Source organism: Bacillus sp. AFS018417, assembly GCF_002560985.1.
GTDB classification, from domain to species: Bacteria; Bacillota; Bacilli; order Bacillales; family Bacillaceae_G; genus Bacillus_A; species Bacillus_A rhizoplanae.
Map to the genome: position 1 here is coordinate 115,344 of NZ_NTTM01000002.1, position 109,316 is coordinate 224,659.

The 109,316-nt window shown below is 37.5% G+C and carries 107 protein-coding genes, 2 pseudogenes and 4 other annotated features (1 of these 113 only partly in view); of the genes and pseudogenes, 34 read left to right on the forward strand and 75 right to left on the reverse strand.

The features are described from left to right. From pheT to CN326_RS00850, 3 genes are all read right to left on the reverse strand, one after another. Nucleotides 1-1,338 carry the 5' portion of a phenylalanine--tRNA ligase subunit beta gene (gene pheT / locus CN326_RS00840; RefSeq protein ID WP_098305274.1) on the reverse strand. Its footprint begins 1,083 nt before the window's first position, so the window shows 1,338 of its 2,421 coding nt (coding positions 1-1,338); its start codon is at nt 1,336-1,338; its stop codon lies off the left edge, out of view. Between the two features lie 18 nt (nt 1,339-1,356). Beyond that, nucleotides 1,357-2,391, reverse strand: coding sequence for a phenylalanine--tRNA ligase subunit alpha (gene pheS, locus CN326_RS00845; protein WP_098305276.1), 1,035 nt, complete (start codon nt 2,389-2,391; stop codon nt 1,357-1,359). A 44-nt stretch (nt 2,392-2,435) separates the two neighbouring features. Continuing rightward, nucleotides 2,436-2,663 (reverse strand) — a binding site (T-box leader). Between the two features lie 32 nt (nt 2,664-2,695). Beyond that, complete coding sequence (locus tag CN326_RS00850) at nt 2,696-3,493, reverse strand: TrmH family RNA methyltransferase (protein ID WP_141524943.1); 798 nt, start codon at nt 3,491-3,493, stop codon at nt 2,696-2,698. 82 nt (nt 3,494-3,575) lie between these two features. Between CN326_RS00850 and sspI the strand changes: the two genes are divergently transcribed. Then, the gene (gene sspI, locus CN326_RS00855; RefSeq protein WP_098305280.1) at nt 3,576-3,785 is read left to right on the forward strand and encodes a small acid-soluble spore protein SspI; all 210 of its coding nucleotides are present in this window, start codon (nt 3,576-3,578) and stop codon (nt 3,783-3,785) included. Nucleotides 3,786-3,971: 186 nt separating this feature from the next. On the opposite strand, the gene CN326_RS00860 is transcribed toward sspI, so the two are convergent. Further along, nucleotides 3,972-4,214 carry a hypothetical protein gene (locus tag CN326_RS00860; protein WP_098305282.1) on the reverse strand — a complete coding sequence of 81 codons (243 nt, stop codon included), beginning with the start codon at nt 4,212-4,214 and terminating at the stop codon, nt 3,972-3,974. Nucleotides 4,215-4,692: 478 nt separating this feature from the next. Between CN326_RS00860 and CN326_RS00865 the strand changes: the two genes are divergently transcribed. Beyond that, nucleotides 4,693-5,040, forward strand: coding sequence for an ammonia permease (locus CN326_RS00865; protein WP_098305284.1), 348 nt, complete (start codon nt 4,693-4,695; stop codon nt 5,038-5,040). A 166-nt stretch (nt 5,041-5,206) separates the two neighbouring features. Next, nucleotides 5,207-5,788: an HD domain-containing protein gene (locus tag CN326_RS00870; protein WP_098305285.1), complete on the forward strand. Its 582-nt coding sequence runs from the start codon at nt 5,207-5,209 to the stop codon at nt 5,786-5,788. A 237-nt stretch (nt 5,789-6,025) separates the two neighbouring features. Here the strand turns inward: CN326_RS00870 and CN326_RS00875 are convergent, their stop codons facing one another. The 3 genes and pseudogenes from CN326_RS00875 to CN326_RS00880 form a co-directional block, all read right to left on the reverse strand. After that, nucleotides 6,026-7,666, reverse strand: a complete 1,641-nt coding sequence (locus tag CN326_RS00875) for a DHA2 family efflux MFS transporter permease subunit (RefSeq protein ID WP_375337708.1) — start codon at nt 7,664-7,666, stop codon at nt 6,026-6,028. Further along, nucleotides 7,664-7,858: pseudogene (locus CN326_RS25490) on the reverse strand (MFS transporter); the annotation flags it as partial. The gene CN326_RS00875 and the pseudogene CN326_RS25490, both read right to left, overlap by 3 nt. A 13-nt stretch (nt 7,859-7,871) precedes the next feature. Beyond that, a complete protein-coding gene (locus CN326_RS00880; RefSeq protein ID WP_098305289.1) occupies nt 7,872-8,525 on the reverse strand; it encodes an HlyD family secretion protein in 654 nt (217 codons plus the stop codon). 253 nt (nt 8,526-8,778) lie between these two features. On the opposite strand from CN326_RS00880, the gene CN326_RS00885 reads away from it, so the two are divergent. Beyond that, nucleotides 8,779-9,399, forward strand: a complete 621-nt coding sequence (locus tag CN326_RS00885) for a TetR/AcrR family transcriptional regulator (protein WP_098305291.1) — start codon at nt 8,779-8,781, stop codon at nt 9,397-9,399. A gap of 38 nt (nt 9,400-9,437) precedes the next feature. Here the strand turns inward: CN326_RS00885 and CN326_RS00890 are convergent, their stop codons facing one another. The 18 genes from CN326_RS00890 to CN326_RS00980 form a co-directional block, all read right to left on the reverse strand. Next, nucleotides 9,438-10,523 carry a M42 family metallopeptidase gene (locus CN326_RS00890; protein WP_098305293.1) on the reverse strand — a complete coding sequence of 362 codons (1,086 nt, stop codon included), beginning with the start codon at nt 10,521-10,523 and terminating at the stop codon, nt 9,438-9,440. Nucleotides 10,524-10,594: 71 nt separating this feature from the next. Further along, nucleotides 10,595-11,086, reverse strand: coding sequence for a dUTP diphosphatase (locus CN326_RS00895; RefSeq protein WP_098305295.1), 492 nt, complete (start codon nt 11,084-11,086; stop codon nt 10,595-10,597). 448 nt (nt 11,087-11,534) lie between these two features. After that, nucleotides 11,535-11,894 carry a 50S ribosomal protein L20 gene (gene rplT / locus CN326_RS00900; protein ID WP_098305297.1) on the reverse strand — a complete coding sequence of 120 codons (360 nt, stop codon included), beginning with the start codon at nt 11,892-11,894 and terminating at the stop codon, nt 11,535-11,537. A gap of 40 nt (nt 11,895-11,934) precedes the next feature. Further along, nucleotides 11,935-12,132: a 50S ribosomal protein L35 gene (gene rpmI, locus CN326_RS00905; RefSeq protein ID WP_020060080.1), complete on the reverse strand. Its 198-nt coding sequence runs from the start codon at nt 12,130-12,132 to the stop codon at nt 11,935-11,937. A gap of 21 nt (nt 12,133-12,153) precedes the next feature. After that, nucleotides 12,154-12,657 (reverse strand): translation initiation factor IF-3, encoded by a 504-nt coding sequence (infC, locus tag CN326_RS00910; RefSeq protein ID WP_020060081.1) that lies wholly within the window; start codon nt 12,655-12,657, stop codon nt 12,154-12,156. 62 nt (nt 12,658-12,719) lie between these two features. After that, nucleotides 12,720-12,840, reverse strand: a sequence feature (ribosomal protein L20 leader region). 200 nt (nt 12,841-13,040) lie between these two features. Further along, nucleotides 13,041-14,972 (reverse strand): threonine--tRNA ligase, encoded by a 1,932-nt coding sequence (gene thrS, locus CN326_RS00915; RefSeq protein WP_098305299.1) that lies wholly within the window; start codon nt 14,970-14,972, stop codon nt 13,041-13,043. Between the two features lie 50 nt (nt 14,973-15,022). Beyond that, nucleotides 15,023-15,249 (reverse strand) — a binding site (T-box leader). A gap of 32 nt (nt 15,250-15,281) precedes the next feature. After that, nucleotides 15,282-16,163: a putative sporulation protein YtxC gene (gene ytxC, locus CN326_RS00920; RefSeq protein WP_098305301.1), complete on the reverse strand. Its 882-nt coding sequence runs from the start codon at nt 16,161-16,163 to the stop codon at nt 15,282-15,284. Between the two features lie 151 nt (nt 16,164-16,314). Then, complete coding sequence (gene dnaI / locus CN326_RS00925; RefSeq protein WP_098305303.1) at nt 16,315-17,253, reverse strand: primosomal protein DnaI; 939 nt, start codon at nt 17,251-17,253, stop codon at nt 16,315-16,317. A gap of 33 nt (nt 17,254-17,286) precedes the next feature. Continuing rightward, the gene (locus CN326_RS00930; RefSeq protein ID WP_098305305.1) at nt 17,287-18,693 is read right to left on the reverse strand and encodes a replication initiation and membrane attachment family protein; all 1,407 of its coding nucleotides are present in this window, start codon (nt 18,691-18,693) and stop codon (nt 17,287-17,289) included. Between the two features lie 404 nt (nt 18,694-19,097). Continuing rightward, nucleotides 19,098-19,559, reverse strand: a complete 462-nt coding sequence (gene nrdR / locus CN326_RS00935; protein WP_098305307.1) for a transcriptional regulator NrdR — start codon at nt 19,557-19,559, stop codon at nt 19,098-19,100. 245 nt (nt 19,560-19,804) lie between these two features. Next, entirely contained in the window at nt 19,805-20,188 is a 384-nt protein-coding gene (speD, locus tag CN326_RS00940) for an adenosylmethionine decarboxylase (RefSeq protein ID WP_176524508.1), read from the reverse strand. A gap of 377 nt (nt 20,189-20,565) precedes the next feature. Continuing rightward, entirely contained in the window at nt 20,566-21,594 is a 1,029-nt protein-coding gene (locus CN326_RS00945; protein ID WP_098305311.1) for a glyceraldehyde-3-phosphate dehydrogenase, read from the reverse strand. A 109-nt stretch (nt 21,595-21,703) separates the two neighbouring features. Then, nucleotides 21,704-22,306, reverse strand: coding sequence for a dephospho-CoA kinase (gene coaE, locus CN326_RS00950; protein ID WP_098305313.1), 603 nt, complete (start codon nt 22,304-22,306; stop codon nt 21,704-21,706). A 280-nt stretch (nt 22,307-22,586) separates the two neighbouring features. Continuing rightward, on the reverse strand, nt 22,587-23,219 hold the full coding sequence (gene ytaF, locus CN326_RS00960; protein WP_098305317.1) for a sporulation membrane protein YtaF: 633 nt from the start codon (nt 23,217-23,219) through the stop codon (nt 22,587-22,589). Nucleotides 23,220-23,494: 275 nt separating this feature from the next. After that, on the reverse strand, nt 23,495-24,325 hold the full coding sequence (gene mutM, locus CN326_RS00965; RefSeq protein WP_098305319.1) for a DNA-formamidopyrimidine glycosylase: 831 nt from the start codon (nt 24,323-24,325) through the stop codon (nt 23,495-23,497). A gap of 12 nt (nt 24,326-24,337) precedes the next feature. Continuing rightward, nucleotides 24,338-26,971 carry a DNA polymerase I gene (gene polA / locus CN326_RS00970; protein ID WP_098305321.1) on the reverse strand — a complete coding sequence of 878 codons (2,634 nt, stop codon included), beginning with the start codon at nt 26,969-26,971 and terminating at the stop codon, nt 24,338-24,340. A 371-nt stretch (nt 26,972-27,342) separates the two neighbouring features. Then, nucleotides 27,343-29,103 carry a two-component system histidine kinase PnpS gene (pnpS, locus tag CN326_RS00975; protein WP_098305323.1) on the reverse strand — a complete coding sequence of 587 codons (1,761 nt, stop codon included), beginning with the start codon at nt 29,101-29,103 and terminating at the stop codon, nt 27,343-27,345. After that, nucleotides 29,096-29,812 (reverse strand): response regulator transcription factor, encoded by a 717-nt coding sequence (locus CN326_RS00980; protein ID WP_098305325.1) that lies wholly within the window; start codon nt 29,810-29,812, stop codon nt 29,096-29,098. Before CN326_RS00980 ends, pnpS begins: the two co-directional genes overlap by 8 nt. Nucleotides 29,813-30,027: 215 nt before the next feature. Here CN326_RS00980 and CN326_RS00985 point away from each other — a divergent pair, with 215 nt between their 5' ends. Then, nucleotides 30,028-30,351, forward strand: coding sequence for a YnfA family protein (locus CN326_RS00985; protein ID WP_098305327.1), 324 nt, complete (start codon nt 30,028-30,030; stop codon nt 30,349-30,351). A gap of 78 nt (nt 30,352-30,429) precedes the next feature. Here CN326_RS00985 and CN326_RS00990 read toward each other — a convergent pair whose 3' ends face one another. The 5 genes from CN326_RS00990 to CN326_RS01010 all read right to left on the reverse strand — a co-directional run bounded on the left by CN326_RS00990 (nt 30,430) and on the right by CN326_RS01010 (nt 35,502). Next, nucleotides 30,430-30,903 carry a MaoC family dehydratase gene (locus CN326_RS00990; RefSeq protein WP_098305329.1) on the reverse strand — a complete coding sequence of 158 codons (474 nt, stop codon included), beginning with the start codon at nt 30,901-30,903 and terminating at the stop codon, nt 30,430-30,432. 207 nt (nt 30,904-31,110) lie between these two features. Further along, a complete protein-coding gene (gene mdh, locus CN326_RS00995) occupies nt 31,111-32,049 on the reverse strand; it encodes a malate dehydrogenase (protein WP_098305331.1) in 939 nt (312 codons plus the stop codon). Between the two features lie 20 nt (nt 32,050-32,069). Then, nucleotides 32,070-33,362: an NADP-dependent isocitrate dehydrogenase gene (icd, locus tag CN326_RS01000; RefSeq protein ID WP_141524944.1), complete on the reverse strand. Its 1,293-nt coding sequence runs from the start codon at nt 33,360-33,362 to the stop codon at nt 32,070-32,072. 131 nt (nt 33,363-33,493) lie between these two features. Next, nucleotides 33,494-34,612, reverse strand: a complete 1,119-nt coding sequence (citZ, locus tag CN326_RS01005; protein WP_098305493.1) for a citrate synthase — start codon at nt 34,610-34,612, stop codon at nt 33,494-33,496. A gap of 428 nt (nt 34,613-35,040) precedes the next feature. Next, complete coding sequence (locus CN326_RS01010; RefSeq protein ID WP_098305334.1) at nt 35,041-35,502, reverse strand: DUF441 domain-containing protein; 462 nt, start codon at nt 35,500-35,502, stop codon at nt 35,041-35,043. Nucleotides 35,503-35,911: 409 nt separating this feature from the next. Here CN326_RS01010 and ytvI point away from each other — a divergent pair, with 409 nt between their 5' ends. After that, nucleotides 35,912-37,018, forward strand: coding sequence for a sporulation integral membrane protein YtvI (gene ytvI, locus CN326_RS01015; RefSeq protein WP_098305336.1), 1,107 nt, complete (start codon nt 35,912-35,914; stop codon nt 37,016-37,018). A 249-nt stretch (nt 37,019-37,267) separates the two neighbouring features. Here the strand turns inward: ytvI and CN326_RS01020 are convergent, their stop codons facing one another. The 8 genes from CN326_RS01020 to dnaE form a co-directional block, all read right to left on the reverse strand. Next, on the reverse strand, nt 37,268-37,657 hold the full coding sequence (locus CN326_RS01020; protein WP_098305338.1) for an FxsA family protein: 390 nt from the start codon (nt 37,655-37,657) through the stop codon (nt 37,268-37,270). A 72-nt stretch (nt 37,658-37,729) separates the two neighbouring features. After that, the gene (pyk, locus tag CN326_RS01025) at nt 37,730-39,487 is read right to left on the reverse strand and encodes a pyruvate kinase (protein WP_098305340.1); all 1,758 of its coding nucleotides are present in this window, start codon (nt 39,485-39,487) and stop codon (nt 37,730-37,732) included. Nucleotides 39,488-39,541: 54 nt separating this feature from the next. Next, a complete protein-coding gene (gene pfkA, locus CN326_RS01030; RefSeq protein WP_098305342.1) occupies nt 39,542-40,501 on the reverse strand; it encodes a 6-phosphofructokinase in 960 nt (319 codons plus the stop codon). A gap of 128 nt (nt 40,502-40,629) precedes the next feature. Next, nucleotides 40,630-41,604 carry an acetyl-CoA carboxylase carboxyl transferase subunit alpha gene (accA, locus tag CN326_RS01035; RefSeq protein ID WP_098305344.1) on the reverse strand — a complete coding sequence of 325 codons (975 nt, stop codon included), beginning with the start codon at nt 41,602-41,604 and terminating at the stop codon, nt 40,630-40,632. Next, nucleotides 41,592-42,461, reverse strand: coding sequence for an acetyl-CoA carboxylase, carboxyltransferase subunit beta (gene accD, locus CN326_RS01040; protein WP_098305346.1), 870 nt, complete (start codon nt 42,459-42,461; stop codon nt 41,592-41,594). The genes accA and accD overlap by 13 nt, the downstream gene beginning before the upstream one ends. 204 nt (nt 42,462-42,665) lie before the next feature. After that, nucleotides 42,666-43,301 (reverse strand): FadR/GntR family transcriptional regulator, encoded by a 636-nt coding sequence (locus CN326_RS01045; RefSeq protein WP_098305348.1) that lies wholly within the window; start codon nt 43,299-43,301, stop codon nt 42,666-42,668. Between the two features lie 14 nt (nt 43,302-43,315). Then, the gene (gene ystJ, locus CN326_RS01050; RefSeq protein WP_176524509.1) at nt 43,316-44,572 is read right to left on the reverse strand and encodes an NADP-dependent malic enzyme; all 1,257 of its coding nucleotides are present in this window, start codon (nt 44,570-44,572) and stop codon (nt 43,316-43,318) included. Nucleotides 44,573-44,663: 91 nt separating this feature from the next. Further along, nucleotides 44,664-47,993 (reverse strand): DNA polymerase III subunit alpha, encoded by a 3,330-nt coding sequence (gene dnaE, locus CN326_RS01055; RefSeq protein WP_098305352.1) that lies wholly within the window; start codon nt 47,991-47,993, stop codon nt 44,664-44,666. Between the two features lie 99 nt (nt 47,994-48,092). Here dnaE and ytrH point away from each other — a divergent pair, with 99 nt between their 5' ends. Beyond that, the gene (gene ytrH, locus CN326_RS01060) at nt 48,093-48,434 is read left to right on the forward strand and encodes a sporulation membrane protein YtrH (RefSeq protein WP_098305354.1); all 342 of its coding nucleotides are present in this window, start codon (nt 48,093-48,095) and stop codon (nt 48,432-48,434) included. Beyond that, entirely contained in the window at nt 48,431-48,931 is a 501-nt protein-coding gene (gene ytrI, locus CN326_RS01065) for a sporulation membrane protein YtrI (protein WP_098305356.1), read from the forward strand. Before ytrH ends, ytrI begins: the two co-directional genes overlap by 4 nt. 20 nt (nt 48,932-48,951) lie before the next feature. Here ytrI and CN326_RS01070 read toward each other — a convergent pair whose 3' ends face one another. Next, nucleotides 48,952-49,884 carry a DHH family phosphoesterase gene (locus CN326_RS01070; protein WP_098305358.1) on the reverse strand — a complete coding sequence of 311 codons (933 nt, stop codon included), beginning with the start codon at nt 49,882-49,884 and terminating at the stop codon, nt 48,952-48,954. Between the two features lie 118 nt (nt 49,885-50,002). On the opposite strand from CN326_RS01070, the gene CN326_RS01075 reads away from it, so the two are divergent. Together CN326_RS01075 and CN326_RS01080 are read left to right on the forward strand one after the other, a co-directional pair. Then, nucleotides 50,003-50,305, forward strand: a complete 303-nt coding sequence (locus CN326_RS01075) for a YtpI family protein (protein WP_098305360.1) — start codon at nt 50,003-50,005, stop codon at nt 50,303-50,305. Nucleotides 50,306-50,321: 16 nt separating this feature from the next. Beyond that, nucleotides 50,322-51,080 (forward strand): arylamine N-acetyltransferase family protein, encoded by a 759-nt coding sequence (locus CN326_RS01080; RefSeq protein ID WP_098305362.1) that lies wholly within the window; start codon nt 50,322-50,324, stop codon nt 51,078-51,080. A gap of 211 nt (nt 51,081-51,291) precedes the next feature. Here the strand turns inward: CN326_RS01080 and CN326_RS01085 are convergent, their stop codons facing one another. Both CN326_RS01085 and CN326_RS01090 read right to left on the reverse strand, forming a co-directional pair. Then, the gene (locus tag CN326_RS01085) at nt 51,292-53,004 is read right to left on the reverse strand and encodes a glycoside hydrolase family 3 protein (protein ID WP_098305364.1); all 1,713 of its coding nucleotides are present in this window, start codon (nt 53,002-53,004) and stop codon (nt 51,292-51,294) included. A gap of 53 nt (nt 53,005-53,057) precedes the next feature. Then, the gene (locus CN326_RS01090) at nt 53,058-54,398 is read right to left on the reverse strand and encodes a glycoside-pentoside-hexuronide (GPH):cation symporter (RefSeq protein ID WP_098305366.1); all 1,341 of its coding nucleotides are present in this window, start codon (nt 54,396-54,398) and stop codon (nt 53,058-53,060) included. A 319-nt stretch (nt 54,399-54,717) separates the two neighbouring features. On the opposite strand from CN326_RS01090, the gene CN326_RS01095 reads away from it, so the two are divergent. Next, nucleotides 54,718-55,365: a GntR family transcriptional regulator gene (locus CN326_RS01095; protein WP_098305368.1), complete on the forward strand. Its 648-nt coding sequence runs from the start codon at nt 54,718-54,720 to the stop codon at nt 55,363-55,365. A gap of 389 nt (nt 55,366-55,754) precedes the next feature. Then, the gene (locus tag CN326_RS01100; protein ID WP_098305370.1) at nt 55,755-56,552 is read left to right on the forward strand and encodes a tyrosine-protein phosphatase; all 798 of its coding nucleotides are present in this window, start codon (nt 55,755-55,757) and stop codon (nt 56,550-56,552) included. Between the two features lie 236 nt (nt 56,553-56,788). On the opposite strand, the gene CN326_RS01105 is transcribed toward CN326_RS01100, so the two are convergent. Continuing rightward, nucleotides 56,789-57,040 carry a DUF3949 domain-containing protein gene (locus tag CN326_RS01105; RefSeq protein WP_098305372.1) on the reverse strand — a complete coding sequence of 84 codons (252 nt, stop codon included), beginning with the start codon at nt 57,038-57,040 and terminating at the stop codon, nt 56,789-56,791. Nucleotides 57,041-57,131: 91 nt separating this feature from the next. Further along, nucleotides 57,132-58,445, reverse strand: a complete 1,314-nt coding sequence (locus CN326_RS01110) for a CBS domain-containing protein (RefSeq protein WP_098305374.1) — start codon at nt 58,443-58,445, stop codon at nt 57,132-57,134. A gap of 232 nt (nt 58,446-58,677) precedes the next feature. Here CN326_RS01110 and CN326_RS24450 point away from each other — a divergent pair, with 232 nt between their 5' ends. Further along, a complete protein-coding gene (locus CN326_RS24450; RefSeq protein WP_098305376.1) occupies nt 58,678-58,842 on the forward strand; it encodes a hypothetical protein in 165 nt (54 codons plus the stop codon). Nucleotides 58,843-58,880: 38 nt separating this feature from the next. Here CN326_RS24450 and CN326_RS01120 read toward each other — a convergent pair whose 3' ends face one another. Further along, on the reverse strand, nt 58,881-59,564 hold the full coding sequence (locus CN326_RS01120; protein ID WP_098305495.1) for a metal-dependent hydrolase: 684 nt from the start codon (nt 59,562-59,564) through the stop codon (nt 58,881-58,883). A gap of 149 nt (nt 59,565-59,713) precedes the next feature. Here CN326_RS01120 and pepQ point away from each other — a divergent pair, with 149 nt between their 5' ends. Continuing rightward, the gene (pepQ, locus tag CN326_RS01125) at nt 59,714-60,811 is read left to right on the forward strand and encodes a Xaa-Pro dipeptidase (protein WP_098305378.1); all 1,098 of its coding nucleotides are present in this window, start codon (nt 59,714-59,716) and stop codon (nt 60,809-60,811) included. 224 nt (nt 60,812-61,035) lie between these two features. On the opposite strand, the gene CN326_RS01130 is transcribed toward pepQ, so the two are convergent. After that, a complete protein-coding gene (locus CN326_RS01130) occupies nt 61,036-61,398 on the reverse strand; it encodes a cupin domain-containing protein (protein WP_098305380.1) in 363 nt (120 codons plus the stop codon). Nucleotides 61,399-61,568: 170 nt separating this feature from the next. Here CN326_RS01130 and CN326_RS01135 point away from each other — a divergent pair, with 170 nt between their 5' ends. Together CN326_RS01135 and CN326_RS01140 are read left to right on the forward strand one after the other, a co-directional pair. Then, nucleotides 61,569-62,201, forward strand: a complete 633-nt coding sequence (locus CN326_RS01135; RefSeq protein WP_098305382.1) for a TetR/AcrR family transcriptional regulator — start codon at nt 61,569-61,571, stop codon at nt 62,199-62,201. 17 nt (nt 62,202-62,218) lie between these two features. Then, complete coding sequence (locus CN326_RS01140) at nt 62,219-62,689, forward strand: DUF4188 domain-containing protein (RefSeq protein WP_098305384.1); 471 nt, start codon at nt 62,219-62,221, stop codon at nt 62,687-62,689. Nucleotides 62,690-62,730: 41 nt separating this feature from the next. Here the strand turns inward: CN326_RS01140 and ald are convergent, their stop codons facing one another. Together ald and CN326_RS01150 are read right to left on the reverse strand one after the other, a co-directional pair. Next, nucleotides 62,731-63,864, reverse strand: a complete 1,134-nt coding sequence (gene ald, locus CN326_RS01145; RefSeq protein WP_098305386.1) for an alanine dehydrogenase — start codon at nt 63,862-63,864, stop codon at nt 62,731-62,733. A 145-nt stretch (nt 63,865-64,009) separates the two neighbouring features. Next, nucleotides 64,010-64,809 (reverse strand): annotated as a pseudogene (locus CN326_RS01150) (SDR family oxidoreductase). A 150-nt stretch (nt 64,810-64,959) separates the two neighbouring features. On the opposite strand from CN326_RS01150, the gene CN326_RS01155 reads away from it, so the two are divergent. From CN326_RS01155 to CN326_RS01165, 3 genes are all read left to right on the forward strand, one after another. Further along, nucleotides 64,960-65,418, forward strand: coding sequence for a universal stress protein (locus tag CN326_RS01155; protein WP_098305390.1), 459 nt, complete (start codon nt 64,960-64,962; stop codon nt 65,416-65,418). A 200-nt stretch (nt 65,419-65,618) separates the two neighbouring features. Beyond that, nucleotides 65,619-65,810: a ProA domain protein gene (locus CN326_RS01160; RefSeq protein WP_098305392.1), complete on the forward strand. Its 192-nt coding sequence runs from the start codon at nt 65,619-65,621 to the stop codon at nt 65,808-65,810. Nucleotides 65,811-65,894: 84 nt separating this feature from the next. Further along, nucleotides 65,895-66,494, forward strand: coding sequence for a hypothetical protein (locus CN326_RS01165; protein WP_098305394.1), 600 nt, complete (start codon nt 65,895-65,897; stop codon nt 66,492-66,494). Nucleotides 66,495-66,519: 25 nt separating this feature from the next. Here the strand turns inward: CN326_RS01165 and argH are convergent, their stop codons facing one another. Then, nucleotides 66,520-67,908 (reverse strand): argininosuccinate lyase, encoded by a 1,389-nt coding sequence (gene argH, locus CN326_RS01170; protein ID WP_098305396.1) that lies wholly within the window; start codon nt 67,906-67,908, stop codon nt 66,520-66,522. Then, nucleotides 67,905-69,110 (reverse strand): argininosuccinate synthase, encoded by a 1,206-nt coding sequence (locus CN326_RS01175; RefSeq protein WP_098305398.1) that lies wholly within the window; start codon nt 69,108-69,110, stop codon nt 67,905-67,907. The genes argH and CN326_RS01175 overlap by 4 nt, the downstream gene beginning before the upstream one ends. A 168-nt stretch (nt 69,111-69,278) precedes the next feature. Between CN326_RS01175 and CN326_RS01180 the strand changes: the two genes are divergently transcribed. Next, entirely contained in the window at nt 69,279-69,596 is a 318-nt protein-coding gene (locus CN326_RS01180) for a radical SAM protein (RefSeq protein WP_098305400.1), read from the forward strand. A gap of 446 nt (nt 69,597-70,042) precedes the next feature. On the opposite strand, the gene CN326_RS25495 is transcribed toward CN326_RS01180, so the two are convergent. Then, entirely contained in the window at nt 70,043-70,261 is a 219-nt protein-coding gene (locus CN326_RS25495; protein ID WP_098305402.1) for an aspartyl-phosphate phosphatase Spo0E family protein, read from the reverse strand. 678 nt (nt 70,262-70,939) lie between these two features. Here CN326_RS25495 and CN326_RS01190 point away from each other — a divergent pair. After that, nucleotides 70,940-71,590, forward strand: a complete 651-nt coding sequence (locus tag CN326_RS01190; RefSeq protein WP_098305497.1) for a YitT family protein — start codon at nt 70,940-70,942, stop codon at nt 71,588-71,590. Nucleotides 71,591-71,618: 28 nt separating this feature from the next. On the opposite strand, the gene CN326_RS01195 is transcribed toward CN326_RS01190, so the two are convergent. Further along, nucleotides 71,619-72,449 carry an EcsC family protein gene (locus CN326_RS01195; protein WP_098305404.1) on the reverse strand — a complete coding sequence of 277 codons (831 nt, stop codon included), beginning with the start codon at nt 72,447-72,449 and terminating at the stop codon, nt 71,619-71,621. 277 nt (nt 72,450-72,726) lie between these two features. Between CN326_RS01195 and CN326_RS01205 the strand changes: the two genes are divergently transcribed. Continuing rightward, nucleotides 72,727-73,158 (forward strand): NUDIX hydrolase, encoded by a 432-nt coding sequence (locus CN326_RS01205; protein ID WP_098305406.1) that lies wholly within the window; start codon nt 72,727-72,729, stop codon nt 73,156-73,158. A gap of 39 nt (nt 73,159-73,197) precedes the next feature. Here CN326_RS01205 and CN326_RS01210 read toward each other — a convergent pair whose 3' ends face one another. The 5 genes from CN326_RS01210 to CN326_RS01230 all read right to left on the reverse strand — a co-directional run bounded on the left by CN326_RS01210 (nt 73,198) and on the right by CN326_RS01230 (nt 77,466). Beyond that, the gene (locus tag CN326_RS01210; RefSeq protein ID WP_098305408.1) at nt 73,198-74,391 is read right to left on the reverse strand and encodes an acetate kinase; all 1,194 of its coding nucleotides are present in this window, start codon (nt 74,389-74,391) and stop codon (nt 73,198-73,200) included. 303 nt (nt 74,392-74,694) lie between these two features. Beyond that, complete coding sequence (locus tag CN326_RS01215; RefSeq protein WP_141524948.1) at nt 74,695-75,681, reverse strand: class I SAM-dependent methyltransferase; 987 nt, start codon at nt 75,679-75,681, stop codon at nt 74,695-74,697. A 114-nt stretch (nt 75,682-75,795) separates the two neighbouring features. Then, nucleotides 75,796-76,296, reverse strand: coding sequence for a thiol peroxidase (gene tpx / locus CN326_RS01220; protein WP_098305412.1), 501 nt, complete (start codon nt 76,294-76,296; stop codon nt 75,796-75,798). Nucleotides 76,297-76,424: 128 nt separating this feature from the next. Then, nucleotides 76,425-76,820: a GerW family sporulation protein gene (gene ytfJ / locus CN326_RS01225; RefSeq protein WP_098305414.1), complete on the reverse strand. Its 396-nt coding sequence runs from the start codon at nt 76,818-76,820 to the stop codon at nt 76,425-76,427. Between the two features lie 16 nt (nt 76,821-76,836). Further along, a complete protein-coding gene (locus tag CN326_RS01230) occupies nt 76,837-77,466 on the reverse strand; it encodes a DUF2953 domain-containing protein (protein ID WP_098305417.1) in 630 nt (209 codons plus the stop codon). A 157-nt stretch (nt 77,467-77,623) separates the two neighbouring features. On the opposite strand from CN326_RS01230, the gene CN326_RS01235 reads away from it, so the two are divergent. Next, nucleotides 77,624-78,427: an NAD kinase gene (locus CN326_RS01235; RefSeq protein ID WP_098305419.1), complete on the forward strand. Its 804-nt coding sequence runs from the start codon at nt 77,624-77,626 to the stop codon at nt 78,425-78,427. A gap of 25 nt (nt 78,428-78,452) precedes the next feature. Here the strand turns inward: CN326_RS01235 and CN326_RS01240 are convergent, their stop codons facing one another. The 7 genes from CN326_RS01240 to refZ form a co-directional block, all read right to left on the reverse strand. Then, nucleotides 78,453-80,015, reverse strand: a complete 1,563-nt coding sequence (locus tag CN326_RS01240; RefSeq protein WP_098305421.1) for an amidohydrolase — start codon at nt 80,013-80,015, stop codon at nt 78,453-78,455. Nucleotides 80,016-80,264: 249 nt separating this feature from the next. Continuing rightward, nucleotides 80,265-81,851, reverse strand: a complete 1,587-nt coding sequence (mbcS, locus tag CN326_RS01245; RefSeq protein WP_098305499.1) for an acyl-CoA synthetase MbcS — start codon at nt 81,849-81,851, stop codon at nt 80,265-80,267. 254 nt (nt 81,852-82,105) lie between these two features. Next, nucleotides 82,106-82,300, reverse strand: a complete 195-nt coding sequence (locus CN326_RS01250; protein WP_098305423.1) for an alpha/beta-type small acid-soluble spore protein — start codon at nt 82,298-82,300, stop codon at nt 82,106-82,108. Nucleotides 82,301-82,379: 79 nt separating this feature from the next. Continuing rightward, on the reverse strand, nt 82,380-83,591 hold the full coding sequence (thiI, locus tag CN326_RS01255) for a tRNA uracil 4-sulfurtransferase ThiI (RefSeq protein WP_098305425.1): 1,212 nt from the start codon (nt 83,589-83,591) through the stop codon (nt 82,380-82,382). Between the two features lie 6 nt (nt 83,592-83,597). Further along, on the reverse strand, nt 83,598-84,740 hold the full coding sequence (locus CN326_RS01260; protein WP_098305427.1) for a cysteine desulfurase family protein: 1,143 nt from the start codon (nt 84,738-84,740) through the stop codon (nt 83,598-83,600). A gap of 216 nt (nt 84,741-84,956) precedes the next feature. Next, entirely contained in the window at nt 84,957-86,666 is a 1,710-nt protein-coding gene (gene ezrA / locus CN326_RS01265; RefSeq protein ID WP_098305429.1) for a septation ring formation regulator EzrA, read from the reverse strand. A gap of 425 nt (nt 86,667-87,091) precedes the next feature. Then, on the reverse strand, nt 87,092-87,730 hold the full coding sequence (gene refZ / locus CN326_RS01270; RefSeq protein ID WP_098305431.1) for a forespore capture DNA-binding protein RefZ: 639 nt from the start codon (nt 87,728-87,730) through the stop codon (nt 87,092-87,094). 236 nt (nt 87,731-87,966) lie between these two features. Between refZ and CN326_RS01275 the strand changes: the two genes are divergently transcribed. Next, entirely contained in the window at nt 87,967-88,446 is a 480-nt protein-coding gene (locus tag CN326_RS01275) for a GAF domain-containing protein (RefSeq protein WP_098305433.1), read from the forward strand. A 12-nt stretch (nt 88,447-88,458) separates the two neighbouring features. Here CN326_RS01275 and megL read toward each other — a convergent pair whose 3' ends face one another. Next, nucleotides 88,459-89,634: a methionine gamma-lyase gene (gene megL / locus CN326_RS01280; RefSeq protein ID WP_098305435.1), complete on the reverse strand. Its 1,176-nt coding sequence runs from the start codon at nt 89,632-89,634 to the stop codon at nt 88,459-88,461. A 350-nt stretch (nt 89,635-89,984) separates the two neighbouring features. Here megL and rpsD point away from each other — a divergent pair, with 350 nt between their 5' ends. Continuing rightward, nucleotides 89,985-90,587, forward strand: coding sequence for a 30S ribosomal protein S4 (gene rpsD / locus CN326_RS01290; RefSeq protein WP_098305437.1), 603 nt, complete (start codon nt 89,985-89,987; stop codon nt 90,585-90,587). Between the two features lie 49 nt (nt 90,588-90,636). Here rpsD and CN326_RS01295 read toward each other — a convergent pair whose 3' ends face one another. The 5 genes from CN326_RS01295 to acsA all read right to left on the reverse strand — a co-directional run bounded on the left by CN326_RS01295 (nt 90,637) and on the right by acsA (nt 95,691). After that, a complete protein-coding gene (locus CN326_RS01295; RefSeq protein WP_098305439.1) occupies nt 90,637-90,789 on the reverse strand; it encodes a transporter in 153 nt (50 codons plus the stop codon). Between the two features lie 134 nt (nt 90,790-90,923). Further along, on the reverse strand, nt 90,924-91,490 hold the full coding sequence (locus tag CN326_RS01300; protein ID WP_098305441.1) for a mechanosensitive ion channel family protein: 567 nt from the start codon (nt 91,488-91,490) through the stop codon (nt 90,924-90,926). Between the two features lie 61 nt (nt 91,491-91,551). Further along, nucleotides 91,552-92,808 carry a tyrosine--tRNA ligase gene (tyrS, locus tag CN326_RS01305; protein ID WP_098305443.1) on the reverse strand — a complete coding sequence of 419 codons (1,257 nt, stop codon included), beginning with the start codon at nt 92,806-92,808 and terminating at the stop codon, nt 91,552-91,554. Nucleotides 92,809-92,873: 65 nt separating this feature from the next. Next, nucleotides 92,874-93,100 (reverse strand) — a binding site (T-box leader). A gap of 68 nt (nt 93,101-93,168) precedes the next feature. Beyond that, on the reverse strand, nt 93,169-93,795 hold the full coding sequence (locus tag CN326_RS01310; protein WP_098305445.1) for a LysE family translocator: 627 nt from the start codon (nt 93,793-93,795) through the stop codon (nt 93,169-93,171). A gap of 177 nt (nt 93,796-93,972) precedes the next feature. After that, entirely contained in the window at nt 93,973-95,691 is a 1,719-nt protein-coding gene (gene acsA / locus CN326_RS01315) for an acetate--CoA ligase (RefSeq protein ID WP_098305447.1), read from the reverse strand. A gap of 187 nt (nt 95,692-95,878) precedes the next feature. Here acsA and CN326_RS01320 point away from each other — a divergent pair, with 187 nt between their 5' ends. From CN326_RS01320 to mscL, 8 genes are all read left to right on the forward strand, one after another. Next, entirely contained in the window at nt 95,879-96,511 is a 633-nt protein-coding gene (locus CN326_RS01320; protein ID WP_098305449.1) for a GNAT family N-acetyltransferase, read from the forward strand. Nucleotides 96,512-96,527: 16 nt separating this feature from the next. Continuing rightward, complete coding sequence (locus CN326_RS01325; protein ID WP_098305451.1) at nt 96,528-97,172, forward strand: acetoin utilization AcuB family protein; 645 nt, start codon at nt 96,528-96,530, stop codon at nt 97,170-97,172. Next, nucleotides 97,169-98,335: an acetoin utilization protein AcuC gene (locus CN326_RS01330; protein ID WP_098305453.1), complete on the forward strand. Its 1,167-nt coding sequence runs from the start codon at nt 97,169-97,171 to the stop codon at nt 98,333-98,335. The genes CN326_RS01325 and CN326_RS01330 overlap by 4 nt, the downstream gene beginning before the upstream one ends. Nucleotides 98,336-98,387: 52 nt before the next feature. Beyond that, nucleotides 98,388-99,245, forward strand: coding sequence for an alpha/beta fold hydrolase (locus CN326_RS01335; RefSeq protein ID WP_098305455.1), 858 nt, complete (start codon nt 98,388-98,390; stop codon nt 99,243-99,245). Between the two features lie 54 nt (nt 99,246-99,299). After that, a complete protein-coding gene (locus CN326_RS01340) occupies nt 99,300-99,782 on the forward strand; it encodes a DUF3995 domain-containing protein (RefSeq protein ID WP_098305457.1) in 483 nt (160 codons plus the stop codon). A gap of 221 nt (nt 99,783-100,003) precedes the next feature. Beyond that, nucleotides 100,004-101,419 (forward strand): FMN-binding glutamate synthase family protein, encoded by a 1,416-nt coding sequence (locus CN326_RS01345; protein WP_098305459.1) that lies wholly within the window; start codon nt 100,004-100,006, stop codon nt 101,417-101,419. Between the two features lie 187 nt (nt 101,420-101,606). Further along, nucleotides 101,607-102,383: a C39 family peptidase gene (locus CN326_RS01350; protein WP_098305461.1), complete on the forward strand. Its 777-nt coding sequence runs from the start codon at nt 101,607-101,609 to the stop codon at nt 102,381-102,383. A 146-nt stretch (nt 102,384-102,529) separates the two neighbouring features. After that, nucleotides 102,530-102,931, forward strand: a complete 402-nt coding sequence (mscL, locus tag CN326_RS01355) for a large conductance mechanosensitive channel protein MscL (protein WP_098305463.1) — start codon at nt 102,530-102,532, stop codon at nt 102,929-102,931. A 133-nt stretch (nt 102,932-103,064) separates the two neighbouring features. On the opposite strand, the gene CN326_RS01360 is transcribed toward mscL, so the two are convergent. The 5 genes from CN326_RS01360 to CN326_RS01390 form a co-directional block, all read right to left on the reverse strand. After that, nucleotides 103,065-103,337 (reverse strand): DUF3917 domain-containing protein, encoded by a 273-nt coding sequence (locus CN326_RS01360; protein WP_098305465.1) that lies wholly within the window; start codon nt 103,335-103,337, stop codon nt 103,065-103,067. Nucleotides 103,338-103,540: 203 nt separating this feature from the next. Then, a complete protein-coding gene (gene ccpA / locus CN326_RS01365) occupies nt 103,541-104,539 on the reverse strand; it encodes a catabolite control protein A (protein WP_098305467.1) in 999 nt (332 codons plus the stop codon). Between the two features lie 470 nt (nt 104,540-105,009). Beyond that, the gene (locus CN326_RS01380; protein WP_098305471.1) at nt 105,010-106,080 is read right to left on the reverse strand and encodes a bifunctional 3-deoxy-7-phosphoheptulonate synthase/chorismate mutase; all 1,071 of its coding nucleotides are present in this window, start codon (nt 106,078-106,080) and stop codon (nt 105,010-105,012) included. A gap of 317 nt (nt 106,081-106,397) precedes the next feature. Then, nucleotides 106,398-106,724, reverse strand: coding sequence for a bacillithiol system redox-active protein YtxJ (gene ytxJ, locus CN326_RS01385; RefSeq protein ID WP_098305473.1), 327 nt, complete (start codon nt 106,722-106,724; stop codon nt 106,398-106,400). A 1-nt stretch (nt 106,725) separates the two neighbouring features. Then, nucleotides 106,726-107,229 carry a DUF948 domain-containing protein gene (locus CN326_RS01390; protein ID WP_098305475.1) on the reverse strand — a complete coding sequence of 168 codons (504 nt, stop codon included), beginning with the start codon at nt 107,227-107,229 and terminating at the stop codon, nt 106,726-106,728. Between the two features lie 185 nt (nt 107,230-107,414). Between CN326_RS01390 and CN326_RS01395 the strand changes: the two genes are divergently transcribed. After that, the gene (locus CN326_RS01395) at nt 107,415-108,530 is read left to right on the forward strand and encodes an aminopeptidase (protein WP_098305477.1); all 1,116 of its coding nucleotides are present in this window, start codon (nt 107,415-107,417) and stop codon (nt 108,528-108,530) included. 113 nt (nt 108,531-108,643) lie between these two features. Here the strand turns inward: CN326_RS01395 and CN326_RS01400 are convergent, their stop codons facing one another. Continuing rightward, complete coding sequence (locus CN326_RS01400; RefSeq protein WP_098305479.1) at nt 108,644-109,147, reverse strand: DinB family protein; 504 nt, start codon at nt 109,145-109,147, stop codon at nt 108,644-108,646. Nucleotides 109,148-109,316 lie beyond the last annotated feature (169 nt).

The following is a 109,316-nucleotide window of genomic DNA, read 5'->3' on the forward strand; positions in this document are numbered from 1 at the left end:
TGTGAATGGGAACTTTAAGTTTGTGAAAATTGTATTCACTTGACCAGCAGAGATCTCTGTACCTAATACACGGTTAATTTTTTCAACTGTAACAGATACTGTACGCTCTTCTACTTGTAAGTGATCAACTTCTACAACGCCTTCTAACGCTTCGCCGCCAGCATATTTTGCCATTAATGCTGCTGCGTGTTGAATCGCTTCGAATGTACGTGTTGGGTCGATGCCCTTTTCAAAACGAGCACTTGATTCGCTGCGAAGACCTAAGTCCTTTGATGTGCGGCGCACTGTTTGACCTGCGAAATATGCAGACTCGATTAATACGTTTACTGTATCGTTATCTACTTCAGAGTTTGCTCCGCCCATTACCCCGGCAACAGCTAACGCTTTTGTACCGTTTGTAATCACAAGGTGATGAGCTTGTAATGTACGCTCTTGATCGTCTAATGTTGTCATTTTCTCGCCTTCTTGTGCAAGACGAACAACGATTTCTTTTGATCCTAATTTATCATAGTCAAATGCATGTAACGGTTGACCATATTCAATTAAGATATAGTTTGTAATATCAACTACATTGCTAATTGGACGAATGCCAGCTGCCATTAGGCGCGTTTGCATCCAAATTGGTGATGGACCAACTTTTACGTTTTTTACCATTTTTGCAATGTATAATGGGTTTTGCTCTGTTGCTTCTACACTTACAGAAATGTAATCAGATGTTTTCTCTGCTGCTTCTTGTAAGTCTGCTGCTGGAAGTTTCACTTCACGGCCGTAAATTGCTGCTACTTCGTATGCAACACCTAACATGTTTAAGCAGTCTGCACGGTTCGGTGTTAAACCTAGTTCAAGTACTTCATCATGTAGGTTTAAGATTTCTAATGCATCTGTGCCAACTTCTGCATCACTTGGGAAGATGAAAATACCTTCTGCATAATCTTTTGCAACTAATTTTCCATCAATACCAAGCTCTTGTAAGGAACAAACCATACCGTGAGAAGCTTCACCGCGTAGTTTTGCTTTTTTAATTTTGAAGTTACCAGGAAGAACAGCGCCAACTTTTGCAACTGGTACTTTTAAACCTTTCGCAATGTTAGGAGCACCGCAAATGATTTGAACTGGCTCTTCTTCACCGATGTCGATTAAGCATTTGCTTAACTTATCAGCTTCCGGGTGTTTTTCGCACTCTAATACGTGACCAACTACAACACCTTTTACGCCTTTATTTAATACTTCAACGCCTTCTACTTCGATACCGCTTTTCGTAATTTTATCAGCTAATTCTTGTGCTGTTACATCTTTAATATCTACATACTCTTGTAACCAACGATATGATACGAACATTCTTTATCTCTCCTTCCCTTACGCTCGTTTGAATTGTTGTAAGAAACGTACATCGTTTGTATAGAAATGACGAATGTCATCAATGCCGTACTTTAACATCGCAATACGCTCTGCACCCATACCGAATGCGAAGCCTTGATATTCTTTTGAATCATAGCCAGCCATTTCAAGTACGTTTGGATGAACCATACCTGCACCTAAAATTTCAATCCAGCCAGTTCCTTTACATGTGCCGCAACCTTTTCCATGACACATCATACAAGAAATATCCATTTCAACAGATGGCTCTGTGAATGGGAAGAAACTTGGACGAAGGCGAATTTCACGGTCTTCACCAAACATCTTCTTCGCAAATGCTTGTAATGTACCTTTTAAATCACTCATACGAATGTTTTTATCGATTACAAGACCTTCAATTTGCATGAACTGATGAGAGTGCGTCGCATCATCATCATCGCGGCGATATACTTTACCAGGGCAAATAATTTTAATTGGGCCTTTTTCTGTATTCTTTTCCATCGTTCTTGCTTGCACAGAAGATGTATGTGTACGAAGCAACATTTCTTCTGTAATGTAGAAAGAATCTTGCATATCGCGTGCTGGGTGATCTTTTGGTAAGTTTAACGCTTCGAAGTTGTAATAATCTTTTTCTACTTCTGGACCTTCAGCAACTTCATAGCCCATACCGATGAATAAATCTTCAATTTGTTCAACAACCGCTGTTAACGGATGATGACAACCTGTATTTACAGGACGGCCTGGTAATGTTACATCAATTGTTTCAGATGCTAATTTCGCTTCGATTACCGCTTTTTCTAAATGATTAATTTTTTCTTCTAAACGTGTTTGAATTGCTTCGCGTACTTCGTTTACTAAAGCTCCCATACGTGGACGCTCTTCTGGAGATAATTTCCCCATACCACGCAGTACTTCTGTAATTGGACCTTTTTTTCCTAAATACGCAACGCGTACATCATTTAAGCCCTTTAGCTCTTTCGCTTCTTCAATCAGCTGCAGTGCTTCTTGCTTTAGCTCTTTTAAACGTGCTTCCATTTGGAACCCTCCTAATTTTAAAAATAAAAAAACCTCGCTCCCTAAAAAGGGACGAGGTAAATTCGCGGTACCACCCTAAATTGACAGAACGAGTCTGCCCACTTCATTATTATAACGGCTTTTTAAACCGGAACGCCTTTACATATAAATGGTCCTGGCGTCAACTCCAGAGGTGAATTCACTCACGTCTACTATAAGAGTGCTTTCAGTCTATGGCACTCTCTCCCTACATAGCGATTTTGTAAGTTACTCTTCTCTATCAACATTTTTTAGTATTATACTTCAATTTATTATAAAAAGTTTTTTATCGATTCGCAACTGGAGTTTGTAAATAATACGTTAAAATCCCTGCTGCAACCGCAACATTTAATGATTCTGCTCCCCCGTAAATCGGAATATACAAGTTTTGATCACATTTGGAAAGAATCTCTTGGCGTACACCATTTCCTTCGTTTCCTACAATTAATGCAAAACTTCCCGTCGGCGTTACTTCACCGTATGGAACCCCATTTTCAAGAGCTGTTCCGTATACAGGAACGTTCTTTTCTTTTAGCTTGTCTACCCATTCTTCTAAGTTTCCTTTTACAATTGGTAAATGGAATACAGAGCCTTGTGTAGAACGCAGTACTTTACTGTTATAAACATCAACACATCCTTCTCCAAGCACAACGGCATGAATACCAGCTGCATCTGCTGTACGAATAATTGTCCCTAAGTTACCTGGGTCTTGCAGACCGTCAAGTAATAAGAGCTTTCCATCTGTCAAATGTACTTCTTTTTCTTGCTTCTCACAAACCGCAAATACGCCTTGTGTTGTTTCCGTTTCCCGTAACATTTTTACAATTGCCTCAGGCACAATGTACATTTCAACATCGGTAACTGCCCAATCTTTCGGAAGATCTGTTTGATCCCAAACGATAAGCTCTATTACAACTCCTGCTTTTAAAGCTTCCTCAACTAAATGGAATCCTTCTACAAAAAATAGTCCTTTTTTATCGCGCTCTTTTTTCGTCTGCAGCTTTTTCCACTGCTTCACGCGCGGATTTTGTACTGAATCAATGTTTTTCATAATATGTATTTCCCTCTCTTCTTGTCTTCTCATTATAGCCTATTTTTCATACATATTTACATAAAAAAGAACAAAAACTAATGTCAGTTTCCATTCCTAAAAAGAGGTGAAAATGATGAACTTTAATTTACGCAATGCTGTATTAGCAAACGTATCTGGAAATACGCAAAACCAATTACAAGAAACAATTGTCGATGCCATTCAAAGCGGTGAAGAAAAAATGCTTCCAGGGCTTGGCGTTTTATTTGAAGTGATTTGGAAAAATGCTGATGAAAATGAAAAGCATGAAATGTTATCTACGTTGGAGCAAGGCTTAAGAAAATAAGGAATTTCTCCCCCACCGATGGTTAGTTGAACTAATCGGGCGCATGCTAGTAGTAAGACCCCACCTATCTTCTTCGATTCTCTCTGAATCTTGAGGTGGGGTCTTACTACCCGTTAATGCGGGATAAAAAAGCCTTGCAGAGAAAACCGAAGGCTAATTAATATATCTATACACTTATTAGTTTATTTACTTTTGAAAATTCGTAATATTCGGATTAAAAATACGAACAGTCTGAAGAAGGTTGTTTACAATGTCTTGTTGTTGAGCTGTTAGTGTACCATCACCAGTGAATACTGTAATACAGATTGGGCAAGCTTCAATATGAATTCCCAATAGGTTAATAGCAAGTCCACCAGGTACATTCAGAGTGAGAATAGGTGTTGAACCCGCAGGAGGAGTGCAGGTTTCACAGTTAGTTAAAAGAGCCATAAAGTCAAATCCTTTCTTTATAGGGTTACCATATTTATATGACCGAATACAGATATGTGAAATAGGCATTTGGACAATTCTTGATCATTTTGTTAAAGTATCTCCAAAATTAAGCATGATTTCTGTGTCAGTAAGATTTTGGATGTCTTGCTCTATATCATGGTCAATAATTTGTTTATCTCTTCTATCAACCATAACAACATGGCCTCCTCTAGCAAATACTAGATTCTTTTTTCCTATCAAAAATAAAAATCAATAGCGTGAAATACAACTCACAATACAAGAATATCCATATGCTTTTTATCTTACTTTGGATAATTCGTTTTATTTATTATTTAACAATTACCTCAAACGTTCTACACTTATTATTTCGATTGTATATCGTGGATTTCTATCAAATATCCATATTTTTTTATAATATCCAAAATAAACCTCCTGTTATAAAATATAACTTATTACATAGGAGGTTTTCTTATATATGTTTATCTTACTTTGGATCCTTTTCGTACCCGTTCTTATACTATGCGGCATTGGCGGAGGGTTATTTTTCATTATAAGAGGAGCAATACATAAAAAATGGTTTATTTTTCTAATGGGAATCGTTTGTTTTTCACTCGTTCTCCTGCCTATTATTTCTGCAGGGATAGGAAGGGATGTCGAACAGTCTCTCCCACTTTCAACGTCTATGTACTGGGGTATGTTAGCTATTGCTAGTTTATTAGGAGGAATTAGCGGGGCGCGCAATCAAATAACTAGCATTAAACGTGTAGGAATTACTTTATTTTCGCTTGTTGTAATAGGGATATTTTTCTATGAAATGATGTAATTTAGTTATGCTCTTGAAAAGGGATCATAACAGAAAAAAATTTTTCTATTACATCATTAATTACTTTACTAACATAACAATGATGTAGTAAAATGTTCAAAATATATTTATAGCTATTGTTTTTTCTCTATAATACACTGCACTGAATGAAAGGAGTGAATGTTTTATGCGCCGTGTTACACTTGAACAAATTTTTCAGCATCCCATCACCCAAAAATATGTAAACCGATCTGGAATGGTTCATGCGATTGCTGTCGCTTACCACGCGTTCCACTTAGCCAAAAAGCATCACGCCTCAGTCGATGCGGCAACAAAGGCTGGTTTTCTTCATGATATCGGACATCACACATGGTATCGCGATGGGAAATGGGACTATGAATTGTATAAAAAGAATGATATACACGCTATTAAAGGAGCGGAAAGAGCTCATAAATTGCTAATCCGATTAGGAGAACACCCTAATCAAGCAAAAGAAATTTCTGTTGCCATTCTCCTGCACACTGATTCTTTTCTACTAGAGCAAACACTTGAAAGAACGCCTCTGCAAAATATTATTAAATGGGCAGACGAAGCAGATGAGGAACCAGGGGGAACACATCACTATCGAACAATCTCTTATGAAAAAGCACTGCAAGCGATCAAGCGATTAGATCAGATGATAGATCGCGAATTACAAACACATACACCATCCCATTTGCACATTTCTGCAAATGAAGGAAAAGGACAGACAAAACTTATAAAACATTAACATACAAAGTGACACTTCCATCAGTGTGGGGGCTTCATTCCCCACTGATGGAAAGTCCGCCAATCGGACTCTTACTACCCGCGAATAGCGGAATAAAAAAAGAACACCATTTCATAACAGAAAAACGCAGAGATTTCAAAATCTCTGCGTTTCTTTATACGATTCCATTGTTCAAAACAATGCCATTTTGCTTGTTATTTAGTCTATTAATTAACCTTCATAACCGAACTACTTACATCATCTCTCTGCTTTTTTGTTCACCTTATTTCCTGATTGTAAGAAAAATGATAAGAACAAGGCAATAGCTGTTAACATTGTTGCAATCCAGAACGCATCATTAATTCCGTTAATAACGGACATCTTCGAAACTTGCCCAAATAGCATTTGCGAGCTTAACGCGTTTCCTGCCTGAGCTGATCCTGTCAATGCACCAATACTTTGCCCCAATTGAGATAGTTTGTTTACAATAATCGGGTTTGTTGTTGTAATCGCATTTGCATAGTCTGCCATATGATTTGTCGTTTGCTGCGTCATAATTGTAATTAAAAGCGCAGTCCCAATAGAACCAGCAACTTGCTTTGCTGTATTTTGCATTGCTGTTCCATGCGAAATCAGTTGCCTTGGCAGAGCATTCATCCCTGCTGTCGAGATTGGCATCATAATAAAGGACATCCCAAACGAACGAATAATATAATCTATCATAATTTGAATAGAAGGTGTTTCTAATGTTAAATGTGTAAATTGGTATGTTGCGTATGTTGTAAGAAGTAATCCAAAAATTGCAAGCGGCCGAATCCCGTATTTATCAAATAGCCTTCCGGAAAATGGTCCCATCAGTCCCATAATTAAAGATCCTGGAAGAAGTAATAATCCGGAAACAATTGGCGTAAATCCACGGATGTTTTGTAAATATATAGGAAGTAATAGCATACCACCATATAGCGCCATCGTAACAATTGCATTAATTATCAGCGTCGAAGTAAATGCAGAGTAGCTGAATACACGAAGATCTAATATTTTATTGTCAGTCGTTAACTGTCTCCATATAAATAAACTTAGTCCAATAACTCCAATAATAATCGCAATGATAACTTCCGCACTACCCCAGCCTTTATTTCCTGCCTCACTAAAACCATATAGTAAGCTTCCAAGGCCGATACTAGAAGTGATAACACCATACGTATCCAGCGTTGCCTTTGACACTGGCTGTTTTAGCGTGAAATATTTTAGTGCTAATACAATAATGAATAAACCAATAATAAACATCGCATAGAATATCACATTCCATTTATAGTTTTGAATGATCCATCCTGTAATCGTCGGCCCAATGGCAGGTGCTAAAATCATTGCAAAACCGAGCAATCCCATCGCTGCCCCGCGTTTATGAGGCGGGAAGATTGCCATAAAAATATTCATTCCAACAGGCATTAAAATACCGGCACCAACAGCTTGAATGATACGTCCTGTCATCATCATCGTAAAGTTTCCGGATATCGCACAAATCATCGAACCGACTGTAAAGAATATCATGGCTGCTAAAAATAAGTTTCGATACGTAAACCGCGAAACTAAAAACGCACTAACCGGTACTAATACCCCGTTCACAAGCATAAAACCTGTTGTAAGCCACTGCGCTGTAGATGTCGATACATTAAATTCATTCATTAAGGACGGTAAAGCAACGTTAATTAATGTTTGATTCAAAATCGAAACGAACATCCCGGAAATAAGAACAGCCAAAACGACCTTCACGTTAAAATCAGGGAGAGCCGTCTGAGGCCGAGAAGCTTTCGGTTCTTTACTTTCCGCTTTTTGTTCTTGTACCGGTGCTTTTACAAGTTCTGATGCTTCTTGTTTTTCAATTGTTTCTTCTACAATTTCTTGTTCTTGAGCTCTCTCTTCAATACCTTCTGATATTTCTTGTTTTATTACTGCCTCTTTTGTATCCTTTAAAACCGCTTGAACCGGTTCTTCTATCCTTTGTGTTTTTTTCTTCCTAAAAACACGATTTACAATAATGAACACGACAATACATAAAAGAGCGTATCCTGCAATAAAGATCGAGGACATATTTCATTCCCCCTTACTTATGAATCCGAACTGTGACATTCATGCCTGGGACAATATTTAGTGATTTATTATGGTCTAATGAAATTTTAACTGGAATAACTTGTGTTACTTTCGTATAGTTTGCTGTTGCATTACTAGATGGTAGCATAGAGAATGTATTTGCTGTTGTTAAACCAATTTGTTCTACTTTTCCTGTTAATGTTGTATTAGGATATGCATCTACATATACATCTACATCTTGCCCTTTTTGAATATCGTCGATGTCTGTTTCTTTAATGTTTGCCGTTACCCATAAGTCGCTCATATTATAAGCGTACGCAAGCGGTGCTCCTGGAGCAATGTAAGAATCTTGCGTTGCATTCGATTGAACAAGCGTTGCATTTGTCGGAACTGTAATATCCACTTCTTGTGCTGTGCCACTAGCGTTACTCGTTACAGAACCTACTTTATCACCAGCACTATAACTTTTTCCTACTTCAGCTGTCCAGCTTGTTAATTTCCCAGCAACTGGAGATGCAATTGGTACAACTTTTCCATCAATTTTTGCATTGTCCGTTTTTAAATAACTTGTTGATTGATTGTAATAATAATAGCCGGCAAATCCGCCGCCAACTAACACAATCAATGTAATAATATTGATGATAACCATTCTTCGAATTTGACTCATTGTGTTCTCTCCTTATTTTCAATTTTAGTTAATAATATTGACCATTCATATTATTAAGGACTAGTCAAAAAAACAACCCTTTTTCTGGCACAAAATACTCTCCTTATTTTGTGCTAAGAAAAAGAATATCGTTTATAATTATAAATAATTCATTTTGAACGACAACCGTCAATTTATTTCGATATGTTGTTTTTCCGACATTCGCCTATATATGTGTTGAAAAAGTATGAAAAACAAAGCAAGGAGAACGAAAATGTCTATTAAAAATTCAAATGACCCGCGTGTAAAACGAACGAGGCAAGCGATACATGATGCTCTTATATCTTTAATACATGAAAAAGGTTTTGATGGTATTACGGTTCAAGACATTGCTGAAAAGGCAACTGTAAACCGCGCTACCTTTTATAGTCATTATCACGACAAATATGATCTATTAGACAAAAGCATTGCAGAAATGTTAACAGCATTAGCAGATATTCTCAAATCGAAAAAATTAGATAAGAAAGAGTTTGAACTTACTTTTGATACTCCTCATCCTATCTTTTTATCTTTATTTAGCCATATTGCTGAACATGCTTTCTTTTATCAAGTGATGCTTGGAGAGAATGGGATTCCGAAGTTTTCCTCACAAATGATGAAAGCAATTCAAACGGATTTGCTTAACGCCCTTTCTCTTTCACAACCAAATGAAGAAGAATTAATTGTACCTCGTGATATTCTTACTAGTTATATGGCAGGTGCACATTTAGGGATGATTATTTCTTGGTTAAGACAAAATATGCCGTATACGCCTCATTATATGGCCTTGCAGCTATCTCGTTTAATCATTTTAGGCCCGTATGCAGCCGCTGGATTAGAAGCACCATTTAAATGAAAAAGAGCGAAAGGAATGTCCCTTCGCTCTTTCGTATATTAATCAAATGTAATGTTATGTACAGCCTCAGCATCAAGACGTTTCACAACTTCTACAATTAACTTCACTGTGTTTTCATAGTCATCGCGATGCAGCATTGCAGCATGAGAATGAATATAGCGAGTTGCAATTGTAATTGCCATCGCTGGAATACCATCCACAGAAACATGAATTGCCCCCGCATCCGTTCCGCCGCCTGGAAGTGCATCGTATTGATATGGAATGTTTAATTCATCTGCTACACCAACAACGAAATCACGAAGACCTTTATGTCCAACGATAGATGCATCATATAAAATAATTTGCGGGCCATCACCCATTTTGCCTTGTGCTTCTTTTTCACTAATTCCCGGTGTATCTCCAGCGATACCAACATCTACCGCAAAAGCAATATCCGGTTGAATGTAGTTCGCAGATGTTTTCGCACCTCGTAAACCTACTTCTTCTTGAACCGTTCCAACACCATATACGATATTTGGATGTTTTTCATCTTTTAATTGTTTTAAAACATCGATTGCGATTGCACAACCAATGCGGTTATCCCATGCCTTTGCAAGTAACATTTTCTCATTTTTCATCACTTGGAATTCGAAGTATGGTACAACTTGATCTCCTGGACGTACGCCCCACTCCATTGCCTCTTCTTTACTAGAAGCACCAATATCAATAAACATATCTTTAATATCAACCGGCTTTTTACGAGCATCAACTGATAGAACATGAGGTGGCTTCGAACCAATGACACCCGTTACATCACCTTTGCTCGTAACAATTGTTACGCGCTGCGCTAACATAACTTGTGACCACCAGCCTCCAACTGTTTGGAAGCGTAAGAAACCTTTATCATCAATTTGCGTAATCATAAAACCAACTTCATCTAAATGACCAGCTACCATAATTTTCGGGCCGTTACCGTCACCAACTTTTTTCGCAACTAAGCTTCCTAAGTTATCTGTTGATACTTCATCAGCAAACGGTGCGATATACTTCTTCATTACTTCACGAGGCTCACGTTCATTTCCAGCAATCCCACGCGCGTCTGTTAGTTCTTTTAGCATCGTCAATGCCGCATCTAGTTTTGTCATTGGACAATGTCCTCCTTTTTCTTCATCTCTTTAATTATACAAGAGCGGAAAAGAATGTTCAAAAAATTTCATCAATATCCTTCTGTTTGACGCTGATGATTCACTTCGTTTTTATCTAAATATGCTTTTTCAATCTCTTCTTGACCAAAATCAAGTGCTTGTCCTAGGCGAAGATAGCTCGTAAACAATTCAATATAATTCGTAATAGACGGCTGTTCATTAAAACGGATTACTTTTGCATATGCATCTAAGAAAATTTCTACCTGTGTTTTATTTGTTATTGCACACTTATAAAATAAGAAATTTTTATCAATTCCTAAGTCAATTCCGATAGATAAAATAAAATGTAACCCATCCACATACTCTTCTAGTACAATTGCACGCTCAGATGCTGGCTTGTTGCTCCAATATTTAAAGCAGCGTGTCTCGTTTGCAAGTTCTCCAATTTCCACTAGAAGCGCTAGCATCTTTTCTTTTAACAACTTTTTCGGCTCTAAATTATGTTCTCTCGCAATACGATCATCTAATTCTTTTTGTAATTTAAATAGTTGTAGTAAATCCAAAACGTACTCCTCCTTCAATATCCAATAAACATTATCCGATATTGTTCCATTCTAATGGTAAATATAAGAAAATAAGCAAGTTACATTCTTACATTATAACAGTGTCAGTTTCGCGTGGAAAGACATGATTGTCTGAAGTCAAACTCCTCCTTATCACCATCGTTCTTCCGTATATAAGTGAGCTTATGACTATACACCTAAATAAAGTGAAACTTCCATCAGTGGGGGATTCTTACTACCCCTTAATGCGGGATAAAGATAAAAAGTCAGAGACCCCCTCCGACTTTTTATCTTTATTCTTCTATATTATTGTGCCTTTTATGCTTATTTTGTCATATATGGTACAACACGTCCATTCATCTTTCTTTCTTCCATTTCAGCAAAAACAATGTTAATTTATGAAAAACAAAAAAATCCTTAGGAACAATGTCCTAAGGATTTTTTATCATTACTTATTTAAAGCAGTTTTAGCAACTGTTGCTAATTCAGCGAAAGCTTTTTCGTCATGAACAGCTAGGTCAGCAAGCATTTTGCGGTTTACTTCGATACCAGCAACTTTAAGACCGTTCATTAAACGGCTGTAAGAAAGACCGTTCATACGAGCAGCTGCGTTAATACGAGTGATCCATAATTTACGGAAGTCACGTTTCTTTTGACGACGGTCACGGAACGCATACATTAAAGATTTCATTACTTGTTGGTTAGCAACTTTGTATAATGTATGTTTAGAACCGTAGTAACCTTTTGCTAATTTAATAATTTTTTTACGACGTTTACGAGTAACCGTACCACCTTTTACTCTTGGCATATTATTTCCCTCCTAGATATCTATCTGAACAAAATATTAATTACATGTTGTCAAGCATTTGACGAATACGTTTGAAGTCACCAGCGCTTACTACACCAGCTTTACGTAATTTACGTTTAGCTTTTGTAGATTTGTTAGCGAATAAGTGGCTTGTGTAAGCGTGAGAACGCTTTAGTTTACCAGATCCTGTTTTTTTGAAACGCTTTGCAGCGCCGCGGTGAGTTTTCTGTTTAGGCATAGTGATTTCCTCCTCTATTTATTACTTATCATTTTTCGGTGCTAAAACTAAGAACATGCTACGTCCTTCCATTTTTGGCTTAGATTCAATTGTACTAACTTCAGCACAAGCTTCAGAGAAGCGATCTAAAACACGTTGACCGATTTCTTTATGAGTAATAGCACGACCTTTAAAGCGAATAGACGCTTTAACTTTGTCGCCTTTCTCCAAGAATTTAATAGCATTACGAAGTTTTGTGTTAAAGTCATGTTCATCAATTGTTGGACTTAAACGTACTTCTTTCATACTAATGATTTTTTGATTTTTGCGCTGCTCTTTTTCTTTCTTTTGTTGCTCAAAGCGGAATTTTCCGTAGTCCATAATACGGCATACTGGTGGTTTCGCATTTGGAGCAACTAATACTAGATCAAGATTTACGTTTGCAGCCATGTCTAATGCTTCTTGACGAGACTTAATTCCAAGTTGATCACCATTTGCACCAACTAAACGTACTTCACGTGCACGAATTTGCTCGTTAATCATCATGTCCTTGCTAATAGTAAGCCACCTCCAAGGTTTTATGGGAATACGTTTTGGGAAGGCAGAACCCAAACAAAAAAGTGCGGGTATATGACACCCACACTTGTAATATCTTAAGTAAGAAATACATTTACCTGGTAACTGCTTTCGCGTCAATCAGGTGAGAAGCGGGTGCTTCTACTTGTTCCACAAATCCGTATTCTATTATCCTTGATGATTCTATCATAGGACGTGATGCGTGTCAAGAAGTCGATCTTCTTAAGTAGCAACAAAAAATATTGTAACAAACAAAACGAATACATGCAACATTTTTTTATATAAGCGAACTTTGGTTCTTATTACCAAACAAAACATACAAAAAAAAGCCGCGGACGAACCGCGGCTTTTTCTTATCGTTTTCCTTCAGCTTTAATTAGGTCAACGAAAGCGTCTAATGAGATTGTTTCTGATTTTTGTTCACCGTATTTACGTACGTTTACACCAGTTTCAGCAACTTCATTGTCACCTACTACAAGCATATACGGGATTTTTTGCATTTGTGCCTCGCGGATTTTATAACCGATCTTCTCATCACGAGTATCCACTTCAACGCGAATACCAGCACGTTGTAATTCTTCTTGTACTTTCTTCGCATAGTCTAAATGTACTTGCGGAGAAACTGGAATTACTTGTACTTGAACTGGTGCTAACCAAGTTGGGAATGCACCTTTGTACTCTTCGATTAAGAAGGCAACAAAGCGTTCCATAGTTGATACAACACCGCGGTGGATAACAACTGGACGATGATGCTTACCATCTTCACCGATGTAAGTTAACTCAAAGCGTTCTGGAAGTAAGAAGTCTAATTGTACAGTTGAAAGTGTTTCGTCTTTTCCAAGCGCAGTACGAACTTGCACGTCAAGTTTCGGACCGTAGAATGCCGCTTCACCTTCAGCTTCATAGTACTCAAGACCCATTTCATCCATAGCTTCTTTTAACATGCCTTGTGCTCTTTCCCACATTTCATCGTCATCATAATACTTTTTAGTATCTTCTGGATCACGATAAGATAAACGGAATGAATAATCTTCTAAACCGAAGTCTTTGTATACTTCTAAAGTTAAGTTTACAACGCGTTTTAATTCTTCTTTAATTTGGTCTGGACGAACGAAAATGTGCGCATCATTTAAAGTCATCCCACGTACACGTTGTAACCCAGATAATGCACCAGACATTTCATAACGGTGCATTGTTCCAAGCTCTGCAATACGGATCGGTAATTCACGATAGCTGTGGATATCGTTTTTATAAACCATCATATGGTGAGGGCAGTTCATTGGACGAAGTACTAATTCCTCATTATCCATTTCCATTGATGGGAACATGCCATCTCGGTAGTGATTCCAGTGACCAGAAGTTTCATAAAGCTCTCGGCTTCCTAATACTGGAGTATATACGTGGTCATATCCTAAGCTTGCTTCTTTATCAACAATGTAACGCTCGATAATTCGACGGATTGTTGCACCTTTTGGTAACCAAAGTGGTAAACCTTGTCCTACTTTTTGGCTATTTGTAAATAGTTTTAACTCTTTACCTAATTTACGGTGATCACGCTCTTTCGCTTCTTCAAGCATACGTAGATGCTCATCTAATTCCGCTTTTTTCACGAATGCAGTACCGTAAATACGTTGTAGCATTTTATTATCGCTATCTCCACGCCAGTAAGCACCAGCAACGCTTAACAGTTTAAACACTTTAATTTTCCCTGTAGATGGAAGGTGAACTCCGCGGCAAAGATCGAAAAATTCGCCTTGTTCATAAATTGAAATAACCGCATCTTCTGGAAGATCATTAATCAATTCTAATTTTAACTCATCGCCGATTTCTTCATAACGACGAAGTGCTTCAGCACGTGGTACTTCATGACGAACGATTTCTAGGTTCTCGTTCACAATCTTTTGCATTTCTTTTTCAATTTTCGGGAAGTCTTCAACTGTAATTGCTTCTTCCATATCGATATCATAATAGAAACCATTTTCAATAACAGGCCCAATTCCAAGCTTCACATCTTTATATAAACGCTTTAATGCTTGTGCTAAAAGGTGAGCTGTTGAGTGGCGTAAAATGTATAAACCATCTTCAGAATCTAATGTAACGATAGAAATCGCACCATCTTGCTCAATCGGTGTACGTAAGTCTACCATTTCCTCGTTTAATTTCCCTGCAATTGCTTTTTTCTTTAAGCCAGGGCTAATAGAAGCAGCAATATCTTCTGTTGTTATTCCTTTTGGAAATTCCTTCACAGCTCCGTCTGGGAATGTAATTTTTACTACGTCTGCCATCTTTGGTCACTCCTTTTTCATAGTCAAAATAAAAAACACCCATCCCTATAAAAAGGGACGAGTGTTGAATTCGTGGTTCCACCCTTGTTCCAGCTAACGCATTGTTAACTGCTCAAGTTCATTATAACGGCATTTACCGTCAGCAATTACTAGAATTTCGTTCACTGCTGAAGTTCAGAGGTGGTAAGTAATAATCTCGTATTAAGAAGCTCACAGCCTAAGGCTTCCCTCTCTGAGAATCGTAGACAATTACTCATGTCCTCATCGTAACATTTTAATGTATTTTCATGTATGTACGTAATTATATGCTCAAAAATTTAGAAAATCAAGGGCGTTCCCTTTATTTTTATAATTTTTCACATTCTTTTCAAATTCATGAAGCGCATATAGTTGTACTCTCTCTTGAAACACATTTTGAATTGTCACAATCATATTATGATCTTGCTCTTTCGTATACAGATGAATTGTTTTAGGCGAGATTGAAAGAAGCGGTGCCATAATATTCGGATCAATGTACAAGCCTTTTTGAGAGAGTAATTCTTCTTCTATATACTGAACAAGTTTATCTTGTTTTAAACGAGCTCCCTTTTCATCATAAAAAATAAAACTGTCATCAAACACAAGATGCAAGCATGACAAACGCGATTTTCGGCTGCTCACTTGCTGCCGGAGCGTTTCCACAAACATTTGATACTCTTGTTCTAACTTATATTCATCTATCGCCATCTCTGTAGTGCGATATAAAAATTCATTGTACTTTCTCAAGCGAAAACGAATGTATGCTTCAAACGAAAAAGACATCTTATCATGCATCCACCCCCGCAAGGAAGAAACCACCAATTCTTTCCCTCTTTGTTTAGAAGGAGCATCGTTTAGCCCCTTACGTCTCCCATTTAAAATAGAATGAGCCATATGTAAAATTTGAATTCGTTCTTCTCGCTCTCCATAGTAAAACTTCTCTTTTAAAATATCACTTATCCATTCATCTTGTTTTGTATTTATAATATATTGAACAAGTACAGGGATAACCACTCGATCAATGTAGCATAATTCTTGTATTGGTATATGAACAATCACCATTTGTTCGTACAAATAAATGCTTATTTCTGCATATATATCATCTGTCCGTTTTTTCAGCTCTTTATATATAACAATAGCATCATTTTTTTCTTCAAAGCAGATTTCAATCACTTTTGTCCCCCCTTTTATAATTCTTGCTATTTCCATATATATTAGGGGGATGTACAAAAAATGATACAAGCGTAAAGTAATTTATCATTCAAAGTAATGCTTTATTATATTTCCTTCCAAAAAAATAAAGAGCAAGCTCACTGCTTGCTCTTTACGTATGCCGGCGGTTTTTCCCACCAATAGGAATCGGCTTCGCTAAATATTTAATCCGCTCCATAATACGGGCCGCTTTCATTTCTTCTGCTTCTCCGCGCTGCGTATATGTTAGATGATGTTCTAACTCTTTAAAATCAAAGTTTGATGTAAAGAACGTCGGTAAATTTTCCAACATGCGAAATTGTAAGATGGCGCCGAGGACATCATCACGTACAAAGCTGGACATTGCTTCTGCCCCAATATCATCTAACATTAAGACTTGTACACGCTTCACAGCATCAATCTTTTCACCTATCGTGTTATCTTGCAGTGAACTTTTAATTTCTCGTAAAAATTCTGGTAAGTATACAATCATTGAACTTACCTTTTTTAAGGCTAATTCATTTGCAATTGCTCCTAAGAGATACGTTTTTCCTACACCAAATTTACCGTAGAGATATAAACCCTGTACTTTTTTCCCTGGTTCATACGCACTTAAAAATTCATTCGCTGCATCAATCGCATCAATACGCGCATCTAAATCCGATGGGTCTAAATTTTCCATAGAAGCCTTCAAAATATCACTTGGCATATAGACACTCTGCACTAATTTTTCATATTTCTTTCTCTCATCATAAGCTACTTTTCTCACACAACGATCATACTGAATATCAATCATCTTACCTTGAATAATCAATTTTGGCTCGTATCCTTGAATCATATTTTTACATGATTCTAAGTTCGGACAATCTGTGCATCCAACACTTTGTCCAATATATTCATACAGTTTCACAAGACTTCGTTCTATCATAGAAGTCGTTACTTCCCCTTTATGTTCTTCCACAAATTCTTTCACACGGGGATGTGCCATAACTTCTTCTTTTAACACTTCATATCTATTTTTAAAATTTTCGTTTTGCATCAATTTTGCAAATGAATTTTGAATATGCTCCATTTTTTCACCTCAAAGAGCGTTCATTCTCCTCTACTAATCACGCTTATATTTTTTTAGTACTTCTTCTAGTCTCTTTCGTTCTTCTTCTAGCTTGCTTGGATTTTCTTTTGAACTTACACGATCTTGCGATTGCCCTTTAGATTCTTCTTTCGCTTCTTCCTTAAGCCAATCCGGCACCATTTCTTTCCGTACTAGTTTCTTCGATGTACGGCCTTTTTTCTTCGTCTCAGCCCATTCTTGATATTGGCGATTCTCTTCTTTTGCTAAAGCCATCGCTTCTGACACTGTGCCTACTTTCTTCCTTGCCCAGTGTCCTGCAATCTTCTCAACATATGTTTTAGCCAATTTCATATCAGAACGAAGCATCACATAATAAATAAGCACATTTACAACGCCTGGTGTGAGCTTCTGATTCAACATCACTTCTTCAATAATTTGCAAATCAGCTTTCGTCGGCTCAGCTCCGCCCGAAATTTCTTTTAATAACTCTCTTGGCGAAATTTCTTCTAACTGTTTAATGAGCATTTCTTCTTGTGTTTTCGGCTCTTTCTCTTTCATCGTCCGCGCATGCAATGGCTGCGTTCGTTCACTAAATACTGGGAGCGCTTGTCCATTCTCAAATTGGTACCAATCACGCGCACCTTTTCGCAGTCGCTCCATATCAATTGTATGATGTTCTGTAACAGCACCAAGAACAATATTTTGCATGGATAACGGATCAATCCCGTATACGTAAGCTACTGTCATCACACATTCACGCATCTGTTCTGTAATGGCTTTGCGCGGAACGAGTGCTGATAATCCTTCTACAAATAATGAAAAATCAAAGAAATCATTCCAGAGCTTAGGTGCATTACCCTGCGCTCTGCCCGGCATCACAGTTGCATTTGGTATAAGCAATTCTTCCTTGGCATACTCAACTTGTCCTGGATTAAACGAGCCAAACACATCATTAAAGGATCGTGTCATATTTTCATAAGAAACAAAGTCAAATTCTTCTTCTAAAAAATATTGCTTTACTTGATTGTATTTTGCCTTGCTTAAGCGGTTATATAAAAAAATACTTAATACAATATCATCAAAAAATTGCTTCGGCATGAGAGGTGGCTGCAACTCATAAATAAACATGCGAATATCTTTTTCTTTTTTCATATACACATTTAAAAGTCCAATTGCCTCTAGTTTTATACGTTCTTCATAAATATCTGGGAGCTGCATTTGCATCGTTACCATAATAGAATGGTGTGTATTTTCTCTTCCAAATAAACGATCCTGCTCCAATTCTCCCCACAATGTCATATATAAACTAAAAGCTTTACTACCGATTAGCGGTTGATATAGCATCGTAAGCACTTTACGGTCATAATTACTGAGCAGTCCTCTTGCACTTACTTTATAACGGTCAATTGGCAGTAACTCCATCCATGACTGTCTTTCCATTCTTGCAAATCCTTTCTGTTATCCATTCTTATCATAAAGTGAAACTTCCATCAGTGGGGGGGTTTTTCATCCCCCACTGATGGTTAGTTGAACCAATCGGGCTTTTACGGACAGTTATCCCCTACCTCTCTTCTTCGCTTTTCTCTGAATCTTGAGGTGGGAGTCTTACTGTCCGTTAATGCGGGATAAAGTGAAACTTCCATCAGTGAAGGGCTCACCGATGGAAAGCTCTCACCAATCGGGCGCATGCCAGCAGTTGTCCTCCACCTTTCTTCTTTGTTTTCTCAGAATTTCGAGGTAGAGATCTTACGGCCCGCAAATAGCGGGATATATGTGATTTATATTTCCGTTCGTTACTACTTATTAGTGAAAAAAAGAGCTAATAGCTTACGCTTCTAGCTCTTTTATTTTCGTTCTTTTTGAAGTATATCTTTTAATTCTTCAATAAATACGTTCAAATCTTTAAATTGTCGATAAACAGATGCAAAACGTACATATGCAACATCATCAATATCACGAAGCTCTTCCATGACCATTTCACCAATCATATCGCTTTTTACTTCTGACATTCCTAAGTTACGCAATTCACGTTCTACATGTTGCGTGATTTCTTCTAGTTGTTTTAAAGATACAGGTCGTTTTTCACACGCTTTAATTAAACCGCGCAAAATTTTCTCTTTGTTAAACTCTTCTCGCATTCCTTCTTTCTTTACAACAATTAGTGGCGGCTCCTCGACACGTTCAAATGTTGTAAAGCGATTGAGACAACTTTCGCACTCTCTTCTTCTACGAATCGATCGCCCTTCGTCAACTGGACGCGAATCCAATACTCTCGTACCATTGTGAAAACAGGATGGACAACGCAATCCATTCACTCCTTTACAATTTAATTTTATCTTAACAAAACCAAAACATTATAAACAAGAATTATCTCTTCTATATTATAAACCCTTAATCAAATATACTTATGTACGTTATTCTTTTTTATCTTTCTAACAATTAATTTACCCAGACTTCCATCAGTGTGGGTCTTACTGTCCGCAAATAGCAGATAAATTAAAAAGAGGTGTATAATACACCTCTTTACATTTTAAATCACTTATCTTCTTTTTTAAAGAGCTTTTGTCTCTCTTTGTTTAATTTCGAAGCTACCTGTACCACGAGGAAGTTCAATGCTCTCTCTCGTTTTTGCGCTCAAACCTTCAGCGATGTACTCTGCAGCAACATTCGGATCAATGCGATCTCCGCAAGTATATACATCAATACTTGCATAACCATGTTCTGGAAAGCTGTGGATTGTTAAGTGAGATTCAGAAATAATTACAACCCCACTTACACCTTGTGGTGCAAATTTATGGAAAGCAACCTCACGTACTTCAGCGCCTGCTCGAAGTGCTGCATCCACAAATAATTTTTCAATATAAGGCATATCATTAAGTTTGTCGAAATCGCAATCCCAAAGTTCCGCGATTACGTGACGACCCATAGTATCCATAGTATCCATTCTACAGTTCCCCCTTATAAATTTAATCTAACTGTTCGAATTGAAAACTAATTTGCAATTTGGCTTGCTCCACTACCACGGGGGAAAGTTAGTCCAGAGAGGTCCTAACCCTTTAAGTAGTGACTACCACCTCAGCTCTTAAGTTTACGAATGTTAGTATACTTTGTTTATTTTCATTTTGCAACAACAGTTTTTTATTTTTTCGATGACACTTTCTCTTTTACTTTTCTCCGAAAACAAAAGAAAAGATTCCAAATCACAGTAATTATAGCTTTTTTAGGCGATTTACAAAGAAAAAGCATATGTATTCTTTTCCTTTCATAAAAAAAAAGAAAAAGGCTAGCTAACGCTTGCCCTTTTCTCATCTATTAAATATGTTGTACGTTTTCTTGTTTCGCAAATTGATCTACAACAAGCTTTACAAGATCTACAACACGACGAGAATAACCCCATTCGTTGTCGTACCAAGCAAGTACTTTCACTTTGCGCTCACCCATTACCATTGTAGATAAACCATCAACGATTGCGGAATGTGTATTTGTATTAAAATCTATAGAAACAAGAGGCTCATCACTAAATGCGACAATTCCTTTTAACGCACCGTTAGCTGCTGTCATGAACGCTTCATTAATTTCTTCCACTGTTACATCGCGCTTTACATCCACAACTAAGTCAACAAGAGATACGTTTGGTGTTGGAACGCGAAGTGCCATCCCATGAAGTTTTCCGTTTAGATGTGGAAGAACTTTTGCTAACGCTTTCGCAGCACCTGTCGTTGTTGGAATGATAGATTGACCACATGCACGTGCTCTACGTAAATCTTTATGTGGATTATCAATATTTTTTTGGTCATTTGTATAAGCATGAACTGTCGTCATTAAACCGTTTTCAATTCCAAACTGCTCATCTAACACCTTTACAACAGGTGCTAAACAGTTTGTTGTACAAGACGCATTTGAAATAACGATATGTTTTGTAATATCAAGTTGTTCATCGTTTACACCAACAACAACTGTTACATCTTCATTTTTTCCTGGTGCAGTTAAAATAACATTTTTCGCACCAGCTTCTACGTGAAGACTTGCGCCTTCCTTGGAGTTAAACTTACCCGTTGCTTCAATTACAACGTCTACTCCCATTTCTTTCCAAGGCAATTCTCTTGGATCGCGGTTGTTTAAAAGGCGAATCATTTTGCCATCTACTAATAAATGATCTTCAAACGCTTCTACTGTACCATCAAATTTACCATGAACTGTATCATATTTAATTAAATGTGCTAACGTTTCAGATGGGTAGCTCGCATTAATCGCTACAATTTCGAATGCGCTTTCTTTTATAGCTTGGCGAAACACCATTCTCCCAATACGTCCAAAACCATTAATTGCCACACGAATCATAATATGTTATCCCCCTTGATTGCGTTATACTATTTATCTCCAATCCCAATAATAGTATAACACAAAAAGAAGATATGTCACTAAACAATTTCATCATTTTTAAATTTTTTTATTTAATAATGTTCCATTCTTTTAAAATGCGACTTAATTGGGCTTTCGTCTCTTCCATTGTGCCATTATTATTAATCACTTCATCCGCTAATGTGATTTTATCTTCTAGCGGCATTTGCGAAGCAATACGAGCCTTTGCCTCTTCTTCTTTAAAATTGTTGCGCTCCATTAATCTTGTAAGCTGAGTCTCACTATCAACATAAACTAGCAAAATTTTATCTACCAGACCTGTTAATTTACTCTCAAATAAAAGTGGAATATCGAGCACAACCGCTTGCGCTTTTTCTCTTATGTACATATCCTTTTGTGCATTCATTTCTTTTCGTACAGCAGGGTGAACAATACCGTTTAACAGCAAACGTTTTTCTTCATTATGAAATACGATGCCACCAAGCTTCGGACGATCTAGTTCTCCATTTTCCCCCAGCACTTCTTTCCCAAATGCTGTTACAATTTCGTTATACGCTTCCTTCCCTGGTTCTACAACTTCCCTCGCAATAATATCTGCATCAATAACTGGAACATGAAAACCTTGAAACATTTGTGATACTGTACTTTTTCCACTTGCAATGCCGCCTGTTAATCCAATTACAACTGTCATCAAAATTCCCCCTTAAGAAAAGCTTAAGCATCCTGTTTAGCAAAACAAGTGCTGAAGCTAGACATCTCCAACTTTTATAAGTGAAACTTCCAGCAGTGGGGTTTTCTTCATTTCCCACTGCTGGAGAGCCCGTCCAATCAGGCACATGCCAGCAGTTATCCCCCACCTAGCTTCCTCGCTTCTCTCTGCACCTTGAGGTGGGGGATAACTGCCCGCGAATAGCGGGATAGATTCGTATCCTTTAAAAATAGAGACGTGAAACATCAGTTCACGTCTCCTCTTACATTTTCCAAATTCCAATAATAATAAGTAATATACCCGGCAAAAACGTAAGCTTTTGTAGCCATCGCATATTTGATAATATCGTTCCCGCCTTCATTCCAATAAATAAAAATAACGAGCTCATTACCGCAACTAATCCCGCCATCGTAAATGGAGAATATCCAAGTAAAGACGCCCCAATACCTGCTCCAAATGAATCTAATGAAAGCGCCATACCAAGAAGAAGTGCTTCCACCCCCGAAATTGTCCCAGATTTATCAAAATCAGCAACAGTCGGTTTTCGCAAAATTTGAATGACAAGGCCGAGAGAAGCAATTTCTAAGTTCCATACTTTTTCTTCTTGCGGTGCTTCCTCTTTTTTATCACTTTGAAAAAATTGATACAACACCCACGCACCGATTGCTACGAGAACCAATCCTCCAATTCTTGTCGCAAGCACCGGCGAAAAAACTTGTGCAATCATATGCCCGATTCCCATTGATAATATCATCACAACAGCTGAACAAATCCCGATTACAATAATAGATTTCAGTGGAATTCGGACGTTGCGGAGCCCATATGTAAGCCCCACACTGCAGCTATCTAAACTTAGCGTAAAAGCTAATAAAATAAGAGAGAAATAATGATACATCGATAAGCTCCTTCCCTATACATAGCTTTGTTGTATATATATGACAGAAGCCTATCCGATGTTATTACAAAAAATATATTGAAACTTCCATCAGTGAGGTTTTCTTCATCCCCACTGATGGAAAGCTCTCACCAATCGGGCTTTTACGGACAGTTATCCCCCACCTAGCTTCCCTGCTTCTCTCTGCATCTTGAAGGTGGGGGTCTTACTGTCCGCGAATAGCGGGATAAAATGATGCTGTCATCAATAAGTATTTTTACTGATGTTTTGTTTGTTTAACTTTTCAACTGACAAACAGGGCAATAATGTGTACCGCGTCCGCCAACAACTGTTTTTTCAAGTGTAGTGCCGCATGTTACACATGGTTCACCTTTTCTTCCATATACGTAAAGGCGTTCTTGAAATGAACCAATTTGTCCTTGCGAATTCATATACGTACGAATTGTACTTCCACCACGCTCTACCGCTTCTGTTAATGTTGCAACAATTTCTTTATACAACGTTTCAAATTCCTCATTCGTTAAAGAAGACGCTTCTCGCTCTGGATGAATACGTGAACGGAATAATACTTCATCTACATATATATTGCCAAGACCAACTACAATGCGTTGATCTAACAAAACAACTTTTACTTTCCGAGCGGTTTTTTGCATTCTTTCTCGTAAATACGCTGGTGTTAATTCACCCGAAAAAGGCTCTGGCCCTAAATCTACAAGCGGCATGACTGTAAGCTCTGATCCTTTTTCGAAAAGATGCATCGTACCGAATTTACGTACATCTTTATAACGAAGTTCCGTACCGTCTGTAAAACGAAAACGGACGTGTGTATGTTTATCAACTGGATCATCTGCTTCGTGCAGCATATATTTCCCTTCCATTCGCAAATGAGAAACAATGACATAACGGGTTACATATATGAGAAGAAACTTACCGCGACGTCCGACTTCTTCAATCATTTCTCCGCGCAGCATCTCTTTGAAAAGTTCGGCGTCATCTGGTTCTTTCACTAAATTTGGGTATGTTACAATAACTTCTTCAATCGTCTTTCCTCTGACGAGTTTCTCTAACGTTCGCCTTACATTTTCAACCTCTGGTAGTTCTGGCATACTATCACTTCCTTATTTTGCATCGTACCATGTTGGACCATATGAGTAATCAACCTTTAATGGAACAGAAAGCTCAATCGCGTGCTCCATTACTTCAGGTACAAGTTTCTCTAGCTTTTCTACTTCCTCTTGAGGCACTTCAAAAATAAGTTCATCGTGCACTTGCAGAAGAAGACGAGCTTGTAATCCTTCTTCTTCTAGTCGATCCGCCATAATAATCATCGCTTTCTTAATAATGTCCGCAGCACTTCCTTGAATAGGTGTATTCATTGCCGTGCGTTCTGCAAAGCTGCGCAGATTAAAATTGCGGCTCGTAATTTCTGGAATGTAACGGCGACGGTTCAACAATGTAGATACATATCCTGTTTGCTTCGCCTCTTGCACAATATCATCCATATATTCCTTTACTCCTGGAAAACTCTCAAAATACTTTTGAATGAAATCAGCTGCTGCTTTTCTTGTAATGCCAAGATTTTGCGATAAACCATAATCACTAATTCCGTATACAATTCCGAAATTTACAGCTTTCGCTTGTCGTCTCATATTAGAGGTTACGCCCTCTTTTTCAACTCCAAATACATCCATCGCTGTTTTTGTGTGAATATCCATATCATGTTGGAATGCTTCAATCAAGCCATTATCTCTTGAAATATGTGCCAAAACGCGTAATTCAATTTGAGAATAATCCGCTGCAAACATGATCCAATCTTTTTTTGATGGAATAAATGCTTGACGTATTTTTCTTCCTTCTTCTAAACGAATCGGAATGTTTTGTAAGTTTGGATCTGTTGAACTTAAACGTCCCGTTTGTGTTAATACTTGATTAAAACGTGTATGAATTTTAGACGAATCTGTATAAACAACTTTCAGCAAACCTTCAATATACGTAGAATTTAATTTTCCCAGCTGACGATAGTGTAAGATTTTCGGAATAATTTCATGATGCTCCATTAATTTTTCAAGCACATCAGCTGATGTAGAATAACCTGTTTTTGTCTTTTTTATAACCGGTAAGTTTAAGCTTTCAAACAAGATCACACCAAGTTGTTTCGGTGAATTAATATTGAATTCCGTTCCTGCAAGCTCGTAAATTTCTTCTTCCATTTTCTTGAGCTGCGCGGCCAATTCATCCCCCATATTGCGGAGACGATTTGTATCAACTGCAACACCTTTACATTCCATTTCAGCTAATACGCGGCAAAGCGGCATTTCCAACTCTGTAAATAATTCATACTGCTCATTCTTTTTCAGTTCTTCAGCAAATGATTGCTGTACATCGTATAACACATGCACTTTTCGCGCTACGTGCTCCGCTACAACTGTCTGCTCTGGTACAGCTCGTTTTGCACCTTTTCCATACACTTCTTCATCTGATTGCACAGCATGTGTATCTTTCATTTTCGCAACGGCACGAAAATCTTTATCCGTTTCCGCTGGATCAAGTAAGTAAGCTGCAATTAATAAATCAAAATCAATTCCCTTTATTTCATAGCCTTTCCACTTTAACGCAACAATTGCACGCTTAGCATCAAATGTATACTTCTTCATCTCTGGATTCGCTAACCAATTCGTAAACGATTGTGATTGAAGAGCGATATCAGTCGGAACAAAGTAACATCCATTTTCATTTTGAATACCAAATCCTTGAATATTCGCTCCGTGATAATTGTCTTCTTGCACTTCTACAATGAGCGCACTATCTTGCTGCAACATTTCTTCCGTTACTTCTTCTACAATTTCAAATGAGATATCATCCAGCTCAGCTGCTGGCGTTTCTGCAATCGGTGCTCCTAACTTAGTCAATAAAGAATGAAACCCTAAGTTCTCAAACATTGGAATAATATCGCTATTATCATGTCCGTTATAAGCAATATCATCTAATTGAATCGTAATTGGGGCATCAGTAATAATTGTTGCTAACTCTTTACTCATCAATGCTTGCTCTTTATTTTCTTCAAGCTTTTCTTTTAATTTCTTACCGCTCACTTTGTCTAAATTTTCATATACAGCTTCCACTGTTTCAAATTGTGTTAACAATTTAATTGCCGTCTTCTCACCGACACCTGGGACACCTGGGATATTATCTGACTGATCTCCCATCAGCCCTTTCATATCGATAATTTGCTTTGGAGATAAACTATATTTTTCAAATAATGTTTCTTTTGTATACTCGTCCACTTCTGTAATTCCTTTACGCGGAATACAAACGCGGGTATTGTCTGAAACGAGCTGAAGCAAATCTTTATCTCCGGAAATGACTTTTACTGGAACCCCTTGCTCACTCGCTTCTTTTGCCAATGTTCCCATAATGTCATCTGCTTCGTAGTTCTCTAATTCGTAACGAGGCACATGAAATGCATCTAACATTTCACGAATGAATGGAAATTGCTCTGATAGTTCTGGTGGTGTTTTTTGACGGCCACCCTTATACTCACTAAATGTTTTATGACGAAACGTTGTTTTCCCTGCATCAAATGCAACGAGCATATGCGTTGGCTTTTCTTCTTCTAGAATTCTCATTAACATCATCGTAAAACCATAAATGGCATTTGTATGTATACCTTTGTCGTTGTTTAAAAGCGGCAACGCAAAGAAAGCGCGATACGCAATATTATTTCCATCAACTAAAACAACTTTCTTTTCCAATTTGAAAAACCTCCCCGTAAAAAATTAAAACGATTTCTCAATACATAGAAAAAACCGTTCCTTTTCTTCTCTCTATATTACCACGACTAGAAGAGAGAAGAAAAACAACGGCTTTCTTCATATATTATATTCAGCATCATATAGGTGGAATTCTTTCTTACTCTTGAAATACAACAGCATATATATCGGTATAACATAGCATACATGAATACATTTCAAAAGAAGAAATACCATTAAAAAAAGGGAAGTGACGAGAATAAGTCTCCTTATTCTCGTCCAAAACTACTCCTTGGATGAAGGGGTTTTCATGTATTATAGTAACAGACCTTTATTAATATAAAGTGAAGCTATTGTTAATATAATGTAAATATCTACTTACTGTACTTTTGAAGGGTAACAGTAAAAGTCGTTCCAACCCCAATTGCACTTTCTACAGTAATCATCCCATGATGCGCTTCAACTAAATGTTTCACAATAGACAATCCAAGTCCCGTGCCGCCTGTATTACGGCTGCGCGCTTTATCAACGCGATAAAAACGCTCAAAAATACGAGGGATTTCTTCTTTTTCTATTCCAATCCCTGTGTCAGACACCTTTATATATACGTTTTGACTATCATACGAAAGCCTAACAGAAACAGTTCCGCCTGCTGGCGTATATAAAATTGCGTTATTCATTAAATTAATAAAGACTTGTTTCAATCGTTCTGCATCTCCTACAACAGAGATATGCTCATTCACATCGACATGTAAACGAATGTCTTTATCATTTGCTTTATTTTCTAATATAATACCGACTTCTTCTAATAACCCTTTTAAGTCGACAACTCCCATATTTAATCGAAATCCTTGTTGCTCAATTTTCGATAAATCTAGTAAGTCTTCAATTAGCATTTGCATTCGGTCGCTTTCTTTCAAAATAATATGTAAGAAATGCTCAAGAAATTGCTGATTTTCCATCGCTCCATCAAGCAACGTTTCTGAAAATCCTTTAATAGAAGTAATGGGCGTTTTCAGTTCATGTGACACATTTGCCAAGAAATCTTTACGCATTTGCTCAAGTTTCTTAAGCTCCGTAATATCATGAAAGACAAGTACAATCCCTTTCCATTCATGGTTTGTTCCAATAATTGGAGCACCATACACTTCAAAGTGTTTTCTTTCAATTTCAAGAGGCAACAACATTTGCTTCCGTACTTTGACCTCTGTCATAAAAATTTCTTCCACAAGTTCGACAATTTCTTTGTGCGTAAATGCCTCATAATATAAACGATGTAAATACTCTTCATCTGTTACATGAAAAATCTCTTTATAAGAACGATTGACAAGACTAACATGGCCGCGGCTATCAATTAAAATCATACCGCTTCCCATATTTTCAATGAGTGTATGCAGCCGATCTTGCTGCATTTCTTGCTCTAACGTCATCTCTTGTAAATTACGCGCTAAAACGTTGATTGCCTTGCTGAGCATTCCCGTCTCATCCGAATGACTTTCATAAGCACGTGCTTTATAGTTTCCTTTCGCAAGTTCAATAGCTACTTTTGTAACAGACTCAATCGGTCTAATATACTGCCCTGTAATTCTCATAACAAGAAACACAATAATAAAGAAAGAAGTGATAAAACCAAGAATTACTATGCCCCATGTTTTTTGATGCACAGTTTTCAAGGACTGAATAGAAGCATTAATAATGATATACCCTTTCTTCCCCTGTGCATCTTGGATAAACGTAGCATAGTAATATGGGTGTTCATCCTTTGTTTCCTTCATCACAACTGTATGCGTTTGTTTTCTTGCTTCTGGAAGAAGGTCTTCCATCACTTCTTTACGTGGTACCGCCTGTTGATTTACAGTCTCATATTGAATTTGTTTTTGTTCATTTACAAACGTTACATATACACCAAACTGCTCTTCAAATTTCAAAAATACATTTGGTTTCTTAAGGACGTTATCAATTCCTTCCGCTTCGACAACAGAAGCAACGTACTGCGTTTCTTTCTCCAATCTCTCATGAAAACGATCAACATAAAATCCTTCCAATACTTTTTCAAGCAATAATCCTGTCCCTACAAAAATAAGAACAATTAGAGAAATAAACGTAAAGAGAAGCCTTGAGCGAAATTTATTCATCCCCTTTTGGCTCCTCCAATTTGTAACCTAATCCGCGGATTGTTTTAATATAATTTGGTTTTTTTGTATTTTTTTCGATTTTATCTCGTAAGTGACTAATATGAACATCAACAATACGTGTATCCCCAGCAAAATCATAATTCCATACAGCACTTAACAGCTGATCGCGAGTTAACACGCGGCTTTTATGTCTCGCTAAATATACAAGTAATTCAAATTCTTTTGGTGTAAGTTCTAACTTTTCCCCTTGGAAATATGCTTCATAAAAATCCGGTAAAATTCTTAATTCAGCAATTATAATACTATTTTCATCTTCTACTTCCGGCACTTGTTCATCGTGGAGTTTCGTACGGCGCAAAATAGCCTTTACACGCGCAACCACTTCTCTTGGACTGAACGGCTTTGTCATATAGTCATCCGCTCCAAGCTCAAGACCTAACACTTTATCAAACTCATCATCTTTTGCTGTTAACATTAAAATAGGTGTCATAATACGCTGCAGGCGCAGTTCTTTACACACTTCCATTCCATCCATTTTTGGAAGCATTAAATCTAATATAATCAGATCCGGACGTTCCGTCTGCGCTTTATGCAGCGCTGTTTCTCCATCCATTGCTGTTATGACTTCAAACCCTGCTTGCTGCAGATTAAATTCGATTAAAGTTAAGATAAACTCCTCATCGTCCACGACTAAAATTCGATTGCTCATTCTTTTCCTCCAGGTTATAGACTCTTAAACATTCTTCACCCTAGTATTCTTCCCCGACATTTCCATCATACTAGAAAACAATACCCCTCTCAATAAAATTGTACTTTGAAAAATAAGAGTTTATCCCGCATTAACGGGCAGTCCTCCCTACTGACTTATGCTCCACTTTATGTTACCTTTATACAACAAAATACATTTTTATAGAAAGGACTCTTATGTTAAAAGCATTTATTATCTTTTTTCTTGCGGGTTTGGCTGAAATTGGCGGTGGTTATCTCATTTGGAAATGGCTGCGCGAAGGCGGTTCTATTGGAATCGGCATCATCGGGGGAGTGATTCTATTTTTATATGGGGTCATCGCTACATTCCAAGTATTCTCAAGCTTCGGAAGAGTGTATGCAGCTTACGGTGGCGTGTTTATTGTAATGAGTGTATTGTGGGGTTGGTGGGTTGATAAAAAAACACCCGACTTATTCGATTGGACCGGAGCCTTTGTTTGCATCATTGGCGTATTTATTATGTTATGGCCACGTGGATAAGGTTCATGTTTCTCTAAATAACATTGCCCGTTTAAGCTAAATAAGAAAAACAGGTGACATCACATCACCTGTTTTTCATCAAAAATTATCAAGCGCTCTTTCAAATATCGTTGTTAAATGATGCGGCGGTGCTACTGTTAGTAAACCTTTCATCACTTCTTCTTCTTTCTCATTGTACGCAAACATTTGCATTTCAATTAAATGATCTTTCTCGTAAACGGAAACAACTTCAAAATGAATTTGCAGCGTTGCATAATGGTATACAGGCTTTATAAATTCAAGTTCTTGCCTTACAACATGACTTCCTGGACCAGGTAAGTATTTTGTAACCGCAGTTGTAACAATCCCCGTTAACATAACACTTGGTACAATTGGTTTTTCATACGGAGTTTGGGATGCATAGTCATGCTGAATATATAACGGATTTGAATCATTCGTTAATCCTAAATATAATAACAAATCTTTGTCTTCTATTTTCTCTGTAACGGATAACTTTTCCCCTACTGTAATTTCATCCATTTTACGACCTAATTTGCTTTTCTTTTTTAACATGATACAATCCCTCCGATCGATATTTAAATTATCCTACTCGAAGTGGTATATTATACGAATCTTTATAACAATGAGAGCACATTCACTACAAATCTACATTTTACATTGTAGGATACCTATTTGATAACGCTTTCAAATTATTTCACAAAAATAATTCTCTAATAGTGGAAAAAGATTCGGGAGCCCCGAACCTTTTTCCTTCTTTTCTTATGCAAGAACTTTCATTACACTGCGTACAGATTCTACAGAACGATCTAATCCTTCTTTTTCTTCTGGAAGAAGATCTAATTCAATAATCTTTTCGATTCCGTTACCGCCAAGGATAACTGGAACACCTAAGTAAAGATCGCTATAGCCATATTCACCTTCAAGGTATGCAATAGCTGGCAATACGCGGCGTTGGTCTTTTAAGATAGCCTCTGCCATCTCTACTAAAGAAGCAGCTGGTGCGTAGTATGCACTACCGTTTCCTAATAGATTTACAATTTCACCGCCACCTTTACGAGTGCGTTCAACAATTGCATCTAAGCGTTCTTTCGGAATTAATGTTTCAAGCGGAATACCACCTGCATAAGAATAACGAACAAGCGGTACCATTTCATCGCCGTGTCCACCAAGAACAAATCCTGTAATATCTTTCACAGATAGATTTAATTCTTGTGCAATAAATGTACGGAAACGAGCTGTATCTAATACACCAGATTGACCGATAACGCGCTCTTTCGGGAATCCAGCTTCTTTAAATACAGAATATGTCATTGCATCAACTGGATTTGTTAATACAACAATAATTGTATTCGGAGAATATTTTGCAATTTCTCGCGTTACACTTTTCATAATTTTAGAGTTCGTTGCTACTAAATCATCACGGCTCATACCTGGCTTACGAGCAATACCTGCCGTAATGATTACAACATCAGAATCAGCTGTATCTACGTAATCAGATGTACCGATAATATTAGCATCGAAACCTTGTACAGGGCTTGCTTCTAACATATCTAACGCTTTCCCTTTTGTTGGATTTTCAAGTTGCGGAATGTCCACTAATACAACGTCTGCTAATTCTTTTTGCGCTAATAAGAATGCTGTTGTTGCCCCTGTAAATCCTGCACCGATGACTGAAACTTTTTTGCGTTTGATTGTCATAATTTCTCCCCCACTTTGAATTATGAGTTTTTAATAATCGCTGCGTCCATATTGTTAATAAGAGCATCAGCAAATTCGGAACATTTCACTTCAGTTGCACCTTCCATAAGGCGTGCGAAGTCATATGTTACCACTTTTGAAGCAATCGTTTTTTCTACAGAATTAGTAATTAGTTTCGCTGCTTCATTCCATCCTAAATGCTCTAACATTAATACCCCTGAAAGAAGAACTGAAGATGGATTTACTTTATCTAAACCTGCATATTTTGGAGCTGTACCATGTGTCGCTTCAAAAATAGCATGTCCGGTAACATAGTTAATGTTAGCACCAGGTGCAATACCGATGCCGCCAACTTGCGCTGCAAGTGCATCAGAAATATAATCGCCATTTAAGTTCATTGTTGCTACAACGTCGAACTCGCGTGGACGCGTCAAAATTTGTTGTAAGAAGATATCTGCAATTGAATCTTTTACGATGATTTTTCCAGCAGCTTCTGCCTCTGACATCGCTTTATTAGCAGCATCTTTTCCTTCCTTCTCAACAATACGATCATATTCAGCCCAAGTAAATACTTTGTCGCCAAACTCTTTTTCTGCTACTTCGTAACCCCAGTTTTTGAATGCACCTTCTGTATACTTCATAATGTTACCTTTATGAACTAATGTAACAGAAGAACGTTTTTCATTAATTGCATATTGAATCGCAGCGCGAACAAGACGCTTTGTACCTTCTTCAGAAATCGGTTTAATCCCAAGTCCAGAAGTTTCTGGGAAACGGATTTTTTTCACGCCCATTTCATTTTGTAAAAACGCAAGAAGTTTTTGAACTTCTTCAGAACCTTGTGCATATTCAATACCAGCGTAGATGTCCTCTGTATTCTCACGGAAAATAACCATATCAGTATCTTCCGGACGCTTGATAGGAGAAGGAACACCATCAAAGTAGCGAACAGGACGTAAACATACGTATAAGTCTAGTTCTTGACGAAGCGCTACGTTTAAAGAACGAATGCCACCACCAACAGGAGTTGTTAATGGCCCTTTAATTGCGATTAAATATTCGCGAATCAATTCTAACGTTTCTTCTGGTAACCACTCACCTGTTTGATTAAATGCTTTTTCCCCAGCAAGCACTTCTTTCCAAACAATTTTCTTTTCGCCGTTATATGCTTTTTCAACAGCTGCCTCTAATACACGAGATGCTGCTGCCCAAATATCTGGTCCAATTCCATCTCCTTCAATAAAAGGAATAATTGGGTTGTTTGGTACATTCATAACACCATTAGTTACGGTAATTTTTTCTCCTGTAGTCACTGCGATTACCCCCATGTTTGAAATTTCATATGTATGAAACTGAGGGATATCCCCTCAGTTCAAACCATAAATTAAGTTTAAATATTCCAATCATTGTATCTTTACAAAAAAGTCAGATTCTTAAAGGCGCATTACGCTCTTTGGCCGATTGGTACATAGCGTTGGTTAATCGGACCATTATAATCTGCACGCGGACGAATGAGACGGTTATTTTCATATTGTTCTAGAATATGAGCTAACCAACCAGACATACGGCTGATTGCAAAGATTGGTGTAAATAAATCATGATCAATTCCTAAACAATGATAAACAGATGCAGAATAAAAATCTACATTTGGCGGAAGCTGTTTTGCTGAAGTTACAAGCTCCTCAATTTTGATAGACATATTATACCACTTGTCTTGCCCTGTTAGCACACATAAACGCTTAGACATTTCACGTAAATGTTTTGCACGTGGATCACCATTGCGGTATACACGATGGCCAAAGCCCATAATCTTCACTTTATTCGCAAACGCATTATGAATATATGATTCTACATTTTCTTCTTCACCGATTTCCATCAGCATCTTCATTACATTTTCATTTGCCCCACCATGAAGTGGTCCTTTTAAAGCACCAATTGCTGCTGTAATACCGGAATACACATCAGAAAGTGTAGCTACACAAACGCGCGCTGTAAAAGTAGAGGCATTTAATTCATGATCCGCATGAAGTACAAGCGCCTTATCAAACGCTTCAATTTCAACTTCATTTGGCTCACGATTATTTAACATATATAAAAAGTTTGCAGCTAATGCTAAATCTTTGCGAGGCTCAACAACATCTAACCCCTTGCGGATTCTTGCAAATGCCGCAACAAGCGTTGAAACTTTCGCCTGTAATTTAACCGCTTTCAAATAATTGGACTCTACATCCATTAACTCAGCGTCTTCATCGTATAATGATAGCATGGAAATCGCTGTACGTAAAACAGACATTGGATGTGTTATTTTCAAGTTTGTGTTTTTTAAATATTCTAAAATTTCCCCCGGCACTTCTGCATGCTGGGATAATTGTGTTTTTAATTCTTCTAATTCCATTTCATTTGGAAGCTTGCGGTGCCATAATAAATATACGACTTCTTCAAATGTAGCATTTTCAGCTAAATCATCGATATCGTAACCCACATAAGTTAATGTATCATCAATAATGGAGCTTACAGATGATGTTGTTGCTACTACCCCTTCTAAACCTCGAATAACAGTCATTATAATCTCTCCTTTTCCTCGAAATTTCTCCCCAACCTTATACTTTGTCGCAATAAAATGTGTTTTCAGCTGGTCACGAAAATGAATGAGCATCCGTTCATCTCTGAAACAAGCAAAATACATCCTGGCACAATCACTTCTGCATTTACACCTATCTATCGTTCCATGCTTTTTAGCATAGACGTGAGCTTCTCCCCGATCCCCCACGCTACAAACGATACATAGTGAGGAAATATAATTTCGGAGAGCTGATATATAAAAACAACATAAAACAATATTAACCAAATTATTTCATGTTGTTTTTATTTTATTTGGTGTAGGTCTATGCTGTTATGTAACTCGAAGAAGTTCCATAAATCTATTATAAACAATTATCTGACTTTTGTGAATGGAAAGAATTCGAAAATTTATATTACAATAAAATTTTTTTATTTAAATAGCTGTATAATACTCATCGCAGCATATGCAATTCCGGCTCCAATTAACGGTCCCACCGCTACTCCATTAAATAGTGCTACCGAAATAATCGTTCCAAACACAAGAGCTGTCGTAATGTACGGATCACTCGCTAAAAGTTGTACACCGCCTTTCGCAAGAAGTGCTACAGCAATACCAGAAGCAAGAGCAATCCAAGCATAATAAGACTTTGTCGCCTCTACAAGTTGCTTAAATCCAATTTCTCCTGTCGCAATCGGCACAAGCACCGCAATTGTTATAATGGTAACCCCAAGGTTAATTCCTTTCGTTTGAAAATAAGGAAAAAGTTTATCTCCTAAGAACGTCCATTTCATCAACAGCAAAACGCCAACTGCCACTGATAAAGATTGATTTTTTGCGATAAATCCAATGAGAAGAAGTATGAATAAAAATAAAGTTGATTGACTAATCATAATGCCTCATCCTTTCTGAAAATAATGAAGGGCTCTCAAACATGTCCGTTTAATGAAATAAAGTGAAACTTCCATCATCGGGGGTTTTTTCACCTCTCAATGATGGTTATTTGAACGAATCGGGCGCATGCCAAAAATATCTTCCTCACTTAGGCGGGAATCTTACTGCCCGCGAATAGTAGGAAAAAGAGGAATTCATTCAACAAACAGAGAATCGTTTCCACTTATAACCAAATGGACTTTGCTTTCCTTTTCTTTCTTATAAGAAAAAGGTAAAATAAAAAGGGAAAAACCCATACAATATCATACCATTTACAGAAGAGGCATCAAAGCATCTCATCATTTGATAAGTGAACATTTACACAACTTTAGCTCATACACAACATATTTTGCAAAGGGGGAAAGACCTTTGAATCGACATTCACTATACATAGCACTTCGACTTCTCTTTGTCATTGCAGCAACTATATTAGGAGTATACGCACTCATATATATAGCAGGTCTGGTATACCCATTTATTATCGCTTTTGCAATTGCATATTTGATCAATCCAGTTGTAAACTTTCTTGATCAAAAACTACGATTTCCTCGTGCTTTGTCTGTTTTTATTAGCCTCATCCTTGTATTTGGGGCTATCGTTGGACTCGTTACGTATCTTGTAACAGAAGCGATTTCCGCAGCAACTTACTTATTACAAATTGTACCTGAAAAATTCCCGGCTATGGTTCAGTATCTGCAAGAATTCGCACTCACCAACATTATGCCGCTTTACAATGATTTGATTGCTAAATTTAATCACCTTGGAGCAACACAACAAATTACGATTACAACAAACATTCAAAACCTTGGGGCAGAAGCAACTCAGCAAATGAAAACTATTTTGACAGCTATTATAAGCGGATTAACAAATTTCATTAGCGCTCTTCCGACTATGTTAACTGTTCTTGTATTCGTCTTATTAGCCACTTTCTTTATTAGCTTTGATTGGCACCGTCTCGCCCATAAAATTGAAAAATTATTGCCTAATCGGTTACACGGCTATGGAAAAACAATTTTTGTTGATTTACGAAAAGCTTTGTTTGGATTTGTAAAAGCACAATTTACACTTATATCAATGACAACCATTATCGTTCTAATCGGCCTATTAATTTTGCGTGTACCATACGCAATTACTATCGCCCTTATTACAGGAGTTGTTGATTTACTTCCATACTTAGGAACAGGGACTGTTTTCGTTCCATGGATTATTTATGTATTTTTTACAGGAGATACTGCTTTCGCACTTGGTTTACTCATTTTATATATCGTTGTCATTGTACAGCGACAATTAATGGAACCAAAGGTATTATCATCCAACATCGGACTCGATCCACTTCCAACATTATTTTCTTTATTTATCGGATTTAAATTATTTGGTTTTTTAGGATTGATTATTGGCCCTGTAACACTCGTGTTATTAAATACATTGCATAAAGCAAATGTATTTAAAGATCTTTGGAAGTTCATAAAGGGGTAAAGTGAAACTTCCATAAGTAGGCGGTTTTCCTACTTATGGTTAGTTGAACCAATCGGGCTCTTACGGACAGTATAAAGTGAATTTTCATCAATAAAAATCAACTAAAAACAAGGAGAAATCTCTCCTTGTTTTTTTATTCACTAATACGAATAAAAATTCAATATTTTTCTTCCTTTTTCTACAAACGAATATTTATTCATTTGTATTTTCGACAAAAAATAACGCTTGAAGAGTTTCCTCTTTCAAGCGTTATTTTTGCACAATAATAGTGTTATTTCGGTTTATTTTTCGTTCCATCCATTTGATTATCATATATTTCACCGGTTTTCTCGCTATCGGAATCAATAAAAACAATCCTATACAATCTGTTATATACCCTGGGATTAGCAGAAGTATACCGCCTGCAAAAATGCAAATCGCATCTAATACAGCATCACCTGGAATCTCACCTCTACTTAACCGATACTGAATATCTCTCCAAACTGCTACTCCTTGCCGTTTCGCTATATATGCTCCCATGATACTCATTACTACAATCACACAAAACGTCGGCCACAGCCCAATCAATTGACTCGATCCAATCAATACCGTAACCTCTAACGCTGGAATTAAAATTAACAAAAAGAGAAATACCTTCATTCCTCTCACCTCATGTTTTCAAATTGAGTAAAAAAAAGAGAAGGATTTCCATCCTTCCCTACATATTATTTCTTATAGCACTTCCGCATGTCCATTATATACAATTCCACGCGCTGCATCAACTGTTACTTCTTGACCATTTTTTAGGATAGCAGTCGCAGTTTCTACACCAACGATAACTGGAATACCAATTGTTACACCAACAACCGCTGCATGGCTTGTTAAGCCGCCTTCTTCTACAACAAGAGCTGCAGCTTTTTCAATTGCAGGAATCATATCTTTATCAGTACTTGTTGTAACAAGGATAGAACCTTCTGTTACGTTTGCTAATGCTTCTTCAGCTGTTTTCGCTACAACAACTTTACCTTTTGCTGTTTTACGGCCAATTCCTTGTCCTTTAGCGATTTGTTCGCCAACAACATGAATTTTCATTAAGTTTGTTGTGCCAGTTTCAGCAACTGGTACACCAGCAGTAATAACAACTGTATCACCAAGGCCAATCATACCTGCATCCATAGCTGTTTCAATAGCAGTTTCTAACATTTCGTCTGTAGATTTTGCCTTTTCCTCTGCCATATACGCTTGTACACCCCATGCAAGCGCAAGACGACGGCATACTTGTTCATTAGATGTTACTGCTACGATTGGAGATTTCGGACGATATTTAGAGATCATTTTCGCAGTATAGCCGCTTTCTGTAGGAGCTACGATTGCCGCTACATCAAGTGCGATTGCTGTATGTGCAACAGATTGACTAATTGCATCTGTAATTGTGCTAGATTGCTCTTTAAGACGTTTTTGGAACATGTCTTCATATTGCAGTGATTTCTCAACACGAATCGCGATGTTTGCCATCATTTGTACCGCTTCAAGCGGGTATAAACCTGCTGCTGTTTCACCAGAAAGCATGATTGCATCTGTGCCATCGAAAATAGCGTTCGCTACGTCACTTGCTTCCGCGCGTGTTGGACGAGGGTTACGCTGCATAGAATCTAACATTTGCGTTGCAGTGATGACTGGCTTCCCTAATACATTACATTTTTTGATTAGACGCTTTTGCACTAACGGTACTTCTTCTGGTGGAATTTCTACACCCATGTCACCGCGCGCTACCATTAAACCGTCAGAAACTTCTAGGATAGAGTCGATATTATCGATACCTTCTTGGTTCTCGATTTTTGGAATGATTTGAATATGTTGTGCTCCGTGCTCTTCTAATAGCTCACGAATTTCTAATACGTCAGATGCTTTGCGTACGAAAGAAGCTGCGATAAAGTCAACATTTTGCCCGATACCGAAGATGATATCTTGAATGTCTTTTTCTGTAATACCAGGAAGCTTAATGCTTACGTTTGGTACGTTTACACCTTTTTTATTTTTTACAGTACCGCTGTTTAATACTTTTGTGCGGATATCACCGTTCGCTTTTCCGATTACCTCTAACTCAATGAGACCATCATCGATTAGAATGCGAGAACCTGCATCGACATCATCATAAAGTCCCGCGTAAGTTACAGAGAACTTTTCAGCAGTTCCTAATACTTGCTCTGTAGAAATAACAACTTCTGCACCTGTTTTTAGCTCAGCTTGTCCGTCTACAAAGTCATGTGTACGAATTTCTGGACCTTTTGTATCAAGTAAGATTGCTACAGTTTTACCAGTTTTCTTCGCAGCTTCACGGATGGTTTTAATACGTGCTCCGTGCTCTTCATGGCTACCATGAGAGAAGTTTAAACGACAAACGTTCATCCCTGCTCCCATTAATTGTTCTAATTTTTCAATACTTTCACTAGCAGGACCAATTGTACATACAATTTTAGTTTTGCGCATAACGCACCTCCAAATATTTATGAAAACGTTACCACCAATCCGACACTACGCCAATTAGATGGATAATTCTTTTGATAACTGATACACATCTAAATCAAGTTGATGTTTTTGCGCTAACGCTTCAATAATATCATGATCAACAAGTTGATTGTTTTGAATACCTACGCAGCGGCCACCTTTTCCTTCTAATAAAAGCTCAACTGCTCTTGCACCAAGACGGCTTGCTAATACACGGTCCATCGCACTTGGAGATCCTCCGCGCTGTACGTGACCTAATACTGTAACGCGTGTATCAAAGTTTGTTGCTTCTTCAATTTGTTTACCGATTTCAATCGCGCTGCCAACACCTTCAGCTACGACAATAATACTATGTTTCTTCCCGCGTTCGCTACCGCGTTTTAAACGAGCAATTACATCGTTCATTTCATAGTCTGCTTCCGGAATTAAAATTGTTTCTGCACCGTCCGCTAAACCTGCCCATAACGCAATATCTCCCGCATGACGGCCCATTACTTCAATTACATATGTACGTTCATGAGATGTAGCTGTATCACGAATTTTATCAATTGCATCAATAACAGTGTTTAAAGCTGTATCAAAGCCAATTGTAAAATCAGTACCAGGAATATCATTATCAATTGTGCCCGGTACACCTACACATGGGAAACCATGCTCTGTTAATTTTTTTGCACCTTGGTAAGAACCATCTCCACCAATAACAACAAGTCCTTCAATACCAAATTTCTTTAATTGTTCAATTCCTTTTAATTGTCCTTCTAGTTCTTTGAACTCAGGGCATCTTGCTGTATATAATTTCGTTCCACCGCGGTGGATAATATCGCCTACAGAACCTAACTCTAATTTTTCAATATGACCAGAAATTAATCCTGCGTATCCATGATAGATACCATACACTTCTAGATCGTGGTACATCGCTTTACGAACAACCGCACGAATAGCAGCGTTCATACCAGGTGAATCTCCACCACTTGTTAACACACCAATACGTTTCATTAGTACTCACCTCATAAAGATTATTTGCCTTATAATAAAATAACATGAAGAAAGATAAAATGACAATGGAGAAGATGTGTCTTTTCATAAGAAAAACGTGCATTCGCGAGATGGAACGCACGCTTTTTCTATTTTACCCCAATGGAAGCGTTTGAAAACGAAACTTGCCCAATTTTCATATATTTTGTATAACGATTTTCAACCAGTTTCTCTTTTGAAACACCTTCTAATTGTTGGAATGTTTTTAGTAAGGTACGGTTTATATATTCCGCTTGTTCTTTAACGTTGCGATGCGCACCGCCGCGAGCTTCTGGAATCATTTCATCAATTACACCTAATTCTTTCAAATCAGCCGCCGTAATTTTCATCGCTTCAGCAGCTTCTTTTGCTTTCGTAGCATCTTTCCAAAGAATTGCTGCCGCTCCTTCGGGAGAAATAACTGAATACGTGGAGTTTTCTAACATGTGGACATAATTCCCAATACCAAGTCCTAACGCACCGCCACTGCCGCCTTCACCAATCACAATGCATATAACCGGTACAGAGAGTCCTGCCATTTCAAATAAATTACGTGCAATCGCTTCGCTTTGTCCGCGTTCTTCACCTGCTTTTCCAGGATATGCACCTTTCGTATCAATAAAGCAAATGATAGGACGATTAAATTTCTCTGCTTGTTTCATAAGGCGCATTGCTTTGCGATAGCCTTCTGGGTGAGGCATTCCAAAATTTCGGCGAATATTTTCTTTCGTATCTTTTCCGCGCTGATGGCCAATTACCGTTATAGGCATTCCATTATATTTCGCAATACCGCCGACAATTGCTGCATCATCACCAAATAGGCGATCTCCATGACACTCAAAAAAGTCAGTAAATAAGTGCTCAATATAATCAAGTGTTGTCGGTCTTTCGGCATGACGAGCAATTTGAACACGGTCCCATACTTTCATATTGCCGTATATTTCTTCCTCTAAATGCTCTAACTTATCTTCCAAAATACGGATTTCTTCACTGAAGTCCATCTGGCTGTTTTTTGTATACTCTTTTAATTCAAGAATCTTATTTTTCAGCTCAACAACCGGCTTTTCAAATTCTAATTCTGCCATGACGCCACTTCCTCCCCTTGATGAACTTCTAAAATCTTGCGGAGTGTATCTCTCATATCATTACGGTGCACAACTGCATCTAATTGTCCATGTTCCAGTAAGAACTCTGCCGTTTGGAAGTCCTCCGGCAATTTTTCACGAACAGTCTGTTCAATTACACGACGACCTGCAAATCCAATTAATGCGCCTGGTTCTGCTAGATTGTAGTCACCAAGTGAAGCAAAGCTCGCGGAAACTCCGCCCGTCGTTGGATGCGTCATAATAGAAATGAATAAACCGCCTGCATCGCTATGTTTTTTCAAAGCAACACTCGTCTTCGCCATTTGCATTAAACTTAAAATACCCTCTTGCATACGAGCTCCGCCTGATGCGGTAAAAATAAGAAACGGCACTTTCATTTCATGTGCTTTTTCAGCAGCACGCGCAATTTTTTCACCTACAACAGAGCCCATGCTTCCCATTCGAAACCTTGAATCCATAACCGCAACAACAACGAGCATATTCTCGATTGTTCCTTCTCCTGTCACAACTGCTTCGTTTAATCCAGTTTTTTTACGATCGCTCTCAAGTTTCTCCTCATAACCAGGGAAGTGAAGCGGGTTTGCCGAAATCATTTCTTTGTCATATTCACGAAATGAATTTTCATCTAACAAACTTTCAAGACGCTCCCATGCGTTCATCGGATGATGATACCCACAGTTAACACATACTTTTAAATTCTTCAGAAGTTCTTTCGTATACATGATTTTTTTGCATTTCGGACATTTTGTCATGACACCGTCCGGTACATCTCTTCTTACTTGCTCTGAAGGAATTGCAGCATATTTTTTCTTCTTTTGGAATAAATCTCGTAGCAAAGTTTGACCCTCCTTTAGGTGATAAAAGAGCTAAGGTTAACGAGTAAGAAAATGTGGCTAACACCTACATTAATAAGTGTTAGCCTTGTTTTCTCAATTTGTCTTATAACCCATCTCTTTACGTTTAACTTTAAACGTTGTCTGGCAGAATGTTTGTCAGAACGTGTCATGGTCATTTCGACAAATTTTGTATAGATGTTAGAATTACAAATGAAACTGTATGTTCTCTATGATTGCATCATAAAGCTCTATTGCTGTTTGTTCCTGCTTATTCTCTAATGCTTTATATAGCTTTTCATGCAACTCTCTCGCGTTTAAATGAACATCACAAGAAAGCGTCGAAGCGTAGTCATGTACAATCATCCAAACACGATACATTAAAAAATTATCTACTTGCTCTACAAGCGTTTTTAAAAAGTTTTGATGAAATTCAGCGATAGATGACTGTTCATCAGAAAAAATTGCCTTAAGTGCCTTTAAGCAGTCTTCTGTCTGCATTTGACATAAAACACGAATCGCATCCCTCTCAAGCAATTCTTTCATTTGTAACAAATCTTGCCGCGTTTTTTCATCTTGTAATACGAACGGTGCAATTAATTGCACAAGACCATTTTCATAAAAATTTCGAATGAACGTCCCTTCACCGCGCCGCGTTTCAATTAAGCCGACCAATTCCAGCGCTCTGAGCGCTTCACGAACAGAGGAACGACCAACATTTAAACGTGCGCTTAGCTCTCGTTCAGATGGCAGGCGATTACCTGCTTCTAATCCGTCCTCTTTTATAATAGAACGGATTTTTTTCACTATTTCCAGGTATACTTTTGTTTGTGATGATGTCAATGGACACTCCTCGCTTATTCTTTACCGATAATCGCTAGTTTTCTTGTTTTCTCAGCTACTTCATTCGGATCGACTTGACGGCGAGCAACACCTGTTTCCATTGCAGCTTTCGCTACATACGCTGCCACTTGCGGTGCTACGCGCGCATCGAATGGAGCTGGAATAATATAATCCTCATTCAGTTCTTCAGCTGATACAAGCTCAGCAATTGCTTTTACTGCTGCAATCTTCATTTCTTCATTAATTTGCGTTGCATGTACGTCAAGAGCACCGCGGAAAATACCAGGAAAAGCTAATACGTTGTTTACTTGGTTCGGGAAGTCCGAACGACCTGTACCTACAACAGCTGCTCCAGCTGCTTTTGCGATTTCTGGCATAATTTCTGGATTTGGATTCGCCATCGCAAAGATAATTGCATCTTTGTTCATAGAACGAACCATTTCTTCTGTTAATGCGCCTTCTGCAGATACACCGATGAACACATCTGCACCTTGAATCACCTCTGCTAATGAACCCTCTACACGATTTTTATTCGTATATTTTGCAACTTCATTTTTCACAGGATTCATACCAACAGGACGACCTTCAAAAATCGCACCTTTCGTATCGCACATAATAATGTCACGTACGCCGTAGCGATATAAAAGTTTAATAATCGCAATGCCAGCTGCTCCGGCACCGTTTGCGACAACTTTAATATCAGACATTTTCTTTCCAACTAGCTTTAATGCATTTACAAGACCCGCTACTGTTACAATTGCTGTCCCATGCTGATCATCGTGGAATACAGGAATATTTGCTTCTTTCTTTAAACGCTCTTCAATAATGAAGCAGTTTGGCGCTGCAATATCTTCTAAGTTTACGCCGCCAAAAGTTGGCTCCATTAATTTTACAGTTTCAACAATCTTATCTACATCATTTGTATTTAAAGCAATTGGAAATGCATCTACACCAGCAAAGCTCTTAAATAATACAGCTTTACCTTCCATAACTGGAAGAGATGCTTCCGGTCCAATATTTCCAAGACCTAACACAGCCGTTCCATCTGTTACAACTGCTACCATATTGCCCTTCATTGTATATTCGTATACCTTGCTTTTATCGTCATAAATAACTTTACATGGTTCTGCAACCCCTGGAGAATACGCAAGACTTAAATCTTTTGCATTTTCTACCTTTACTTTTGATACAGTTTCTAATTTTCCTTGATGCACTCTATGCATGTGAAGTGCTTCTTCACGAAGTGTTGACAAACGATCCACTCTCCTCATATGTTCTTGCTGAATAGCATTATTCATTCTCCAAGGTGGTCTGACCACGAACGCTATTATTACTATAATCGAAATAGAGGGAAATTGTCCATTATATTTTTACAACGACATTTTCCTTCCCGACTACCTCATAAAGTGCTTGTAGGCATTCTTCACTTGGATGAATGGATAAACTACGAGATAATTGTACCATCTTATGCTCTTTTTCATAATAAATTAGTACTTTCACAAAACCTGAATAGTGAAATAATATTTTTGTTACATTGTTTAACAGCCTTTTTTCATACTGTGATGGTACTTTCACGTAAATAGAAGCGTCTTTCATTTTATCGTAAGTATCCATTTGTTCTAGCGGATAGACACCATTTATAATCCATTGCAGTTTGTGATTTCGCTGTTCAATTGTACCTTCTATTAAAACAATTTCACCTTCTTGTAACCGCTCTGCAAAATGGATATATGTTTCAGGAAATACAACTGCTTCCATTTCATTATTTTGATCACAAAACGTGACAAACGCCATCTTTTGTAATTTTTTTGTTCGAATGATTTTTATATTTGTCAAATACACAATTGCCCGCTGCACTTTTCTTTGCTGCTTCATCGCTTGTGCAAGTGTCGGAATTTCTAATTGTTTAACAAGCGGTTCGTACTGTGCAGTTGGATAACTTGATAAATAAAAACCTAGTGCTTCTTTCTCTTTATTTAATTGTTCGATAAAAGATAGCTCTGCCTCTTGTGCATACTCTGACTTCGGCACAAGTTCCTCGCCAATTTCACGTGCTAAGCTCGCATATTCTAACGCACCTTTAATACTGTTAAACAAGGACGAACGTGAAACCTCAAAATCATCAAAACAACCCGCCCAAATCATTGTTTCTAAATTGCGTTCTGTTACAAACTTCGCCGGCATACGTAAACAAAACTCAAATAAATCTTGAAATGTTTTTTTGTTTCTTTCTTCAATCAAGGCTTTCACTGTCGCCATCCCTACATTGCGAATAGCAAGTAAACTATACCGAATTGCATTTCCTTCAACATGAAAATCATAACTGCTCTTATGAAGAGATGGAGGTAAAACATGAAACCCTTTTCGCTTTGTTTCCCGAACATATTGTACAATCTTCTCTTCATTTCCAATTGCACTTGATAATAGTGCTGTCATAAACTGCAGCGGATAATTTGCTTTTAAATAGGCAAGCTGATATCCAATCATACTATAAGCAACTGCATGACTTCTGTTAAATCCATAATTCGCAAATTGAACGATTAAATCATAAATTTTTTGGGCAGTTTCTTCATCATATCCATTTTGCAAACAACCTTTCACAAAGTGAGTACGCTCTTCATCTAAAATATCACGATTTTTTTTACTTACTGCACGGCGTAATAAGTCCGCCTCACCAAGAGAAAATCCTGCTAAACGAGAGGCAATTTGCATAATTTGTTCTTGATAAACGATAACTCCATACGTATTTTCTAAAATTGGTCTCAAATCAGGATGAAGATAATGAATCGCACGTTTCCCATGTTTTGATTCAATAAACACCGGAATTTGCTCCATTGGTCCTGGTCGATATAGCGCGTTGACTGCAACAATATCTTCAAACTCATTCGGTTTTAACGAACGCAAAACATTCCGCATTCCGCTTGATTCGAGCTGGAAAATTCCAGTCGTATCTCCTCGTCCAAGCAGTGCAAATGTTTTCGCATCTTGAAGAGGCAATTTCTTTATATCTATATTTGTCCCAGTTGTTTGTGCAACAAAGGTACAAATATTTTCAAGCAACGTTAAATTACGAAGACCAAGAAAGTCCATCTTTAACAATCCAAGTTCTTCTAATACCTCTGCGGGATATTGCGTAATATATACACCATCATGCCCATCTTGAATGGCAACGCTATTTGTAAGCGGTTCTTCACTCATAATCACTCCGGCTGCATGAATAGACGTATGACGGGGCAAGCCTTCTACCCGTTTTGCGATATCAAATATCCTTTGAAATATAAGGTTACTTTGTATATAATTTTGCAGTGCTTGCGATCCTGCATAAGCTTCCTCTAATGTAATCCCAACCCTGGATGGAATATGCTTTGAAAAAATATCAATTTCATTTGGCGGCAGCCCCATTACTCTTGCAATGTCGCGAATCGCTGCTTTTGCTGCAAGTGTTCCAAATGTTACGATTTGAGCAACACGTAGTTCTCCATATTTATCTTTCACATAACGAATCATTTCATCGCGGTGAATATCTGGAAAATCAATATCAATATCAGGAAGTGTAACACGCTCTGGATTTAAAAATCGTTCAAACAGTAAATCATACTGAATTGGATCGATATCGGTAATTTCCAGTACGTAAGACACGAGTGATCCAGCTGCCGAACCACGGCCTGGTCCTGTTAAAATGCGGTGCTCGTGAGCGTATGTCATAAAGTCCCATACAATAAGAAAATAATCACTAAATCCCATTCGAGAAATAACGCCTAATTCGTGCGCTAGACGTGCCTTATGCACATCTGTCACTGTTTCATAACGCTTCTTCAGCCCTTCTTCACAAATGCGGCGTAAAAAGCGATCCGATGACTCATCTGTTTGTACCGGAAACTTCGGAAGTTGATTTGTATGAAACTTAATCTCTACATGACAGCGCTCTGCAATACATACAGTATTTTCAATCGCTTCTGGCATAGCAGAGAATAACGCTTCCATTTCAGAAGGCGATTTCATATAATATTGATCAGTTTGTAAACGCGGCCTTTCAGAATCTGTCATTTTTGTCCCGCTATGAACGGATAATAAACATTCCTGTACAATCGCATCGCCTTGTTTGACATAACGAATATCATTCGTCGCCACAAGCGGAATTCCAAGCTGCTTTGCAAATGGCAGAAGCTCTTCCTGCAGCAATAATTCTTCTTGAATGGCATGGTGCTGCAAGCTTATGTAAAAGCTTGCAAATATACTTTTGTACATATTCGCTACTTCTTCAGCAACCTCATGTTTGCCCTGCAATACAAGTTGTTCAATTTCGCCATTTTTCCCTGGAGAAATCGCAATTAATCCGCCTGCATAGTGCGCAAGCCATTTCTTTGGAATACCGTCTTTTGACTTTGTCATAATGCTGCTAGAAATTTTGAGTAAATTTCTATACCCAGTTTCGTTTTCAGCCAGTAAAACAAGTGGATAAGACCGATCCTCTTCTTCATTCCATATCGAAGCTGTTAAACCGATAATCGGTTTAATACCCGCTTTTTTACACGCTTTATAAAACGGAACAACACCATACATCACATTTTCATCTGTAATCGCTAATGCTGTAAAACCAAGTTCTTTCGCTTGATGAACAAGCTCGTCTATTTTACAAGCACTTTTCAATAAACTATAAACGGTTTGACATTGTAAATGCACAAACTTCACTTTTATGCCCTCTCTTTATCTATTTGACTACCTCTTATTATACGTGAAATCAAAACATACTTCTCCTTCTTTGTCCATATACATGAAAAAGAAAGGGGAATGATGATGGAAGTGAATCAAAGCTTTTTCTCTCTTCTCGTTACAAGTTATTTTATTGCCCTTGGTGTTATGATTGGTGGATCGTTAATCGGCGGGGTCGGTGCTTTTTTAGTTGGAAAACCACCCCTCACAATGATTACGCAGTTTGCAGAAAATTTACGAATTTGGGCACTTGTCGCTGCTATTGGCGGGACTTTTGATACATTTTACAGCTTTGAACGCAGCTTCTTTGGAGGAGATACAAAAGATATTGTGAAACAAATTCTTCTCATTTTCTTTGCCACAGGCGGTATGCAAACAGGATTCATTATTATTAATTGGATTACACAGGAGCATGTATGAGAGTTCCAAGCTCACTCTCCAATCGATGGAAGCTTTTTTTAGGCGGCGCTGCTGTTGGCGGTATTTTAAGCTGGATTATTTTTTTGTACATATATGGCGTATTTCAAGAAGTGCAAACCAAAACACTGGAACAACAAGAAGCAAAAATAAAGAAATTAACAGATGACTTACATGTAATTATTGAAGATCAAAATAAAGAAAATGAAAAAAATAAAAAAATATTAACGATTCAAGAGATTGAAGTTGAGATTGTCAATCATGATAAATACAATGTAGACTCTCTAACTGTTGAAACATTAAAAACCTCGATTCGCGATGATCTCCGCCACTTGCTTACCCAAAATATTCAGAGCGTTGCAAATAATAAAGAACTACTGAAAAAGGTCATTGAAAATAAAGTATATAAATATTACGACCGTGTCTATCGATTTGAAATCGAAACAGTTTCTTTTGACACTACACTCGAAATTAGCGTAAAGATAAAACAAGAAAGGTAGAGTCCCCTCTACCTTTCTTCTTATTTACACAATTCACATAAGTCTGCAAAAAGACGATCTGCTTCTTCCCAAGAAAAAACTTTTGCACCTGACGCCATCGGATGCCCTCCACCGTTATATTGCATTGCTAATGTATTAATTACCGGTCCTTTTGAACGAAGTCGAACACGAATTACATCTTTTTCCTCTAGAAATAGAACCCACGCTCTTAAGCCTTCAATGTTTCCAAGTGCTCCAACAACTCCTGATGCCTCAGACGGAAGTACATCAAATTGCTCTAATATTTCTTTCGTTATCTTAATATACGCTGCTCCTTCTTCTGCCATTGTGAAATTTTGTAAAATGTAACCATTTAAACGTGCAATGCGCTCATTTGTTTTATACATTTCATCATATAATGCAGGGAATTCAACTCCCATGTCTACAAGTTCAGATGCATAACGAAGTGTTTTTGCCGATGTGCTCGGAAATAAGAAACGGCCTGTATCACCAACGATACCAGCTAAAATAAGACGCGCGGCTTCTTTTGTTAAAGTTAACCCTTTGTCTTTGCCATATAAATAAAATTCATAAATAAGTTCACTTGTAGAACTAGAAGTTGTATCTACCCAAACAATATCTCCGTACGGATCTTTATTTGGATGATGATCAATTTTAATTAATTGCTTTCCTTTTGTATAACGCTGATCGCAAACGCGCTCTTGGTTTGCTGTATCACAAACGATAACAAGCGCCTCTTCATATATAGCATCATCAATTTCATCCATTACGTGTAAATATGCTAAAGACGGTTCATTATATCCTACCATATAAATCTTTTTCTCTGGAAACGATTGCTGCAGCATTGTACCAAGTCCGCACTGAGAACCTAATGCATCTGGATCCGGACGTACATGACGGTGAATAATAATCGTATCAAATTGCTTAATTGCTTCTAAAATCTTCTCATGCATATGTAAAAGTCTCCTTTTTCACCAATTTATACCCATTATAACCCAAAACACTTCATACAGGACGATAATTGATTTACAATAAAATAAATAACATACAAGTAGATGGGGGATTGGGATCATGCCAGTATTAGTCTTTTGTATTATCGTTACATTTATGTTGTATCTTTTCTACAAAACGAAATATTTCCGTACAAACCGTTCCATGGAGAAAGGATGGCTTGCTGGAAAATCAGCGATTGCACTCGGATTATTCGTTGCATTATTTGGCCTGAACCAATTTTTCTTGGATCTTTCAGCAGCTCGTATAATCGTTGGAACTTTATTTGTAATTGTTGGCGGTGCTAGCCTCTACAACGGTATTCGCCAATATAAGCATTTTTTACCGCTTGCGATTGAAGAGGCAGAGCAGTTACAAAAATAATTTGAGGTGAGATAAAATGAACACCTTTCTAAACGATTTTTTCAACCGCATTCAATATGAAAAAAAAGATGTAACATTTGAAGATATTCGTACGTTACAATCTCAATTTGCTAAACATGTGCCATTTGAAAATATTAGTATTATACAAAATGAAAACATTGATATTACCTTTGAAAACTTAAAAAGAAAGATTATAGACAACCGGCGCGGCGGTGTTTGCTATGAGCTGAACCCTTTGTTTTACTACGCTTTAAAAGAACTAGGATTTCAAGTCCATATGATATGTGGCACTGTATTTAATGATGGAGAAATTCGGCTAATTGGAACACACTTTGCAACGATTCTTCAGCATAACAGTCAGCCATACTTGATTGATGTTGGTTTCGGTTCACACCATGCCCTGCAGCCTCTTCCGTTTACAGGAGAACTAGTATCTTCTTCAACTGGTGAATATCGTATTCAAAAGAAAAAAACAGATTTAGGAGAATACGCATTTGAAAAATATCAAAATGGCACTCTAGAAATTGGCTATGACTTCTTCACATCGCCAATTGATGAAACGGTTTTACAAAATGCACAACAAATCATTACCCACCATGAACAATCACCATTTAATAAATCACCGCTTCTTGCAAAACGAACAGACGATGGTTACGTTACACTGACAGACAAAACTTATACCGTAACGATAGGGAATCATAAATCTAAACAAACGATTGATATACAAACTTTCCAAGCGCTTGCTTTGAGTGAATTTGGTATTACAATCAAATAGAAATCATTCCTTTATCTAATAACTGTAGTTCTTCTGTAAGATTCATTGGAGACATAAAAAAGCGGTCATCCTTTCATAGAATACCCATGAAAGGATGACCGTTTTTAAATTAAAACCCCTTGTACATTCACCGTTACGACCTTAGCTTATAAAGTGAAACTTCCATCAGTGGGGTCTTACTGCCCATTAATGCGAGATAACACATCATTGATTAAAACCGCGTATCCCAACATCCACAAAATGGATCTACCGGACTCTTTCCTTTAAATTCGGATTCCCCCGTTAACTTCTTATAAAGATAATCAATAATGTTTTCGTTTGCGTGATAGCAGTTAATCATGACAGGGACTCTCGGAATATCGAATAAATGATACGGATTAGCTAAAGAAATGAAAATAGTAGGCACTTCCTGAATGAACCATGGTAAATCGCCCGCAAGCTTGGGCGACCACTGCAGCCGCAAAGTAGGCTTTACGCTAGCGGTAGGAAGGTTCGCCAAATAAATAACAAGGTCAAATTGTTCTTTTATTGTGTACGTAGGAGCTGTAAATGACGCTCCAAAATTTTGATTTGGATCAAAGAGAACCACCTCAACCCCATTTGTTCGCAGCTTATCTGCAAAGCTCTCAGTCCAGGATTTTGAGTAGAAGCCCTCTGCTTTTAACTGAGAATTTATGTTTTCTACAGGAATTAACAAAACTCTTCGATATTGATCAGCGGATATAGGCAGTAATTGTTTTGTATCTTTTACCAAAGTAATAGATTCATCTGCTGCAATGGATGCCCACTCCTTATGTTCTTGACAGCCGAGTACCTTGAGCTCCTCTTCTCTCGGAATTAACTCAGTGGCTTCTTTTTTATGAAGACCAAGAGATGCTTTTAAGGCCAACACTCTCGTGACTGCTTCCTCTACTCTTTCCATCGTCAGCAGTCCGTTTTCAAGACCCTTCATCATAAATTCAAAGTCCTCTTGTATATCTCGGTTAAAGAGGAACACATCACAGCCCGCTTCGATTGTTAAAGGAACTGCCTCTTCTCGACTTTTTGCCATTGCGAACCCGGCCATCATGGTAGAGTCAGAGACAATGACACCATTAAATTGCAGTTGTTCTCTTAGTAAATCCTGTAACAATTCTTTAGATAGAGTAGCCGGCATGATTTCTTCTTCCTTAATATCAGGACGAAGCTTTCTGGAATAATGAGGGAGCATAATATGTCCAGGCATAATCGTTTTTGTACCTGCCTCAATTAATTCCTTAAAAATAATACCATAGGTACGATCCCACTCCTCTACAGAGAGAGAGTTAACAGAAGTCACTAAATGGTGATCTCTTTCATCCACACCGTCTCCTGGAAAATGTTTGATAGATGCCGCTAGTCCGTTTTCTTGCAAGGCTTGTACATACTCTTTGCTCATTTTTATAATTGTGGAAACATCTGATCCAAAGGTACGAATGTTGGTAATCGGATTTCGAAAGTTTATATCAATATCTACTACAGGTGCAAAAGACCAGTTACAGCCGACAGCACTGCCCTCTTTAGCTGCAATCTCCCCTAACTTGTATGCTATTTCTGTGTTTCCTGTTGCTGCTGTCTGCATAGGATTAGCAATTGCTGTCCCGTCCAATGCAATGCCATTTCCTCCGGCTTCTAGGTTTGCCGCAAGAAGTAGAGGAATAGCGGATTGCTCTTGTAAAAAACGATGAACCTCTTGAATTGCCGTTCCTTTGTCTGGCCTAAACATAAACCCACCAGGCTTAAATTTTTCCAGTATTTCTTTCAATCTCTTTTCATCCTTCTCCATACCGTGCAAGCAGAAAAGTTGTCCGACTTTTTCTTCAGTCGTCATAGAGGATAAGGTTTCGTTCACCCATGCAATATCTTGATCTGTTAGATAGAAAGGATTTTCTCTTAAATTCATCATGTTTACTCCCCCTGATTTGTGTGTGTTTTCATACATGTCCGAATCATCAGCTCTTATTGCGCATTCTTAAATTCAGTCGTATGGCTCTTTCGTCTAATTTTTATTTCAGATAGGATTTTTTCATAGAACCCTTCTGTTAACTGGTATTTCATAAGCGGTATAACAGAGATAAGCAGCAAAATTCCTGGAATAAGCGTAAAAAACAACTGCATCCAAACCATTGTTGTACCTGCTTGAGTTTGATTCGGGATGTAACCAATACCAGAAAGCGCATAAGCTCCTATTCCTCCGCCAATCGCTCCTGCGAATTTAGCGCGGAAAGTGTTAGTAGAAAATACCGTTCCCTCTGCCCGTTTTCCAGTTTTCCATTCCCCGTATTCCACACAATCAGCAATCATAGCACTCATTGTAATCGTCGCTATACCAAAAAATAAACCACCTAGAATATTTAGTGTAAAGAACGGAATCATATTTTTGCCTACAAAGAATAAAGCAATATGCTCTACACCGTAACCAATAATTCCAATAATAGTAGTTTTCTTTTTCCCTAAGCGCTTCGAAATCGTAGGTGCTAACAGGCCTCCTATTAATACTGGCACTATGCTCACCAAAGAAAACACAGGGAACAGATTTTCTGCATGTAAATAATATTTGAAATAGTAGATACCGAAAGCACCGCGGAATTTTGTTACGATGTCTTCCATTAACATTGTCAACAACAACAGCAGAAGCGGCTGATTCGATTTAATTACACGAAAAGCATCTTTGAACGTAAACTTTTCGTTTCGTTCTACTGTTACTTGTTCTTTTACATTGAAAAACGTAATCCAAAAGAAGCCAATACATAATACTGCATAGATCGCGCTGACAAGGATCCAACTGTTTAACGCTTTAACAAGCGGTAAGGTAAAGACACTTACAAATAATGCAGCGATAATTGCCATTACACGAGGCACCATCACCACTTTTGTTCTTTCCTTTGGATCGTCTGTGATAGCGGATGTCATAGACCAATATGGAACATCTACCAGACCGAAGCTCATTCCCCACATGATATAGGTTACAGAAGCGTAAATGATCTTAGCGGCAGGACTAATATTAGGCTGCAAAAAGCAAAGAACTGTAAAACCGGCCATAATAACGGGGGGAAGCAAAAGATACGGCCTAAACTTTCCCCATCTGGATTTTGTATTATCTACCATGATGCCTATAAAAGGATCCAATAAAGCATCCAACAATCGGGCTACAAGAAATAATGTTCCTACAGCAGCTGCTGATATCCCAAAGTAATCGGTATAAAATAACATTAAATAACTAACAGTCAAAATATAAACTAAATTCTGCCCAAGACTCCCCAGTCCGTAAGATAGAACCGTTTTTGACGAAACCTTCATTGTATGTCTCCTCCAAATTGTTTGTTATTTATGTTTCTATACAACACTTTTCTGCGCTTATTAGTTTGTTCTATCTTCCCCCTTAAAGTCATTGGTCTACAAACAGTGAGAAACGATCTTTTGGCTTAGGTATACCTTCCTTTCTTAGTTGTATACAAGAAGAATACCAGTGGAATGTAAATGAAATATTAATTATTTTTAAACTTCATGTAAGTTTCTCATTTATCCTGAACCTACACTTACGATTATTTACTTGCAGTTGAAACTCAGCTACTTTAAGATAATTTTGTAAATGATAAATGAAAGGAATTAAAAGTTCATGTCATCTAAATCTTTAATAGACATTGCCTATGCAAACATACGTCAAAAGATTATTCTTGGCGATTTCATGCCTGGAACACTATTATCAGAAAACGAACTTGCAAACGAACTAAACATGAGCCGAACACCGATTCGAACTGCCATTTCTCATTTGGAATCGGAGGGGTTTGTGGTTTCATTAAAAAATCGGGGCATTTTAGTGAAAGAAATTTCAGTTAAAGAAATTTTGGATATGATGGAAGTGCTAACCTCTTTTAAAATACATGCGCTAGATTCTATGATTGAACGCGGTTGTATTTTAAATATCTCGGAATTAGGAAAATGTCTCAAAAATCAGATTGAAGCTAGCCAGCAAGATGATTATCCTGAATACGTCAAATACTCCCATTTGTTTTCACGCTGTATTATGTCTACCTTAAATAATCAAGCTATGCTGCAAATTATGGATTCATATCAAGATAAAATTATCATGATTGCTACGGTAAACTGGAAGCTTACTCCTCATCAGCCTCATTATTCCGCTAACCGCGTTAATGAATCTCTTTATCAAGCTGTAGTATCCAAAGACTATGAAGGTGCAAAGCAAATAGTAAAAGAGACTCTTCTCAACACTCGTAATCGTGTAGTAATGGAAGGAAGACTGTAAATTTTACTTGTTTATCTATTGGGACGTCAGATCATAAATCTTTCGTCCCTTTCTCTTTTTCTTTTCTGATAATATGGGACGCTTTTTAAAAAATAATTTCTTCCTATCTTTCACATAACCAGTTCTAGATTAGCTGTAGAAATGTATAACTCCCGTGTATCCTTTTCGTATACAAAATACCTGTTTTTGAACTACAAGGAAACCCCAAAATATTATTTCAACGCATCTAACATTCGAAAGTTACAAGAACTTTAAAAAGCCTTAATATTTCTTTTACAATTAGGTAGTATTCTGCTTGTATACAACTTGCTCTGAAAAAGAGAAAGTTATCATCCAACTCTCCACCAAGCAAGTGTTTTTAATTACAAATAGAAGAGGTGTTTATTTTAATGGAAATCACAACAGCAACTCGTTATGCGACATATCCTGCAAACCGAGTAATCCCCTTTATTGGAGCTCATAACTTTCGTGACATGGGCGGCTATAAAACATACGATGGCCGCACAGTAAAACTTGGACTTTTTTTCCGTTCAGACGAACTAACAGGTTTGACAGATGAAGATATGAATTTCTTACAAACATTAAACATTAAATACATTTTTGATTATCGCGATGAGCTGGAAGCACAAAATAAGCCCGATCCTATCCTTTCAAACGTGGCATACGAACGTATCCCGGCATCAGAGCAAAATAATCAATTCGGCACGATCGAAGAAATGGCTAGAAATAATTTCTTCAAAAATCTTAACTTAGATATTATGTGGGAGGTGTATTCCAAACTTCCGCTAAACAATCCATCTTACAAACGATTGATGCAAGTTATCCAAGACCCAAATAATTTGGGGTTATTACATCATTGTGCCGCTGGAAAGGATCGTACGGGCGTTGGTGCTGCTCTTATTTTATCTGTGCTTGGAGTTCCAAAAGAAACTGTTATGGAAGATTATTTATTGACAAATGAAACGATGAAAGAGTTTAACGAAAAGGTATTGAAGCAAATTTCAGCGCATTTGGATGACAGAGGTCTTCAAATTATGGAACAGCTGCTTGGAGTAAAAGAGGAGTTTTTAGAAGGTGTTTTCCAATCTATTACGAATACGTATGGAAACCTTGATACGTACTTTGCTCATGAGTTCGGTTTAACAAAGGAAAAACGACAGGCGTTACAAAGCTTTTGTCTTGAGTAGGACAAGGTACATCTAGATGAAATCATATTCCCCATTGCATGTATATTGAAAAGAAACAAGGATAATTCCGTTTTTAGTTTAGAGACATGTGTAGAGATTCCCACCAACCTAACGAAATGAAATGCCCACATACTATACAAAAAAGCCGGCTCATCAATAGTGAGACCGGCCTTTTTATATTTTTTATTATTGCTACAATATAGTCATTAGGACTTGTCTTAAAATAAAGACACTTACTAACGATGGCGCAATTTATATATAAGACTCGCAACAATAGCCGACGGTAAATTAAACAAATTCCCTTGCAAACTAAAATGCGCTTGTTCTTCTTCAAATGACATTTTTTCATATAACTCACTTTGCGCGAGACCTGTTTGTTTCATTCTTTCTTTCAAGCCAGATATATAGGAGTATTGAATTGGAATCATGATTAAAAAGTAAAGAACAGCAATGCTTCCGAAAAAGATACCAGAAGATAACACATACATCACTCCCTTTATTTCCCATCATAACACATCGAACGAAAATCCAGATATTTATTTATATAAAAAAACTGCCCTTTCAGGCAGCTTTTCCTCCTTAACGATCAATCAATTGAACCATGAGCAATGCTTTTCCAACAACGTTTCCTTCATGTCGTACTTCTACGTCCACCTTACCAAATTTACGTCCAATTTCTAGCACTTTCGGATGTACGGACACAACGTTATCAATTTGAACCGGCTTTACAAAGTAAATGGTTAAATTCTCAACAATGACGTCACCTTTTTTCTGCGCACGAAGCACACGATTTGTCGCTTCTGTCACAATTGTTGTAAAGACGCCATATGACAAAGTTCCTATTGAATTTGTCATTTGTGGTGTAACAGAAAAATGGTAAGCAGAATCTTGTTTTGCTTCTTTCGGATTCATAAATTGATTCGTTACAATATCATCAATCGTTTCCCCAACTTGCGGCTGACGCTGAATCATTTGGAGTGCTTGCAGCACATCTTGACGACTAATAATACCTTGCAATGTATTGCTATCATCAACAACTGGAAGAAGCTCAATCCCTTCCCACACCATCATACGCGCTGCTGCCGCAACAGACATTTTTCCGTTTACAGTAATCGGCTGTTTTGTCATTACTTTTTCAATTGGTGTTTCTTTTACTACACCGATCATATCTTTGGACGTTACAATGCCAAGCACCTTATTTGCTTCATCTACAATCGGATAACGGCCATGCATCGTTTCTTCATTATACTTATGCCATTTTTCCACTGTATCACTTGGCTGTAAATATACCGTCTCTTCAATTGGTGTTAAAATATCTTCAACGAGAACTATTTCTTTTTTAATAAGCTGATCATAAATAGCTCGGTTAATAAGCGTTGCTACTGTAAATGTATCATAGCTGCTCGAAATAATCGGCAGCTTTAATTCATCTGCCAATTTCTTCACATGCTCTTCTGTATCAAATCCACCTGTAATCAGTACAGCTGCTCCTTCTTCAAGCGCTAATTGATGTGCTTGTGTACGGTTTCCGACAATAAGTAAATTCCCAGCTTCCGTATAGCGCATCATCGCTTCTAGCTTCATTGCCCCGATTACAAACTTGTTTAACGTTTTATGTAAACCTTCTCTACCACCAAGTACTTGACCATCCACGATGTTAACAACTTCTGCAAATGTTAGCTTTTCGATATTTTCTTTCTTTTTTTGTTCAATACGAATTGTCCCGACCCGTTCAATTGTACTTACATAGCCTTTATTTTCCGCATCTTTAATCGCCCGATATGCCGTTCCTTCACTTACGCTCAACTCTTTTGCAATTTGGCGCACAGAAATTTTATGCCCAATTGGCAAACTGTTGATATATTCCAAAATTTGGTTGTGTTTCGTAGCCAAGTAGTTTCACCATACTTTCTTTTCCCTAAATTCTTCATGTGTTATCTTTTTAGTATACTATATTTTCAAAACTGTTACACTGTATGTTTATATATCTGTACTAATTTTTTTATAACAAAAGGATACATGTTTCTTACAATTATGTAATTTCCTTGTCATCTTATTCGATAGTTTGTTTCATTTTCTTATCGTACAATAAAGACAAGAAATGAGAGACAAGGAGCGATATAATATGAAAAAAATTTTAGAAATAATTGGCGCGGTATTGTTAGCGTTCGTGGATGGAAAGAAAGTAGCAATCAAAATCAACGAAGTAACTGAAACAGAAACACATAGATTACAATCTAAAAATAATATAACAAATCCAACATTTACATTATGTCCTTCCCACATGTAAAAACCTTCACTTTGTCGCGCAAAATGAAGGTTTCTTTTTTACAATTCAATTGTTTCTCCTGCTTGTAACACTTTCCCTACACTACCGGTTAATTTTTCTACAAATTGATGCGGATCTTGTTCGATAACTGGGAAGGTATTATAGTGCATTGGCACAACAATTTTCGCTCCAATCCATTCTGCAGCTAACGCGGCATCCTCTGGACCCATTGTAAAGTTATCTCCAATTGGTAAAAATGCCACATCAATTGTATGACGAGAACCAATTAATTTCATATCCGAGAACAACGCTGTATCTCCGGCATGATAAATTGTTTTTTCTTCTGCAGTAAATACAATCCCCGCTGGCATACCTGTATATGTAATCGTTTGATTTTCTTCATCAACATAGCTAGAACCATGAAATGCTTGTGTAAACTTCACTGTTCCGAATTCAAATGCATGAGAACCTCCAATATGCATTGGATGTGTATTTACACCTTTCCAACCTAAAAATGTCGCAAGCTCAAACGGTGCAATAACAACTGCATTATGTTTTTTTGCTAATTCTACTGTATCCCCAACGTGATCACCATGTCCATGAGAAAGGATAATTGCATCAACTGTTACCTCTTCTACTTTTAAATCTGTTTTCGGATTACCTGTAATAAATGGATCAATTAAAATAACCTTTCCGTTCGTTTCAATCTTTACAACTGAATGACCGTGATAAGATACTTTCATCTTTTCATTACCTCCCTTATTCATATCCACACCTTCTATTCTACACGATTTCGCAATTTCCTGTCTTTTCAAACATCGATTTGCTTGTCATAACGCTTTCGTTCGATGTAAAGTTATACATGTAATTGAAATTTCGGAGGTGCAGATATATGAATACTAGATTAGAAAAATTAATGCAATGGTTACAAGAAAAAAATACAGAAGCTGCATTCTTAACTTCTACACCGAGCGTCTTCTATATGACGAACTTCCACTGCGAACCGCATGAAAGACTACTCGGTCTATTTGTATTCCAAGAAAAAGAACCGATGTTAATTTGTCCGAAGATGGAAGAAGACAAAGTAAGAAGTGCTGGCTGGACTCACGAAATTATCGGTTTTACAGATACAGACAATCCATGGGATATGATCGCGAAAGCAATCAAAGCACGCGGCATTGATGCAAATGCAGTTGCAATTGAAAAAGAACATTTAAATGTAGAACGCTACGAGCACTTATCACAATTATTCCCAAAAGCATCTTTCAAACCTGCTGAAGAAAAAGTACGTGAACTTCGCCTAATTAAAGATGAAAAAGAGCTTGCGATTTTACGCCAAGCTGCTGCTATGGCTGATTATGCAATTGAAGTTGGGGTAGATGCAATTCAAGAGAATCGCAGTGAACTTGAAGTATTAGCGATAATTGAGCATGAATTAAAGAAAAAAGGCATTCATAAAATGTCCTTTGACACAATGGTATTAACAGGTGCAAATTCCGCCCTTCCGCACGGTGTACCAGGTGCAAATAAAATTCAACGCGGTGATTTCGTCCTATTTGACTTAGGTGTTATTATCGATGGTTACTGCTCTGACATTACGCGTACAGTTGCTTTTGGCGAAATTTCAGACGAACAAAAACGCATTTATGACACTGTATTAAAAGGTCAATTACATGCAGTTGAATCATGTAAACCGGGCGTGACATTTAGTGAAATCGACCGTGCTGCTCGTTCTATTATCGCAGATGCTGGCTACGGCGACTTCTTCCCGCACCGCCTTGGTCATGGACTTGGTATTAGCGTCCACGAATATCCAGATGTAAAAGAAGGCAACAACTCTCCATTACGAGAAGGAATGGTCTTCACGATCGAGCCAGGTATTTACGTACCAAACGTAGGCGGCGTTCGTATTGAAGATGATGTTTATATAACGAAAGATGGCGTGGAAATTTTAACGAAATTCCCGAAAGAATTACAGTTTGTAAAATAATAAACAGGTGGCATATATGCCACCTGTTTATTATTTTTTCCATCTACTACACTCCTCGTACTGCGCGTTTAAAGCTGAAGGTAAGCAAAAAGATACGGCAGCCATTTCTGCGTAATGCATACCCGATATCGCAATTCCCACAGTGATAGCACTGATAAGTTCATATATAATAGCCCTTAAAGAACTTCCATTTTTCTTTTGAACATATCATAATGAGAAACTCTTCATACATTCTCCACGATAACCGTATCGGCATCTACGTCTTCAAAACAAAGGTTTACAGTACGCTTCAATGCTCTTGTCCGATGAATCGTCCCCGCTGGAATGCATAACGTATCATTTGCCTTTAAGGCAATCGTTTCTCGATCTTGAAAATCAATCAATAACTCTCCTTCTAATACCATAAATAATTCATCTGAATTCGAATGAAAATGCCAATCATATTCTCCTATAAATACCGCGATGCGTAAACAGTGGTTATTTACATCTGAAACAACAAAATTTTTATACTGCTCCGTAATATTTCTTGTCATCTCTAATAAGTTGACTTTTTCTAAGTTTAATTCTTTTGTAAGTTCATTCTTCATATTTATCTCCCTCTTACTCATTATCCAAGTATTTTACTATTTCTTCTAATTTCATCATACCAAACATTTTTCTTATCTATCAGAAAAATTAGAATTATAGTGTGGATTCAAAAGTTAACTCGTGTTAATTTATTAATAAGAGTTAATTTTTACTAACAAGGAGCATAGTAATGAAAGAGAAATTACCGCTACGAGAAATCAAAAAAGCACGAACAAAAATCAAGCTATTTCACACTGCATTAGACATCATTGGAGAAAAATCATTTCGAGAAGTATACGTTGAAGAATTATGCGAACGAGTAGAAATTTCAAAGGTGACATTTTTTAAAATGTTCTCCCGAAAAGAAGACATTCTTATTTATTTTATGAGGTTATGGTTAACGGATCGTATGTTGGAGCTGAAAGAAACAAACAAAAAAGGACTGACCGCACTACGCCATGTTTTTGAAGGAGTTTCAGAATATGCAAAAGAAAAACCTGGACTGATGTTAAGTTTGATTGCATTTCTCTCAGAAGAAAAAATGCATCCTTGTATGCCTCATTTAACCGATGCAGAAATTCATCTATTATATCCCGGAAAAGAAGAACAAGTTCGAAAGCTCATTCCAAATTTGAATGAAGTATTTGCAAACTGCGTGGAAGAAGGAAAAGCTGCAGGAGAAATTACACTCAAGATGGACATTTCACAGATTGTGAAACTATTACACTCTATTTTTTACGGCGCCTATTTAACAGCTCATGTCTTTCAAACTCAAAATGTAATGGAAATGTATGACCTTCATTTAAACATATTAAATCCATAGTAAAAGAGGGATGAATGATGAAACCTGTAATACCTGGACGTTATACTGCACAGATGGACGATTCATTTGTAGTGTTTGTGATTGGTATGCGCATTAATAAGCTATTTGCTGTTTCGAAATGGTTGCCCGTAGCGCTAGCAATGGGTGGAATGCTAAAAGAACTATATGAAAATAAAGAACTCGGTTTTCTCAGCACAGAATCTTTCTTCACCGGCCGCACAATTGTACAAATTCAATATTGGAAATCATTTGAAGACCTTGAACACTATGCACGTCACGCTTCCTTACATTTAAAAGCATGGAAAAATTTTAACCAAAAAGCTTCCAAAACTGAAACGGTTGGCATTTTTCATGAAACATTTGTTGTTGAGAAAGGTCAATACGAGAGTGTATATGCAAATATGCCCTTATTCGGTTTAGCAAAAGCAGGGGAGTCTCTTCCTGTAAGTAGCCAACGAGAAACTGCACGAGCACGGATGAAACCATAATAAAAGCGGCTACCCAATGGGCAGCCGCTGTGTATTCTTTCTTATGATAAAGCAGGAGCTTTTTCAAGAAGCTCTTTCGCATCTGCATATTGTAAACCATGTGCTTCTGCAACTGCTTCGAATGTTACGTAGCCATCTAATGTATTAATACCTTTTAATAAGGCACTGTTATCTAAGCAAGCTTTTTTGTAGCCTTTGTTTGCGATTTGTACTGCGTATGGTACTGTTACGTTTGTTAACGCAAGAGTTGACGTACGTGGAACTGCACCAGGCATATTTGCAACTGCATAGTGAACTACGCCGTGTTTTTCGTAAGTTGGGTTGTCATGTGTTGTAATACGGTCAGTTGTTTCAAAAATACCGCCTTGGTCGATTGCGATGTCGACTACAACAGAACCCGGTTCCATAGATTTAATCATTTCTTCTGTTACAAGTTTTGGCGCTTTTGCTCCTGGAATTAATACTGCACCGATAACAAGATCAGATTCTTTTACAGCTTCTGCAATGTTATACGGGTTAGACATTAATGTTGCTACTTGGTTACCGAAAATATCATCCAATTGACGAAGACGCTCTGCACTTAAGTCGATAATTGTTACTTCAGCACCTAGACCAACTGCAATTTTAGCAGCATTTGTACCAGCTTGACCACCGCCGATAATTGTTACTTTTCCGCGTTTTACCCCTGGAACGCCTGCAAGTAAAATGCCTTTGCCGCCTTTATTTTTTTCAAGGAACTGCGCACCAATTTGCGCTGCCATACGACCAGCTACTTCACTCATAGGTGCAAGTAATGGTAAAGAACGGTTGTCTAATTGAACTGTTTCATACGCAATTGCGACTACTTTATTTTCAATTAATGCTTTTGTTAATTCTGGTTCTGGAGCTAAGTGTAAATACGTGAATAAAATTAAGCCTTCGCGGAAATAGCCGTATTCGCTTGCGATTGGCTCTTTTACTTTCATAACCATCTCTTGATTCCAAGCTTCTTGTGCTGTTTCTACAATTGTTGCACCTGCTTCTACATATGCTTCATCTGTAAAACCAGATCCTAAACCAGCACCTTTTTGAACAAAAACTTCATGACCATTGTGAATTAAATGAACAACACCAGCTGGCGTCATTGCCACACGATTTTCATTGTTTTTAACTTCTGTTGGTACACCGATACGCATTGGAAATTCCCCCTTGAGATTATAAAATTACCCCTGAATAGCCATAGCATATACGCTTTTCATAAAGCGCTTTCTATTCTCTTATATTTTACCATAATCTCGCATTTTTTGACAAAAATAACGCAAGTTGTCCGATAGAATTTGTCTAGTTTTGACGATATCGATGAATAACGTCAACTGCTCCCGTTACTTCTATAATTGTTCCCGTAATCATGTCCGAATCTTCCTCACATAAAAAGGAAATTGCACGTGCGATATCTTCCCCTGTACCAGAACGCCCAATTGGTGTACGATGATCGGGTAACGTACGTGCCATAGCAATTGTTGCCTCTTTCATATCACCAATAATGTCACCCGGACATATCATATTTGATGTAATACCGTATTCTGCTTCTTCATAGGCAATCGTTTTTGTGAGTGAAACTAGTCCGACTTTTGCAGCTGCAAATGCGGAACGATACATCCATCCCGGCGCGCTATCCGCTCCTTGAAATCCGTAATTCACAATGCGGCCAAATTTCTGCTGTCGCATAATCGGTACAACGAGCTTTAATAAATGAAAAACTGCCGTTAAATTACCATGAATCATTTCATTCCATTCATCATCTTTATACTCAACTAATTTTTTACGTTTAAATACGTAAGGACCTGCATTATTAATCAGAAAATCAATACGACCAAAACGCTCCATCGCTTTTATTACTACTTTATGTAAATCTTCTTGTTTCGTTACATCCGCTTGTACAAATTGCATACGATGTGCAAGATGTTTATATTGCTGTTGTAACTTTTCCATCGCTTGTATATCACTGCGATACGTTACTGTTACCGAATATCCTTTATCTAATAATTTCTCTGTTACTTGCTTCCCTAAACCTTTTGTACCGGCTGTAATGAGCGCATGTCTCACAAAAATAAGCCTCCTTTTTTCTTGCTATAATTCATATGTAACAACTTCTTCGAACAATTACAACTAAAAAGTTTGAACAGATTTTTCAAAATTCTGTAACGTTTCTGACATACTTTTTTCCATAATTTACTTTATAATAAAAGTGTAAAGAGTTATAACACTTATACAATTGGGAGGAATCGTTCATGAATACTACATATACAAATATTTTAATTGCAGTCGATGGTTCTAAAGAAGCTGAAAAAGCATTCAAAAAAGCCATTCAAGTAGCGAAGCGTAACAACGCTACATTAACAATCGCTCATATCGTTGACGTCAAAGCTTACTCTGCAGTCGAAGCATATAGCCGCGCTATTGCAGAACGTGCAAACTTATTTGCAGAAGATCTATTAGAAGACTACAAAAAGACTGCACTAGAAGCGGGACTTACAAAAATAGAAACTGTATTAGAATTCGGTAATCCAAAATCAAAAATCTCGAAAGATATCGCACCGAAGCACAACGTTGATTTAATTATGTGCGGTGCAACTGGTTTAAACGCAGTAGAGCGTTTCTTAATCGGCAGCGTCTCTGAACATATTATTCGCTATGCAAAATGCGATGTCCTTGTTGTTCGCGGTGAAGAAGAGCAAGGAGAAATTTAATAACTGTAATGAAGCAGCACCAAGCTTTTATTTCATGAGCTTGGTGCTTTTTTATTTGCTTTAAAATAAAGTGAAACTTCCATCAGTGGGGGTCCACCTATCTTCTTCGCTTTTCTCTTAATCGTCTTACTGCCCTAAAATAGCAGGATAAGATGATTCTGTAAGGTTATGCTAAGAAAAAAGGAAATGAGGGAAACGGCATGGAAAGTCATGAACGTATTATACTGGATTTAAACGGACAAGAAATTGACATGGTAGAAAAAATTTGTGCCCACTTCAAAGAAAAACATGGTGTAGAGTTAAGTCACGGTGCACTTTTTCGCGATTTAATGGATATAGAATATATTCGCATTACAGAAGGAAAGCATAAATACGAACATGAAAAAATATAGGCGACTGGTTGCTTGCAGCGTACAAGCAACCCTTTTCTTTATGCATACATTATATATATGTCCAAGCATAAAGGTGTGATGTTTTTGAGTGATGAGAATAAAAGAAAAAGCAAATCCGCTACTCCGATTATGAACTTATGTATATTTACTCTTCCCGGCTGTAATGTAACTGAAAAACAAATTAAGCAGCAAGTTGCGTTAGCAACCAAAATATGGAACATAGACTTTATTATCACAAGTATCACAACGCTGAAAAATTTTTCTGTTCAAACGAATGATACTTCATTTCGTAAAAGACAAAGCAAAAATATACAGCGATTATTTCGTGAAAGAAAATATCTCTTTCCAAATCCAAATAGTATTTCAATATTCTATACAAATGCAAGGCACCTCTCGAGTAATACGACAGGACGAACGTTCTCTTCCTTCACGACGAAAAGCCGCTTCAACCATATTATCCTTACAAAATCTTCGCTAGAAAATACACTTGCGCACGAACTCGGACATATCTTATTCTATTCCCACCGAAAACTACAAGGAAAAAATCCAGATAGAAACTCTTATCGAACGCATAGCTTAGACCCTGAAAATATTATGTTTGGAACTGCTACAAGCCGTAAACGAAAAACAACATCCCTACAAAGATCGTATGCATTAGAAAGTACATTAATTGAATATATGTAACAATCATGAAAAATCCCGTGAAACATTACATGTTCACGGGATTTTCTACTATCTCTTTTGCTTTTTGAAGTGCCTGTTCAATTTGTGCGAATCCTGTACCACCTGCACTGTTTCTTCGTTTTACTGCTGCATATGGTGAAAGCACTTCATATAAGTCTTCCTCAAATAACGAGCTCATCTCTTGGTAGGTTGTTAACGGTAAATCTAGCAAATAAACACCTTCGTTAATACAATGAAGGACAAGTTTTCCTACAATTTCATGTGCCTGACGAAACGGTAACCCTTTACTCGCTAAATAATCTGCAATCTCTGTCGCATTTGAAAAATCTTGCGTGACAGCCTTTGCCATTTTATCTTTTTTCACCGTCATCGTCTCAAGCATGCCTGCCATTACATGTAAACAGCCCTTTACTGTATTTACCGTATCGAACATACCTTCTTTATCTTCTTGCAAATCTTTATTGTAAGCAAGCGGCAATCCCTTCATAACTGTTAATAAGCTAAACAAGTTGCCGTATACTCTTCCTGTTTTCCCGCGAATAAGCTCTGCCATATCCGGATTTTTCTTTTGCGGCATAATGCTGCTACCCGTTGCATAACTATCGCTCATTTCAATAAACTGAAATTCTTGACTGCTCCATAAAATAAGTTCCTCACAAAAACGTGATAAATGCATCATTAATATAGAAGCATTACTTAAAAATTCAAGAATAAAGTCACGGTCGCTTACTGCATCTAAGCTATTCTCATATATTCCTTCAAAACCGAGCAACTGTGCACTATACTCGCGATCAATCGGGAATGTTGTCCCAGCAAGTGCCCCGGCTCCAAGCGGAGAAATGTTAATACGTTTTAACGAATCTTTAAAACGATTCGCATCGCGCTCTAACATCCAAAAGTATGCAAGGAGATGGTGGGCAAAAGAGATTGGCTGTGCACGCTGCAAATGCGTATACCCTGGCATAATTGTTTCAATATGTTCTTCAGCTTGTCCTGCAAGTGCAATTTGCACTTGTTTCACTGCCTCGATGATGCCTTGCACTTCATTTCGCAAATACAAATGCATATCCGTTGCTACTTGGTCGTTACGACTTCTTCCTGTATGCAGCTTACCGCCAACTTCACCAATATGCTGAATTAACATCTTTTCAATGTTTAAATGAATATCTTCTGCTTCAACAGAAAACGTAAGCTCTTGCTTCTTTGCTTTCTCAAGTAAATACTGCAAGCCGTTTTTAATTTTCTCTCCTTCTTCAGCCGTTACGATACCGCATTTCGCAAGCATCGTAACATGGGCCATACTTCCTTGTATATCTTCTACTGCTAATTGCTGGTCAAAGGAGATGGAAGCTCCAAACTCCTCAACCCACTGTTCAGCCTGTTCCGTAAAACGGCCGCCCCAAAGTTTGCTCATGCCTCCACCTTCTTTTGATTCACTTGGCTGTATACTTTTGTTGGTAAACCAAATAATGAAATAAATCCAATCGCTGCATCGTGATTAAATTCATCATCTACTGTATACGTCGCTAATTTTTCATCGTATAGAGAATACTCTGATTTACGTCCTTCTACAATCGCATGTCCTTTAAACAGTTTCACACGTACTGTACCTGTTACATTTTTTTGCGTTTCTTGTAAAAAGGCAACAAGAGCATCTTTTAAAGGCGAGAACCATAAACCGTTATAAATTAACTCTGTTAATTTTTGTTCAATCATCGGTTTAAAATGTGCTACTTCTTTTACAAGTGTTAAATCTTCTAATTCCTTATGTGCAGTAATCAATGTCATCGCCGCTGGGCATTCATACACTTCACGTGACTTAATACCAACAAGACGATTTTCTACATGGTCGATGCGGCCAACCCCGTGCTTACCAGCAAGAGCGTTTAACGTTTTAATTAACTCTGAAAGTGAATATGATACGCCATTTAATGTCGTTGGCACCCCTGCTTCAAAACCAATTTCTACAAATTCGGGTTTGTTTGGTGTATCTTCTAATGCTAACGTCATTTCATATGCATCTTCTGGCGGTGCTGCCCATGGATCTTCTAAGATTCCACATTCGTTGCTGCGTCCCCATAAGTTTTGATCAATTGAAAACGGGCTGTCTAAGTTAATCGGAATTGGTACATTGTTTTCTTTTGCATACGCAATTTCCTCTTCACGTGACCATTTCCATTCACGCACCGGTGCAATCACTTCTAAATACGGATTTAACGCTTGGATAGAAACTTCAAAACGTACTTGGTCATTTCCTTTTCCTGTACATCCATGTGCAACTGCACTTGCACCTTCCATCTCTGCAATCTCTACCAATTTCTTAGCAATTAACGGGCGAGATAATGCAGATACAAGTGGATATTTCCCTTCATATAACGTGTGAGCTTGCAGTGCTTTTAATGCATATTCATTCGCAAACTCTTCTTGAACATCAATCATATAAGATTTAATTGCTCCGACGGACAATGCTTTTTCTTTTACAAACTCTAAATCTTTTCCTTCCCCTAGATCTAAACACAGGGCAATAATATCGTATCCTTTTTCTTGCAACCATTTAATCGCAACGGAAGTATCAAGACCTCCGGAATATGCTAATACAACTTTTTTGTTCTCCATTTTATATCCCCCTAAAGAATAATTATTCATTGTTATTAATATTAATTCATAATTTATCACCTTTCACAAAATGTTGCAAGGGATATTCATAATTATTTTTAAAACAATTTCATCGAAGTTCTTTCTCTTTTTCGATACAATGAAGACAGAAAATGGAGGGAACAATGTATGGAACAATATTTCACATATAACGAACACCTAGGTATTGAACTACCTGATTTCCAAGAAGAATGGGAGGATATACCTGAAACAGTGCAACATACAATTTTATTAAAGTGGGAGCAAATTCGCGGGAAAATACCAGATCGAATTAAAGAACTTGAACATATCATTAACACGAAACAACACGGGTTAAATAACGAAGAAAACTTTGAAATTTCTTGTAGACTCAATACAGAAATTGCGGATCTCGCTTCCATTATTAACGACCTTTGGCTTTGGTATCGTCTAACTCAAAATGTATCTGCAGGAAAAGCACATCAGTAAAGCGAAACTTCCATCAGTGGGGGTTTTCTTCATCCCCCACCTATCTCCCTCGCTTCTCTCTGAATATTGAAGTATAGGTCTTACCGCCCGCGAATAGTGGAATAAAAAAGTCGTTGAGAATATTTCCTCAACGACTTAATAATTTTATAAAGTGAAACTTTCATCAGTGCCCCCCCACTGATGGTTAGTTGAACCAATCGGGATTTAACGGGCGGTTATCCCTCACCTATCTTCTTAGATTCTCGAGGTGAGGGCCTTACTGCCCGTTAATGCGGGATAAAACAGTTCTATCCTTTTTTGCTTTCCGTTCCCCTTTGTACGTATTTTGCAAACGCTTTCAAATATAGGTAAACAATAGCGTCGTCGACTTGTTCAAATACGGTAAGTTACAACGTAAAACTAGTTAAAATATATTTATATTATAATAATGGAAAATACGCTCTTGTCTATTCCGTTAAACATGTAGTGGTAATCGTATTTTTCTTTTCAGACATATGAGACGCCTTCTCTGTGTATATAATACTTTCCATCAAAAGATATACTAAACTATCTAATTCTTGACTACATACAATTACTTTATCATGATAAAAACCGTACTCTCTTACAAGTTCAATTAGTTCCTTCCTTTTTTCCTCCATCCTTTCTTGTATATCTATCGTTTTCATACAAATCTCTCCAGTCACCATAGATAATATTATTCGAATAATACAAAATATTTTATTTAAAATAAACATTTTGTAATTAATTAAAGTAAATTTTACAGAAAAATCGACAAAGTTTACTTTTTCATACAGAGACCCTTTCGACGGAAAATATTTTTGTATCGCACCATTTTTCAGCAAAATTCACATGAATTTCAACTAAAGCTCCCATATTTACGAAGTATGTAGGTTTTTCGTTGCCCATTGTCGATTTCCAAGAACATACATTTAAAAAAAGTATGATATAATAGAATATAATCTTTTATAGAAAGGATTTAGATATCATGATCGCTCGAAGGAGCATGTGGCATCGAAAAGACGAATCTTACACGTAGCGTATTTTTTTGCTTAGATACTTTGTCTAGCGAAAAAAATACGAGAGTGGGGAAATTATGATTGCCCGAAGGATAATTTGGCAACGAAAAGACTCTTCTTACACGTAGCGTTTTGTTTAGTCTGTTTCAGACCTAAACTAAAACGAAAGTAGGGAGAATTGATGGACGAGAGGATTATTCGTTATTTCTTCAGTGATATATAGCGTAGTTAGACGTATGTAAACTAACTGCTGCTATGTAGGCGTAGTTAGTTTATGAAAAAACAAAAAACTACTAACTACGGAGAGAAGGAATAACGATGGAGAACATCCAAAACATCCAAAGTCGACAAATTATTAAAGAAATTTTTATGGTTTTACTTGGTTCATTTATTTTAGCTGTCGCGCTATACCACATTCAGTTTCAAAATCACTTAACAGAAGGTGGCTTTGTAGGAATCGCACTGTTTTTACAAAACTTTTTTGACATTTCACCGTCAATTTCAACTGTTTTAATGGATATTCCTGTCATTTTACTATGTGCTACATTTTTAGGTAAAAAAATGGTCGGTTATTCATTTGTTGGTTCCGTTTCATTCGGAGTATTTTATTCTTTAATGGAAAACTATTCTCCGTTCACGGTGGATTTATCGAATCACTTATTTGTAGCTGCAGTAGTGGGCGGTGCATTAGCTGGGATTGGACTTGGTTTTATTTTACGATTCGGTGGTGCAACAGGCGGAGATGACATTTTAACCATTGTATTAAGCAAAAAAACACGCTTTACAATTGGGCAAATTTTCTTCGTTTTTGACGCAATTGTCATTGCACTTTCATTATATTATTTATCATGGACTGAAATTGCCTTTACGATTCTTTCCCTTGCCGTGCAGGCGAAAGTACTAGATTTAATCTACTATCCAGCAAAGGAAAAGAAACCAGTGGCAATTCCATTATCAAAACAACATGCAACAAACTAAAAAGCGAAAGGCGGCTGCCTTTCGCTTTTTATATTTTTTGGCGTAAATAACGCATTTGATAAAATCGATTTGCAAATTCTGTTATGCTCCGTGTTAACCGATAATTCGCCGTTGATCCAACCGCAATCCCAAGTACTGGTACACCTTGAAACAACTTGCGGCGCAGCGAATAAATAATGAACGTTTTCAAAATTTGTTTTAGTAGTACTTGTACAGATGCTGGATTTAGTACTTCCTCTTCTCCCTCATAGAAGAATGGAGCCGCTTCTTCTTGTTCTAACTCTTGCAGTAAGTTGTACCAAGCATACTGCTGCAAGTGCGCTGGCAATATGGCTGCATGGAATACTTTTAACGCTAGCATCATTTCATACGGTTTATTCACATCATGACCAAATGATGTGGCGATTAACTGCACTGCTTTCACATTTAAGGCAACCAGTACTGGTAAATCTGCACTTAATAATAAAAAGCCACCAATTCCTGTTACTCCTCCTTGCACGAAAGAATATAAACGATGACGAGCTGTTTGCTGTTCTGCTATGTATGTTAATTGATCAATCGATAATGCTTTCATGTCTTCAATATGTTCAATGGAATCATTAAATAATCGTGCCGTGCCTAAAATACGTCCCCGTGCATCGAGCTGTGATTGCGAACTTTGAATAAATGCATGAAGATGAAAGAGCCATCCATCTGCTTTCGAAAAAAATTCATTTCGTTTTTTTTCTGGCAGCTTAGAAAATGTGCCATTCAACCACTTATCAAACATTCTCTGGAAATCCGTTGATTCTTGTTGCACTAATTGCTGCTCCCAGCTTTTCATATCATATAAAATTCGTTCTTCTCGCTTTGACAGCATACAAACAACCCCTTGGATTATTTTTTCTACATTGTAACATATTTGCTAGAAGAGAAAGAACGCCTGTTTTTTTCTGAAAAATATGTTAACTTTAAATGCATCATAAAGTGCAACTTCCATCAGTGGGGGGGTTTTCTTCATCCCCCACTGATGGTTAGTTGAACCAATCGGACTTTTACTGGCAGTTATCCCCCACCTATCTTCTTCGATTTTCTCTGAATCTTGAGGTGGGGGTCTTACTGCCCGTTAATGCGGGATAAAGAATGGGAGGAACGTTATGTATCCACGTGCAAAAGCCTTAGGTATTATTGAACACAATCATTGTATCCTTGTTGAAGAATATAAAGGAAAACATGAAAGTGGTGAGGGCTATTATTATAGACCACTTGGCGGAAGTATTGAACTTGGAGAGTATGCAACGCAAACTGTTATCCGAGAATTCGAAGAAGAACTTGGAGTCTCTGTGGAAATCGTTGTATATTTGGGCTGTTTAGAAAACATCTTTCAAATAGAAAATACAATTGGACATGAACTAGTCCAATTGTATTCTGTCTGCTTCTCAAACAAATCGCTTTATAGAAAGGGTCGATTCACAATAACAGAAGGACAGAACATCTCCTACGGTGTATGGGTTCCCATTGAAACATTTTTGCAAGGAGAAAAAACATTATACCCAAACGGATTAACAGAGCTACTTTCAAAAAAATAATACAAAAAGACGGGAATCATCCCGTCTTTTTATCATATATTAACCAATATTTCCAAAACGTACTACGTCACGAGCAATCATAACTTCTTCGTCTGTTGGAATTACGATTACTTTTACTGGAGAGTGTGGGAAGCTAATGAATGCTTCTTCACCACGGAAATTGTTGCGTTTCGCATCGAAGTATACGCCCATAAACTCAAGACCTTCTAATACACGCTCACGAATTAATGCACTGTTTTCACCAATACCAGCTGTAAAGATGATTGCGTCTACACCTTTCATGCGAGCTGCATAAGAGCCGATATATTTGTGGATACGGCCTACAAATACGTCTAGTGCTACTTCTGCACGGTGATTTCCTTCTTCTTCTTTTTGTTCAATGTCACGTAAGTCACTAGAGAATCCAGAAAGACCTAACATACCACTTTTCTTGTTTAATACGTCAAGAACTTCGTCTACAGATTGTCCTGTTTTTTCCATAATGTATGGAATTAACGCAGGGTCAATGTTACCAGAACGTGTACCCATTGTTACACCAGCAAGTGGTGTGAAGCCCATAGATGTATCGATTGATTTTCCGCCTTCAACAGCTGCGATACTTGCACCGTTACCTAAGTGACAAGAAAGTAAACGTAAGCTTTCAAGTGGACGGCCTAATAATTCAGCTGCACGCTCTGTTACGTACTTGTGAGAAGTACCGTGGAAACCGTATTTACGGATGCCGAATTTCTCATAGTATTCGTAAGGTAAGCTGTATAAGAAAGATTCTTCCGGCATTGTTTGGTGGAATGCTGTATCGAACACTGCTACTGCAGGTACGTTCGGAAGAATTTCTCGGAACGCTTTAATACCAATAGCGTTTGCTGGGTTATGAAGTGGTGCTAACTCACTTAAAGCTTCGATATCTGCTAATACTTTGTCATCAATTAGAACAGAATCTGGGAATGTTTCACCGCCGTGTACAACACGGTGACCCGTACCGCTAATCTCATCAAGAGATTTGATAATACCTGTTTCAGTTAATTTATTTACAAGCATATTAACCGCAACTGCATGGTCTGGGATATTTGTTACTTCTGTTTGTTTCTCACCGTTCACAGTAATTGTAAATACGCTATCCTCTAAACCGATACGTTCTACTAAACCTTTTGTTAATACTGTTTCACTTGGCATTTCAAATAATTGGAATTTCAAGGAAGAGCTTCCTGCATTAATCGCGATGATTTTTGACATCTAGTCTTTCGCCCCTTTTTCTCTTGTTAGCCGTGTGGAATCCTTCCACAAACCGCTCAATTTTATGTCTTCAACTAGCTGCCAGCTAACACAAACGTTTTACCGACAGAAGTTTTATACTCACGATTTTAATTTAAACATCGTACGACATATATTTCAAGTGAAAAAATTGTAACACAAAGATTTTTTTTATATTACAGATTTTATAATTCTTATTTTTGTTCTTATATATATTACTGAATTTTGTAAACACTATAAAACTGTACTATATATTAGTATATACCTGTTACATATAAACATTGTTTACTTTTGTTTAGCGAACCAACCATTAATTTGATTCATAATATTCTCCATCGCTGTCATATTTGAGAATTTTGGTAATTCTACTAATAACGCTTGTTTTGGCATTTGTATGTCTTGTCCCTTCTTTTGGAGAACAAATATACTTTTTGCATTTTTTTCGTTTTTAAACATGGAAACAGGTAGCTGTAGTAGCCCTTGTACAAAACATGTTTCTTTAATAAATGCATGAAGTTTTGGCGCTTGATCACTTTCAAATATGAAATTTGGTACTAAGAAAAATAAATATCCGCCTTCTTTTGTATGTTTTACACTTTGTTCAACAAAAAGATGATGTGCATAAGACATGCCTTCATCTGCTTTTAAAGTATATTCACTTGCACCAATTTCGTTTGGATAATAGCCAATTGGTAAATCACACACAACTACATCAACTGGATCAATATAAAGGGGAGCTAAGCCATCTTGATTGAAAAACTCAACTGCTTGTTTTTGTAAATTTGCATTAACTAAAGCAAGCTTAACAAGCAAATCATCTACATCTACCCCAAATCCGCTCACGTTTGTACCTTCTGGGCAACCGTTAAAGATTGTCGTTAATAAATTTCCCGTTCCAACTGCAGGATCTAAAACAGTCATTTCCTTTTGATCCTTCATAAATTTCTGGAATAAATAACTCATAAACATACCAACCGCATCTGGCGTCATTTCATGATTTGCTTGTACGCCTTCTTTCATTCCTTTTAAGATGGCAAGTTGAAACGCTTTGCGAATTTCTTCGCCTTTATAGTTTTCTTCATTAAACTTACTATATTCACGCTCTAGTCGTTCAATTGTTGGCTGTTCTAATCCTTCTTGTAAAATTGTTCCTTCAAATAAATTATCGCCTGTTTCTACAAGCGCTTCTAAATAGGTTATGTCTAATTCTTTACGTAAAATTACGGCAGAAGAATCAAAGATAGAAAATAATGTTTCTACTGTTGAACTCACGAAAATTCCTCCTTAAAACTAAAATACACATAACTTATATCATACCACACTCTAAATTCTTTCCAAAAGAAAAAGCGACCTCTTTTCACAAGAGGTCGCTTTTTACTCTTCACATTACTTTGCAGCTTTTGCTGCTTCTAATGCTGCTTCGTAATTTGGATGGCTTGTACCTTCGCTTACATATTCTACGTAAACAACTTTGTCGTTGCTATCTACTACGAATACTGCACGTGCAAGTAAACGAAGTTCTTTCATTACAACACCGTATGCTTCGCCAAAAGAAAGGTCACGGTGATCAGAAAGCGTTACAACATTTTCTAAACCGTTAGCTGCACACCAGCGTTTTTGAGCGAATGGTAAATCAACGCTAATTGTTAATACTTTTGCATTTTCAATACCAGCTGCATCTTCGTTAAAACGACGAGTTTGCGCATCACATACACCTGTATCGATAGATGGTACAACACTAATTAATTTCACTGCACCTTTGTATGTTTCTAAAGTTACTGGAGATAGGTCATTTGCTAATACTTGAAAATTAGGCGCTTGGTCGCCTACTTTAACTTCTGTTCCAACTAAAGTGATTGGGTTTCCCTTAAACGTTACGTTTGCCATTTAAAAATCCTCCCTTTTCTAAAACAAAATATGTACAGTGTAAATGATAGATGTTCAGCAAACAGAATGCAAATGAATCGTTCTGTTTTATGAAAAAAGAAGCTAATCACTCGATTAGCTTCTTCTTTCTATATTTCATACTCCGGCTGTTCATCTTTTTGTGTGTTCATCATTTCTTTCACTTTATCGGCTACTTGCGGTGCTAATTCCATTACTTTATCAAGTATGTGCGTCTGTTTATCTAAGTGAAGCACTTTCACACCTTCACTATTTACAACGAGAAAAGCAATTGGATTAATGGAAACGCCACCCCCACTACCACCGCCAAATGGATGGCGATTATTGTTTTCAAGTTTACCAAATTCACTCCCGCCCGCCGCAAAGCCAAAACTTACTTTAGAAACCGGTAAGATGACACTTCCATCTGGCGATTGAATTGGATCACCGACGATTGTGCTTACATCAATCATATGATTTAAATGTTGCATCGCTGTTGTCATCAATCCTTGAATTGGATGTTCCACATAATCCCTCCTATGTTCATTGTTGCATTGCATTATCTGTAGCAATAACTCCTTGTTGTTTCAAAAATACAAATATACGAATTGCCGCTTTCACTGCACGGTATATACGAAATGAAGCTGTTAATTCACAATGTGATGCCACAGTTTTCCCTTGAAAAATTGGAGTAACTTCAAGCTGAGGCGCATCGATAATTTCCATGTAATTTCCAGCAACACCAACAATCATTCCTTTTACTGACCATACATAACCTGTTATAACTCCAGTGCTCGCTGCATCACCTGTTCCAACTTGCGAACGCCATCTCCAATTTTTGATTTTCACTTTTTGAAGAAAACCTTTCATCATAGTATGGATTTCTTGCATCCTTTTTATAACCTCGGCCATACTGTCAAGCATTGCTACAAACTTATCTTCTGTTCCGCCCTCTTCTCCTGCTTTTTCAATTTTTTGATCTGTTTTCTTTTGTTGTTTCTCTATCCGCTCAAGTACATCAAACGTATAATGAATCATCCATATTTTCACTTGAAATAAACACTGTTTTTCTGTTTCTGTATATAACAAACTAATTTTCAGCGATAATTTCGATAACAAAATAAGCAAGACGAACAAAATAAGTATTCCAATTCCAATCGCAAGCCACTTCATCGTACCATCCTTTCATTCCGTATCCATTATCGACACAATATGAAAAGAATAAACGAAATTGAAAATATAGATTTTTCTAAAAAATAGAAGGACTTTTGATACTTTTTATCGAAATATAATATTCGAACATATTATTTACTGCATGGAGGGATACAAAATGGCAGATCGTCGCAATTTATTTTTCTTTTACGGTGATGATAAAGCAACACTTGTCGAAAAAATGAAACCAGTATACGACATTTTAGAAGAAAATGGATTTACAATATTAGACCATCCAAAACATGCAAATGCCATCGTTAGTGTTGGCGACGACGGTACATTCTTGCAAGCTGTCAGAAAAACAGGATTTCGTGAAGATTGTTTATACGCAGGGGTTTCGACAACAGATGATATTTCCTTTTACTGTGACTTCCACATTGACCATGTCGATAGCGCCCTTCAAGAAATCACAAAAAATGAAATTAAAGTAAGAAGATATCCAACAATTCAAATAACAGTTGATCACGATACATCTTTTTATTGCTTAAATGAATTTTCACTGCGCTCTAGCGTTATTAAAACATTTGTACTAGATGTGTACGTTGATGACTTATACTTTGAAACATTCAGAGGCGATGGCTTAGTCGTTTCTACACCAACTGGAAGCACGGCGTATAATAAATCACTACACGGAGCTGTTGTGGATCCATTAATTCCATGTTTCCAAGTGAGTGAACTTGCTTCTTTAAATAACAATACGTACCGTACACTTGGTTCTCCATTTATTTTAAGTAGCAATCGTACATTGACATTAAAATTAGCTCCAAATGGAAAAGATTATCCTGTCATGGGCATGGATAACGAAGCATTAAGTATTAAACAAGTTGAAAAAGCAGTTGTTCGTTTAAGCGATAAACAAATTAAAACAGTAAAACTAAAAAATAACTCGTTCTGGGAAAAAGTACAAAGAACGTTTTTATAAAAAATAGAGGCGGCATATGCCGCCTCTATTTTTTATATACAATTTCACCATCTACAACCGTTATTACAACATCTACCTCTTTTATTTCCTCTTCTTGAATGTCAAATATATCTCTGTCTAATATAGTAAAATCCGCTTCATATCCTGCAGCAATTTTCCCCCGGCTTTCTTCTTTTCCGATTGCATATGCGCTTCCTGTTGTGAATAGCGAAGCGGCTTCAAATACTGTTAACCTTTCTTCTGGTATGTAACAGTTTCCATCCACAAAGCTTTTCCTTGTTACGGCACTATATATCCCTAAAAGCGAGTTCACCTGCTCGATTGGTGCATCCGAACCGCCCGCACAGTGCAAGCTAGCATGAAGAAGTGTTTTCCAGGCATACGCATAACGAAGACGCTGTTTTCCTAGTTTTTCAATAACAGATGGAAAGTCGGAAGAAACGAAGACAGGTTGAAGATCTAAAATTGCAGGGAGCTTCTTCATGCGATCGATTAACTCTTCACGCACAAGCTGACAGTGAATAATACGATCACGCTGCCCTTCCTTTGGTGGATGCATTTCGAGCGCATCTATCACATATTCAAGTGATAAATCACCAATTGTATGAATTGCAACAGGCATATGGAAATCTCTCGCTTGTTTTACAAGTAGCGCCAGCTCATCACGTGAAAAGATGGAAACTCCATTTGTTTCCTTTGCATCTTCATATGGTTCACTAAGCAGCGCTGTTCGTCCGCCAAAGGAACCATCCGAAAAGATTTTCATTGCTCCAAACTCAATATAATGTGTATTCTCATAGCACTTCCGTTCATGTGCCACCTCATGATGAACAAGAAGGTGTGCTTTAAACGGCATATCTCGAATCACTTCTGCAAAAGCTTTATATGTTTTTTGAAAACCACCGTAATAGTTTAAGTCTTCTGTATGACCACCAACTAACCCGTATTTCCAACAATCTTGAATGGCTGTTTTCAATGCGTTTGTTAAATACGCTGCATCGATTTCTGGTTGAATATGAGCAATCAAATCCTGCGCTTGTTCGTACAATAAACCTGTGAATTCACCAGTTTTATCACGCCCAATTTTCCCGCCTTTCGGATCTTCTCTATCCTGCATAATCTCTGCTTTCTCAAGAATATAGGAATTTACCAAAGTCACATGACGACAAACGCGTTTCAATAAAATAGGATGATGAAGTGACAGAACATCTAAATCACGTTTATGTATGTCTTTCCGATCTGTAAAGTTATTTTCATTCCAGCCTTCTCCAATAATCCATTCTCCTTGCTTGGCTATTTTTACTCGTTCAGCAACAAGATTTAACACTTCTTGATAAGATGTACATGCTGATAAATCTAAGCGAAGCAATCGTTCCCCGTGTCCAATAAGATGCATATGACTGTCTACAAGACCAGGGAGCATTGTTTTTCCTTCTACATCAAATAATTGCTCCGGATGATAACGAGCTTCTAAATCTTCTTTCATTCCAATAGCAATAATCTTACCATTTTCTACGTAAACAGCTTCTACGGTCGTTCCTTCTTCTTCCATTGTATAAATCTTTCCGCCATACCAAAGTTCTCCCATTTTTTCTCCCCCTTTGCTTCTTACTTTTTAGTGTACGAAATTGGCAGCAAGAAAAAAAGCAGGCAGATTTCTCTGCCCACGATTCTTTCGTACTTACAATCCTTCTTTATCCCGCTATTGGCGGGCAGTAAAACCCCTACCTCAAGACTCAAAGAAAATAGGTGGGGGATAACTGTCCGTAAAAGTCCGATTGGTGAGAGCTTTCCATCAGTGGGGGATAAAGCCCCCCCCACTGATGGAAGTTTCACTTTACTTCGAAGCTATTTCCATTTCACGCTTTCGCAATTCAATGCGGCGAATTTTACCGGAAATTGTTTTTGGAAGTTCTTTCACAAATTCAATCTTCCGCGGGTATTTGTAAGGTGCTGTTAATTCTTTTACATGCTCTTGCAGAAGTGGAATTAACATTTCATCTTGTTCCTCTATCCCCTCTTGTAAAACAATAAAGGCTTTTACGACATTCCCTCTTATTTCGTCTGGACTTGCCACAACAGCACATTCTCTTACGTATGGATGCTTCACAAGTGCATCTTCCACTTCAAACGGTCCAATTGTGTAACCAGAACTAATAATAATATCATCGCCTCGCCCTTCAAACCAGAAGTAGCCATCTTCATCCTTTTTCGCCTGATCACCTGTAATATAATAATCACCGCGAAATTGCATAGTTGTACGTTCCGGGTCTTTATAGTACTCCTTAAATAATGCTGGTGTTTTGATATGTACCGCAATATCTCCTACTTCTCCCGGAAGAACTGGTTTACCATCTTCATCAACAATATCAACTTGATTACCTGGCGTTGGTTTCCCCATCGAACCAGGCTTTGTTTCCATTCCTTTTAATACACCAACAAGTAATGTATTTTCTGTTTGGCCATAACCATCACGAACCGTTACATGAAAATAATTTCGGAACGTATCAATAACCTCTCTGTTCAATGGCTCTCCTGCTGAAACAGCACTATGCAAGGAAGACAAGTCATATTGCTGCAAGTTGTCTATTTTTGCCATTAAGCGATATTCAGTCGGCGTACAGCACAACACATTTACTTTATTATCACTTAATAATTGTAAATATGTTGTCGGGTCAAATTTCCCGTGATACACAAATCCCGTTGCACCTGAACCAAGTGTTGCAAGAAAAGGACTCCAAACCCACTTTTGCCACCCTGGACTTGCTGTTGCCCATACAACATCATTTTCTTCGATCGCTAACCAATTTGCAGCGCTCGTACGAAGATGAGCATACGCCCAAGCATGTGTATGTACAACACCTTTTGGATTACCTGTCGTTCCAGATGTATATGATAAAAACACCATATCATCACAATTTGTCTCTGCTATTTTTAGTACATCACTCTCTGTTTCAAGCGCTTCTCTTATATTGTTCCAGCCGTCTAGCGGTTCTTCACTTAATACAAATTTATAAAGCGAATTCATGGCTTCGATTCCATCGAATTGTCTAACATACGGCTCATAACTCACAATCGCTTTTACTTCTCCATGCGCAATGCGGTATTCAATATCTTTTTTACGCAGCATTTCTGAACTTGGAATGACAACAAATCCCGCTTTAATTGCGGCAATATACGTCATATATGTTTCAATAAGACGAGGCATCATAATTAGAAGCTTGTCCCCTTTTTGCAGACCACTTTTTATAAAAGCGTTTCCAATCTTATTTGCCCCTTGTAACAATTCCCCATATGTTACTTTCTTTTTATTGCCTTGATCATCTTGCCAAATAAGCGCAAGCTTATTTGGTTGCTTTGCATGACGCTCCATCTCTTCTACTAAGTTATACGTCGGCGGTGCTAATAACTCTTCGCGGCTCACATGTCTCATACGCTTCCCCCTTTACAATATACGACTTCCTTTTAATAATAAAGAATTTTCTGTCAATAATAAAGAGTTTTCTGTCGATGATAAAGAATTTTCTGTCAATTCAAAACTATCTTCTTTTGACAAATCGGTTTATATTTTGACCAGTTGGCTACAATAGTAGATGTTTTCTCTTATTTTTTTACAAAAAACAACAAAAAAAGAAAGAGCGGGGAATCCCGCTCTCTCTAAGCCATTATATATGGTTGTTATCGTTGAAAACCACCTAATTGTTGTTCAGCCATTGCAACTAAACGTTTTGTAATTTCTCCACCAACAGATCCGTTAGCACGAGATGTTGCATCTGGTCCAAGTTGTACACCAAACTCTTGAGCGATTTCATACTTCATTTGATCTAAAGCAGCTTGCGCACCAGCAACTGCTAATTGATTTGTGTTTGCCATATGGTATCACCTCCTTGTGAGTATAGAGTGTGATAAACCATATGGCTTCATACATATCTTTTAATGGTAATTTATGGTTTTAAAATAAATCTTCGAATTGTTCTTCTTCTGCTACTTCTACTGTTTGTAATACCATTTTCTCTGTATTGGCAACTGCTTCTTCAATAAGCGGCGTAAAATCATAGTATGATTCAAATTTATTTGCTTTTTCACGCTTCGGTTTTGTTGTTGGACTTGCTGGAGTAAATACTGTACAACAATCTTCATACGGACGAATCGAAATGTCATACGTACCGATTTGATTTGCAATTTTAATAATTTCTAGCTTATCCATCGCAATAAGTGGACGGATAATTGGATAATTTGTCACTTCGTTAATCGTGTGCATACTATCTAATGTTTGACTCGCTACTTGACCAAGGCTTTCCCCTGTTGTAAGAGCAAGCGCGTTACGCTCTTCTGCAATACGCTCTGCAATGCGCATCATCATACGGCGCATAATTGTCATCGAATAGCTAGATGGAATTTCTTTATTAATTGTTTTTTGCACTTCTGTAAACGGTACGAGATGAAGTGTTACACGTTTACAATACTTCGTTAACTCTTGGGCTAAGTCAATAACTTTTTGCTTCGCGCGCTCACTTGTAAATGGCGGACTATGGAAATGGACAGCTTCCACTGATACGCCGCGTTTCATTGTTAAGTAAGCAGCAACTGGGCTATCAATACCACCAGAAAGAAGAAGCATAACTTTTCCGCCAACACCAACTGGAAGACCGCCAGCTCCCATGCGCTCATCGCACATAATATAACTATAACCACTTCTAATTTCAATACGGATATTTACATCTGGATTATGAACATCTACTGTAATATCCTCTGTATTTTGTAAAACATGCCCGCCGATTTCTGGAAGCAATTCCATCGTTTGCATCGGAAAGTGCTTATAAGAACGATGAACCGTAATTTTAAATGTTTTTACTTCACTCTTTACTTGCAGGAAAGCAGCGAGTGCACCTTTTTTAATTTCTTCTAAATCTGTTGGTACTTTCATAGCCAAGTTAAATTTATGAATACCAAACACATCTTTTAACTTCTCCGCAACCGCTTCATGATCTTCACCATTTAATTGAATATACATCCGATCATGCGTCGCATCAATTTTTAAGTTTGTAAATTTCTTCAACTTATGTTTTACGTTATCTTTCAACGTACTTACAAATTTAGAACGGTTCTTTCCTTTTGTTGTCATTTCGCCGTAACGAACTAAAATATATTCGTATGTCATCATCTTTCCTTACCTCATCACTTCATATAATTTTGGCAATGTTTCTTTTACAATTCCTTCGAATTGTTTTACTTCTTCCATCGTATTTTCCGGCGCTAGACTCATGCGAATCGCACTTGCTGCTACTGCATGCGGTAAGCCCATCGCCAGTAAAACATGGCTGATTTCGTTTGCTTTTGAAGAACAAGCAGACTTTGTCGATACATACACATCACGTTCTTCTAAGGCATGTACAACAACCTCTGGCTTTAATCCTACAAATGATACGTTTAAAATATGCGGTGCCGTATGGTCATTCGGCGTATTAATTGTAACATCCTCCATATCATTAAAAACATGAATGAGTTCTTTTTTTAATGTTTGAAGATGTATGATATTCTCTGACTGCTTTTCTAATGTCATTCGCAAAGCTTTTATCATTGCAACAATTCCCGGCAAGTTTTCTGTACCAGAACGGTAACGCAACTCTTGTCCACCACCTGATAAAACTGGATCAAGTCTAACGCCATCACGAACATATAAAAGCCCTGTTCCTTTTACACTATGGAACTTATGCCCAGAAATTGTACAAAGGTCAATATGATTTTCATAAAAGTCAAGTGGTACTTTTCCAATTCCTTGCACATGATCCACATGGAACCGTACTTTCGGATAGTCCACTAACAACTTTCCAATTTCACCAACAGGCTGAATTGCTCCTGTTTCATTATTAACGTGAATCATGGAAACAAGAATTGTATCCTCTCGAAGAGCACATTTTACATCTTCTATCGATACAACACCATTTTCATTTACAGGTAAATATGTAACGTCAAAACCAAGATTTTCCAGCTGTTTATATGCTTCAGACACAGAAGCGTGTTCAATATTTGTTGTAATCATATGCTTGCCGCGGGAGCGATTTCTCATCGCAATCCCCTTAATTGCAAGGTTATTCCCTTCTGTTCCTCCAGACGTAAAGATAATCTCTGAAGGCTTTACATGAAGAAACTGAGCTGCAATCGCACGTGATTGCGTTAATAAACGCTCTGATTCTCCTCCAAGGGAATGAATAGAAGAAGGATTTCCAAAATATTTTCCTGCAACTGTTACATAAGATTGCAAGGCTTCCGGGTATGGTTTTGTCGTCGCACTATTATCAAAATAGATCATCGTTCGTCCCCTTTCAGCGATATCACATCACACAATCATATCATAAATTCATGCGTTTACGCTAAGCATGCTCATAGTTTCCGTCATTAAAGCGGAAGTATGCTTTTCTACTTTTAACTAAAAAACGCTCCATATTCCGCTATTCATTATAGCAATATTGCATCATCACGCATACAAAAGTTATTTGAATCAAAAAAACAAACCCCTTAATACATATTAAGGAGTTTGTTCTACGTCAACAAATTCAGCAATCTTTTGGACAACACCTGGCTCAATTTGTTCTAATACAGAAGCTGCTTGTTCGAGAGCTGCATCGTATTCATATTCACGAAATAATTGCTCTGCATTATCTAAACTTTGTGCCAGCATATCATCATGACTGCGATAACGATTACCATACTGAATTAATTTCTCTACTAAATATGCTTGCTCAATTAATTCTTGCGTTGCTTCATATACACCATTTACAATAGCTACTGCTTCTTCTAACGTACCATTTACCACGCCCATATTCAGCGGTTTTAATTCTAGCTGCTCATACACACTTTGCATCGCATGTTGGCCGTTTTGCAGATCAACCATGATGCTATCTGGCAAACCTGGTAAATTTGATTTTTGCATCATACGTTTTGATTCCATCATTGTATGGCGCATTTCTCGTAACGCTTCACGTGCTTCGAATTCATCTTTACGCATTGTTTGTAACATATCCTTGTACTCAGCGTGAAGTACTTTCAATGTTTCACATTGCTCGTAAATTTCCTCTAACTCTTCTCGGATGACAGAGAAGGCGATATCTTGCTCTGCAATACGAAGTTGTAATACTTCAAAACGCTTCATCAAAATATGCATTTGTTTTTCAATTACTTTTTGTGATTCGATATCTTTATCTTGCAGCTGATAACTTTGCTTCACAAATTGTGTTTCTGCTTTTGTTTCCAACGCCTGCTCTCGAATTGTTTCTAAATCTTCGTATACAGTTGCTGTCTGTTGCTCAACATAATATTTCGCTCTCACTTCTAATTCCAATTGTTCGTATAACGTATCGAGCTGCGTTTTTAAAACATCGATTTTTTCTTTTGCTTCCAACACATGTAGATATTCTAAATCGGCAAGACATGTTTGCAGTTGTTTGTTCATCTCTCTTACTTCTTTTGGGATTTCCAAATGATTTAATACATAGCCTTGCTTTTTCATATCGTCGTGACCTTGTGTTAAGTCTTCTAATTGTACTGGTAAGGTCGCTTGACATTCTACTAATAGATCAGGCACTTCATGCACAATTAGTTCTAAATTTGATAACCCTTCTTCTAAACTCCTAACAATTTCACGCGCTTTTAAATAATCGCCATTTTGCGTTGCTTCTTCAAACGTTTGAAATTTCTTCGACTCTACATCAAGTAACTCTTCAATTTTCTGTTCTGCTGAGCCAAACATATGGCGATGAGCAAGCACACTCTTTTTCATATTCCGGTATGTATCACGTAACTGTTCAATTTCTGAATTGTTTTTCTCGTAGCTTTCCAACAGCTCTTGCAATTCATTTAATATATCAGTAATCCGATGGTCTGCTTCATCTAAACTGCTAATGGATTCATTCATGATATGTTTTGCTTTTCGGAAGGAAAATTGCGCGGCAAGCTTTTGAGCGCTTTCTAATTCTTTTTCTGCTTTCGGAAGAATATTAGCAACAATTTCATCCCATTCATTTCGCCACTTCTCAAACAGTTCTTCTGTTTGTCCGGTCATATTTAACTCTTTTACTCTCTTTAGTTCATCTGCAACGGGCTTATCCTTAATTTCTTGTTGCCATTGCTGCAATGCCTCGATATCTTTATATAAACGATTTCTCATCACAAGCTCTACTATGAGGAAGAGCAAAATAGAGCTTACTACGATGATAACGATCGTTAAAATTGAATCCATTCAAAAGCCTCCTATTTATCTTGTTTTTTGTCCGTTCCGTTTTTTGAAATGGAAGGCGTTATGTAAGAAAAGGAAAATCCCCTATATTTAACAACTGTCAATGTACTAATCATACCATGTAATCATATGTTTTTGGCCTAGTTTTTAGAAAAATTTAACGAAAGAATTTACTACCTCCAAATTCATTATGGTTACACCTCTAACCAAAAGTTATAATTGCTAAAAACAGTATTTCTCTTCTATCTTGAGGTAGGGATCTTACTGCCCGTTAATGCGGGATAAAGTAAGTACTATTACCATCTCATTGACATACTACTATATAAGAATGCAAAAAAGAAGATACTGTTTCATTAGGAAGTAAACATAAAAACAGCTCGTTCCCATATATACTGGTAACAAGCTGTTTTTATGTTTTTCGATTTTCTTTATACATAAGCCGCTCTCGGCAGACGATAATGCGAATGCTCTATACAAAGAGTTTTCTCTATCCACTGCTCTACTTCCTTTATATACATTTCAATAAAAAACACTTCTGACGGAAATGAATGCAGCACTTCCGATATATATTGCGGATATAAATATGGCATACTGATCATCCCCTTCAGCTGCGTCATAAACATCGTGAAGGATATTTTTTGAAATTCTTTATTTTCCTGACCTTTTCTAATAAGTTGTTCCACATAATATCTCTCTTTTGAAAAGTAAATCGTCATTACTTCTCGAATTAATGTGCTATCTAATGAAAGTTCTCTGTAAAAGAAACGAGTAAGTTCTCTTCGCTCAAATTGATATTGTAAAATATTGCGTACCATCTGAAATAATACTTCTTTTGAAGACAAAAAATTCCGCTGTTCAAATGGCATTTCAATTACACGTAAGTACCCCTCTAAAAAGTCTGACACTAACTGTTCCAGCAATCCTTGTTTTCCAGCAAAATAATACGAAATATTGGCAGCATTGACATTTGCTTGTTTTGCTATATCACGCACCGATGTACCATTATATCCTTTCGCATAAAATAGCGAAATTGCCGCATCGATAATCTTCTGTCTCGCCTGTGTCATATACTTACTCACTCCCTTTCGTAGAACAGCTTTTATTCTTTAGCAAGCAATAAGAGCCCGTTGGTTCAACTAGCCATCAACGGAGGACGCCCTTCTCTACTGATGAAAGTTTCACTTTTATGTAAATTTCTTGACTTTTAGGACAAATTCCTTTAATTTTCTATCGACAAAGTCATGCGAATTATAGCTTATTTTGCAATAATTTTACATTTCACTAGAGAAAGGGTGGCGTTTTTATGTTTACATCAGAAGGATATACAGGTACACGCGAGGAGCAATACGAAACAGTAATCAAACAGCTCGATGCATTATTAACAGGTGAGTCAAATGTAGTAGCTAACTTAGCAAATGCATCTGCTTTACTCAATGTGTTTTTACAAGATATTAACTGGGTGGGCTTTTATGTAACGGAAGGAAATCAGCTTGTACTTGGACCATTTCAAGGATTACCAGCTTGCGTTCGTATCCCATTTGGCCGTGGTGTATGCGGCGCAGCAGCGGAAACAAAAACGACGCAACTTGTCGCTGATGTTCATCAGTTCCCTGGACATATCGCCTGTGATGCAGCTTCTAATTCAGAAATTGTTGTACCACTTATCAAAAACGGTGAGGTCATTGGCGTACTAGACATCGATAGCCCAAATAAAGGTCGTTTTGATGAAATCGATCAAACATATTTAGAGAAATTTGTAGAAACTTTATTAAACCATATATAAAAAAAACGGCTCTTAAGATAGAGCCGTTTTTTCTTTTTGCAGCGCTTGTGCTAAATCTACTACGACATCTTCCCACGCCTCAAGTCCTGCGGATAAGCGTAGTAAATTATCATAAATACCCATCTGCTCACGAATATGTTTTGGAATAACCGCATGTGTCATCGTTGCTGGATGCTGAATTAACGTTTCTGTATCACCAAGGCTAACTGCAATTGCAATTAACTTTAAGTTATCCATCAAAGCCTGTGCCTCTTCTTTTCCACCTTTTACTGTAAACGACAGCACTCCACCGCCGCGCTTCATTTGTTTATTTGCAAGCATCCCTTCCGGATACCATACATCTTCTACTAATTCATGATTTCTCAGAAAAGCAGCAATTTTTTCTGCATTTTCAGAGTGGCGATCCATCCGCACTGCTAATGTTTTTAAACCGCGCAAAAGCAGCCATGCATCAAATGGTGACATAATTCCTCCAACATCTTTGCGAATCGGACGAATTTTTTCTGCAAGCTCTTTTGTTTTACAAATCGTAACACCCGCGACAACATCACCATGACCGCCAATATATTTTGTCGCACTGTGCAAAACAACATCGCAGCCTAATGTAAGCGGTCTTTGTAAATATGGTGAACAAAACGTATTATCAACAATAACGAGAAGCCCATGCTGCTTTGCTACTTTTACAACAAGTTCTAAATCAATAAGTTTCATCGTTGGATTAATTGGTGTTTCTACAAAAATGATCTTCGTATTCGGTTGAATACTACTTGTAATCTCTGCTTCTGTTTCCATCTCACATAATGTATGCGTAATTGCAAATTTCTCCTCTAATACTTCTAAAAATCCATACGTACAACCGTATAATCCGTTAGAACAAACAATATGATCTCCCGCTTTTAAAAAGGCTAAAAGCGTCCCTGAAATAGCTGCCATTCCAGAGCCAAATGCAAGCGCAGCTGCCCCTTCTTCTAAAGCTGCCATTCTTTCTTCAAATAACTCGACTGTTGGATTGCCAAGTCTAGAATAAATGTAAGCTGAATCATATCCAGCAAAACTCGCTTCCCCTTGCTGGGCTGTTTCAAATGTATACGTAGATGTTTGAAATAACGGAGGTGTTAAACTCCCTTTATACTGCGCAGCATCATACCCGTGATGGACTAACGTCGTTTCGATATGTTTCTTTTTCATACAAACATCCCCCTTATACTCCATACTATGTAAGCGTTTTCTATCTGTTGCTATCCTTTCCATGAGCATTCATAAAATTCCTTCTTGCATTTTTCCAAAATTTATATGTATAAAATAAAAATTGATATTCTTGACTCCCTCCTAATAAACAGATATAATAGCCTTTGTGTAAAATAAAAAGGCAGCCTTGTAATGTGAGTTTATTGTTTGTATTTTGTTCCTCACGAAGAGGTGTATCGTGTAACTCCCTGCTGCTGGAGCGAGGGTACATGAAAATGAAATACGCATAAATGTCAATTACGTCTGTTTTTATTTTACAAAAATAAAAACATCTAAAGGAGGAGTCATTCATGGCTCGTTATACAGGTCCATCTTGGAAACTTTCTCGTCGTCTTGGAATCTCTCTAAGCGGCACAGGTAAAGAATTAGAAAAACGCCCTTACGCACCAGGTCCACACGGTCCTAACCAACGTAAGAAACTTTCAGAATACGGTTTACAATTACAAGAAAAACAAAAACTTCGTCACATGTACGGCATGACTGAGCGTCAATTCCGTCGCACATTTGACCAAGCTGGTAAAATGATGGGTAAACACGGTGAAAACTTCATGATCCTTCTTGAAGCTCGCCTTGATAACCTAGTTTACCGCATGGGCTTAACTCGCACTCGTCGCGCTGCTCGTCAATTAGTAAACCACGGCCACATCATGGTAGATGGCGCTCGCGTTGATATCCCATCTTACCGCGTTAAACCAGGCCAAACAATCAGCGTTCGCGAAAAATCTCAGAACCTAGCTGTAGTTAAAGAAGCTATCGAAGTTAACAACTTCGTACCTGAGTACTTAACTTTCGATGCTGACAAATTAGAAGCTACTTTCACTCGCTTACCAGAGCGCGCTGAATTAGCTGCTGAAATCAACGAAGCGTTAATCGTAGAGTTCTACTCTCGTTAATGATGAAAAGCCAATCCTTTTGGATTGGCTTTTTTCTTTGTAAAAATATTTATTTAAGCTTTATATTCATGGTTTCATTACGTTCTTGTTTCTCTACATAAACATGTGATTCACTTTGATTTTTTTGTAAGTGAGTTTTTTCATTTTCTGCTAACTGTCCTGCGTTCAGTAACGAAAAGATAATTAATGCTTCTAGTGACATATAGTTAAGCTCCTTTTTTCTATCACTTATGATACTTACATCATACAAGCTTGTTATGAACTTGAAGTGAACATACGGAAAATTTTTGAACAAAAAAGACTCCGGTATCACATACCGAAGTCTTATATATTCTCTTACGCTATTTCTTTACGCTTTTCCCCTAAAGAGTAGTTCACAACTTTTGTAATTGAGCTATTTGGAATGAAGTAAATCTCCCCTTCTTCTGCAACTAGCTGCGTCGTACGAAGCCCTACTTCTTCGACAATACCATCGATATCATTAATTTTCACTTTATCGCCAACTGAAAATTGATCTTCAAAAATAATAAAGAATCCTGTTACAATGTCTTTTACTAAGTTTTGTGCACCAAAACCAATTGCTAAACCGGCCACACTCACCCCAGCAAGAAGTGCTTTAATATCGATTCCTACTGTGTCTAAAACCGTCACAACTACCATGAAATACACAACATAATGAACAATATTTTGACAAAGCTTCGTTAATGTCGCCTCACGTCTTTCATTCGTGCGAACAGGCGCTTTGCTGCTCATCTTAAAAATTTGTTCAATTCCTACACAAGTTACGCGAATAACCACTTTTGCAACAATAAAAATAATAATAATTCTTAGGATAGTTCCCCCAAAGCTCATTAATTTTTCTGGGTTTAAAATATAATCTTCAAAGAATTTCTGAATATCCAAAATATTAACTCCTCTCCTTTAAAATGCAAAAAGCGTAAGGATTCTTACGCTTTTTCGCATATTAGTAACGAATTAAGAAATATTTTTTCTTACCGCGGCGAATGATTGTAAATTTGCCTTCAATGCGGTCTTTTTCTGTTACCGTGTAGTCTAACTCTTGTGTACGTTCACCATTCACATAAACCGCGCCATTTGTAATGTCTTCACGCGCTTGACGTTTTGATGGTGAAATTTTACTTTCTACAAGTACATCCACTAGTAATGCATCTTCTGTGTTACGCTCCACAGATGGTACATCCTTAAAGCCTTGTTCGATTTCTGCTGCTGTTAATTCTGCAACAGAACCGCTAAATAGTGCTGCTGAAATTTTGATTGCTTGCTCTAATGCTGCTTCGCCGTGAACAAGTTTTGTCATTTCAGAAGCTAATGCTTTTTGTGCTTCACGTTTTTCCGGCGCTTCTGCTACTTGTTTTTCTAATTCAAGAATCTCTTCATGAGATAAGAATGTGAAGTATTTTAAGTATTTAACAACATCGCGATCATCTGTATTAATCCAGAATTGGTAGAACTCGTATGGCGTTGTTTTTTCTGGGTCTAACCAAACTGCGCCGCCTTCTGTTTTACCAAACTTCGTACCGTCAGATTTCGTTACAAGAGGTACTGTTAATCCAAACGCCTTCGCATCTTCTTCTGATTTACGGATTAATTCAAGACCAGCTGTAATGTTCCCCCATTGGTCACTACCACCAATTTGTAATTTACAGCCGTATGTTTGGTATAAGTTTAAGAAATCGTATGATTGTAAAATCATGTAGCTAAACTCTGTAAATGAGATACCTGTTTCTAAACGAGATGCAACTGTATCTTTCGCTAACATGTAGTTTAAGCCAAAGTTTTTACCGATATCGCGTAAGAATGTGATTAAATCTAAAGAACCAATCCAATCATAGTTGTTTGCGATAATCGCTGGATTACCTGCTTTTTCAAAATCTAAGAAGCTAGAAAGCTGCTCTTTAATGCGCTCACTGAAAAAGGCAACTGTTTCTTTCTCATTTAATGTACGCTCTGCTTTTTTACCACTTGGATCACCAATTAAACCTGTACCTCCGCCAACAAGTGCGATTGGTTGGTGTCCCGCTTGTTGGAAGCGACGCAGTATTAAAATTGGAAGCATATGACCAATATGTAAACTGTCAGCTGTCGGATCAAAGCCACAGTATAATTTCACACTTTCTTTCTCTAGCAACTCTTGTAAACCTTCTGCATCCGTTTGTTGATTAATCAAACCACGGAACTCAAGATCTTGTAAAATGTTCATCAAATTCACTCCTTTAGAAATAGTTTTTGCGCGGATTTTAAAAACATAAAAAAATCGCCCCTTCAATAAGGGACGATTTTACTCATCGCGTTACCACCCTAGTTGCAAACAAAAAGCCTGCCACTTCATTCACATAACGGCTTATCACCGTCTTTCCCCTTTCGGATGAAATCCAATCGAAGAAAGATGCTCCAGAGGTGTAATTCACGATCATTTATGTGCTGATTTCCACCGACCATCAGCTCTCTAAAACAGGGAAATGATCACTACTGTTCCCTTTCCACGCTCGATTATTTATATATTTTCTTTTATACCATCAATTGTATATGCATGTCAAATGAGCTTTACTTATAAAAATGACTACGGTCTTTTTTCCAGCGCTAATTTAATACCAAATGCCACAAGTACAAAACCGCTTATACCTTGAATAGCCCGCTCTGTAGACGGCTTTTTCATCCACGTCCGAATCGCATTGATTAAATAAATATAGAGTATAAACCACAGAAAGGTTAAAACTGTATATGTCATTCCCATAATAAAAAGTTGAAAAAACGTATTTCCATCATGCTGTATAAATTGTGGTAAAAATGTTAGAAAGAAAATAGCTACTTTGGGATTTAACAAATTAGTAAGAAAACCTTGCCGGAAGCAAGAAGTGCCCTGATACTTACTTTTAACTGTCATATCCTCTGTTTGTTTTCCTTTCTTCCGTAAAGACCATAATGATACACATCCTAAATAAATAAGATAAATAGCACCAATATACTTAAAAATAGAAAATAAAAATGCCGATTTAACAAGAATTGCCGAAATCCCAAGTACAGCTGCTAACGTATGAATACTTAAACCACATAAAATACCAAAAACAGTTTTCATTCCGCCTTGTTTTCCCTGCAGCATTGTATTCTGAGTTACTAATCCCGTATCAGGTCCTGGCAAAATAATAAGAAAAATTGACATAGTAACAAAAAGATAATATTGCGTCATTAACATCCCTCCACAGGTTAAATCTTTTCTTTATCCCATTATATTAACATTCTTGCATCCTCTGTTGCATTTTACATATTACAATAAGTTATATGTAACGCTAAACAATTTGAATACAACTTCGCTATACTCTAAACAAGAAAGGCCTGAACCAAGTGTAGTTCAGACCTTTCTTATTTAATCTTCCATCGTAGACAAGTCTCCTGTTGGCAAGTTTAACTCCCAGGCCTTTAATACACGGCGCATAATTTTACCGCTTCTCGTTTTCGGTAATTTATCACGGAACTCAATTTGGCGTGGTGCCGCATGAGCAGCTAATCCTTTTTTCACAAATTGACGAATATCTTCTTTTAATTCATCGGACGCTTCATATCCTGCGCGCAGTGCGATAAACGCTTTAATAATTTCTCCGCGTACTGGATCCGGAATACCAATTACACCAGCTTCAGCTACAGCAGCGTGCTCGATTAATTTACTTTCTACTTCAAATGGACCAACGCGCTCACCTGACGTCATAATAACATCATCAATACGCCCTTGGAACCAAAAGTAGCCATCTTCATCCATATACGCAGAGTCACCTGATACATACCAGTCTCCTGGCATAAAATAAGACTCATATTTTTGCGGGTTATTCCAAACAGCACGCATCATCGATGGCCAACCTTTCGCAATCGCTAAGTTCCCCATCGTATATGGCGGCACTTCATTTCCTTCATTATCAACAATTGCTGCCTTCACGCCTGGAATTGGTTTTCCCATTGATCCTGGACGAATTTCCATACAAGGATAGTTACAAATAACTTGTCCTCCTGTTTCTGTCATCCACCATGTATCATGAATGCGAAGACCAAATACGTTCATTCCCCAACGAATTACTTCTGGATTTAACGGCTCACCAACACTTAACACGTGGCGTAGCTGTGATAAATCATACTTTTTAAGCGTATCGTTACCAGCACCCATTAGCATGCGGAATGCTGTCGGAGCACTATACCAAACCGTTACACCATAATCTTGCAACGCTTCATACCATGCCTCTGGACTAAAGCGTCCTCCTACAATAACGTTCGACGCCCCGACTAACCACGGTGCAAATATACCATAGGCAGTTCCTGTTACCCAGCCTGGATCAGCTGTGCACCAGTATACGTCGTCTTCTTTTAAATCTAGCACCCATTTTGCTGTTTGATAATGCTGAACCATTGCATTTTGAACGTGCAACACGCCTTTTGGTTTCCCTGTAGAACCAGACGTATAATGTAAAATAAGTCCATCTTCTCTTCCAAGCCATTCAATATTCAATTTATTAGAAGCTTTTTCAAAAAGTGGGTTAAACGCTGTAATTTTACCGCCTTCTTCTACATTTTCACCAACGATAAATACCGTTTTTAATGCTGGTAAATCATTAAGAGGTATGCGCTCTAACAATTCTGGCGTTGTCACAAGCACTTTTGCTTCACTATCCACTAAGCGGTCGCAAACAGCCGCTTCCATGAAAGCTTCAAATAATGGTCCGACGATTGCTCCTAGCTTTACAGCACCAAGTAAAGTAAAATACAATTCCGGTGAACGAGGCATAAAAATAAAGACGCGATCGCCTTTTTCGACGTCCCCAAAATTCTTTAAGACATTCCCTGCTTTATTCGAAAACTCCATCATTTCTTTAAATGTATATTTCTCTTTTCTCTCGCCATCTTGATAATACAATGCTACTTTATTTTTTCGGTGGGATTTAGCATGTCGATCAATTGCTTCATAAGCCATATTTACTCGCCCAGTTTCATGCCAAGAAAAGTTTTGATTTACTTCTTCCCAATTAAAATTTTGATATGCTTCATCATAATTTAACAAATTATTTTCACCTTTAATTACTGGAAGCGTTTCTACTTTCATTCTTTACATCCCCCTTCTATGTACTCCATGTATTTTTATTATAAATATATTTTTTATAATTTTCAGTATTTTTTACAAATTTCGCACAAATTTTTACTGACAAATTTCGATTCACATCGCATACTGAGTACAGTAGTATGAAAATAGATAGTAGATTCACAAAGCCCTGAAGGTGGTGAGCCTAAAATTGATTCATAGTAAGGTATACAACGTAAGAAACTTGAAAACGCCGAAAGGAACTTTAGTTATTGAAGGTCCTGTCAAAACGCATAATTTAGAAATGTATGAGTTTCATCCTGATTTAGTTGCCTTTCGACCTGCCGACCAGCAATATAAAGCAATTGTCGAAATTTCTAAGTTACCGGAAGCCCGCATCATTATTGCTCGTCATGAACAAACGATTGTTGGCTATGTAACATATTTATATCCCGATCCGCTTGAGAGATGGTCTGAAGGGAAAATGGACGATTTAATCGAACTTGGTGCCATTGAGGTTGCATCAGATTTTCGCGGATGTGCTGTCGGAAAGAATTTATTAGAAGTTTCCATGATGGATGATCATATGGAAGATTATATTATTTTAACAACTGAGTATTATTGGCACTGGGATTTAAAACAAACCGGCTTAAATGTTTGGGAATATCGAAAAGTAATGGAAAAAATGATGAATGCTGGTGGACTTGAATGGATGGCAACGGATGACCCTGAAATTTGTTCGCATCCAGCAAACTGCTTAATGGTTCGCATCGGAAAACGCGTTGATACACAATCCATTCAAAAGTTTGACCGCTTACGCTTCCAAAATCGTTTCATGTACTAAAAGGGAGGATTACATCATGATTGTTGAAGAAATTATGAATCAAAATGTAACAGCGCTGCGCCCAAACGACACGATTGAAACAGCTTTACGAACATTAGCAGCAAAAAGCATCCGTCACATTCCAGTTGTAAATGAAAAATATGAAGTCGTTGGGATTATCTCCGACCGTGACGTTCGAGATGCAAGTCCATCTATTCTTGATGAACACGTTTCAAAGGATGCTCTTAACGAGCCAGTTGAACGTATTATGAAACATCCCGTTATGACATGTCATCCTCTTGACTTCGTTGAAGAAATCGCCACGTTATTTTTCGAAAATAAAATTGGCTGTCTTCCTGTTACAAAAAGCGGTAAGCTTGTCGGTATTATTTCAGAATCGACTGTACTGCATACGCTCGTCAAATTAACAGGTGCTCATCAACCAAGTTCACAAATTGAAATTCAAATAAAAAATGAACCTGGTATTCTCGGAAAAGTTGTTGCTGTTTTTAGTGAACTGAAAATTAACATTGTAAGTGTTCTCGTCTATCCAGCAAAAGAAGAGAGCGACAAAGTTCTTGTTTTCCGCATTCAAACAATGAATCCTCTTAAAGCAATTGAAGAACTAGAACAAAAAGGCTACCGTGTGTTATGGCCGAATATCGCGGGGATGGGAACATGAAAAATGTATTCATTTACTCAGAAGATTATCAGGGCTATTCCTTTAGTCCTGATCATCCTTTTAATCAGCTTCGTGTAAAGCTGACATATGATTTGCTTCAAAAAGGAGGATTCATACACCCTTCACAAGTCATTCCACCACGAATCGCAACAGATGAAGAAATTGCTTTAATTCATACAGAGGAATACATAAATGCGGTAAAACGTGCTGGAGAAGGAACGCTAGAAAAATCAATTGCAATGTCTTATGGTCTTGGAACAGAAGATACGCCAATGTTTGCCAATATGCATGAAGCAAGCGCCCTTCTTGTTGGGGGGACATTAACTGCGGTCGATGCAATCCTTGAAGGAAAAGCAGAACATGCTCTAAATTTAGGAGGCGGCTTACATCACGGCTTTCGCGGCAAAGCATCTGGCTTTTGTATTTATAATGACAGCTCGATTGCTATTAAGTATATGCAGCAAAAATATGGTCTTCGCGTTTTATACATTGATACAGACGCTCATCACGGTGATGGTGTACAGTGGTCCTTTTATGATGATCCTAACGTATGCACAATTTCCTTACATGAAACAGGGCGTTACTTATTTCCAGGAACAGGTGCTGTAAACGAGCGTGGTCAAGGCAATGGATACAGCTATTCTTTTAACGTTCCTCTTGATGCTTTTACAGAAGATGATTCATTTATACATGCGTATCGCACTGTCATTCGTGAAGTCGCCGATTATTTCAAACCAGATATTATTTTAACGCAAAACGGAGCGGATGCTCATTACTATGATCCTCTAACACATCTTTGTTCAACGATACAAATTTACCGTGAAATCCCGAGGCTTGCTCATGAAATTGCTCATGAATATTGCAATGGTCGCTGGATTGCAGTCGGTGGCGGCGGCTATGATATGTGGCGCGTCGTTCCAAGAGCTTGGGCACTCATTTGGCTCGAAATGAATAACATCCAGAACATCTCAGGTTATCTCCCTCCAGAATGGATTGAAGCTTGGAAAGGACAAGCAACAACTGAACTTCCCCTCACATGGGAAGACCCTAACAACATGTATAATCCTATCCCTCGAAAACCAGAAATCGAAGAAAAAAACGCATTAACCGTGGCAAAGTCTCTTGAAATTATTCGGAATAATACAAAAAAGGCATTATATTAAATAAAAGAATAGGAGATTTGCTCCTATTCTTTTTTATGAAGGGTGATTTTTTATGTGGACACAACAACTCATCCATACAAAGCGTGGTACTTTTGAACTATTTTCAAAAGGAAACGGAGAACCCCTCTGTGTAACACACCTATATTCACAGTTTAATGAAACAGGAGATTACTTTGCCGATAGCTTTACATCATCACATCAAGTTATATTAATCAACCTAAAAGATGCAGGTCATTCAGTAACTACTTGTAAAGAAGAAGAATTAAGTATGGAAGAAACAGTTGAAGACCTAGAAGCAATTCGTGAAGCGCTCCGCATTTCATCATGGCATTTCGCAGGACACTCTACCGGCGGCATGCTTGGACTAATGTACGCGATAAACCATCCGCAGTCATTACAATCTTTAGTAGTAGTTGGCGCTGCTGCCAGCGATTACACAAAAACAAAAGACTGCATTTATCATCCGGATCATCCGCAGTTTGCATATATGCAGCAACTGATTGAAGATTTGAAACTACCACATCTTACAAAAGAAGAAAGAAATGCCTTATCAGTCAAGCGTGCGAAGCTATCTTTATACCATCCAGAGCAATATGAAACATACTTTTCAAAACCTATTCATAAGACGATGGCCGCAAGCCGTATGAACTATTTTTCAAAAGAATTTCGTAGCTTTGATTTAAGAGAACACCTTTCTAGCGTAACAACAAAAACGTTAATCATTTGTGGAAAACACGATGTTCAATGTCCCATTGCCTCTTCCCTACAAATACATCAAGGCATACGAAACTCTTCTTTTATTTCTTTTGAACACAGCAATCATTATCCCTTTTTAGAAGAGAAAGAGAAATTTTTATCTGTTACTACAGCGTTCTATCATTCTTTAAAAGAAGGAAGTGGCCAAGTATAATGCTTCAAAATGGGATAAAGGAGCATTGTTATTTTAATACGAGGAGCCATTTTTATGGAAACCAATAAGTATTTTTTGTATTTAGGAGTGATATGGTCACTACTATTTTCTGGCTTGAGTTTCTATTGGGCAGCGGGGGGCATGTTTGGTGTTAGATCCCTAGGAGGTGCAATTTATGAAATGGCATTACATCCAACACCATCGTTTATAGCAATCGTTTGGATAACTGGATTCATAAAATTGCTCGGAGTAGTATTGCTCATCATGTTGTTAATGAAATGGGGAAATTCTCGGATTCAAAAGTCGCTCTATCTCATAATAAAAATTTGTGGACTTTTACTTTTTTTATACGGTTTGTTCAATTTCATAACAATATCCTTGAGTGCAATTGGTGTTTTAAACCTTGAATTAGATAGATATGCCACCTTCTGGAGATTGGTACTCTGGGAGCCTTACTGGATGATCGGAGGTATATTTTATTTTTTTTCTATAAAAAAAACTAGAGAATGTAGAGTTACAAGATACAATAATATCTGAAATAATAACAAGGAACGTTAATTCGAAAAAAGACTAATTACCTAATAGTAATTGTATGAAGTTTGCTATTCAACAATTAGCCGCAATCGCTGAATAGCCTTTAGGTTTAAACAACTTTATTGTTATATTTTTCCGTACAGTGTTTCATATCAAATGATAATTATCGCTCTTTGAGGAATAATGATAATAACAACTATTTAATTTATAGCGGAGAAGTGAATATGCCGAACATTTTTATTTATATAGCGTTTGCAATGTTGTCCATTGTATTTGTTCTATTATTATTCCTATTTATTGGTTGGCGTTGGATCATAGAACTAACGGTGAAGAAGTACGGAAAAATTATTTTAACCGATAATTATCAAGAAAATATTACAGAGTTGATACCAACTCTAAGGCATATGGGCATTCAAAATATGCTGGAAAATAGCTTGCGCGCAGAAACAGGCAGCGTCCTTCAGCGACCACTTGCTGGATCTTCCAAAAAATGGCCACACTTGGATCCGATAACCTTTATTCCTGCACAAACGACACCATTTCCAATTGATGGTGAAGAAGAAATTGATCTAAAAATAACCATTGGACCAAAAGCAAAAAAACCACTGGAAGTTCAAATCCCTCTAATGATTAGTGGGATGGGCTATGGGATAGGGCTTAGTGAACAAGCAAGGCTTTCATTAGTAGAAGCAGCTAAAAATGCAGGAACAGCGATTAATTCTGGTGAAGGAGGAATCTTGCCTGAAGAGTTAGACACAGCCGGGAAGTATATTTTACAGTTTTCGAAAACAGCATGGGCAAAGGAAAAAGAAGTGATTAAGCGTGCTAACATGATCGAAATTAAACTTGGTCAAGGGGCACTAGCCGGGATGGGCCAGAAAATCGAGCCTAAAGATTTAACAGGTCGTGCTCGCGAAGTGATGGGGCTTAAGGAAAATGAGGATGCTGTGATTTTTGAACATTTTTTTGAAAATCAAACATTAAGGGATATAAAAGAACTAGTTGAGGAACTAAGGAGTTTATCTGGCGGTGTCCCCATTGGTGTGAAAATAGGGGCAGGCGGAAAGATTGAAGAAGATATTGATCATTTAATTGACCAAGGTGTTGATTTTATCGCGATTGATGGAGGACAGGCAGCGATGAAAGAGGCTCCACCTATTTTATGCGATGATTTTGGTATTCCAACATTGCATGCAGTCGTTCGTGCTGTGAATCATTTAGAAAAAAGAAATAAGAAAGGAGAAATAAGCTTAATTGTCTCCGGAGGACTTTTAGTCCCTGGACATTTTTTGAAGGTGCTCGCACTCGGCGCTGATGCCGTGTATCTTGGCTCTGCAATGTTATTTTCTCTCTCACATACTCAATCCTTCAATGCACTTCCTTTTGAGCCACCGACACAAGCTGTTTGGTACAACGGGAAATTTAAAGATCAATTTAATGTCGAAGATGGAGTAAAATCTGCTGAAAAGTTTTTAACCGCAAGTGTAGAAGAAATAAAAATGGCATTAAGAGCAATGGGAAAACGCTCATTAAAAGAATTGTCAAAAAAAGATTTAGTATCGTACGATGAGTTGACTGCTAAAATGGTTGGAATTCCGTTTTCATTTGAAGCTTGGGAAGACAAGCAAGTACAGAATTAAGTGCGTCAATAAAGAGAAATCCCTATCAGTAAAGAAGTTCTTCATCTTCTCACTGAGAGGAATTTCTCTTTTTTTACTCTTCAACCGAATCCTGTATCTTTTGCATATTTTCATGAGAAATGAAAGAACTTAATAAAAAACGCTATCATTACACCATGTACCGCACTACATAAAGAAGGTGAACGCTATGAAAAGATTTCTAATTTTGTATACCCTATTTACATTTATGACAGGCTATTCTACTAAACAGGCTTCCACTGAAAAGCATGCATCTCATCCCAAATATGAAGAAGCCGAATTAACGAAAAATGTGAAATATTCATCGCCCTCAAACGAACCACTACAACCTCCAACTCCTCCAAAACAAGAAAAGGTTATTTTAGATGTACCGCTCATACCTCAAAAACCTGAGCTGAAATTCGGCTGTGAAGTGACGAGCTTAGCGATGGTACTGCAACATGCTGGCGTGAAAGTCGATAAAATGCAGTTAGCAAATAATATAAAAAAAGACAATGATCCGCCATCTGTCAGCAAAGACGGAGACATTCTTCAATGGGGAAACCCTAAAGAAGGATTCGTTGGAGATATAACAGGGAAAACTATGGGATTTGCTGTTTACGTTGAACCGCTACAACAATTAATGGAACAGTATCTTCCAAATCGCACAGTAAATTTAACAAGAAAATCTTTTGATGATGTGCTAGCTCAAATCAACATAGGTAAACCTGCAGTAGTTTGGACAACAGGGGATTACAAACTTCCTGACAAATGGGCGTCTTGGAAACATGGAAACGAAAACATTACAGCTCCTCTAGATTTACACGCTGTTGTACTCGTAGGCTTTGAAGATGGATACGTTTATATTAATGATCCTTTAACGGAGAAAAAAGCACTGAAGGTAAACAAAGAAACGTTTATTCAATCTTGGGATGCGTTAGGAAAGCAAGCTTTGTCGTATCGTTAACAAATACAAAAAAAGGAAAACGCATTCAGTTTTCCGAATTCACTTTCATTCCCTTTTACTCTTTATTTCTACCTTAAATCTATATACAATGTATGGGATAGAACTAATAATTTTATACATAATTGTGAAAAGGATGGGAATTATAAATGTGGAACGAGTTTAAAAAGTTCGCTTTAAAAGGGAACGTCATGGATTTAGCTGTCGGGGTAGTAATCGGTGGCGCATTTGGTAAAATTGTTTCTTCATTAGTAAATGATATTATTATGCCATTGGTCGGAATTTTACTAGGTGGCGTTGACTTTACGGGTCTTTCTTATCCAGTAGGTGATGCAACATTAAAATATGGTGCATTCATTCAAACTATTGTTGACTTCTTTATCATTGCATTCTCTATCTTCTTATTCATTAAACTATTCAACAAACTATCATTCAAAAAAGAAGAAGAGAAGAAAGAAGAAGTACCAGCTGCTTTATCGAAAGAAGAAGCGCTTCTTACAGAAATTCGTGATTTATTAAAACAGCAAAATGCATCAAGAGACAAGGCATAATGAAATAGACAAAGAGAGAGCAGACATAGATCTGCTCTCTTTTTTATCCCGCTACTTTTGGGCAGTAAGAGCCCGATTGGTGAGAACTTTCCATCAGTGGGGGATGAATCCCCCCACTGATGGAAGTTCCATTTTATAGCGTTTCTGAGTTTGTATGAATAAACAAAATAATACCTGCGACAAGTAAAATAATAATAGCGCCTACAAATAATGTAATAGAAAAAAACACAAAACTGTCATGTATTTGTTCTCCAGCGCTTTCTAAAAAAATCGAAGTAACGTATGTGATTAGGGCTATCCCTGCCAAAACACCACCAGGAATAAAGCGTCTCATACCACTCTGCTTTAACGTCATATAAGCGAATATAGCCGTCACACAAAGCGTAATTCCCCAAAGAATTATCATTTCACATCTCCCCCTCACATAGTTTTATCCGCTATTCACGAACAGTATGATCTCCCACTGATGGAAGTTTCACTTTATAATCATTATACATTAGAAATAGTGGTAAAGCGAAACTTCCATCTAAAAACAAATGTCACAGCGACTATTGAACTCTTTATAAAATAAAAAAACTCGTGGTTGTATTTCCACGAGTTTTCTCCTTATTACTTTGTTGAATCTCTAAACTTAATACTGTGCGGTAAGATAACAGTATGATCTTCTACTGTTTCTTTGTTCATGTATTTTGTTAATAAGCGCATTGCAACTGCTCCAATGTCATACATTGGTTGTACAACTGTTGAAAGCTGCGGGCGTACCATAATTGCAAGACGTGTATTGTCAAAACCAAGTACTTCTAAATCGTTAGGCACGTTTAGACCTTTATCTTGAGCTGCATGAATCACACCTAATGCCATTTCATCAGAGGATACGAATACTGCTGTTGGCTTTTCAGCAAGTTCCCATAGCTTATCTAATGCTTCCATACCTGAATCGTATGTATAATCACCGTCAACAACAAGCTCTTCATCGTAAGCAATACCAGCTTCTTCTAATGCTCGTTTATACCCTTGTAATTTTTTCGCGCTGCCTGCTTTATCAACATAAGGACCAGATACGAAAGCAATGCGTGTATGACCTTGCTCTAAGAAATGCTTCATTGCATCATATGCTGCTTGTGTGTAATCAATATTTACAGATGGTGTAATGTTCTGCTCATCAAATGATGCCGCAAGTACGATTGGAACAGGAGATTTTTTGAATTCTTCTACATGAATGTCTGTAATATCTTCTCCCATAAATACGATGCCGTCCACTTGCTTACCAAGCATTGTATTCAATAAATGGAACTCTTTCTCTTTGTTTTGGTCTGAGTTACTTAAAATAATATTATATTTGTACATTGTTGCGATGTCTTCGATACCACGTGCAAGTTCTGAATAAAACGTGTTAGAGATATCTGGAATAATAACCCCTACTGTTGTTGTTTTCTTACTTGCTAATCCTCGTGCTACTGCATTTGGACGGTAGCCAAGGCGCTCAATCGCCTCTAGTACTTTCTTTCTTGTTGTCGGTTTTACATTTGGATTGCCGTTCACAACACGTGATACTGTTGCCATTGAGACATTTGCTTCGCGCGCTACATCATAAATTGTTACGTTCATCTTTTCACACACTCCTTTATAAAATTTATCTATATACTATGTATCGGTTAACTTGAATGAAAAAAAAGACATCCACTCTACTTGAAGATGTCACTCCCGAGCCCTTTTACTAATGATACGATACAAATAAGGATTGAGACAATATTTTCCCGAAAAAGTTTCGAAAAAATTCGTTCCTTTTCTTATATTTTCATATTTTAAATAGAAAAATACTTATTTTCCAGAAAAAAATCTATGCAGCATTTAACTGCATAGATTTTGAAGCCATTCTTACCCCGCTATTCGCGGGCAGTAAGCCCCCACTGATGGAAGTTTCACTTTATCCCGCACTAACGGGCAGTAAGGCCCCCACCTCAAGATTCAGAGAAAACGAAGAAGCTAAGTGGGGGATAACTGCCCGTAAGAGCCCGATTGGTTCAACTAACCATCAGTGGAGGATGAAGAAAACCCCCACTAACGGAAGTTTCACTTTATCTCATACGAAATGCTTTTAATTCGTTCATAAATGCATTAAATTCTGGAATATCCATTTGCTGCGCTGAATCTGAAAGTGCTACAGCTGGGTCAGGGTGCACTTCTGCCATAATCGCATCTGCTCCGATTGCCATCGCTGCCTTTGCAGTTGGCAATAATAAATCACGGCGTCCTGTCGAATGTGTTACATCTACAACAACCGGCAAGTGCGTTTCTTTCTTTAAGATTGGTACAGCAGAAATATCTAATGTATTTCGCGTTGCTTTCTCATACGTACGAATGCCGCGCTCACATAAAATAATATCGCCGTTCCCTTGTGCAATAATATATTCTGCCGCATACATAAACTCTTCAATCGTTGCGGATAATCCGCGTTTTAATAATACGGGCTTATTGACAGAACCAGCGGCTTTTAATAGTTCAAAGTTTTGCATATTGCGCGCACCAATTTGAATTACATCTACGTAATCAAGCGCCATTTCAATATCATTTGGATTTAAAATTTCACTAATTACAGCTAAATCATACTCATCTGCTACTTGGCGTAAAATTTTCAGCCCTTCAACACCAAGACCTTGGAAATCATATGGTGATGTACGCGGTTTAAATGCACCGCCGCGCATAAGTTTTAATCCTTGTTCTTTCATTGCTTCCGCTACTTGGCGAACTTGCTCATAACTTTCAACTGCACATGGTCCCATAATAAAGTGAGCATTGCCATCACCAATTTTTTCACCTTTAATATCAACAATCGTATCATCTGACTTTTTCTTACGAGATACAAGAAGTGCTTTACGATGATCGTCTTCTTGCAATTCTAAACCTGTTTTAAAAATTTGTTTAAATAAATGTTGAAGCGTTGATGTTTCGAATGGTCCATCATTGTTTTCTGCGATTAAATCGAGCATTTTGCGCTCGCGTACTGGATCAAAACGTTTCACACCTTGTACTTCTTTTAATTTACCAACCTCTTGTACAAGACGACCGCGCTCATTTAATAATTTTAAAATTTGTAAGTTCTTTTCATCAATTTGAGAACGTAAACGATCTAATTCCTGTGATGCCATAATAAAGCCACCTCTTTCAAATTTTATATGTATACTAATAAAAAGATATAAATATCATTCATAAGATAACTTATTATATATGATACATATGCGGATGTCACTTCATACACTTCGCATTAGACTGCGTATGGAATCGTTATTTTTTCTTAATTTAATCGTAAAACGCATGGTACGTCAATATTATTTTTAGAAAATTAAAAAAGCAAGCACATTTGCTTGCTTTCTCTTATTTTATCCCGCTACTTTTGGGCAGTAAGAGCCCGATTGGTTCAACTAACCATCTGTGGAGGATGAAAAACCCCCCACTGATGGAAGTTTCACTTTATATTCTCTTGTAACGCTTGCTTTGTAATTTTCCAATGCGATGCATGCCATAGCACTTTACCATCTTTTATGTATAATACTTGTGGTGATTCATGTCTAATTTCAAAATGCTCGGCAACCTTATTTGAAACAGGACGTGCATCTTGCACATATAAATAATATGCCGGTACAGCTTGCTCTTCACTACGATATTCTTGAAACGCTGTGAAAGCACCGTGACTAATTGGACATGTTGTACTATGTTTAAACAAGATATACGGCTCTTTACTTGCTGTTAATTCCTCAAATTGCTCCATTGTTTCAATCTTCGTCATGCTCATTTCATTCGCCTCTCATTCGAATCGGAAGTCGCGGTAATTTCTTTTCTTTTTTCGGTTTTTTCTCTGGCTTTTCAAACTGCTCTACTTCATCCTCTTTCTTTTTTGCACGAAAGCGATTGTACACATCAATGACCGCATTACTCCATTGCACCACTTGTGCTACTTTATCTGCATTATTTTCTACTTGATCTGCAACAGAATCAGAAACGCTGCGTAGTCTTGTGTTTAAAGAATGAATCGTTGTTCCAATTCCCTCTACACCTTCCACAACTTTATTTAACGACTGTGATTTCTGTTGAATATCTTCTGCTAATGCATTTGTTTTATGAAGAAGCTGCTCTGTTTCCACAGTAATACCCTGCATTTGTTTTTCAAGACCTTCCATCGTACTTGCTACATTTTCTAACGTTTTTTGGACAGATACTAAAGTCTTACATACATATACAACTAATACGGCAAACGCAATTGCGATAATGGCTACACTGACGTATAAAAGAATTTGCATACGAATCACTCCTTTATCTTTTTATGTTTTCTCCTATTATACAATCATTTTCCGTTTCATTCTAATTGTTCCATATTTCGTATTAATTTTCATATTTGTTTGGCAAATGCAACCTAAATTATTAAACAAATTCGGACAAGTAGGTTACAATAAGAAAGGATACATATATAAGGGAGGCTTTACATATGAAAGACCCACGTATTGAAACATTAGCAAAAAATTTAATTAACTACTCTATTCGTTTACAAAAAGGCGAAAAAGTGTTAATCGAAAACTTCGGCTTACAAAAAGAGCTTGTAACAGCACTTGTAAAAGCTGCATATGAAGCTGGTGGTTATCCATTCGTACTATTAAAAGATCATCAAGTAGACCGCTCTTTAATGATGGGTGCAACAGAAGAACATTTCGAGCAAATCGCTGCATATGAAGCAAGCGTAATGAAGGATATGGATGCTTATATCGGCCTTCGCTCTGGTGATAACGTAAATGAACAAGCTGACGTTCCAAGCGAACGCATGAAAATTTACGGCAACACAGTAGGTAAAAAAGTACATAGAGACATTCGTGTTCCAAAAACAAGATGGGTTGTACTTCGCTATCCAAACGCTTCTATGGCACAGCTTGCAAAAATGAGCACAGAAGGATTTGAAGATTTCTACTTTGATGTATGTAACTTAGACTACGCTAAAATGGATAAAGCGATGGACAATCTTGTTGAGTTAATGAACAAAACAGACAAAGTACGTCTTGTTGGACCTGGAACTGACTTAACATTCTCAATTAAAGACATTCCAGCAATTAAATGTGCTGGTCACTTAAATATTCCAGACGGCGAAGTATACTCTGCGCCTGTTCGTGATTCTGTTAACGGTACAGTTTCTTACAACACACCATCTCCGTACAACGGTTACATGTTCGAAAATGTAAAACTTACATTTAAAGACGGTCAAATCGTTGAAGCAACTGCAAACGATACAGAACGCATTAACAAAATTTTCGATACAGATGAAGGCGCACGCTACGTTGGTGAATTCGCAATTGGCGTAAACCCATACATTTTACATCCAATGGGCGATATTCTATTCGATGAAAAAATCGACGGCAGCTTCCACTTCACACCAGGACAAGCATACGAAGATGCATGGAACGGCAACAACTCTAACATCCACTGGGATTTAGTATGCATCCAACGCCCTGAATACGGCGGCGGAGAAATTTACTTCGACGACGTATTAATCCGTAAAGATGGCCGCTTCGTTGTACCTGAATTAGAAGCATTAAATCCTGAGAACTTAAAATAAGTATAGAGAAAGTGAGCACAGGTTGTTGTGCTCACTTTTGTTTTTATTTCTCCCTTTCTTCTACATTACAAGCTAAATACAAAATAAAGGTACTCATTTTCCCTAATAGAAGATTACTTCTTATACAAATAAAGACCATAATCTTGCATAACGGAAGCGTGACCTTGTTGTCGTAACATAGCTGCGATATTACCGCGGTGATAAGATCCATGAGTAACGACGTGTAGTATAGATTCAGAAATAGAAGTTGTAAGTAAACCAGCATATGGATTATCAACTACAATTACTTTTTCCATACCTTCCTGAACACTCAGAAAGGCTTTATACCTCTTTGATAAATCGAAAAAGCTACTCTCCATTTCCTCGATATTTTTTGACTCTGTTTGCTCTATTAATTGATTTACTAATTCGAATGCTTCATTCATACTTTTACCAGAAATCACATTTAACCATAAGTGATCGGTGAGATAAATATGAGATAACGCTTTTGATATAGAAGGAAAAATACTCTGTATTTCCTTGGTGTAAATATCCTGAGGCAGTTCTTTTAATCGATTAATCATTTTTTGAGTCGCCCATACATGGTAGTCATACATTTCTAATGTGGAATTTGTCATATTTCACATCTCCCTTTTCTCTATATTCCAAGCAAAGCATAGAATAGAGGCAATGATGATAGTGACCATCTAGATTCACACTTTTTTAATTAGGCTCTGTTAAATTTAAATGTTGATTTTTATATAGTAATTAGGGGAACCTTCATTTGTGAAGTGAACCCAAAAAGTT

Bases quoted from the DNA above. Each gene is read 5' to 3' on its own strand.
- CN326_RS01335 (WP_098305455.1), top strand. From the start codon at position 98,388: ATGTGGACACAACAACTCATCCATACAAAGCGTGGTACTTTTGAACTA.
- CN326_RS00945 (WP_098305311.1), bottom strand. From the start codon at position 21,594: ATGATTCGTGTGGCAATTAATGGTTTTGGACGTATTGGGAGAATGGTG.
- refZ (WP_098305431.1), bottom strand. From the start codon at position 87,730: ATGACACAGGCGAGACAGAAGATTATCGATGCGGCAATTTCGCTATTT.
- CN326_RS01250 (WP_098305423.1), bottom strand. From the start codon at position 82,300: ATGGCAAACACAAATCAATTAGCAGTTGCTGGTGCGCAAGCTGCTTTA.
- CN326_RS00865 (WP_098305284.1), top strand. From the start codon at position 4,693: ATGTTTATCTTACTTTGGATCCTTTTCGTACCCGTTCTTATACTATGC.
- CN326_RS01350 (WP_098305461.1), top strand. From the start codon at position 101,607: ATGAAAAGATTTCTAATTTTGTATACCCTATTTACATTTATGACAGGC.
- citZ (WP_098305493.1), bottom strand. From the start codon at position 34,612: ATGACTGTTATTCGAGGTTTAGAAGGGGTAGTAGCAACAACATCATCT.
- CN326_RS00890 (WP_098305293.1), bottom strand. From the start codon at position 10,523: ATGACAAAACTAGATGCGGCATTGACGATGCTAAAAGAACTAACAGAC.
- mutM (WP_098305319.1), bottom strand. From the start codon at position 24,325: ATGCCAGAACTACCAGAGGTTGAAAATGTAAGGCGAACGTTAGAGAAA.
- pepQ (WP_098305378.1), top strand. From the start codon at position 59,714: ATGAATACTAGATTAGAAAAATTAATGCAATGGTTACAAGAAAAAAAT.
- mscL (WP_098305463.1), top strand. From the start codon at position 102,530: ATGTGGAACGAGTTTAAAAAGTTCGCTTTAAAAGGGAACGTCATGGAT.
- CN326_RS01130 (WP_098305380.1), bottom strand. From the start codon at position 61,398: ATGAAGAATGAACTTACAAAAGAATTAAACTTAGAAAAAGTCAACTTA.
- ezrA (WP_098305429.1), bottom strand. From the start codon at position 86,666: ATGGATTCAATTTTAACGATCGTTATCATCGTAGTAAGCTCTATTTTG.
- CN326_RS01010 (WP_098305334.1), bottom strand. From the start codon at position 35,502: ATGATTAGTCAATCAACTTTATTTTTATTCATACTTCTTCTCATTGGA.
- rpmI (WP_020060080.1), bottom strand. From the start codon at position 12,132: ATGCCTAAACAGAAAACTCACCGCGGCGCTGCAAAGCGTTTCAAAAAA.
- ytrH (WP_098305354.1), top strand. From the start codon at position 48,093: ATGATGATGGAAGTGAATCAAAGCTTTTTCTCTCTTCTCGTTACAAGT.
- sspI (WP_098305280.1), top strand. From the start codon at position 3,576: ATGAACTTTAATTTACGCAATGCTGTATTAGCAAACGTATCTGGAAAT.
- CN326_RS01210 (WP_098305408.1), bottom strand. From the start codon at position 74,391: ATGTCAAAAATCATCGCGATTAATGCAGGAAGCTCTTCCTTGAAATTC.
- CN326_RS01390 (WP_098305475.1), bottom strand. From the start codon at position 107,229: ATGCAAATTCTTTTATACGTCAGTGTAGCCATTATCGCAATTGCGTTT.
- CN326_RS01100 (WP_098305370.1), top strand. From the start codon at position 55,755: ATGGAAATCACAACAGCAACTCGTTATGCGACATATCCTGCAAACCGA.
- CN326_RS01330 (WP_098305453.1), top strand. From the start codon at position 97,169: ATGAAAAATGTATTCATTTACTCAGAAGATTATCAGGGCTATTCCTTT.
- CN326_RS01095 (WP_098305368.1), top strand. From the start codon at position 54,718: ATGTCATCTAAATCTTTAATAGACATTGCCTATGCAAACATACGTCAA.
- thrS (WP_098305299.1), bottom strand. From the start codon at position 14,972: ATGGCAGACGTAGTAAAAATTACATTCCCAGACGGAGCTGTGAAGGAA.
- acsA (WP_098305447.1), bottom strand. From the start codon at position 95,691: ATGAAAGTAGAAACGCTTCCAGTAATTAAAGGTGAAAATAATTTGTTA.
- thiI (WP_098305425.1), bottom strand. From the start codon at position 83,591: ATGATGACATACGAATATATTTTAGTTCGTTACGGCGAAATGACAACA.
- ytrI (WP_098305356.1), top strand. From the start codon at position 48,431: ATGAGAGTTCCAAGCTCACTCTCCAATCGATGGAAGCTTTTTTTAGGC.
- CN326_RS01120 (WP_098305495.1), bottom strand. From the start codon at position 59,564: ATGAAAGTATCTTATCACGGTCATTCAGTTGTAAAGATTGAAACGAAC.
- CN326_RS01310 (WP_098305445.1), bottom strand. From the start codon at position 93,795: ATGACGCAATATTATCTTTTTGTTACTATGTCAATTTTTCTTATTATT.
- CN326_RS24450 (WP_098305376.1), top strand. From the start codon at position 58,678: ATGAAAAAAATTTTAGAAATAATTGGCGCGGTATTGTTAGCGTTCGTG.
- CN326_RS01105 (WP_098305372.1), bottom strand. From the start codon at position 57,040: ATGTATGTGTTATCTTCTGGTATCTTTTTCGGAAGCATTGCTGTTCTT.
- pyk (WP_098305340.1), bottom strand. From the start codon at position 39,487: ATGCGCAAAACTAAAATTGTATGTACAATTGGTCCTGCTAGTGAAAGT.
- ytxJ (WP_098305473.1), bottom strand. From the start codon at position 106,724: ATGAGCATGACGAAGATTGAAACAATGGAGCAATTTGAGGAATTAACA.
- CN326_RS00930 (WP_098305305.1), bottom strand. From the start codon at position 18,693: ATGGAAAGACAGTCATGGATGGAGTTACTGCCAATTGACCGTTATAAA.
- ystJ (WP_176524509.1), bottom strand. From the start codon at position 44,572: ATGAGGAGAGTGGATCGTTTGTCAACACTTCGTGAAGAAGCACTTCAC.
- megL (WP_098305435.1), bottom strand. From the start codon at position 89,634: ATGAAAAAGAAACATATCGAAACGACGTTAGTCCATCACGGGTATGAT.
- CN326_RS01195 (WP_098305404.1), bottom strand. From the start codon at position 72,449: ATGCTGTCAAAGCGAGAAGAACGAATTTTATATGATATGAAAAGCTGG.
- mdh (WP_098305331.1), bottom strand. From the start codon at position 32,049: ATGACAATCAAACGCAAAAAAGTTTCAGTCATCGGTGCAGGATTTACA.
- CN326_RS00985 (WP_098305327.1), top strand. From the start codon at position 30,028: ATGTTAAAAGCATTTATTATCTTTTTTCTTGCGGGTTTGGCTGAAATT.
- CN326_RS01075 (WP_098305360.1), top strand. From the start codon at position 50,003: ATGCCAGTATTAGTCTTTTGTATTATCGTTACATTTATGTTGTATCTT.
- CN326_RS00870 (WP_098305285.1), top strand. From the start codon at position 5,207: ATGCGCCGTGTTACACTTGAACAAATTTTTCAGCATCCCATCACCCAA.
- CN326_RS01325 (WP_098305451.1), top strand. From the start codon at position 96,528: ATGATTGTTGAAGAAATTATGAATCAAAATGTAACAGCGCTGCGCCCA.
- speD (WP_176524508.1), bottom strand. From the start codon at position 20,188: ATGGATACTATGGGTCGTCACGTAATCGCGGAACTTTGGGATTGCGAT.
- CN326_RS00850 (WP_141524943.1), bottom strand. From the start codon at position 3,493: ATGAGAAGACAAGAAGAGAGGGAAATACATATTATGAAAAACATTGAT.
- CN326_RS01090 (WP_098305366.1), bottom strand. From the start codon at position 54,398: ATGAAGGTTTCGTCAAAAACGGTTCTATCTTACGGACTGGGGAGTCTT.
- CN326_RS01380 (WP_098305471.1), bottom strand. From the start codon at position 106,080: ATGGCATCACAGGAATTAGATCGTTTACGTTCTCAAATTGATGAAAAG.
- pfkA (WP_098305342.1), bottom strand. From the start codon at position 40,501: ATGAAACGTATTGGTGTGTTAACAAGTGGTGGAGATTCACCTGGTATG.
- CN326_RS01275 (WP_098305433.1), top strand. From the start codon at position 87,967: ATGTTTACATCAGAAGGATATACAGGTACACGCGAGGAGCAATACGAA.
- CN326_RS00885 (WP_098305291.1), top strand. From the start codon at position 8,779: ATGTCTATTAAAAATTCAAATGACCCGCGTGTAAAACGAACGAGGCAA.
- CN326_RS01135 (WP_098305382.1), top strand. From the start codon at position 61,569: ATGAAAGAGAAATTACCGCTACGAGAAATCAAAAAAGCACGAACAAAA.
- CN326_RS01175 (WP_098305398.1), bottom strand. From the start codon at position 69,110: ATGGAGAACAAAAAAGTTGTATTAGCATATTCCGGAGGTCTTGATACT.
- CN326_RS01070 (WP_098305358.1), bottom strand. From the start codon at position 49,884: ATGCATGAGAAGATTTTAGAAGCAATTAAGCAATTTGATACGATTATT.
- CN326_RS01240 (WP_098305421.1), bottom strand. From the start codon at position 80,015: ATGGGAGAACTTTGGTATGGCGGAAAGATTTATACAATGGAAGAAGAA.
- ytaF (WP_098305317.1), bottom strand. From the start codon at position 23,219: ATGTATCATTATTTCTCTCTTATTTTATTAGCTTTTACGCTAAGTTTA.
- CN326_RS01160 (WP_098305392.1), top strand. From the start codon at position 65,619: ATGGAAAGTCATGAACGTATTATACTGGATTTAAACGGACAAGAAATT.
- CN326_RS01020 (WP_098305338.1), bottom strand. From the start codon at position 37,657: ATGAAGGTATTTCTCTTTTTGTTAATTTTAATTCCAGCGTTAGAGGTT.
- CN326_RS01345 (WP_098305459.1), top strand. From the start codon at position 100,004: ATGCCGAACATTTTTATTTATATAGCGTTTGCAATGTTGTCCATTGTA.
- CN326_RS01180 (WP_098305400.1), top strand. From the start codon at position 69,279: ATGGAACAATATTTCACATATAACGAACACCTAGGTATTGAACTACCT.
- dnaI (WP_098305303.1), bottom strand. From the start codon at position 17,253: ATGGAGCATATTCAAAATTCATTTGCAAAATTGATGCAAAACGAAAAT.
- CN326_RS01230 (WP_098305417.1), bottom strand. From the start codon at position 77,466: ATGAAGTGGCTTGCGATTGGAATTGGAATACTTATTTTGTTCGTCTTG.
- CN326_RS01360 (WP_098305465.1), bottom strand. From the start codon at position 103,337: ATGATAATTCTTTGGGGAATTACGCTTTGTGTGACGGCTATATTCGCT.
- CN326_RS01085 (WP_098305364.1), bottom strand. From the start codon at position 53,004: ATGATGAATTTAAGAGAAAATCCTTTCTATCTAACAGATCAAGATATT.
- CN326_RS01395 (WP_098305477.1), top strand. From the start codon at position 107,415: ATGAAAGACCCACGTATTGAAACATTAGCAAAAAATTTAATTAACTAC.
- ccpA (WP_098305467.1), bottom strand. From the start codon at position 104,539: ATGAACGTAACAATTTATGATGTAGCGCGCGAAGCAAATGTCTCAATG.
- CN326_RS01080 (WP_098305362.1), top strand. From the start codon at position 50,322: ATGAACACCTTTCTAAACGATTTTTTCAACCGCATTCAATATGAAAAA.
- CN326_RS25495 (WP_098305402.1), bottom strand. From the start codon at position 70,261: ATGAAAACGATAGATATACAAGAAAGGATGGAGGAAAAAAGGAAGGAA.
- CN326_RS00980 (WP_098305325.1), bottom strand. From the start codon at position 29,812: ATGAGCAATCGAATTTTAGTCGTGGACGATGAGGAGTTTATCTTAACT.
- pheS (WP_098305276.1), bottom strand. From the start codon at position 2,391: ATGGAAGCACGTTTAAAAGAGCTAAAGCAAGAAGCACTGCAGCTGATT.
- tyrS (WP_098305443.1), bottom strand. From the start codon at position 92,808: ATGAACATTTTACAAGATCTTGAGTTCCGTGGTTTGATTAATCAACAA.
- CN326_RS01260 (WP_098305427.1), bottom strand. From the start codon at position 84,740: ATGATCTATTTTGATAATAGTGCGACGACAAAACCATACCCGGAAGCC.
- CN326_RS01235 (WP_098305419.1), top strand. From the start codon at position 77,624: ATGGCAGATCGTCGCAATTTATTTTTCTTTTACGGTGATGATAAAGCA.
- ald (WP_098305386.1), bottom strand. From the start codon at position 63,864: ATGCGTATCGGTGTACCAACAGAAGTTAAAAACAATGAAAATCGTGTG.
- CN326_RS00990 (WP_098305329.1), bottom strand. From the start codon at position 30,903: ATGTTAAAAAAGAAAAGCAAATTAGGTCGTAAAATGGATGAAATTACA.
- CN326_RS01205 (WP_098305406.1), top strand. From the start codon at position 72,727: ATGTATCCACGTGCAAAAGCCTTAGGTATTATTGAACACAATCATTGT.
- coaE (WP_098305313.1), bottom strand. From the start codon at position 22,306: ATGACAGTTGTAATTGGATTAACAGGCGGCATTGCAAGTGGAAAAAGT.
- CN326_RS01140 (WP_098305384.1), top strand. From the start codon at position 62,219: ATGAAACCTGTAATACCTGGACGTTATACTGCACAGATGGACGATTCA.
- CN326_RS01295 (WP_098305439.1), bottom strand. From the start codon at position 90,789: ATGTCACTAGAAGCATTAATTATCTTTTCGTTACTGAACGCAGGACAG.
- CN326_RS00860 (WP_098305282.1), bottom strand. From the start codon at position 4,214: ATGGCTCTTTTAACTAACTGTGAAACCTGCACTCCTCCTGCGGGTTCA.
- rplT (WP_098305297.1), bottom strand. From the start codon at position 11,894: ATGCCAAGAGTAAAAGGTGGTACGGTTACTCGTAAACGTCGTAAAAAA.
- CN326_RS01400 (WP_098305479.1), bottom strand. From the start codon at position 109,147: ATGACAAATTCCACATTAGAAATGTATGACTACCATGTATGGGCGACT.
- rpsD (WP_098305437.1), top strand. From the start codon at position 89,985: ATGGCTCGTTATACAGGTCCATCTTGGAAACTTTCTCGTCGTCTTGGA.
- accA (WP_098305344.1), bottom strand. From the start codon at position 41,604: ATGGCAGAATTAGAATTTGAAAAGCCGGTTGTTGAGCTGAAAAATAAG.
- CN326_RS01340 (WP_098305457.1), top strand. From the start codon at position 99,300: ATGGAAACCAATAAGTATTTTTTGTATTTAGGAGTGATATGGTCACTA.
- pnpS (WP_098305323.1), bottom strand. From the start codon at position 29,103: ATGAATAAATTTCGCTCAAGGCTTCTCTTTACGTTTATTTCTCTAATT.
- argH (WP_098305396.1), bottom strand. From the start codon at position 67,908: ATGAGCAAACTTTGGGGCGGCCGTTTTACGGAACAGGCTGAACAGTGG.
- infC (WP_020060081.1), bottom strand. From the start codon at position 12,657: ATGATGATTAACGAGCAAATTCGTGCACGTGAAGTACGTTTAGTTGGT.
- tpx (WP_098305412.1), bottom strand. From the start codon at position 76,296: ATGGCAAACGTAACGTTTAAGGGAAACCCAATCACTTTAGTTGGAACA.
- CN326_RS00880 (WP_098305289.1), bottom strand. From the start codon at position 8,525: ATGAGTCAAATTCGAAGAATGGTTATCATCAATATTATTACATTGATT.
- CN326_RS01155 (WP_098305390.1), top strand. From the start codon at position 64,960: ATGAATACTACATATACAAATATTTTAATTGCAGTCGATGGTTCTAAA.